This is a genomic window from Vibrio sp. J383, assembly GCF_023503985.1.
In the GTDB taxonomy this organism is placed as follows: Bacteria; Pseudomonadota; Gammaproteobacteria; order Enterobacterales; family Vibrionaceae; genus Vibrio; species Vibrio splendidus.
Window position 1 is genome coordinate 288,357 of sequence record NZ_CP097293.1, and the last position, 115,343, is coordinate 403,699.

The following is a 115,343-nucleotide window of genomic DNA, read 5'->3' on the forward strand; positions in this document are numbered from 1 at the left end:
GTTGATTGAAAACGCACAAGATGACAGCGCGATGTACGTTGTTATGCCGATTCGTTTGTAACTGTGTTTATTTATACATTATGTTTGCTTATCAACAACGTTTGTCTATCGAGCCGTGATTGAAGATTAATATGAAGACGTTATGCCTTTATCGCGCTTAATCGTAAAGCAGTTTAGAAATATTGAAGCCTGTGACATTCAACCGTCATCAGGCTTTAACTTTCTTATAGGGGCTAACGGAAGCGGCAAAACCAGCGTCCTTGAAGCGGTGTATCTGCTCGGACATGGTCGCTCGTTCAAAAGCTCCTTAACCGGTCGTATCATTCAAAATGAGTGTAGCGAACTGTTTGTCCATGGCCGTTTTATGACCTCGGATCAATTTGAGCTGCCAATTGGCATTAATAAGCAGCGCGATGGCACCACAGAGGTTAAAATAAGCGGTCAAACTGGGCAAAAATTGGCTCAGTTAGCTCAAGTCTTACCTTTGCAGTTGATTCACCCCGAAGGGTTTGATTTACTAACCGATGGACCTAAGCATCGCCGCGCATTCATTGATTGGGGAGTCTTCCACAGTGAGTCGGGTTTTTATGATGCTTGGGGCAGGGTAAAGCGCCTCAATAAACAGCGTAATGCATTATTGAAAACGGCGACGAACTATCGAGAACTGAGCTATTGGGATCAAGAATTAGCCCGTTTAGCTGAAAGCATCAGCCAGTGGCGTGCCACGTACGTTGAACAGCTTAAAGAAGTCGCCGAAGAAATCTGTGCAACCTTCTTACCTGAGTTTGAGATAAATATTAACTACTATCGAGGCTGGGATAAAGACACCCCATACGCCGAGATATTAGAAAAGAATTTTGAAAGGGATCAGCAGCTTGGTTACACCTTTAGTGGGCCAAACAAAGCGGATCTAAAGATAAAAGTGAACGGCACTCCAGTGGAAGATGTCTTGTCACGAGGTCAGTTGAAGTTGATGGTGTGCGCGCTACGAGTAGCACAAGGGCAACACCTCACTCAAATGACAGGTAAGCAGTGCATCTACTTGATAGATGACTTTGCTTCCGAATTAGATAGCCAACGCCGAGCACGTCTTGCTGAGTGTTTAAAGGCGACCAAGGCTCAAGTTTTTGTAAGCTCTATTACCGTTGATCAGATTGCAGATATGCATGACGAAAATAGCAGGATGTTTCATGTGGAACATGGCAAAATAGAGCAAGGATAATTAGTCAGAGAGTAACTATGTCAGATAATTACGATTCATCGAGTATTAAAGTACTGAAGGGTCTGGATGCGGTACGTAAGCGTCCTGGAATGTACATTGGCGACACGGATGATGGTACCGGTCTGCACCACATGGTTTTTGAGGTGGTAGATAACTCTATTGATGAAGCACTCGCTGGTCACTGTAATGACATCATCGTAACTATCCATGAAGATAGTTCTGTGTCAGTAAGCGATGACGGCCGTGGTATTCCAACTGAATTGCACCCAGAAGAAAAAGTATCAGCAGCAGAAGTAATCATGACGGTTCTTCACGCTGGTGGTAAGTTCGATGATAACTCGTACAAAGTATCTGGTGGTCTGCACGGTGTTGGTGTTTCAGTAGTTAACGCACTTTCTAAGCAAGTTACTCTTACTATCCATCGTGGTGGCAAAATCCACACTCAAACATACTGCCACGGTGAGCCTCAAGCGCCACTAGCGGTTGTAGGTGACACGGACAAAACAGGTACAGAGATTCGTTTCTGGCCGAGTGAAGAAACCTTCACTAACATCGAGTTCCATTACGATATTTTAGCTAAGCGTCTACGCGAGCTATCATTCTTGAACTCAGGTGTATCAATTAAGCTAATTGATAAGCGCGAAGAAGACAAAATGGATCACTTCGAATACGAAGGCGGTATCCAAGCGTTTGTTGAGCACTTAAACACCAACAAAACACCAATTATCCAGAAAATATTCCATTTCGATCATGAGCGTGAAGACGGTATTACCGTTGAAGTTGCGATGCAATGGAATGACGGTTACCAAGAAAATATTTATTGTTTCACCAACAACATCCCTCAGCGTGATGGTGGTGCTCACTTAGCGGGATTCCGTGGTGCACTAACACGTACATTGAACAGCTTCATGGACAAAGAAGGCTTCTCGAAGAAAGCGAAGACTTCAACATCAGGTGATGATGCTCGTGAAGGTTTGACAGCGATTGTTTCGGTGAAAGTGCCAGATCCTAAGTTCTCAAGCCAAACTAAAGACAAGCTGGTTTCTTCGGAAGTGAAGTCTGCGGTTGAGTCTACAATGGGTGAGAAACTGTCTGAGTTCTTAATTGAGAACCCAGGTGAAGCGAAAATCGTTTGTTCGAAAATTATCGATGCAGCACGTGCTCGTGATGCAGCGCGTAAAGCTCGTGAGATGACACGTCGTAAAGGCGCATTAGATTTAGCGGGTCTTCCAGGTAAACTAGCTGACTGTCAGGAAAAAGATCCTGCACTGTCTGAACTATATATTGTGGAAGGAGACTCTGCTGGCGGATCAGCTAAGCAGGGGCGTAACCGTAAGAACCAAGCAATCCTACCGCTTAAAGGTAAAATCCTTAACGTAGAGAAAGCACGTTTCGATAAAATGCTTTCTTCTCAAGAAGTTGCAACGCTCATCACAGCACTTGGTTGTGGTATTGGTCGTGACGAATACAACCCAGATAAACTGCGTTACCACAACATCATCATCATGACCGATGCCGATGTCGATGGTTCTCACATCCGTACCCTGCTACTGACGTTCTTCTACCGTCAAATGCCAGAGTTGATTGAACGTGGTTACATCTACATTGCTCAGCCACCGCTTTACAAAGTGAAGAAGGGTAAGCAAGAGCAGTACATCAAAGATGAAGATGCGATGAACCAATATCAAGTATCTTTGGCTTTGGATAATGCAGAATTGCACGTAAACCCTGAAGCACCTGCGTTTACTGGTGAAGGCTTAGAGAAGCTTGTTCATCAATACAATGCAGGTATTAAGCTGGTTGATCGTATGAGCCGTCGTTACCCACGAGCACTGATTCACGAACTGATTTATGTACCTCGCCTAACCGCTGAGCAGTGTCATGATGAAGCGGCAGTTGAAGCTTGGGGTAAGCAGCTTGTAGAGCAGCTAAACGGCAAAGAAGCGGGTGCGAGCCAATATTCTCTTGAAGTTGAAAAACACGAAGAGCTAGGTTTAAGCGTTCCTAAGATTGTAGTGCGTACACACGGTGTTACTCACGAACATGTACTCAGCATTGACCTTATCAACTCGAAAGAGTTTGGTAAGCTAGCAGACCTTTCTGAAGCGCTTGACGGCTTGATTGAAGAAGGCGCTTACATCAAGCGTGGTGAGCGTACTCAAGCGGTTTCTAGCTTTGTTGAAGCTCTGAACTGGTTAGTGAAAGAGTCTCGTCGTGGCCTGAGCCTACAACGATACAAAGGTCTAGGTGAGATGAACCCTGATCAGCTTTGGGAAACAACGATGGATCCTGAAACTCGTCGTATGATGCAAGTAACGATTGAAGATGCTGTTGGTGCTGACCTGTTGTTTACAACGTTGATGGGCGACCAAGTAGAACCGCGTCGTAACTTCATCGAAGAGAATGCATTGAAAGTAGCAAACCTAGACGTTTAGTACCTTTGATACTTCGCTCTTTCGCTTAATTTCTGTGTCAGAGGTGCTCACATACATTCGTATGCTCCGCGCCTCTTCCTTGAACTAAAACGAAATAGCTTCGTCTCAAAAAACTCAATATCTTATTGAAAAGACTGTCAGAAATGACGGTCTTTTTTGTTTTTAAGTGATTGAAAAATATTGGATTGGAAAAATAATTGAAAATAGACGCTTGAAACTGATTTGCTCAATCCACATATCTAGTTGTGAAGAGGATGACTGTCTTGCTCTACAAGAGAAGAAACAGAACCTTCATTACCGCTAACGAAGTATCGCTCAATAGAGGATAACTTTGGCAGCTCACAATTTAAAAATTGATTCATTGCCATGTCCCAGCGTTGTCGCCAATAGAGGTGAAACCCGAGGAATGCGAACTGAATCCCTTAGCTGTTTACTGGATCACTCACAGGTTCGATCTCAGTAAAAATCACAGCTAAGACTATTGCTTATTAAAAGGATAGCATTATGAGAACTGTAGATTTCACACCACTTTACCGCAACGCAATCGGCTTCGATCGTCTTTTCAATATGATGGAAGCGAACACATCGAAAAATACTTCTGGCGGTTACCCTCCGTATAACATCGAGCAAAAAGACGAGAATAACTACCGTATTACTATGGCAGTCGCTGGTTTTGCAGATGACCAATTAGATCTTACTCAAAAAGAGAACATGTTAATTGTGAAAGGTGAGCGTAAAGCTGAAGCAGAGAAAACCTTCGTATATCAAGGTATTGCAGAGCGCGATTTCGAACGTAAATTCCAACTGGCTGACTACGTAAAAGTGGTAGGTGCAAGTATGGAAAATGGTCTTCTTCACATCGACCTAGAACGCGAAATTCCAGAAGCGATGCAACCGCGTAAGATTGCTATCAACGGTAATAGCCTACTAGAAGGCTAATACCCGTCATACTTGAAGCTACAGCGTTGTTGACGTCGTAAATTCCCCCTAATTACATAGGTTCCCTATGCTCATAGGGCTGAATTTTCTAGTCGCCTAGCTGAACCCCCAATTATTTAGGGTATTCAAGTGACAAACATTATCGGGAAGTAGAAGTGAAAGAGCACCAGTACCTTGAAGAAGGTCGGTGCTCTTTTTGTATTTGGGTTACAGTAAGCTAAAAGCTCAGATTACTGTTCTGAGTAAGCCTTTTTCACTTCCTCAGCAATGATTGAAATGCCTTTCTGCATCGCCTCATCATCTTGCACATAGTTCATGCGTAGACATTGATGGGCATGATCCCACTCGTCTTCTTGGCCGATAAAGAAGTATTCACCCGGAACAATCAATACGCCACGAGCTTTGAGGCGGTCGTACAGCTCCATGGTGGTAATCGGCAGTTCATCAAACCATAGCCATAAGAAAATCGCGCCTTCAGGCTTGTGGATACGGAAGCGAGGGTCATCGATCGCTTCTTGTAAAAGCTCAACTGCACGTAGAGATTTATCTTTATAGAAAGGTTTGATTACCTCGCTGCTTAAGCGCAGTAAATCGCCTTTTTCAATCATGTGGTTAGCAATCGCAGGACCAACACTATTGGGTGCTAGGCTGATGATGCCATTCATGTTGGTCAGAGCTTGTGTTACTTCTTCGCTCGCAATCACGATACCGCAGCGCACACCAGGCAAACCAAGTTTAGATAAGCTCATGCACAGAATGGTATTTTCATTCCAGAACGGCTCGACATCTTCAAAGATGATGTTTGGAAACGGCAGGCCATAGGCATTATCGATCAGTAGCGGGATGTTGTTTTCACGCGCCAGTTTATCCAGTTTACGTACTTCTTCGTCGGTCAGCACGTTACCGGTTGGGTTGGTTGGGCGAGAAGCACAGATAGCGGCAACCGAGTCATCCACCTTGAGCTTCTCAAAATCAACGTGGTATTTGAACTGTCTGTTTTCAAGCAGCTCGATCTCTGGGTGGTAAGAGATAAAAATATCATCATCAATGCCCGCATCGCCGTAGCCGATGTATTCCGGCGCGATCGGTAGCAAGATTTTCTTGTGTGATCCGTCTGGCTGTTGGCCTGCTAAAAGATTGAATAGGTAAAAGAAGCCACTTTGACTGCCGTTGGTCAGGCTGATGTTCTTTTCGCTGATGTCCCAACCATAAGTCTCTTTCAGCATCGCCGCTAACGATTTGATGAAGCTGTCTTTGCCCTGCGGACCATCGTAGTTGGCGAGGGCGGCAATGAGTTCTCCACTGGCGAGCATGTCGGCACTGGCTTGGTTAAAGTAATCGAGCATGGCTGGGATAGCGGCTGGGTTACCACCACCGAGCATGATTGCGCCAGGAGTGCGCAGGCCATCATTCAAATCATCCATTAAACGAGTGATTCCAGAGTATCGATTAAATTTTTCACCAAACTTAGAGAACTGCATTACTTATTTTACCTAATTCATTGTGATTGCTTGTTATGTGTCATTAAGGCAGACCTTATGTCTACCATCAGTGTGTTCCTTGAACATACCGCAATGTTTTTGCGACGCATAGCGCCAAATGCTCTAACGTGAAAAAAACTTCTATAAAGTTTAACTAATGAGTGTCTGCTTTCTTATTGAACGAGTATTTCGTGATCAAAAAAGGAGAAGCCGAAGCTTCTCCTTTTAATTCCTGTGGGTTATTTCAATCAGCGCTTACTTTGAGCCGGTATAAACGATTAATACCTTGTCATCTTGGTATTGGCGTTCGAACGCATAGTAGCCCTTGCTGTTACGAGTGATGTGCTTACCTTGGGCTACCGCTGGGTGGCGTTGGCGGAATTGGCCAAGCGCTTGCCAGTGTTCCAGCAACTCTGCTCGTTCACCTGTGATTTCATCCCAAGGCATATTAGAGCGAGTGCCTTGCATTGGGTCGGAGCCTGTTGGGCCGAAATCACGAGCGATTTCATCACCGTAATAGATCTGCACTGCACCGGGAGTCAGCATCAACGCGTTTGCAGCTTTGGTTTGTTTGGCAAAGTCACTGCCATGTTGTGTCCAGAATAGCGAGGTGTCGTGAGACGAAAGGTAACTCAACACGTTGAACTCACTATCGTTGTTGATCTTCTCTGCGTAACGAAGGTAATCAGCATCAAGATCGGATAGGCACTTGAGCGCCTTTGGTGCGATATCACTCTGGAATTCAAAGTTTATGATCGAATCAAAGCCGTTAGCAAAATAGTCTGATTTGACTACGCTGTGTGCCCATACTTCGCCTGTCATCCAAAAAGGTAGGTCATCCAGGGCTTTGTCTGGGTTGTTTTGCTTCCATTCTGCAAGCGCTTGGTTAGTGCTCTCTTTAAGCTCTGCCCATGCATCTAACTCAACGTGCTTGGCGGTATCGACTCTAAAACCATCAACGCCATATTCACGTACCCAGTCAGACAACCAAGTGATGAGATGCTCTCGAGGTGTTTTGAGTTCATCCGTGGCGCTGGTGGACTTGTTGCGATAGAAATTAGGCAGCCCGGTTGTCTCTGTCGATTCTGTTTTGAAATCGGGTAGATGAGCCAAAGACATGGTGAGGTTGTTGTACCCCGGTGAGTCATAAGCGCCGATATCACTGCGCAACCACGCTTTACCCCACCACTTTTCCCAAGCGTCTTGGTCGCTGTAGGATATGAAGTTATTGAAGTAGTGCCAGTTTTGACTTGCCTTTGGTTGCCAGTCGGTCCAGTTCTCACCAAGCGTTTGTTTAGCTTGGTCATCGGTCAGGTTGAGTTTACCAAAATCGAACTCTTGCATGTCGGCAAGTGTTGCGTAACCCGTGTGGTTCATTACCACATCCCAAACGACACGAATGCCTTTGCTGTGTGCTGTATCGATGAAGGTTTTCAGCTCGTCTTCGGTACCCATGTTGTCATCGAGCTTAGTCCAATCTTGATGGTAGTAGCCATGATAGCCGTAATGTTTGAAGTCACCGCGATCACCACCGCCAACCCAGCCGTGGATTTGCTCTAGTGGAGAGGTAATCCAGATAGCATTGGCCCCGAGCGATTCAATGTAGTCGAGCTTTTCGGTTAAGCCTGCTAGGTCACCACCGTGGAAGGTGCCGATTTCATCTTGTCCATCTTGACTGCGACCATAGCTATTGTCGTTGTCAGGGTTACCGTTGTGGAAGCGATCGGTCATCACGAAGTAAACCGTGGCGTTGTCCCAACTAAAATCAGCTTTGGTTTCTGGTTCTACTTTCTCTAGTAGCAGAACACCTTGGCTGTTTTCTGCAGACTGCATGGTGACGCTGCCGTTGGTAACTGTGACTTGTTTTCCTGAAAGGGCGTCTCTTACCAAGGTGCCATCATCAAAGGTTTGAGCAACGTTGATGGTGGTTGGCTGGTCACTAGGTACTGGGCAGGCAAAGCTTTGAACTTGTTGCTGCTTTGGCTTTATCTGAACCGTGAGTTCATTGGTCTGAGGGTTCAGCGTAAACTGGTAGGTGTTAGCGCGAAAGACCTTGATGGCGATTTCAGAATTCTCGGCACAGTCGTCTAGACGAAGGGGTTTATTGAATTTGATGCGACTCTCTTCAGCCAAAGCATAGTTAGTACCACAGGTCTTTTGAGCGTCGCTGATAGAGAAGGTATAGCTACCTTTGGCGAGTTCCTGTTCTGCAATTACGGTGCCTTTACCTGATGATTCAAATACGACAGTGTCGTTATCAATTGTCAGTAATAGCTTATTGTCACTGGTTTGGCTGCATGCGCTGAGTGCGAGCATTGAAAGCGCGAGTACTGTTTTTTTCATTGTTCCCTTCCCCTGAATAAACAGGTTATTTATAGCAAACAATGCCCTCTACAGTCTGAGTGCTGTTTCATTCAGTTAATCAATAATACGCCTACAAACAAATGCTTGGTTCACAAAAACAAAAAGGGAAGCTTTCGCTTCCCTTTGGGTGTTTACCGTTAGTTACTCAGAGTATGACTTAGAGCAACTGTCTCACTCGTGCTTATTTTTGCAGTAGAGAGATGTCAGCAATCTGTAGGAACAGGTTACGTAGGTTGTTCAGTAGCGTTAGACGGTTTTTCTTAAGCGCTTCGTCATCAGCCATAACCATCACGTTATCGAAGAATGCATCTACTGGTTCACGTAGATCAGCAAGCTTGCTTAGGGCTTCTTGGTAGTTGCCTGTCGCGAATGCTGGTTCTAGTGCTTCTGTCATTACTTCAACGTTTTCAGCCAGCGCTTTCTCTGCGTCTTCTTGAAGAAGAGCTAGATCGATTTCTGCTGGTAGTTCGCCATCGAATTTCGCAAGGATGTTACCTACACGCTTGTTCGCTGCTGCTAGTGCTTCTGCTGCTTCCAGTTCACGGAAGTGAGAAACCGCTTTAACACGTTGGTCAAAGTCAGCTGGCTTGGTTGGACGACGTGCTAGTACCGCTTGGATGATATCAACGCTGAAACCAGCATCTTGGTACCATGCGCGGAAACGACCTAGCATGAAGTCGATAACGTCAGCTTCTACGTTGTCGTTAGTTAGCTTGTCGCCTAGTAGCTCTTTCGCTTTACCGATTAGATCAGTTAGGTCTAGGTTGTAGCCGTTTTCAACGATGATACGTAGCACACCTAGTGATGCACGACGTAGAGCGAATGGGTCAGAACCTTTTGGTGCTTGGCCAATACCGAAGATACCTACGATAGTGTCTAGCTTGTCTGCCATTGCTACAGCAGAAGATATGCCAGTGCTTGGTAGTGTGTCACCTGCGAAACGAGGCATGTACTGCTCGTAAAGTGCCAGTGCTACTTGCTCGTCTTCACCATCGTGCGTTGCGTAGTGCATGCCCATCACACCTTGAGTATCCGTAAATTCGAATACCATTGATGTCATTAGGTCACACTTAGCCAGTAGGCCTGCGCGCTTAGACTTTTCAACGTCAGCATCGATTTGCTCAGCAATGTAGCCTGCAAGTTCTGTGATGCGGTCTGTTTTGTCTTTGATAGTGCCCAGTTGCTTCTGGAAGATAGCTTGATCTAGTTCAGCAAGACGGTCGATAAGCGGGCGCTTACGGTCGGTGTTGAAGAAGAATTCAGCATCAGCAAGACGTGGACGTACAACTTTCTCGTTACCTTCGATAACGTGACGAGGCTCTTTAGACTCGATGTTCGAAACGAAGATAAAGTTCGGTAGTAGGTTTTTCTCTGAATCGTATACAGGGAAGTACTTCTGGTCGCCTTTCATGGTGTAAACCAAAGCTTCAGAAGGCACTTTTAGGAACTCTTGCTCAAACTTAGCAGTAAGCACTACTGGCCATTCAACCAAAGAGGTAACTTCTTCAACAAGGTCATCTTCTAGGTCAGCAATACCGCCAACCGCATCTGCTGCTTTTTTAGCATCAGCAAGAATGATCGCTTTACGCGCATCGTAATCTGCCATTACTTTACCGCGCTCTTCTAAGATCGCAGGGTATTGGTCAGCAGAGTCGATAGTGAACTCTTGTTCGCCCATGAAACGGTGGCCACGGATAGTACGAGCAGAAGCTACACCTAGGATTTTGCCTTCAACAAGCTCATCACCTAGTAGTACTGTCAGTGTTTTCACTGGACGGATAAATTGGATGTCTGAGTTACCCCAGCGCATTGCTTTAGGAATGGGTAGGCCAGCCAGTGCTTTCGCAGCGATGTCCATTACCAATTTTTGAACTGGTTTGCCAGCCACTTCTTGTTTGAAAAGAAGCCACTCACCTTTGTCTGTTTTCAGACGGTCAGCTTGCTCAACAGTAATACCGTTACCACGAGCCCAACCTTGTGCAGCTTTAGTCGCGTTGCCTTCAGCATCGAATGCTACAGAAATTGCAGGGCCGCGCTTCTCAACGACTTTGTCTGCTTGGCCTTCAGCCAGGGCGGTCACTTTAAGTGCTAGACGACGAGGTGCTGCGTACCACTTGATGCCTTCGTGAGAAAGCTCAGCCGTTTTAAGACCTGCTTCAAAGTTAGAAGCAAAGGCTTCTGCTAGAGAACGAAGTGCCGTTGGTGGAAGCTCTTCCGTACCCAGTTCAATTAGAAAATTCTTCGCCATGATTATTTACCTTCCTTTTCTTCTACAGATCGGCACATTGGGAAGCCAAGTGCTTCACGTGACGCGTAGTACGCTTCTGCAACAGCTTTAGTCAGGTTGCGGATACGAAGGATGTAACGTTGACGCTCTGTTACAGAGATAGCTTTACGCGCATCAAGGATGTTGAATGCGTGACCTGCTTTTAGAATGCGCTCGTAAGCTGGAAGCGGCAGTGGCTTCTCAAGCTCAAGTAGCTCTTTACACTCTTTTTCGCACTGGTCGAAGAAAGTGAATAGGAAATCTACGTCTGCGTGCTCGAAGTTGTACGTTGATTGCTCAACTTCGTTTTGGTGGAAGATATCACCGTAAGTCACGTTAGAACCGTCTGGTGCTACGTTCCATACAAGGTCGTAAACAGAGTCTACTTCTTGGATGTACATTGCTAGACGCTCGATACCGTAAGTGATCTCACCCGTTACAGGCTTACACTCAAGGCCGCCAACTTGTTGGAAGTAAGTGAATTGAGTCACTTCCATACCGTTTAGCCATACTTCCCAACCAAGACCCCATGCGCCTAGCGTTGGGTTTTCCCAGTTGTCTTCTACGAAGCGAATATCGTGAACAAGCGGGTCGACACCAAGAACTTCAAGAGAGCCTAAGTACAACTCCTGGATGTTATCTGGAGAAGGTTTTAGAGCTACTTGGAATTGATAGTAGTGCTGCAGGCGGTTCGGGTTTTCACCGTAACGACCATCGGTCGGACGACGAGAAGGTTGAACGTATGCCGTAGACATTGGCTCTGGGCCAAGTGCACGTAGACATGTCATTGGGTGAGAGGTGCCAGCACCTACTTCCATATCTAGTGGTTGAACAATGGTACAACCGTTTTGTGCCCAGTAATCCTGCAGCGCGAGGATCATTCCCTGGAAGGTTTTGATATCGTATTTTTGCATAGTCAGGTTCGCGCGATTCTTTTAAATGAATGAGAAAAATAACCTCTGAGTATACCGAGATATTGGTAAAGCGAGTAGGGGTAATCTTGTTTAATTAGTGGTCTAAAATGTCGTTTAGTGGATTTTTTTGCCTTTAATGTTTGTTTTTCGGCACAAGTGGATATTTTGATAACTTTGACACTTGTGTTTGAAAGCGTGGGTGATTAAAATCTCGCGGTCTTTGGGGAGTAGCTTACTTATTCATATCCTATTGAATGAGTTCGTCCGTCAACATAATTGATGCAAAATCATCATGGCGTTCGAGGCAACCACCACCTTGGTGGCGCTTAGCAAGACCTTAGACAAGCATCGTGAACCGGGATGGGGCGCGAGGTTTGTCTTTGGTTAAATATAATAATCTCCGTCCCAAATGAGCATGTCGTGAGCGTTTTAGCAATTTCAATTACAACTGTCGCCTTAGCCGAGATCGGTGATAAGACTCAGTTGCTATCCCTTTTATTAGCCAGTCGATATCGCAAGCCGATACCTATAATAGCGGCTATCTTCTTTGCCACCATTGCCAATCATGCTCTTGCTGCATGGCTCGGTGTCGTTATCGCAGATTACTTATCTCCTGAAATCTTAAAATGGGTGCTGGTGGTCAGTTTCATTGCGATGGCGGGCTGGATTCTGATTCCAGATAAGTTGGATGACGATGAGCAGATCTCGAATCGAGGCCCATTTGTCGCCAGCTTTATCGCTTTCTTTATTGCTGAGATTGGCGATAAGACTCAGATTGCGACCTCCATTCTAGGGGCTCAATATTCTGATGCATTAACGTGGGTAATTCTGGGTACTACCATTGGTATGTTGTTGGCGAATGTGCCAGTGGTGATCATTGGTAAGTTATCGGCAGATAAGATGCCTCTTGATCTGATTCGCAAGATCACCGCCTTGTTATTCGTGGGTTTGGCTATCGCAGCGGCTTTCTATTAAGCGGTAGTATTGAGTCTTATTATACTCAACCAGTAGAGTAATGTGTTGTAGGTCATACTCTTACAGTATTGTCGGGTTTATCGAGCGAATGGACATATAACTGTCATACTTGTCATGATAATTTAATCTTGTGAGTTAAGAACACGAGGGCATGATTATGTTGACGCGTTATATGGGTATTACTCCACAAAGCCAAAGTTATCTATTTACCTTTGGTCTTGCACTTACACTATTAGGCATGGTGTTGACGGACATGTGGCTACCAATGGTGGCTGGTTCGATGATCATGACTGGGCTTGCGGTAGAGGCCTGGATTCGAGTGGCGCATATTATTCCTATGCGCAAAGATATCCGAGAAATTCAGCATCAGCTTGAGCATCTGCAAAATAAATCTAGAAACGAATAAACAAAAAGCCGCTCGTACTCTGAGTTCTGTTGAAGAACATAAGGTACGAGCGGCTTTTTTGATGCTTGATGCTCGGTGGGGCGTTATGCCTCCAATCCTTTTCTGATCAAATACTGGTAAGGCAACGTTTCTGTCGCTTGACCTACCAACTGGTGATCCATGAATCGACAAAAGCTCGGGATATCTCGAGTTGTCGAAGGATCGTCAGCTTTTACCAGTAACACATCGCCATCCTGCATGTTTCTAATTGTCTTCCTGACCATCATTACTGGTTCCGGGCAACGTAGGCCTTCAGCTTCTAAAGTATGGGTTGCCAGTTCAGGTTTGAATGTCATGGTTTGTATCTCTATTTCTATCTAACGAGTGAATAATACGTCTGCAGAAAAAATATGCAATAAGTGCTTGGCAAACAGAATCATTTCCTATAACTTAGTTAACAAGTTGATAACAACTTGAAACAAAGGCAACTAGCTAAGGAGTGGCGATGTTGACAGGATTAGATAGATTAACAATTTATTCAGTTCTCTGTTTTATTTCTTTCTGTGCGTTAGTTTTACGCTCATCTACAGAGACCTCACTGATGCCTATCTTTGGCATAGTAGCAACGATTATTGGTATTTGGGTAGAGATGCGCCGTTGGCAAGGTATAGCCGAAGAGCAAGAGCACTAACCCGAATACAACAAGCAAATTCCGATACGACAACATTCCGACACTATCCCCAGATTTTCTTGGGCTTCCCCGCATAATTGCGGGATTTTTTTTATCTAAAGCATGCTATAAACAACTTAGTAACTAATGACAGTTGTATACAACTAGGTAAGTGGCGTGGAATTAGAAGACATCTATCGTAGAGACCTTAATTTATTGGTCGCCTTAAAAGTATTGATTGAAGAGGGCAGTGTTAGCCAGGCTGCGCTTCGTCTTAACTTAAGTCAATCGGCAACCAGTCGAGTGTTAGGGCGCTTAAGAGAACTACTTAACGATCCGCTGTTTACGCGCCAAGGTCAGCACCTTATTCCCACCAAAAAAGCACTCGAAATCAGTCAGCGCATTGATCAGCCTTTAGAGTCATTCCGCCAACTGCTGAGCCCGAGTGATTTCGATCCTTACTATTGCAGTGAACGCTTTCTGATTGCGACTACTGACTACGCGATGCAAACCATCTTGCCTTATGCATTGCCTAAGATTTATGAACAAGCGCCGAACATCTCTTTGGAGTTTGCACCGCTGCAGCATGAGCATTTGTTTAAACAGCTCAGTACCGAACGTGTTGATATGGCGATCTGTCGTCCGAGTGGCAGCGTTGCACCACTTCATCAAGAGGTCTTGGGGCCGGTTGGTGTGTCGTGTCTGTTATCTAAAAACCACCCATTGGCGGATCAGCCTTTAAGCCTTGAAGACTATGTATCACTCCCGCACGCGATGATTGCGATTAGTGATGGTGTTAAAGCGTTATTAGATAATGCTTTAGCCAATCAAAACCCACGTAAAATGGTGCTGCGTGCTTATCACCTTGAAGCTGCATTGGCGATTGTCGATAGAATGCCGTTGGTGATCACTGTACCAGCCGATCTGGCTTATTTGGTGGCAGAGCGCTATGACTTGGTTGTTAAGCCATTACCATTTGAGTTTATGCCGTTTGATTACTCGCTGATCTGGCACTCGCGCTGCGATTCTTCTGCCTCGCAACAATGGTTAAGAAGAGTAGTAAAAGAAGAGTGTGGTGAGTTGATTCAGAAGCGTATTGCGGATGTAGGTTTGGGTTAACTTAGATCTAGTTTTGGTTTACTCGAACCAAATGACCAAAACGCAAAAGGGCTGATAAAAATCAGCCCTTTGTTGTTCTGAGATATTTGAGCTTTAGTTGATTACTAAAGCTTTATAACTACGCGACCAGTGATTTGACCGTTAGTGATGTTTTCTGCTGCTTGAATAGCGCCATCTAAAGACACTTCTTTAGTCGCTTGGCCGTAGAAAGACTCAGGTAGCAGCTCAGCAAGTTGTTCCCACGCTTTAATACGTTTCTCTCGAGGGCACATTACAGAATCAACACCCTGTAGGCGAACGTTACGCAGAATGAATGGCATTACTGTGGTTGGTAAGTCAAAACCGCCTGCTAGACCACACATTGCAACCGCGCCGTTGTAATCAATTTGTGCCAATACTTTCGCAAGTACTTTGCTGCCTACCGTATCGATAGCACCAGCCCACAGTTGTTTTTCTAGTGGTTTAGCTGGTTCTTCAAGTTCAGCACGCTCTACAATGCGTGTCGCGCCTAGTGATTTAAGTAGTTCACCGTTTGCAGAAGCACGGCCAGTAACCGCTGCTACTTTGTAGCCTAGTTGGTTTAGTAGCGTAATAGACACGCTGCCTACGCCGCCACTTGCACCTGTTACTAAGATTTCACCGTCTTCTGGTTTGATGCCTGCATCTACGATAGCTTGCACACAAAGCATTGCTGTGAAACCTGCTGTACCGATCGCCATTACTTTCTTAGCGTCTAGACCCGCTGGCATTGGCACTAACCAATCACCGTTTAGGCTCGCTTTTTCAGCCATGCCACCCCAATGACCTTCACCAACACCCCAACCCGTTAGAACAACTTCGTCACCCGCTTTGTAGCGTGGGTCATCAGATTGTGAAACCACACCTGAAAGGTCGATACCAGGAACCATAGGGAAGTTACGAACAATGCGCCCTTTACCTGTAATCGCCAAACCATCTTTGTAGTTCAAAGAAGAGTAGCTCACATCAACCTTCACGTTACCTTCTGGTAATTGAGATTCATCAATTTGAGATACTGATGCGATAGTTTTTTTGTCTTCTTGGTTTAGTACAAGTGCTTTAAACATGATCTGCTCCGTGGGAGGAATATTAGGAAACTGAAGTAACTTTAGTTGAATCATCGAAGAAAAAATAATGAAACATCAACATTGAATCTATGCGTTTTGTGCATAGATGTGAGTAGTGCTTTTTCTCTCGCTAAGTTCGCTGAACGAATCGATACATTATTGGACGCCGAGCAATAAAAAGTGCAGCTATATAAATATAGCTGCACAAAAGATTACCCTACAAGTATTACAACCACGACCGTTATGGGCGTTCAAATACCGTTGCAATACCTTGGCCTAAACCAATACACATGGTTGCTAAACCGTATTTCACGTCTTGTGCTTCCATCAGGTTGATTAGGGTCGTCGAGATACGAGAACCAGAACAACCTAGTGGGTGACCAAGAGCAATCGCACCGCCGTTAAGGTTTACTTTCTCGTCAACTACATCCAGTAGACCTAGGTCTTTCGCACATGGAAGAGATTGAGCAGCAAACGCTTCGTTTAGCTCAATCACACCCATATCTTCGATGGTTAGGCCTGCACGTTTAAGTGCTTTTTTCGTCGCTGGTACTGGGCCGTAACCCATGATTGAAGGATCGCAGCCAGCGATAGCCATCGACTTCACGCGAGCGCGAATCTTCAGGCCAAGTGCGTTGGCTTTCTCTTCGCTCATGATAAGCATTGCCGATGCACCATCAGACAGTGCTGATGAAGTACCTGCTGTTACCGTACCGTTTGCTGGGTCAAATACCGGGCGAAGCTGAGATAAGCCTTCAACCGTAGTTTCTGGGCGAATGACTTCATCGTAATCTAGAGTGAACAGTGAACCGTCGGCTGCGTGAGCTTCTGTTGGCAGGATTTCGTTTTTGAAACGACCTTCAACTGTTGCTGCTTGAGCTCGAGCATGTGAGCGTGCTGCGAATGCATCTTGGTCTTCACGGCTAATACCGTGCATTTTACCTAGCATCTCAGCCGTTAGGCCCATCATACCCGCCGCTTTCGCTACGTGTTTAGACATGCCTGGGTGAAAATCAACACCATGGTTCATTGGTACATGACCCATGTGTTCGACACCACCGATCAGGCAGATTTCAGCATCGCCAACCATGATAGAGCGGGTTGCATCATGCAGAGCTTGCATAGATGAACCACATAAACGGTTGACCGTTACCGCACCAATCTCAATCGGTAGACCAGCAAGCAAAGCAGCGTTACGTGCAACGTTGAAGCCTTGCTCTAGCGTTTGTTGTACACAACCCCAGTAAATGTCTTCAATCTCGACAGGGTTTACTTCTGGGTTGCGCTCTAAAATGCCTTTCATCAAATGTGCAGACAGATCTTCAGCACGAGTGTGACGGAAAGCTCCACCTTTGGAACGTCCCATTGGGGTACGAAGGCAATCAACAACAACTACATTATTCATTTTGCTATTCCTTTTCCAAATGTGGGTTACAGAGAACTGGCTTGTTGGCCGTCGTAAAAGCTTTCGCCTTTCGCTGCCATATCAAGCAATAGTTGAGGAACTTGGTACATTGCACCTAAGTCTTGGTAGCTCTTCGCCATTTCAACGAAGTTACCAATACCCACACTGTCTAAGTAGCGGAATACGCCGCCTCTGAATGGAGGGAAGCCTAAACCGTAAACCAGTGCCATATCCGCTTCTTGCGGTGTCGCGATGATGCCTTCTTCTAAACAAAGCACCACTTCGTTGATCATAGGAATCATCACACGTTGGATAATGGTCTGGTCATCGAAGTCTTGTGGCTGTTGGCATACGTCAGCCAGGATAGGAAGAATGTCTTCAGAGAAGGTTTTCTTCGGGCGACCACGTTTGTCTACGCTGTATGTGTAGAAACCGCTGCCGTTCTTCTGGCCGTATTTTTCAGCGACATAAAGTGCGTCAATCGCATCACGCTCTTCTTTACCCATACGCTCAGGGAAACCTTGCGCCATTACTGCTTGGGCATGGTGTGCTGTGTCTAAACCAACAACGTCTAGTAGGTATGCTGGGCCCATTGGCCAACCGAACTTACGCTCCATGACTTTATCGATTTTAGTGAAGTCAGCGCCGTCACGTAGCAACATGCTGAAACCGCCAAAGTAAGGGAAAAGTACACGGTTTACGAAGAAGCCAGGGCAGTCATTAACAACGATAGGGGATTTGCCCATTTTCGCTGCGTAAGCGACTACGCGATTAATTGTTTCTTCTGAAGTATGCTCACCACGGATGATCTCAACCAAAGGCATGCGGTGTACTGGATTAAAGAAGTGCATGCCACAGAAGTTTTCTGGGCGCTTTAAAGATTTCGCTAACAGGTTGATTGGAATCGTTGAGGTATTTGATGTAAGAACCGTGTCTTCACCAACCAAACCTTCCACTTCGCTCAAAACTGCCGCTTTTACTTTCGGGTTTTCTACAACTGCTTCCACAATCACATCCGATTGCTCAACACCTGCATAATGTAGACTTGGAGTAATAGAAGACAGAATACCTGCCATCTTGAATCCATCTAGGCGACCGCGTGATAAGCGTTTATTCAACAGCTTAGAAGCTTCGTTCATACCAAGATCAAGAGACGCTTGTGCGATGTCTTTCATCATCACTGGCACGCCTTTCAATGCTGACTGGTAAGCAATACCGCCGCCCATGATGCCAGCGCCAAGTACTGCTGCGCGTTCAGTTGCTTTATTCGCAGACTTACCAGCTTGTTTTGCTAAGCCTTTAATGTATTGATCATTCAAGAATAAACCGACAAGTGCTTTTGCTTCTTCAGATTTTGCTAGCTTAACGAAGTGTTTGCGTTCAATGTCTAACGCCGCATCGCGATCGCTGCGCGCTGCTTCTTCAATTGCAATCACAGAAGTAATCGGAGCTGGGTAGTGAGGACCTGCTTTTTGAGCAACTAAGCCTTTCGCCATGGTAAAGCTCATCATCGCTTCGAGTTTGCTTAGTGAAAGCGCTGATGTTTTTTGTTTGCGACGTAGCTGCCAATCAAGTTTCTCATTGGCTGCCAAAGAAACCGTGTTGATCGCTGATTCTAGTAGTTGGTCTGTTTCAACAATCGCATCTAACAAGCCAACTTTAAGCGCTTCATCTGCACGGCATGCTTTGCCTTGAGTGATAATTTCCATCGCGCTGTCAGCACCGATAACACGAGGTAGGCGCACACAACCACCAAAACCAGGCATGATGCCAAGTTTGGTTTCTGGTAGACCTATGCTGGTGGTCTTGTCACCGATACGGAAATCGGTAGCGAGTACACATTCACAGCCGCCGCCAAGGGCATGGCCACGCATCATTGAAAGAGTTGGGACAGGAAGGTCTTCGAGCTTGCTGAAGATTGAATTAGCGAATCTTAACCATTCATCAAGTTCTGCTTCTGGCTTAGCAAATAGGCCAAGAAATTCAGTGATGTCTGCGCCCACAATGAACGCGTCTTTGTTTGAAGTTAAGATTAAACCACGTAATCCTGCGTGAGCATTAAGAGCATCTAACGCTTTATCTAGTGATTCTAAAGTTGCAAGGTCGAGTTTGTTTACAGATGCCGGTGCACAGAAGCTTAATTCTGCAATACCATCTTGTAATTCCTTTACCTGTAGGGTGTTAGCTTGGTAAATCATTGTCTATCTCCATGACATACAATCCACGATTGTTTGAGAGAATCTTGTTATCTTTCTATTATTGTAGAGCACCTGGTAAGACCAGTTATTCTAGTCTGTACCTCTGCTTGATTAATTTCAATACATTTTTTAAACAATTGTTTAACATTGTGCGACAGCACAGATCCTCTAACCCTTATTATTCACGCGTGATACACTTCGCCGCTCTTAATAATTAAGTTAACGATATGAATGAACAGCCCTATTTAATACCGTCAGCGTCGGCTTTATTTGAAGAAGAGATAAAAAAGAGCGTTTTTATTACTCATCTTGCTCATACTCCAAGTGTAGAAGCTGCTAAGCAGTTCGTTGAACAGGTAAAAAAAGAGCATTCTTCAGCGCGACATAACTGTTGGGGCTTTGCTGCAGGGCGACCTGAAGACTCGATGAAGTGGGGCTTTAGTGATGATGGCGAACCCTCGGGTACTGCTGGAAAGCCTATCTTGGCGCAACTGTCTGGTTCAGGTGTTGGCGAGTTAACGGCTGTAGTCACTCGCTATTCAGGCGGAATCAAGCTCGGTACTGGTGGTTTAGTTAAGGCTTATGGTGGTGGAGTACAACAAGCTCTCAAGCTGCTTCAAACTATCGAGAAAAAAATAACCACAAAATTACGGCTAGAGTTAGACTATGGCTTTGTGCCGATTGCACAATCCATCATGGCTCAGCATCAGGCTGTTGAAGTCCAAGCGGATTATGGTGTTCAAGTTGAGCTTATTATTGAAATAGAGCTCCTTCAGGTAGATTCGTTTACCCAAACCATGATCAATAAAAGCGGTGCTAAGGCACTGGTAACGAAAGTCAAAGACAACTAGGAAGTGTGAAGCATTTCGCTTCGTTCAATAGCTCATGCAATTTCGCTCAATTATTCGAATCGTCGGATTATTATTAGCACTTTTTAGTGTATCAATGCTCGCACCTGCGCTCGTCGCTCTGATCTATCGAGATGGTGCGGGTGTGCCATTTGTGACGACCTTTTTTGTTCTCTTATTCTGTGGAGCAACCTGCTGGTTTCCAAACCGACGTTATAAGCATGAATTGAAAGCGCGTGATGGCTTCTTGATTGTTGTTTTATTCTGGACGGTAATCGGTAGTGCTGGTGCGCTGCCGTTTTTGATCGCCGATAACCCCAATGTGTCGGTAACCGATGCTTTCTTCGAATCCTTCTCTGCATTAACAACCACGGGCGCGACCGTTATTGTCGGCCTCGATGATCTGCCTAAGGCGATTCTGTTTTACCGCCAGTTCCTGCAATGGTTTGGTGGTATGGGTATCATCGTATTGGCGGTAGCCATCCTTCCTGTTCTCGGCATCGGTGGTATGCAGCTATATCGTGCAGAAATCCCGGGCCCTGTAAAAGACAGTAAGATGACTCCGCGTATTGCTGAAACGGCAAAAGCGCTTTGGTACATCTATCTGAGTCTAACGATTGCTTGTGCGGTGGCGTTTTGGCTTGCCGGCATGAGCTTCTTTGATGCTATAAGTCATAGCTTCTCTACTATTGCGATTGGTGGCTTCTCGACTCACGACGCGAGTATGGGCTATTTCAACAGTCCGGCTATCAACATGATTACGGTCGTGTTCCTTCTTATCTCTGCGTGTAACTATTCGCTTCACTTTGCGGCCTTTGCTTCGGGTGGTGTGCATCCTAAGTATTACTGGAAAGATCCTGAGTTCCGCGCCTTTATCTTTATTCAAGCAGTCTTGTTCTTAGTTTGTTTCTTATTACTGCTTAATCACCACTCTTATGACTCGTATTACGATGCCTTTGATCAAGCCTTGTTCCAAACGGTATCTATATCGACGACCGCAGGCTTCACTACCACTGGTTTTTCTGAGTGGCCGTTATTCTTACCTGTGCTGCTTCTGTTCTCTTCTTTTATAGGTGGCTGTGCAGGTTCAACGGGCGGTGGTATGAAAGTCATTCGAATCTTATTGCTTACTTTGCAAGGTGCTCGTGAAATGAAGCGTCTTGTTCACCCGCGCGCTGTCTATACCATCAAGGTTGGCGGTTCTGCGTTACCACAACGTGTTGTTGATGCGGTTTGGGGCTTCTTCTCTGCATACGCATTGGTTTTTGTGGTTTGTATGTTGGCTCTTATTGCTACTGGGATGGATGAGCTGAGTGCTTTCTCTGCCGTAGCGGCAACATTGAATAACCTTGGCCCGGGCTTAGGTGAAGTGGCAATGCACTTCGGCGATGTGAATGATAAGGCTAAATGGGTGTTGATAGTATCTATGCTGTTTGGTCGTTTAGAGATATTCACCTTATTAATTTTATTGACCCCTACGTTTTGGCGTAGCTAAGGACAACATTGTGGCAAAAGCTCTATTTTTGTATTCAAGCCGTGAAGGGCAAACCAAGAAGATCTTGAACTATATAAAAGAAGAAATGAATGAGTTCGAATGTGAGCTTCAAGATCTGCACACTGTTAGTAATGTCGACTTTGCTCAATACGACAGAGTGTTGATTGGTGCATCTATTCGTTATGGTCACCTTAATAAGAAGCTATATAAGTTCATTGATGCCAACCTTGCTCAGTTGCAATCCAATAAGGTTGCCTTCTTCTGCGTTAACTTAACGGCTCGTAAAGAAGACCAAGGTAAAGACACCCCTGAAGGTAGTGCCTATATTAAGAAGTTTCTTCTTAAGTCACCATGGCAGCCGACTCTAATCGGTGTATTCGCGGGTGCTCTCTATTACCCTCGTTATAACTGGTTCGATAAAACCATGATTCGCTTCATTATGAATATGACAGGCGGAGAAACGGACACAACCAAGGAAGTTGAGTATACGAACTGGGAAAAAGTCTCTTTATTCTCTAAGAAATTGCAAGAGATGTAAGAGAAAAGCCTACTTTTGAGGCGTTTTGTGCTCTTTTTAATCGAACGAATAAAAAAACGAGAAAAACTTCAAAAAGGGCTTGCCAGTGTGATCGAAATCTCTATAATGCGACCTCGTTGAAACGGGAAGGCTTCGTAAGAAACCAAAACGAATCAGCAGGTCAAATTAGCCAAGCTAAGCGCTTGAAAAAAGTTTTGAAAATAGTGGTTGACACTAAAACTTAAATCGCTAAAATGGCCGTCCGATTTGAGCGAAGCTCAAAAAGGAAAAGCTCTTTAACAATTTAAACCTATCAATCTGTGTGGGCACTCGTTGATGAATATCAAAACGTTATTACTTAGGTAGTAACAGTTACTTCGGTAACAAACTTGATTTCAATGAACTGAGTGACCAATACAAAATTAAGTTTACTTAATTTTGGCACAGTCAATTCATTACCATTCTGTTGGAATGGTAATAGCTTTAGAATTACATGTTCATGTTTACATGAATATTAGTTTTGAAGTCAGTATTCGTTGAGTCACAAAATCTTAAATTGAAGAGTTTGATCATGGCTCAGATTGAACGCTGGCGGCAGGCCTAACACATGCAAGTCGAGCGGAAACGACACTAACAATCCTTCGGGTGCGTTAATGGGCGTCGAGCGGCGGACGGGTGAGTAATGCCTAGGAAATTGCCTTGATGTGGGGGATAACCATTGGAAACGATGGCTAATACCGCATAATGCCTACGGGCCAAAGAGGGGGATCTTCGGACCTCTCGCGTCAAGATATGCCTAGGTGGGATTAGCTAGTTGGTGAGGTAATGGCTCACCAAGGCGACGATCCCTAGCTGGTCTGAGAGGATGATCAGCCACACTGGAACTGAGACACGGTCCAGACTCCTACGGGAGGCAGCAGTGGGGAATATTGCACAATGGGCGAAAGCCTGATGCAGCCATGCCGCGTGTATGAAGAAGGCCTTCGGGTTGTAAAGTACTTTCAGTTGTGAGGAAGGGGGTAACGTTAATAGCGTTATCTCTTGACGTTAGCAACAGAAGAAGCACCGGCTAACTCCGTGCCAGCAGCCGCGGTAATACGGAGGGTGCGAGCGTTAATCGGAATTACTGGGCGTAAAGCGCATGCAGGTGGTTCATTAAGTCAGATGTGAAAGCCCGGGGCTCAACCTCGGAACTGCATTTGAAACTGGTGAACTAGAGTGCTGTAGAGGGGGGTAGAATTTCAGGTGTAGCGGTGAAATGCGTAGAGATCTGAAGGAATACCAGTGGCGAAGGCGGCCCCCTGGACAGACACTGACACTCAGATGCGAAAGCGTGGGGAGCAAACAGGATTAGATACCCTGGTAGTCCACGCCGTAAACGATGTCTACTTGGAGGTTGTGGCCTTGAGCCGTGGCTTTCGGAGCTAACGCGTTAAGTAGACCGCCTGGGGAGTACGGTCGCAAGATTAAAACTCAAATGAATTGACGGGGGCCCGCACAAGCGGTGGAGCATGTGGTTTAATTCGATGCAACGCGAAGAACCTTACCTACTCTTGACATCCAGAGAAGCCAGCGGAGACGCAGGTGTGCCTTCGGGAACTCTGAGACAGGTGCTGCATGGCTGTCGTCAGCTCGTGTTGTGAAATGTTGGGTTAAGTCCCGCAACGAGCGCAACCCTTATCCTTGTTTGCCAGCGAGTAATGTCGGGAACTCCAGGGAGACTGCCGGTGATAAACCGGAGGAAGGTGGGGACGACGTCAAGTCATCATGGCCCTTACGAGTAGGGCTACACACGTGCTACAATGGCGCATACAGAGGGCAGCAAGCTAGCGATAGTGAGCGAATCCCAAAAAGTGCGTCGTAGTCCGGATTGGAGTCTGCAACTCGACTCCATGAAGTCGGAATCGCTAGTAATCGTGAATCAGAATGTCACGGTGAATACGTTCCCGGGCCTTGTACACACCGCCCGTCACACCATGGGAGTGGGCTGCAAAAGAAGTGGGTAGTTTAACCTTTCGGGGAGGACGCTCACCACTTTGTGGTTCATGACTGGGGTGAAGTCGTAACAAGGTAGCCCTAGGGGAACCTGGGGCTGGATCACCTCCTTATACGAAGATACCACGATGAGTGTCCACACAGATTGATTAGGTTTAGAAAAGCAAAGAGATGAAGAACTCCCAAGTTCTTCGAAGTTTGTTTCTACTTTTAAAGTGGAGATAAATTGCAGTGTCCCGTTCGTCTAGAGGCCTAGGACACCGCCCTTTCACGGCGGTAACAGGGGTTCGACTCCCCTACGGGATACCATTGGGTCGTTAGCTCAGTTGGTAGAGCAGTTGACTTTTAATCAATTGGTCGCAGGTTCGAATCCTGCACGACCCACCATTTCCTCCCAAGGAAATAAAAATATGGGGCTATAGCTCAGCTGGGAGAGCGCCTGCCTTGCACGCAGGAGGTCTGCGGTTCGATCCCGCATAGCTCCACCATTCTTTCTCCATGAAGGAATTAAAACTATCATGGGCGATTAGCTCAGTTGGGAGAGCACCTGCCTTACAAGCAGGGGGTCACTGGTTCGAGCCCGGTATCGCCCACCATCTTTAAGCATTCTCGTAAGAGAGTATTTAAAAATGGTTTTGAAAGTTTAAAACTTGAAAAACTCTTGCTCTTTAACAATTTGGAAAGCTGACTGATTTGATTACTTACGAGTAATTCAATCAAATTTAAAAGTTCTCAATGTTTATCTTTCATTAGATAAACACAACAAACACATTCAAGTGTCTTGTATTCGAATCAATGTTTACATTGATTCACAATTGAGTCCGGCAAACAGTTATCAAGAATTAACCCTTCTTGATGACAACCAAAAACCTTGGTTAGTTGCCATACGCTAAGACCCTTTCGGGTTGTATGGTTAAGTGACTAAGCGTACACGGTGGATGCCTTGGCAGTCAGAGGCGATGAAAGGCGTAATAACTTGCGATAAGCCCAGATTAGGTAGTAATAACCTTTTGAGTCTGGGATTCCTGAATGGGGAAACCCACTTACATAAGTAAGTATCCTGTTGTGAATACATAGCAACAGGAGGCAAACCGGGGGAACTGAAACATCTAAGTACCCCGAGGAAGAGAAATCAACCGAGATTCCGAAAGTAGCGGCGAGCGAAATTGGATTAGCCCTTAAGCTTTTAATGAGACAGATGAAGGCTCTGGAAAGTGCCGCAATAAAGGGTGATAGCCCCGTAATCGACATCTCATAATCAGTGAAAACGAGTAGGGCGGGACACGTGATATCCTGTCTGAATATGGGGGGACCATCCTCCAAGGCTAAATACTACTGACTGACCGATAGTGAACCAGTACCGTGAGGGAAAGGCGAAAAGAACCCCTGTGAGGGGAGTGAAATAGAACCTGAAACCGTGTACGTACAAGCAGTAGGAGCACCTTCGTGGTGTGACTGCGTACCTTTTGTATAATGGGTCAGCGACTTAATTTTAGTAGCAAGGTTAACCGTTTAGGGGAGCCGTAGGGAAACCGAGTCTTAACTGGGCGTACAGTTGCTAGGATTAGACCCGAAACCAGGTGATCTAGCCATGGGCAGGTTGAAGGTTGAGTAACATCAACTGGAGGACCGAACCGACTAATGTTGAAAAATTAGCGGATGACTTGTGGCTAGGGGTGAAAGGCCAATCAAACCTGGAGATAGCTGGTTCTCCCCGAAAGCTATTTAGGTAGCGCCTCGGACGAATACTACTGGGGGTAGAGCACTGTTAAGGCTAGGGGGTCATCCCGACTTACCAACCCTTTGCAAACTCCGAATACCAGTAAGTACTATCCGGGAGACACACGGCGGGTGCTAACGTCCGTCGTGGAGAGGGAAACAACCCAGACCGCCAGCTAAGGTCCCAAAGTATAGCTAAGTGGGAAACGATGTGGGAAGGCTCAGACAGCCAGGATGTTGGCTTAGAAGCAGCCATCATTTAAAGAAAGCGTAATAGCTCACTGGTCGAGTCGGCCTGCGCGGAAGATGTAACGGGGCTAAGCTATACACCGAAGCTGCGGCTACGTACCTTAGGGTATGTGGGGTAGGGGAGCGTTCTGTAAGCCGTTGAAGGTGGTCTGTAAGGGCTGCTGGAGGTATCAGAAGTGCGAATGCTGACATGAGTAACGATAAAGGGAGTGAAAAACTCCCTCGCCGGAAGACCAAGGGTTCCTGTCCAACGTTAATCGGGGCAGGGTAAGTCGACTCCTAAGGCGAGGCCGAAAGGCGTAGTCGATGGGAAACGGGTTAATATTCCCGTACTTCTTACAATTGCGATGGGGGGACGGAGAAGGCTAGGTGGGCCTGGCGACGGTTGTCCAGGTTCAAGTACGTAGGCGGAAAGTTTAGGTAAATCCGGACTTTCATTAACGCTGAGATACGATGTCGAGCTACTACGGTAGTGAAGTCATTGATGCCATGCTTCCAGGAAAAGCCTCTAAGCTTCAGATTGTAAGGAATCGTACCCCAAACCGACACAGGTGGTCGGGTAGAGAATACCAAGGCGCTTGAGAGAACTCGGGTGAAGGAACTAGGCAAAATGGTACCGTAACTTCGGGAGAAGGTACGCTCTTATCAGTGAAGTCCCTTGCGGATGGAGCAGACGAGAGTCGCAGATACCAGGTGGCTGCAACTGTTTATTAAAAACACAGCACTGTGCAAAATCGTAAGATGACGTATACGGTGTGACGCCTGCCCGGTGCCGGAAGGTTAATTGATGGGGTTAGTCTTCGGACGAAGCTCTTGATCGAAGCCCCGGTAAACGGCGGCCGTAACTATAACGGTCCTAAGGTAGCGAAATTCCTTGTCGGGTAAGTTCCGACCTGCACGAATGGCGTAATGATGGCCACGCTGTCTCCACCCGAGACTCAGTGAAATTGAAATCGCTGTGAAGATGCAGTGTACCCGCGGCTAGACGGAAAGACCCCGTGAACCTTTACTACAGCTTGGCACTGAACATTGAACCTACATGTGTAGGATAGGTGGGAGACTATGAAATTGCGTCGCTAGATGTGATGGAGTCGTCCTTGAAATACCACCCTTGTAGTTTTGATGTTCTAACGTTGGTCCCTGAATCGGGATTACGGACAGTGCCTGGTGGGTAGTTTGACTGGGGCGGTCTCCTCCCAAAGAGTAACGGAGGAGCACGAAGGTGGGCTAAACACGGTTGGACATCGTGTGGTTAGTGCAATGGCATAAGCCCGCTTGACTGCGAGAATGACAATTCGAGCAGGTGCGAAAGCAGGTCATAGTGATCCGGTGGTTCTGAATGGAAGGGCCATCGCTCAACGGATAAAAGGTACTCCGGGGATAACAGGCTGATACCGCCCAAGAGTTCATATCGACGGCGGTGTTTGGCACCTCGATGTCGGCTCATCACATCCTGGGGCTGAAGTCGGTCCCAAGGGTATGGCTGTTCGCCATTTAAAGTGGTACGCGAGCTGGGTTTAGAACGTCGTGAGACAGTTCGGTCCCTATCTGCCGTGGGCGTTGGAAAATTGAAAGGGGCTGCTCCTAGTACGAGAGGACCGGAGTGGACGAACCTCTGGTGTTCGGGTTGTCATGCCAATGGCATTGCCCGGTAGCTAAGTTCGGAATCGATAACCGCTGAAAGCATCTAAGCGGGAAGCGAGCCTTGAGATGAGTTTTCCCTGGCACTATAAGTGTCCTAAAGGGTTGTCGTAGACTACGACGTTGATAGGCAGGGTGTGTAAGTGCTGCGAGGCATTGAGCTAACCTGTACTAATTGCCCGTGAGGCTTAACCATACAACACCCAAGGGGTTTTGTGGACTCAGATGTACCAGACCTTGAATGCGTTTGAAGAGAAATACTTTTAGATAAGCTTTCCGAATTTTAAAATTTGCTTGGCGACCATAGCATTGTGGACCCACCTGATTCCATGCCGAACTCAGAAGTGAAACACAATAGCGCCGATGGTAGTGTGGGGTTTCCCCATGTGAGAGTAGGACATCGCCAGGCTTTAAATATCGTTACTTGCATTAGCAATTAACAACATCATTAGTGTACTAATCTATTGATGACAATTTGTTGGAGGGATGGCTGAGTGGTCGAAAGCACCGGTCTTGAAAACCGGCAACCGTTAATAGCGGTTCTAGGGTTCAAATCCCTATCCCTCCACCACCATTGAAAAGCCCGCTGAGAAATCAGCGGGCTTTTTTCATATTTGTCGTTTAGAAAAACAAAAAAGAGCACTAACGTGCTCTTTATCTGTGACTCCACACTTGCTTGTTATCACTTATAGATAACTAGTCTTGAAGGTATTTACCTTCAGCTACCTGCCAAAATGCTCTAATTAACGGATTTTCTAACTGTGATCGCTTACAGCACACTCCCAATTCAAACGGCTTGATTGGCTCTATTTTTAAGCGGTCGACTTTATCTCTCACAGGGCTGTTGTTGATTACAACGTCTGGCGCGATACCAACCCCACAACCAAGAGCAACCATACTTACGATCGCTTCATGACCTGATACCTGAGCGTAAATGTTGGGCTTTATCTTCATCTTTTTGAACCACGCGTTCGCACGTTCTCGTGCAGTACCAGCTTCTGGGATGATAAAAGGCACTTCATTCCAGTTTGGTTTATCTGATTGCAGCTGCTGGCTAAAACTACTCACACCGGATGGGATGATGACTGACAGTGGTATATCGCTGATGGTTTCAAATTCTAACCTTGAAGGGAGAATGTCTGGCTTCGCTGAGATAGCAATATCTGCTTCATCATTTAAAATCTTGTCGATGGATTGAGCCGGATCGCCTGTAGAGAGCTTAAATTCAATGTACGGATGAATAGCTCTGAATTCGGTTATGAGCTCAGGTAGGTGGCTGTAACTAGCCGTTACCGAACAAAATATGCGAATTTCACCTTTAAGTTCTTGCTCACCACCTTTCAGGTGAAGATTGTATTGCTGCCACTCTCCAACGATGCTTAATGCTACTGGCAATAGGTGCTTTCCTGCTGGAGTGAGATCAACACTGCGGTTATCTCTGATAAGCAATTCTTGCCCCGTTTCTTCTTCAAGCTTTTGTACCTGACGACTAAGTGCTGAAGGACTGACGTGCATAGCAGCAGCGGTTTTGCTGAAACTCTTGCTGTCACATAAATGTATAAATAATTGTAGAGATTTTATGTTCATGTTTTGCGATCGTTTCCATGTTGCATTTATTGCAATAACTAATTGTGAATATATCACTTTCAGCAACGGAGTGTCTGTTTTAGTATGAAGTCATTCGATAGAGAGATATCGACCTTACGGACTTATTTTTAAAGGAGTGCCCTAGAATGGCTAACTATTTCAATACATTAAACCTTCGTGAACAACTAGACCAATTAGGTCGTTGCCGTTTCATGGATCGTGAAGAATTCACGACAGAAGCTGAATATCTTGAAGGTAAGAAAATCGTAATTGTTGGTTGTGGTGCTCAAGGCCTAAACCAAGGTCTGAACATGCGTGATTCTGGCCTAGACGTATCTTACGCTCTACGCCAAGCGGCAATTGATGAAAAGCGTCAATCATTCAAAAACGCTGATGAAAACGGCTTTGTTGTGGGTAGCTACGAAACGCTAATCCCTCAAGCAGATCTAGTTATCAACCTTACTCCAGACAAGCAACATACAAACGTTGTTGAAACAGTAATGCCTCTAATGAAGCAAGGCGCTGCTCTTGGTTACTCTCACGGCTTTAACGTTGTTGAAGAAGGCATGCAATTACGTGCTGACCTTACTGTAGTAATGGTTGCACCTAAGTGTCCAGGTTCTGAAGTTCGCGAAGAGTACAAGCGTGGCTTCGGTGTTCCAACACTGATCGCTGTTCACCCAGAAAATGACCCTAAAGGCGAAGGCTGGGATATCGCTAAAGCTTGGGCTGCAGGTACTGGTGGTCACCGTGCAGGTTGCCTAGAGTCTTCATTCGTAGCTGAAGTTAAATCTGACCTTATGGGTGAGCAAACAATTCTATGTGGCATGCTACAAGCCGGCTCTATCGTATCTTACGAGAAGATGATTGCTGATGGCATCGAACCTGGCTACGCAGGTAAACTTCTACAATACGGTTGGGAAACGATTACTGAAGCACTTAAGTTCGGTGGCGTAACTCACATGATGGACCGTCTATCTAACCCAGCTAAAGTTAAAGCGTTTGAGCTTTCTGAAGAGCTTAAAGACCTAATGCGTCCGCTTTACAACAAGCACATGGATGACATCATCTCTGGTCACTTCTCTAGCACTATGATGGCTGACTGGGCGAACGATGACGTGAACCTACTAGGCTGGCGTGAAGAGACAGGTGAAACTGCATTCGAAAACTACCCAACTTCTGACGTAGAAATCTCAGAGCAAGAGTACTTCGATAACGGTATCCTAATGGTTGCTATGGTTCGTGCCGGTGTTGAGCTAGCATTCGAAGCTATGACTGCATCTGGTATCATCGATGAGTCTGCTTACTACGAATCTCTACATGAGCTTCCACTAATCGCAAACACAGTTGCTCGTAAGCGTCTTTACGAAATGAACGTTGTAATCTCAGATACTGCTGAGTACGGTAACTACCTATTCGCTAACGTAGCCACACCGCTACTACGTGAGAAGTTTATGCCTTCAGTAGCAACTGACGTAATCGGCCGCGGTCTAGGTGAAACATCTAACCAAGTTGATAACGCTAAGCTAATTGAAGTAAACGAAGCTATCCGTAACCACCCTGTAGAGTACATTGGTGAAGAGCTACGTAGCTACATGAGCGACATGAAGCGTATCGCTGTAGGCGGTTAATTAGTCGCTTAGATACTGATAAATTTGCAGAAAAAGCGAAGCAGTATCACTAACTCCTTACAGGTTGGAGTTATAAATAAGCAACACAACATCTAATGAAAAGGCTTGGTCGCCGTTGACCAAGCCTTTTTGCTTTTAGTAACAAAGTCTTAAAAATCAATCAAATGAACATTGTTTGATCAGTCTTCGTCGACTTTCAGTTCTTGATTGATCTTCAGAAATGCAAAAGGGTTGGTGCTTTCACACCAACCCTTTCAGTTTTCTTGCTTTACGCTTACTTGTCGGCAATCTTTGCTTCTAAGTCCGTTAGCTTTTGTTCCATTTCAGTCAGCTTTTGGCGAGTGCGCAGTAGTACTTGTGTTTGAACATCAAATTCTTCACGGCTTACAACGTCTAGCTTGTTCAGTTGGCCTTGGATAACCTGACGAACTTTTTGATCTACGTCTGAACCAAGCTCTTTTACTGGTTGAGGCATAGAATCGTGGATCTGCTTAGCAATCTGCTCTAGTTTTTTTGGATCAAACATATCAATTAAAACTCCTGAATATTTACCACTATTCTATTTAATCACACTTGAGATGTCGCCTATGGCGTATAAAAAAAGGCCACCGAAGTAGCCTTTTTATTGTTAATACGACTTAGCGATTACTTATTATCAGCTAATTCTCTGTGCGCCGCTTTTGCTTCATCGACGCGAGCTAGCTTTTCTAGGTCTTTGTCTTCCACAAATACAGGTAGAGGTTTGTGTTTTTCAGCCAAGTAGCTGTAAATCACAGGCAGTACAAATAGCGTGAAGATAGTACCAATCGCTAGACCTGCAACGATTACGATACCAATACTGAAACGCTGAGCTGCACCCGCACCACTTGCGTACATCAGTGGGATTAGACCCGCGATCATCGCAGCCGTTGTCATCAGGATTGGACGAAGACGAACCTTCGCCGCTTCCATTACCGCTTCAATACGAGTCTTGTGATTGTGTAGCTGTTCTTCTTTCGCTACCTCACAGATCAAGATACCGTGCTTGGTAATCAAGCCGACCAAGGTGATCAAACCAACTTGCGAGTAGATGTTCATCGTCGCCGCACCCCAAGCCAGAGCTATTAGGGCACCACAAATCGCCAGTGGTACAGATACCATGATAACCAGTGGATCTTTTAGAGATTCAAACTGAATCGCCAATACCAAGAAGATGATAGCCAACGCTAAACCAAAGGTCGCGTAAAGTGCGCTACCTTCTGTTACGTATTGGCGTGCTTCACCCATGTAGTCATGGTTATAGCCACTTGGAAGCTTATTGGCAGCTGTGTCTTCAAACCACGCAATTGCATCACCCATTGCAGCGCCTGGAGCCGGTACCGCACCAATCGTAGCCGAGTTCAATTGGTTGAAGTGAGGAAGAGAGCGAGGCTCAGCCACAACATCAATCGTGATTAAACTGCCTAGAGGAATTGCTTTACCATCTGCGCCACGAACATAGTAGTTGTTCATCGATTCAGGGTTTAGACGGAACTTACGTTCAACTTGAGGGATAACCTCGTAAGAACGACCATTCAAGTCGATACGGTTTACGTAACCATCAGACATCATAGTACCTAGAGTGATACCGATATCTTGCATCGTCACGCCGTAAGCACCCGCTTTGTCTTTGTCGATATGGATCTTCATCGTTGCTGAGTCGTAATTCAAATCAAGATCTGAATAAACGAACAGCGGGTTTGTCGATACTTCGGCTAAGATCTCTGTCGTGATTTGGAATAGGCTCTCGAAGCTGTTCGGTGTTGTAATAACAAACTGAACAGGAAGGCCTGAACCTGCACCTGGAAGTTCTGGCATTTGGAAGGCTGTTACGGCCATACCAGGAACATCTTTCACCAAGTTACCAACACGGTTTGCTACTTCAGACTGGCTTGCTTCACGCTCACTCCATGGAACCATTGATGCGATACCAAAAGCTTGGTTTGCATTAGGAACACCTGTAAACACCTGCGCATACGCTACTTCTGGCTGATCAGACAGAAGGCTGTTTACGTCATTCATGGTGTTTTGCATGTAGTCCAAGTTCGCATTCGAAGGTGCTGTACCCATCAACATGATTACACCTTTATCTTCTGAAGGCGCTAACTCACTAGGGATGAACTTGAACAACAACGGCAAGCTTGCAAATACGATAACAGCAAAGCCAATGAATACTGGACGATGTTGCATTACCGCGCCAAGCATACGCTCATAACGGTTAGTCATACCATCCAGTACACTATGTACTTTCTTTTCAAACTTGCTCGGCTCAGCGTGAGCTTTGAGCATTTTTGAACACATCATTGGTGATAACGTCAATGCCACAATGCCCGATACAAAAACAGCACCGGCCAGAGTTAACGCAAACTCTTTAAATAGTGAGCCTGTGATACCACCCATCATTGCGATCGGTGCGTAAACCGCGCCTAGCGTTAGCGTCATTGCGATAACGGGTACTGCAATTTCACGAGTACCGATGATGGCAGCTCGGAAAGGAGACTCCCCTAATTTTATATGCCGGTCGACGTTTTCCAATACAACGATGGCATCATCAACTACTAAGCCGATAGCCAGTACCATTGCCAGTAGCGTCATTAGGTTCCAAGAGAAGCCCATCGCCTGCATTACCATAGCCACACCAATTAGAGACAGTGGGATAGTAACGATCGGGATAAGAACCGCACGGAATGAACCTAAGAACAAAGTAATTACGACCAGTACAATTAATGCCGCTTCAAGAATGGTTTTAATAACCTCTTGAATGGATTCATTAATCGCAATAGTCGAGTCATACATGATATTCATCGAGATGTTACTTGGAAGGTTCTTCTCTAATTGAGGTAGAAGCTCAAGGACATCAGCGGCAATGTTGATAGGGTTCGCACTTGGTGCCGCGTTAATTGCTGCAACAACCGCTTCCTTACCGTTTGCACTCGCTCGGTAAATATCGTGGCTTTTTTCTAAAGAAACCTTAGCGATGTCAGACAGGCGAATAATTTCACCCTCACCACTTTTAACGACTAAGTTCTCTAGCTCTTCAGTGTTTGATACTTGCGTATCGGCACTGCCGTTATAAAGAACGAATTCGCCAGTAGCTTGACCTGTCGCTGATTGGTAGTTGTTGGCATCCAATACCGACATAACATCAGTAGCGGTGAGGTTAACAGCTGCCATTTTTGATGGATCTAGCCATACGCGCAGTGCGTATTTCATACCACCATATAGGTCGACTTTAGATACACCATTTACCGTAAATAGCTGCGGGTTGATTACACGCTCTAGATAATCGGTAATTTGGCTTGATACGAGCTCATCACTGGTAAAACCAATATAAAGTACCGCGGTCGTTGAACCGGTCGACATAGTTACGGTTGGATCTTCGGCTTCTTTTGGAAGCTGAGAACGCACCGAGTTTGTCTTGGCCAGTATGTCAGACAGTGCCGCATTCGGGTCGGTGTTCAACTTCATGTTTACGGTAATAGTAGAACTACCAAGTACAGAAGAAGAAGTCATATAGTCGATATTATCCGCTTGAGCCACAGCTTGTTCGAGGGGCTGGGTGATAAAGCCTTGGATAAGATCGGCACTTGCACCGTAGTAACTCGTGGTTACGGTTACGACGGTATTCGTCATTTCAGGGTATTCACGCACCTGCATTTTGAAGATTGCTTGTAAGCCAAGCAGAGCAATCAAAAAGCTGATGGATACCGCTAGAACTGGACGTTTAATAAAAACATCAGTAAAGCGCATTGTGCCTCCAGTTACAGCTTAGGTGTTTCAGATGGTGGAGTGATTGCATCACTTTCAACAACCTTAACTTTGGCACCGTTACTTAGACGTACTTGGCCAGAAGTTACAACCGTATCGCCGGCTTTAACGCCTTCAAGGATGTGTGCAATCTCAGCGGTACGCTCACCTACTTTTACAACATGTTGAGCAACACGTTGAACGCCGTCTTCTTCCGTCAGGATGTAAACATTGTCACCATATAGAGTGAAAGTAATCGCTGTTTGAGGCAACGTTACTTGGTTCTCTAGCTTAGGCAGAATGATGTTAGCACGCGCAAACATGCCGCTACGAAGCTTGCCATCATTGTTTGGAATGTCTGCTTGAACTTGAATAAGACCACTTTGGATACTTACTGCGGGTTCAATGGCACTGATAGAGCCTTCAAACGGTTTCTCTGGGTAAGCATCAACAAAGATGTCGATAGCCTGACCAACATTGATACGAGAGATATCTGTTTGAGATACAGTAAAGCGTAGGCGCATCACGCTGGTATCTTCTAAACGAACGATATCTGTACCTGATTGCAGGTATTGACCAAGGTACACGTTACGAATACCCACTTTGCCATCGAAAGGAGCACGAATTTCACGGCGTTCGATAGATGCTTTTAGGCTTTCAATATCAGCAGACAGAGAGTAGTAATTTGCTTCTGCTTCATCGTATGCTTCTTTTGAAATAGAACCTTTCTTATACAGGCCTTGGTAGCGTTTGTATTTTGCTTTTGCCGCAGGCAGGCGAGCTTCAGAACTCTTTAGATTTGCCTTTTCTACGCCAGAATCAAGACGAACAAGAAGTTGGTCATTTTTAACATCAGTACCAGAACCAAAAGAGATTTGGTCAATAACACCGCTGGTTTCATTTGCTAGCGTGACACCTTGGTTAGGTTCGATGAAGCCGATAGCTTCAATTACTGGAACCCAGTCGATCGGCTGAACTTCAGTAACCGTTACTGGAAACTCTGGTTCAGGGCGGTTGGCCATATACTCAGCAATTTTTTGTTGTTTGAACATGTTGAACCCAATAACGCTGCCGAAAAGAAGTACAGCGATGAGTAACATGAAGAAAGTCCACTTTTTCATTATGGTCAAAACTCCGATCTAGTGTTTAATTATTGCATCCCAACTGGCTTCTATTGCAGATTCTAGTTCTGCCTCGTCGAGTTGGTAAAATCCTAAAGAATGCTTTCGCGCTAGAGATACACTAGCCGCTAAGCTCAAGCCGCTTAATACTTCATTATCAAGTGGTTTAAACAGTCCTTGCTCTTTACCCTCATTAAATAGCAGCTCAACTTGGGCAAACATTTTACGTTCTAGTTCCCTGAAGTTTAGGCTATTTGTGATGGGCAGTGAGTCATATTGAACCCGATTTTTTATCGCGGCTAAGTTCGTTCCCGCTAAGTTCCATATGTTCAACCACATAGTACGGTAGCGTTGTTTAATTGGATCCGAATCATCAACCCCTTCTTGAACAGCATCTGCTACTCGTTGAGTCACGAGCACTCGAACATCATCTATCAAGTGGTCTTTATCGTCGAAGTAGCGGTAGATAGTGCCTGCAGCAACTCCCGCCTCTTTGGCTAATTTTTGCATTGAAAGGCCTTGAAAGCCGACCTCCGCAATGAGCTTTTCAGCGGCAGAAAGTATTTGTTGGCGTTTATCCTGAGGTGCATGAGTTGTCATTATTCCATCACCAGTGAATGAACGTTCATTCATTATAGCCCAAGAACCATACACATGTGCAACAAAGTTTTACACAAGTCGCGTAAAAATCTTGTATAAGAGAACGTAGCATTCGTGGTGTTGCAGCATTATTATAGGCGCGCAATTGAATTCGCCCCTCTAGACCAAATTGAGAATCAAATGAGACTGAACCCAAGACAAGATGAAGCCGTGAAGTATGTTTCTGGTCCCTGCTTAGTATTAGCGGGCGCTGGATCGGGTAAAACACGTGTTATCACCAACAAGATTGCTTACTTGGTTCAAGAGTGTGGCTACAAGGCTCGTAATATTGCAGCGGTAACCTTTACCAATAAAGCGGCACGCGAGATGAAAGAGCGTGTGGGTCAAACTCTGGGTAAAGGTGAATCTAAAGGTCTAATCGTTTCAACGTTCCATACCATGGGTTTAACTATCATTCGCCGAGAATACAAAGCGCTGGGTTTGAAAGCGGGCTTCTCGTTATTTGATGACCAAGATCAGTTAGCTCTACTTAAAGAACTAACTGAAACACAGATCGATGGTGATAAGGATCTGCTGCGTTCTTTGATGAGTACCATCTCAAATTGGAAGAATGACATGCTGACGCCAGATCAAGCGAAAGCAAGAGCTCAAGGTGAACAAGAACAGTTGTTTGCATTCTGTTTTGAGATGTATCAGAAACAGATGAAAGCCTATAACGCACTCGATTTTGATGATCTGATTGCGATGCCAGTATTGTTACTGAAAACCAATCAAGAAGTGCGTGAACGCTGGCAGTCTCGTATTCGTTATTTGCTGGTCGATGAATATCAAGATACCAACACTAGCCAATATGAGTTGGTTCGTTTACTGGTGGGAGAACGTGGTCGTTTGACGGTCGTAGGTGATGATGATCAATCTATTTACTCATGGCGTGGCGCAAAACCACAAAACTTGGTTTTGCTAGGTGAGGATTACCCGAACCTACGCTTGATCAAACTAGAGCAAAACTACCGCTCGACCAGTCGAATTTTGCGAGCAGCGAACATCTTGATCGCCAACAATCCGCACGTCTATGAGAAGTCACTGTTCTCTGAGATCCCAGATGGTGAAAAGCTCAAGGTATTAAATGCTAAGAATGAAGAGCATGAAGCAGAGCGTATTACCGGTGAGATCATCGCCCACAAGTTTTTGAATCGCACAGAATACAAAGATTACGCAGTGCTTTACCGAGGTAACCACCAATCTCGCTTGATTGAAAAAGCCTTGATGCAGAACCGTGTGCCTTACAAAATCTCAGGCGGTACATCCTTTTTCGCCAGAGCAGAAATTAAAGACATCATGGCTTACCTACGTGTGTTGGTGAATCCTGATGATGACAACGCCTTTTTGCGTATTGTAAACACACCACGTCGTGAGATCGGCCCAGTTACGCTTGAAAAATTAGGCAGCTACGCCAACATGCGCGGTAAAAGCCTGTTTGAAGCCAGCTTCGAAATGGGCTTAGAGCAAACTCTGACGGGCCGGGGTTTGGAAAACCTGCGTCGTTTCAGCGATTGGATTGTTCGTATCTCGGATAATGCAGAGCGTGGTAATACAGTTGAGGCGGTTCGCTCTTTGGTTCGTGACATTAATTACGAAGATTGGCTCTACGAAACCTCTCCAAGCCCGAAAGCCGCTGAAATGCGAATGAAAAACGTGTCTGATCTCTATAGCTGGATTGTGGCCGACCTCGAAGGTGACAACTATGATAAAGAAGAGAAGACGCTACGAGAGGTTGTTCAACGTTTAACTTTACGCGACATGATGGAGCGCGGGGAAGATAATGACGATGCAGACCAAGTTCAACTAATGACATTGCACGCTTCGAAAGGCCTAGAGTTTCCGTATGTATTCTTGATGGGGGCCGAAGAGGGCATCTTGCCACACCAAACCAGTGTTGATGAAGGTAATGTAGAAGAAGAGCGTCGTCTTATGTATGTAGGGATTACGCGAGCGCAGAAAGAGCTGACTTTTACTAAGTGTCGTGAACGTCGTCAGTATGGTGAATTGATTAAGCCAACACAAAGCCGCTTCCTTGACGAGTTGCCGCATGATGATGTGGAGTGGGAAAGCGTTAAGAAACCACAATCCGCTGAAGAAAGAATGGAAAAAGGACAGGCACACATTGCTAATATTCGTGCGATGTTCAATAAGAAGTAATGCTCTGCTTTTATAGCACTATGTATAGAAGCCAATAAAAAAGGTGACCATGAGGTCACCTTTTTTGAATCTGGCATTTTTAATTACAGACCAGCAATCATGTGCTCGATAGCATCTTTGATTTCGTCGTCTGAACAGTCCATACATGAACCTTTCGCTGGCATTGCATTAAAGCCGTTGATTGCGTGGTTAGCTAGGATATCGCGACCTTGAGCAATACGAGGTCCCCAATCACCAGCATCACCTGTTTTAGGTGCGCCACTTACGCCAGATGCGTGACAAGCGATACAAAAGGTACCATAAACTGTTGCGCCATCACGAGGGCCTGTTGGTTCTGCGACTACTGGTTCGCTGCCGACTAGGTAAACTTGACCAACTGGTTTGATGCGTTCAGCAATTGCATCTTGCTCTGCTTCGCTAAGGCCTGAAGCCATTGCGCCAGTTGAAAAGGTTAAAACTGCGATGACAACGCTTAAAATTCGACGAGACATATCCATTAAACTCACTTTACATTCCCAAGGTAAGTACGTGCTTACCAATTTATAGTGTTGGAGGGTGTTTTGGCTTCACCAGCAAAGAGCAACTGTTAAACCAATGTAAATAATGGGTGATTATATCCCGATAAGTTGTTGCAATAAACAACAACTTATAAGCTGTGGCGGGTTGTAGTACTCAAATAAGGGGTTTATCACATATTAACTGTCGAAAAAGAGACCAAACAGAAAAAAAAGTTAAAAAAGTACTAGACGGCATTGGGTGATATACGTATTATTCCACTCCGCCGACAGGGCATGCGCCTGTAGCTCAGCTGGATAGAGCGTTGGCCTCCGGAGCCAAAGGCCGAAGGTTCGAATCCTTTCAGGCGCGCCATCCGGTCTCTTACTTCGGTAAGTGAGAAATTGGCAAAAAAGAAATAATGGTGGCTATAGCTCAGTTGGTAGAGCCCTGGATTGTGATTCCGGTGGTCGCGAGTTCGAATCTCGTTAGCCACCCCATTCTTTCTTTACAAAATATCGGTAGCTTCGGCTTCCAGTGTTGATTCATTATTCCCAAGAGTCGATACAAAATTAGTCGGTGAATAGCGCAGCTTGGTAGCGCATCTGGTTTGGGACCAGAGGGTCGGGGGTTCGAATCCCTCTTCACCGACCACTATTTCAATAATCGCTTGTTAAGCGGTTATATAAAAAATTAGTGGTGGCTATAGCTCAGTTGGTAGAGCCCTGGATTGTGATTCCGGTGGTCGCGAGTTCGAATCTCGTTAGCCACCCCATTAATTTTGGTAGCTTCTTTGAAGTTCCCAGTTTGAGAAATCAAACGAAACGTCTCGGTGAATAGCGCAGCTTGGTAGCGCATCTGGTTTGGGACCAGAGGGTCGGGGGTTCGAATCCCTCTTCACCGACCACCTTAAGAAGCCCCGTCAGAAATGACGGGGCTTTTTTACGTCTGGAATTTAGATAATTTGGTGCCAAGAGGGCCGTGGGCTGGATCGCCAGTCCGCAGGGAGCCCTGCCGCGCCTCTCTTAACCGACTATATTAAGAAGCCGAAGCCTCAGTCGAAAGGACTGGGGCTTTTTACGTTTGGAGTTTAGGTGGTTTGGGTTCAGAGAGCTGCGACTTGAATCGCCAGCTCGGCGGTTCGTCAAGCCACAGGAAGCGCTTCCGTGCCGAATCTCTCTTTATTTACCACAATAGAGGCTTCAGTCGAAAGGTTGAGATTTTTGACATCTGTCGTTGAAGTTATTCTTGATTTTGAATACTGATACCCTAAATATTTCAACGTCTTGCTTGATGTGGCCTTCATAAAATCCATCCTTTGTATCAGGAGAACTCTTACCTTCTTTCTAGATTATCGCGCCTTTCTAGAGGTGTCGGCTTTATTAAATGAGCTGATCGATATCTGATTTTATATAAAATTCACCGCCAATCATTCGACAAATTAATAGGTTTGGTCTAAAGATTTCTATGAAAAGTGAAATTTGACGTTAAATATGTTCTCTAAGGCCTGTATTTGACAGTTTTCTTTACATCAAGTCGCTCAAAATCGTCTCCATTTTAGTAAGTCTTTCGTTTCACTGGTTGGTATTCGCTGAAATGATGTTAGGGGTAATATATATGGTTAATATGCTTCTATCTGGTTGTTTTGTTTGCTTAAATGACAAAAATTAGCGTTTGTTTCTATAGTGTTAATTGTTTTTTGGAATAATTATTTGTTTTTAGTGACTGGTAGTGAGATCTGCTTTTAACCATAGTTTTAACTCTACAAGTAAGTGGTAGTAAGGGATTTGTGAGTATTTATTATCGACAATAGAATGTTGATTTTTATTACTATATGCTCTCTGGGTGAATAGTTATGTGGTGCTTTTGCTTGTTAAGCGTTTAATGTCGACTTTTTATCCTATTTTTGTTGCTTTTCTGTGAATTATTTGCCAAATTGTCAACCGTATAAAATATCAGAACAATATTCTGGTAAGAATGGATTCAATTTTGCAGACAGGGCAGAGAGCTGCCAAAGCAGTAGAGGTCTGGTAATGTCACTTTTAGAAGTAAAAAATCTTCGTATCGAATACCCATCTCGTCATGGAGTTCACGCAGCAGTAAAATCGCTTTCGTTCAACATTGAACGTGGTGAGATTGTTGGCGTTGTAGGGGAGTCTGGTGCCGGTAAATCAACAGTAGGCAATGCTGTGATCGATCTACTGAGCCCTCCTGGTCGCATTGCTAGCGGCGAGGTATTTTTGGATGGCGAAAAAGTCTCTGGCCTATCTCCTGAACAGATGCGTTCTGTTCGCGGCTCAAAGATTGGTTTTATCTTCCAAGACCCAATGACTTCTCTTAACCCTCTATTCACAGTAGAGCAGCAGTTAAAAGAAACGATTCATGCCAACATGAAGGTTTCGGATCAAGAAGCTTACCAACGCTCATTAGACTTGATGAACCAAGTTGGTATTCCGCAACCAGAAAACCGTTTAAAGCAGTACCCACACCAATTCTCTGGCGGTATGCGTCAGCGTGTTGTTATCGCGATCGCATTGGCCGGTGAACCTGACCTGATCATCGCCGATGAACCAACAACCGCTCTAGACGTATCTATCCAAGACCAAATCTTAGGCCTGATTCGCGATCTATGTATTAAGAAAAACGTAGGTTGTATGTTGGTAACCCACGATATGGGTGTTGTGTCTAACGTGACTGACCGTGTTGCGGTTATGTACCGTGGTGATTTAGTTGAGTTTGGCCCGACGGCGAAAGTCCTTGGTACTCCTGAACACCCTTACACGCACAGTCTTATCTCAGCGGTTCCGCGTTCAGATCGTAAACTCGATCGTTTCCCTCTTGTGAGTTACATCGAAGAAGCGCACGAGATGGAACCACTTGATGTGAAAAACCACTGGTTAGGTCAAAGCCAAGATCACCGTGATTACACTGGCCCGCTGTTGAATGTTGAAAACGTCAACTTACGCTTTACCACCAAGGATTCTTTCTTTGAGAGTCGTCGTGAGTACGTTCAGGCGTCAAACAATGTGAGCTTTGAAGTACACGAAGGTGAAACTTTTGGTCTTGTGGGTGAATCTGGTTCGGGTAAATCAACGATTGCTCGTGTGATTGCTGGCTTGTACGCACCCAACTCAGGCAAAGTGACCTTTGAAGGCATTGACCTTACTGGGCTTAAGTCTGAGAAAGAGCGTCGCCCAATGCGTCGCCAAATGCAGATGGTGTTCCAAAACCCATACACATCAATGAACCCTCGAATGAAGATCTTCGACATCATTGCTGAACCTATTCGATTCCATAAGCTTACGCGCAACGAGAATGAAACTCGTCAGATCGTTCACGACCTGCTAGAGCACGTTGGTTTAGGCAAGATGGCTGGAGTTAAATACCCACACGAATTCTCAGGTGGCCAACGTCAGCGTATTTCTATCGCTCGCGCCTTGGCAACTCGCCCACGTCTTCTGATTTGTGATGAACCTACGTCGGCGTTGGATGTGTCGGTACAGGCTCAGATTCTTAATCTATTAAAAGACTTACAAGACGAGCTCAACCTAACCATGCTGTTCATCAGTCACGATTTACCGGTTATTCGTCAAATGTGTGATCGTGTTGGTGTGATGCAAATGGGAGAACTATTGGAAGTAGCGCCAACAGAGCAGCTGTTCCAATCGCCTCAGCATGAATACAGCAAACACCTAATTTCTTTAATGCCTGAATTTACGGGTTTAAGAGAAGAAAAAGCAGTGGCAAAAGCCGCGATATAAAAATCAGCAGGCTGGAGTTTGGCTTGCTAAAAACAATAAACAGACGCAAATACAACAACTAGGGATCTGGATTCCCGCATGAAGGAGTTATGCAATGAAAACCATGAAAAGCAAATTAGCAGTAGCTTTAATGGCAGCTGGCCTAAGCTTTAGTGCAGCAGCAGCAGATATTACCGTTGGCTACGCAGCTGACCCAGTATCACTTGACCCGCACGAGCAGCTGTCTGGTGGCACACTGCAAATGTCTCACATGGTGTTTGACCCTCTAGTACGTTTCACTCAAGAGATGGATTTTGAAGGCCGCCTAGCATCTAGCTGGGAGCGTGTTGATGATACGACTTTCCGTTTTAATCTACGTAAAGGTGTGAAATTCCACTCTGGTAACGAACTGACTGCTGATGATGTTGTGTGGACTTTTGAACGTCTACAAGCTTCTCCAGACTTTAAGTCTATCTTCACGCCATACGAAAAAATGGTAAAAGTGGATGACTACACAGTTGAGCTAATATCAAAAGCGGCTTACCCACTAGTACTACAAACAGCAACTTACATCTTCCCAATGGACAGCAAGTTCTACTCTGGTCAAACAGCGGAAGGTAATGATAAATCTGAGCTAGTTAAGCACGGTAACTCGTTCGCTTCGACTAACGTTTCAGGTACTGGCCCATTCATCGTAACTCAACGTGAGCAAGGCGTTAAAGTAACGTTCGAACGTTTCAACGATTACTGGGACACAGAAACTGAAGGCAACGTAGACAAGCTAACACTTGTGCCAATCAAAGAAGATGCAACGCGTGTAGCAGCACTTCTTTCTGGTGATGTGGATATGATTCACCCTGTAGCACCAAACGATCACAAGCGTGTTAAAAACGCTAAGAACATCGATCTAGTAACGCTACCTGGTACTCGTATTATTACGTTCCAAATGAACCAAAACAGCAACGAAGCACTGAAAGATGTGCGCGTTCGTCAAGCAATCGTTCATGCGATTAACAATGAAGGTATTGTTAAGAAAATCATGAAAGGTTTCGCGACAGCTGCTGGTCAGCAAAGCCCAACAGGCTACGCGGGTCACAACGAAGATCTAGTTCCTCGTTACGATCTGAAAAAAGCGAAAGAGCTGATGAAAGAAGCGGGCTACGAAGATGGCTTTACACTAACTATGGCAGCGCCTAACAACCGTTACGTGAACGATGCGAAAGTAGCGCAAGCGTCTGCGGCAATGCTGTCTAAGATTGGTATCAAAGTTGATCTTAAGACGATGCCTAAAGCACAGTACTGGCCTGAGTTTGACCTATGTTCAGCAGACATGATGATGATCGGCTGGCACTCAGATACAGAAGATTCAGCTAACTTCAACGAGTTCCTAACAATGACTCGTAACGAAGAAACGGGCCGTGGTCAATACAACTGTTCTGGTTACTCAAACCCAGAAATGGATGCGATTGTAGAAGCTTCTAACACTGAAACTGACCCTGTGAAGCGTTCTAAGATGCTGAAAGGCGTTGAAGCAACACTTTACAACGATGCAGTATTCGTACCTCTACACTGGCAAAGTGAAGCGTGGGGCGCGAAATCTAACGTAGGTGCAGCAGACGTAGTAAACCCAATGGTTATGCCTTACTTCGGCGACCTAGTTGTAAAATAATCTAGCTTGCTAGAATCGAGAGCCTGAAGCTTTCAGGCTCTCAATATTATTAAGATATAGATTTAAGTTTCGGTATTTGGTCTTCCTTCAGTCTGGCTAAATACCTTTTTTAAGACTGAATTTTTTGTTGTCTAGTCGCGGATTTCGATTAGACAGTCATGGATAGATAAGGGGCAAGGAATGGTTACGTTTCTGGTCAAGCGCCTGTTTCAGGCACTGATAGTGATGTTTGTGATCAGTTTGGTGGCGTTTGCCATTCAGGATAACCTGGGCGACCCGTTACGTGAGTTAGTCGGTCAATCTGTTTCAGAGGCGGAGCGTCAAGCGCTACGCGATGAACTCGGCTTAAATGATCCCTTCGTTACAAAATATACTCGCTTTATAGGCGCAGCCCTACAAGGTGATCTTGGTACTTCATATTTCTTTAAACGCCCTGCTGTGGACGTAATTTTAGACAAATTGGTCGCGACGCTTGAACTTGTGTTTGGTGCTTCTCTGATTATTGTTTGTCTGTCGATTCCATTAGGCGTTTATTCTGCAATACACCCAAAAAGTTTCTTCACTAAATTGGTCATGGCGGGCAGTAGTATCGGCATCTCGGTACCTGTTTTCTTAACTGCAATCATGCTGATGTATGTCTTCTCTATCGAGTTAGGCTGGCTACCGTCCTTTGGTCGTGGTGATACTGCAAACTGGTTTGGTTGGGAGTCTGGCTTCTTAACGCTCGATGGCCTTGCACACTTAGTACTGCCGAGTATTGCTCTAGCATCTATCATGCTGCCTCTGTTTATTCGTCTAGTTCGTTCTGAAATGCTAGAAGTTCTAAGTTCTGAATACATTAAGTTTGGTAAAGCGAAAGGCCTAGCGCTAAACAAAATCTATTACCAACACGCATTGAAAAACACCATGCTACCGGTTCTTACTGTTGGTGGTGTTCAGATTGGTACTATGGTGGCATACACCATTCTTACTGAAACGGTTTTCCAGTGGCCCGGTACAGGTTTCTTATTTTTAGAAGCGATCAACCGTGTAGATACACCACTGATTACCGCATACGTTATTTTTGTTGGTCTTATTTTCGTAGTGACTAACACGATTGTTGATTTGCTTTACGGTGTTATCAACCCAACCGTTAACATCACAGGGAAAGGAGCATAATCATGGAACAGACATCGACAGTGCCGTCTCGCTGGGAACGTTTTAAGCAATCAGACATTGTGTATTACTTCTTACGCGACAAAGTGGCAATGGTGAGTTTCGCCATTTTCTCAATCTTTTTAGTGATGGCATTAGCAGCACCTATTCTAGCGCCAACAGACCCGTACGACGTGACATCGATTGATATCATGGATTCAGAGCTTCCACCATCATGGATGGAAGATGGCGAAGAACGTTTCTTGCTCGGAACGGATGAGCAAGGCCGTGATATTTTATCGACTATGCTTTACGGTTCGCGTTTATCACTGACCATTGGTTTCTTAGCGGTAGGCCTACAACTGACGCTTGGTATCATCATTGGCTTGTCTGCGGGTTATTTCGGTGGCCGTATTGATAGTTTCTTGATGCGTTTCGCTGATGTTCAGCTTTCGTTCTCAACCATGATGGTTGCGATCATTGTCTCGGCCATCTTTAAGGCTAGCTTCGGCAGTGACTTCTATGCGCAATATGCCGTTGTTATGCTGGTGGTGATCATCGGTATTGCTGAATGGCCGCAGTATGCTCGTACGATTCGTGCATCGGTATTAGCTGAGAAGAAGAAAGAATACGTGGAAGCGGCGCGTGTGATGGGCTTTAGAGCGCCTCGCATCATGTTCCGTCATATTCTGCCTAACTGTTTATCTCCAATTTTGGTTATCTCTACGGTACAGGTGGCAAATGCCATCATGTCAGAAGCGGCACTTTCTTTCCTAGGTTTAGGTCTTCCGGTAGACCAACCATCACTGGGTGCTCTGATCAGTACAGGTTTTAACTACATTTTCTCAGGAGCATGGTGGATCACAGCATTCCCAGGTGTGCTTTTGATAACATTGGTTCTAGTTATTAACCTATTAGGCGACTGGTTACGTGACGTGTTTAACCCTAAAATTTATAAAGGGTGATAGCTCTGATTGATTTTTAGATAAAAAAGTCACTAAATTAAGAGCCGTAAGCAATTACGGCTCTTTTTTTGCTTAATGGATCTGGAACTTAGTATCATTGATAGTGTCAATAATACTTAAAATGGAATTCATGTTTTATCGACATAGATTCGGTAATAATTAGCCCGTAAGGGTTTAAGTGGTGGTTATGAAATTGACAATGAATGCTGTATGTCGTGCTGTGACGAGAAATTATCGTATGGGGCTTATCGCTGCATCCCTTTTGGTCTCGAGCCAAGTGAGTGCAGAGTCGGTTCTATGTGATGCAACTCAGGCAAGCACTAACCAATTACCACAGCTAGAGCAATCATGTCCTATCGGCAAGGGTGTTTGGGGGAGTAAGGCGCCTAAACGTCATTCAGATAACGAGCTGTTTTGGGTTCAATGTGGTCTGCTGAATAAGCCTTTGTCACTGAACCGAGCAAAGCCCCTATATGAAAAAATCTCGACCAACGTTTGGATGAAGCCTGAAGGCGGAGACTATCGTTGCTTAATCGGACCTTATTCTACCTTCTCTGATGCGAGAAAAGACCTAGCTCAGGTGCGCAAGGTTCCCGGTTATGGTGAAGCCTTTATTCGCATGGTCGATAAGTCGAAAACCTCATCACAGCCTATCGTTGCAAAACCGGCAGAGTCAAAATCTGTAAAGCCTAAGGCCCCTGTAAAACCAAAACCAGCTCCGAAACCTGTGGCTGCGAAGCAAGCGGCAGCGGTAACGAGTGCTGCAGCTATTCAGGCGCTACCAAGCGGTAACGCGAATTCAGACAACGATTTGGAAATCGAAATCCGTGTGACAGCCAATGTTGCGGGTAGCCAATATGCGATTCCTTACCTTCTAGACCATCAGCAGCAGTTCTATATGGAACAAGGCAAGCCTTGGAGTCGTCTAGATTACGATAGCGCTGAATTAGTGTGTAATCAGGTTAACATGAAGCTGATGACTGAAAAGCAATGGCAGAGCATCTTGAGCTCAAAGGTTATGGAAAAACAGAACTGGCCAATGCATCTCCCTTATTGGGGCGCAGATAAGAAAGGTCTGTTTACCAACGGAAACGTAAACCAATTGAAAGGTTCTTCACTGCTTAATGTGATGTGCGTGAAATAACGAACACCCGTTGTAATACCAAATAAGCCTCAGCCATTGCTGGGGCTTTGTTGTTTATGCACCTTCTACACCTTCTTTTTTCAACATCGGTTCGACTTCTGGACACCCTTTCTTCATACGAATTTGACTAAAAATCGCTATAAATTGTTCAAATAGAGTAGTTGATGCGTAGAAAACCATAACTCAAGCAATAAGGTGATTGAGATTATGAGTTTAAAAAAACGATTAGAAGACGTGGCTCCACGCTTCGAAGCTGGAGGGAAGTACGAAAAGCTTTACCCTGTGTATGAAGCGTTCGCCACCATATTTTATACGCCCGGCAACGTAAACCGAGGCCAGACCCATGTTAGAGACAGTATTGATCTCAAACGAATCATGATTCTGGTGTGGCTAGCGACCTTTCCCGCGATGTTTTGGGGGATGTATAACGTCGGACACCAAAGCTTCCTCGCATTAACATCCAGTTATCAACTCAATGAGCTTACCTCGGTTATCGAAAGTAGTTGGCGCTTGTCGTGGGCATTTGGCGATGTGCAGTCATTGATAGCAAGTGGCTGGGCAAGTCAGATGTTACTTGGTGCACTCTATTTTCTACCTGTTTATGCCACGGTGTTTGTTGTGGGTGGCTTCTGGGAGGTCTTGTTTGCAGTCGTTCGTAAGCACGAAGTTAATGAAGGCTTCTTTGTTAGTTCGGTGCTGTTTGCACTAATCCTCCCGCCAACCATTCCGCTCTGGCAAGCCGCATTAGGTATCACTTTTGGTATCGTTGTCGCCAAAGAGCTGTTCGGTGGTACAGGACGAAACTTTCTTAACCCTGCACTAGCAGGCCGTGCATTTCTCTACTTCGCATATCCAGTCAATATGTCGGGTGGCTTAGTTTGGGTCGCGGCTGACGGCTATTCGGGCGCGACGCCGCTCAGTCAATGGTATGAAGGTGGTAGTACTTCGTTAATCAACAATATGACTGGCGAAGCGATAACTTGGATGGATGCGTTTATCGGTAATATTCCGGGCTCGATGGGTGAGGTTTCTTCACTGTTGATTATGCTGACCGGTTTGATTCTGATTTTTATGAATATAGCTTCTTGGCGAATTGTTGCTGGAGTCATTATTGGCCTTGTGGTGACTTCTAGTTTGATGAACTGGATCGGATCCGAAACCAATTCTATGTTTTCGATGCCGTTCTATTGGCACTTTGTGTTGGGCGGGGTCGCCTTTGGTACGTTCTTTATGGCGACCGACCCAGTATCAGCAGCCTTTACCAATAACAGTAAATGGGCTTACGGGATTCTTATCGGCGTGATGACGGTTGGTATTCGAGTGCTCAACCCTGCTTATCCAGAGGGCATCATGTTGGCCATTCTGTTCGCCAACTTGTTCGCACCACTGTTCGACTTTATCGTCAAAGAGCAAAATATCAAACGCAGACTGAAACGGACATTGCGTTGATGTAAGCGTAGAAGAGGAAAATTGACGCCCATAAGAAAGGCTTGCATTGATGCAAGCGTTTCAATTTTTGCCGCGATTGATTTGAAGTTGATTTAACTCCACTTCAAATCAATCTCGAACGGCTGTGTGTTGTCACAATGCTCACCGCACATTTCATCATAAGCGCTGTTATGGATAAGTGTCGCCGATGCTACACCTTGGTCACTAAAGTGATCGCGTGCTTGGTTTACACTCAAAAACTTCATTGGGTGCTGGTGGTTATCTTTGATTAATTGCTTTTGCTCGTCAATAACTTGGTAAGCCAAGTAGATCCCGCCTTCAAATGATTCAATTAGTAGATTCATCACAAACTCCATTGTTGTTCTAGATAGGTCAGTACCTGTGTTACGTGGAGTTGGGAAGTAAGGTTCAAGAGGGGGCATAAAAAAAGCAGGCACAAGGCCTGCTTTTTAAGAGTTATCAACAAAAGGCGTTGATTATCTCATGGTAACAAACTCTTCTGAGCCAGTTGGGTGAATCGCCACAACAGAGTCGAAATCTGCTTTGGTTGCGCCCATTTTCATTGCAACGCCGAAGCCTTGAATCATTTCGTCAACAGTAAAACCGATGCCGTGTAGGCCGACTACAGTCTCTTCTTCGCCAGCACATACTAGCTTCATCTTACAAGGTTGACGGTGCTGAGTGACTGCAGTGTACATTGCAGTAAAACCAGACGTGTATACCTTGATGTTGTCTTTGCCGTATTGCTCTTCAGCTTCTTGAGTCGTTAGACCAATGGTGCCGATAGGTGGGTGGCTGAATACAACAGTAGGAACCAGCGTGTAGTCCATTTTTGCGTTTGTTTGACCGTTGAATAGACGCTCAGAAAGCTGACGACCGGCTTTAACAGCAACAGGAGTTAGCTCGATACTGCCTTCCATGATGTCGCCAACACAGTAGATGCCAGGAACGTTGGTTGCTTGGAACTCGTCTACTTTGATGTAGCCACGGTCGTTAGTTGCAACACCCGTTGATGCTAGGTTGATAGCGTCAGTCGCTGGGTGGCGGCCGATAGCCCAAATTAGGTGGTCAACGTTTTGAGTGTTGCCGTTCTCTAGGTGCAGAGTCAGCGTGCCATCTGCTTCTTTCACTACTTCTTTAGGAACAGAGTGCGTGTGAAGTGTTGGACCTTCCGCTTCCATTACTTCAACCAGTGTTTCAACGATCATTGGGTCGAAGCTGCGAAGTGGTGACTCTTTACGACAGAACAAGTGTGTCTCTGTGCCAAGTGCACTTAGTACGCCTGCGATTTCTACTGCGATGTAGCCTGCGCCGATTACAGCAACACGTTTAGGTTGCTCCATCAGATCGAAGAAACCGTTTGAGTCGATACCGTGCTCTGCGCCAGGGATGTTTGGAATGGTTGGACGACCACCCACTGCGATCAGGATGTGATCAGCTGTGTAGTGTTCACCGTTAACTTCAACGGTTTTTTCATCTACAAACTTAGCAAAACCTTTGATTACGTTTATTTTGTTGTTACCCAAAACGCGATCGTAAGATTGGTGGATACGACCAATGTACGCTTGACGGTTTTCAACCAGTTTGCCCCAGTTGAAGCCTTTTACGTCAACGTCGAAGCCGTAGTCTTTTGAATATAGGTTGATTGCTTCAGCAACTTGAGCACCGTGCCACATAACCTTTTTAGGAACACAACCAACGTTTACACAAGTACCACCAAGGTCTTGAGCTTCGATAAGTGCAACTTTTGCACCGTGCATTGCTGCGCGGTTAGCTGATGCGATGCCGCCTGAACCGCCGCCGATACAGATGTAATCAAAATGAGTCGCCATTACTTTCTCCATTTATTGAAGGTTGTGGGTACAGTGAGCGCACTGAACACCTACGTCCTATAGATTCTTAAATTGTCTAATTATTATATTGAGGGCAGATTGGTTGAACTCAATCTCCCTGTTTAAAATTTATTCGTGTATGTCACAGTCTATTGAAGATTCTTCAAACTATGCCATCGAGTTTGAGATTACTCGGGTACGATCCACTCTACTTTGAAGTGACCGGTTGCCGGCGCAATTGCTTCCTTCAAGAATGGAAGAATTTCATTCATTTGGCTTTCTAGCTTCCAAGGTGGGTTGATAACAATCATGCCTGATGCTGTCATGCCACGCTCGTTGGTGTCTGGTGATACGCCAAGTTCGATTTGTAGAATCTTGTTGATGCCTAAGCTTTCTAGCCCTTCGATCATGTCTTCGATGTCACAGCGGTTTACCACTGGGTACCAAATTGCGTAGATACCAGTTGCCCAGCGTTTATGGCTCTGAGCAATCGCAGTCACAACATCACGATACTCTTTTGCCAGCTCGTAAGGCGGGTCGATAAGCACCAAACCACGACGTTCTTTCGGTGGCAGGCTGCCTTTTAGGCGTTGGAAGCCATCTTCTTTGTAGATAGACACCTGACGATCGCGGTGGAACTCTTGCTCAAGCAGAGGGTGGTCTGCTGGGTGAAGCTCGGTTAATACCATTCGGTCTTGGTCACGCAGATGCGCACGTGCAACACGTGGTGAACCTGGGTAGAAACGCAGTTTCTCGCCATTGTTGAGTGCTGAGATAGACTCAAGGTAGCTTTGAATGTCTTCAGGAAGATCTTGTTGACCCGCTTCACTTGCAGACCATAGACGTGCAATACCTTGCTTGTATTCGCCCGTTTTTTCAGACCATTCATGCGTTAAGTCGTAACGACCTACACCAGAGTGAGTGTCATGATAAACAAAAGGCTTATCCTTCTGTTTCAAAGAATTAAGAATAAGGCTCTGTACGATATGCTTTACTACGTCGGCATGGTTGCCCGCGTGGAAGCTGTGGCGATAACTTAACAAATTAAACTCTCGTAACACTCTCGTTTTAGAGTGTGGTTAGTGTAGGTAGGGTTAATCTGACCATTATAACCCTCAATGAGCTATAAATTCTCGAACAATTCAGGAGCAGTCGACAGCTATATGCAGTTAGTTATTGGTTCTACTATTGAAATTTGCCTTCATGGGCACTATTTAATAACTATTCGCAGGTGATTTTTTAGGGCGCTCCTGAGCCTGATGACTGTAAGACGACCTCATTATAGAAAGACGAAAGTCTCCAAAGCCAAAGGAATGTTTATATGTCTAATCCGCTATTAACCTTCACGGACTTACCTCCGTTTTCACAGATCAAACCTGAGCACGTTAAGCCAGCGGTTGAGCAAGTGATTGAAGAGTGTCGCAACAAGATAGAACAAGTACTTGAAGGTAATACTTCACCAAGCTGGGACAACCTCGTTGCTCCAATTGATGAAGTGGATGATCGTTTAGGCCGTATTTGGTCACCTGTAAGCCATATGAATTCTGTGATGAACAGCGACGAACTGCGTGACGCTTATGAGAGCTGCCTGCCTGTACTTTCTGAGTACGGCACGTGGGTCGGCCAACACAAAGGTTTGTTCGAAGCGTATAAAGCGATCAAGGCGAGCGAAGCATTCTCGGCATTAAACCAAGCTCAACAAAAAACCATCACTGACGCACTGCGTGATTTTGAATTATCAGGCATTGGCTTACCCGCAGACGAACAGCATCGTTATGGCGAGATCAGCAAGCGCCAGTCTGAGCTAGGTTCTCAATTCTCAAATAACGTGCTTGATGCAACCATGGGTTGGAGCAAGCAGATCACAGACGTCGCTGAACTGGCCGGTATGCCTGAATCAGCACTGGCGGCAGCACAAGCCGCGGCAGAAGCTAAAGAGCAGGAAGGTTACCTACTGACTCTAGATATCCCATCATACCTACCGGTGATGACGTACTGTGATAACCAAGAACTACGTAAAGAGCTGTACGAAGCTTACGTAACTCGCGCTTCAGATCGCGGTCCAAATGCTGGCAAGTGGGACAACACTGAGATCATCACTGAACAACTTAAGCTGCGTCACGAGATCGCACGCATGCTTGGCTTTAGCACTTACAGCGAAAAATCTTTGTCGACTAAGATGGCAGAAACGCCAGACCAAGTACTTGGTTTCCTTAACGACCTAGCAGTAAAAGCCAAACCGCAAGGTGAGCGCGAAGTAGAAGAGCTACGTCAGTTTGCTGAGAAAGAGTTTGGTGTCTCGGAGCTAAACTTGTGGGACATCGCTTACTACAGCGAGAAACAAAAACAGAACTTGTTCGAGATCTCTGATGAAGAGCTTCGTCCATACTTCCCTGAGTCGAACGCAGTTTCTGGTTTGTTCGCAGTACTAAACCGTGTGTTTGGTATGTCGGTAACAGAGCGTGAAGGCGTGGATACATGGCATGATTCAGTGCGCTTCTTCGACATCTTTGATGCGACAGGAACATTGCGCGGTAGCTTCTACCTAGATCTATACGCACGTGAACACAAACGTGGCGGCGCTTGGATGGATGACTGTCGCGGTCGTCGCATTACTCAATCTGGTGATCTACAAACGCCTGTTGCTTACCTAACGTGTAACTTCAACAAGCCAGTCGGTGATAAGCCTGCGCTATTTACTCACGATGAAGTGGTTACCTTATTCCACGAATTCGGCCACGGTATTCACCATATGTTAACGCAAGTTGATGCGGGTGCTGTGTCAGGAATCAATGGCGTGCCTTGGGACGCGGTTGAATTGCCAAGTCAGTTCCTAGAGAACTGGTGTTGGGAAGAGGAGGCGCTGTCGTTCATCTCTGGTCACTTCGAAACCGGTGAAGCACTACCAAAAGAGATGCTAGAAAAGATGCTAGCGGCGAAGAACTTCCAATCTGCGATGTTTATCCTACGTCAGCTAGAGCTTGGCTTGTTCGATTTCACGCTACACACAGAATACGATCCAGAAGTGGGTGCTCGCGTACTAGAAACACTAGCGGATGTTAAGTCTAAGGTATCGGTACTGCCAAGCCTAGATTGGAACCGCTTCTCGCACAGCTTTGGTCACATCTTTGCTGGTGGCTACAGTGCAGGTTACTACAGCTACCTGTGGGCAGAAGTATTGTCTGCAGATGCGTTCTCTGCATTTGAAGAAGAGGGTATCTTCAACACTGAAACTGGTAATCGCTTCCTGAACAATATCCTTGAGATGGGTGGTAGTGAAGAGCCGATGGAGCTGTTCAAACGCTTCCGTGGTCGTGAGCCACAAATCGACGCGATGCTACGTCATGCTGGTATTCAAGCTTAGGTTTGTGATTACCTTATATTGCTAGCTGCATGGTCTATATTAGATAACAGAGCTTAGATTCGAGACGACATAAGCTAGATAGATTAAAGGCTGAACATTGCGTTCAGCCTTTTCTTTTTTGGACACCCCAAAGAATCTAGTTCGTATGTGAGCTAGGGATTCACATTGCGATTGATAGGGTTTTGCAGCGAAATTAGTGTCTCTGTCGACTGAACCTCGTCAATCGCCTGCAATTTATCAATCAGCACGAACTGCAATTCTTCTATCGACTTACACATCAGCTTTACAAAAATATTGTAAGCACCGGTGGTGTAGTACGCCTCGACCACTTCATCTAAAGCATTCAGCTTCGCAATGGCCGAGTGATAGTCGCGGGCTGCGTTAAGGTTAATACCAATAAAGCAGCACACGTCGTAACCTAGCTTTTTGGTGTTTACCACAACTTCTGTTCGCTCAATAATGTCTGCTGATCTCATCTTTTCGATGCGAACGTGAATCGTCGCAGGGCTGACATCGAACTGCTTTGCCATTTCAGCATAAGGAGTACGTGCATCTTCCATCAAAGTTTTGAGAATGGCACGGTCTAGATCATCTAGACGAGCTGTAGTTGTGGACATGCATAATCCTTAGATTGAATGAAAAACATACCGGCTTGAGTACACATCATAGCCAAGGGTGATAATATTAGCAGTAACTATAGGGTTAGGGTGAATTCAGTGCGATTTTCGTTATTTTTTATTGTGATGTGTTGGAGCGTTTTTGCTTCAGCTCAGGCAAAAGATGTGTTGGTTATTCACTCTTATCATCAAGGCTTTTTTTGGACGGATGATTTCCATAAAGGGCTGGCTGAAGAACTGGATCGAACCCGCTTGTCTTATCGAGTCGTATATCTCGATAGTAAACGCACACAAAATTCTGAATATTTGGAGCGCGTGTATCAACTCTATAGAACTAAATTGATGCACGAAGACTTTGCAGCCGTTGTCGTGAGTGATAACAACGCTTTAAACCTAATGAAGCGATTGGCTCCGCAATTAAAGGGTACGCCAGTGATTTTTGGGGGAATTAACAACTTTTCACCAGACATGATTGAAGGATTGAATGCGACAGGCGTAACCGAAGACACCGATATGGCGAGCAACATCGAACTGATTAAGCGCCTTCAAACGTCGGTAAAAAGAATTCATGTGGTAACCGATCACTCGGTCACTGGCGAGGCTGTTCGTAACCAAATTGATGCCTTCCTTGAAAACAACCCTGAGATGTCAGGTGTTGTGAAGCATTACACGCCAGACACTTACCAAGAATTGATTGCATTCACTCAAAAGGCAAAGCCGGGTAATTGCCTGTTGTTCTGGGTTTATTTTCGAGATATTAACGGCCGTGTGACTAGCAATGAAGACTGGCGTGAATTAAACAAAAAAAGCCAAATACCTATCTATATGGTTAACGATTTAGGCTTGGGGCATGGCGCTATTGGCGGTGTGATTCAAGGAGGGATGATTCAAGGTCGAGAGGCTGGAAGCATACTTTTAGAAGTACTTGATAACCCATCAGCGCCATTGCGCGCCGTGGTTCCAGGTGCTGCTGAAATTAAACTCGACTATCAACAAATCTCTCGCTGGAACCTAGGCGCAGAAAATGAAGCATCGGTGACTTTCTTAAACAAACCCAAGCCATTTTGGGTTCGTTATCACGATGAAATTCGTACGATCGGCCTGCTTTTCTTAAGCATGTTATGTGTGATCGTCACCTTGATGTACTACCTTAATCGCCTTCAAAAAAGTGAACGTACAAGCCGTCAGAGCCAACTACTTCTTGAGTCGATATTCGATCAAAGTCTGCAATTTATGGGAATTATCGATAAGGACGGAGTGTTACTGTCGAGCAACAGCAAGTTGCATGAACTTTTGTATAACCAAGGCTATAAATTGGGAACACCTCTTCAACATCACCAACACTGGGAAGACTCGGCTAGGCAGGTGTTGAAGGAGTATTTCATCTATCGAGAGGAACATCAGGTTTTACGATTTGAAGCTGAAGTGTGGTGTCGTGATCGCGGGGCAATGGTGTTGGATGTTTCATTAAAGCCAATGCCGGGCAGTGAAGGAGATGATAATCAATTCTTGTTTGAAGCGCGTGATGTTACCTCACGTAAACTCGCGGAAAACAAACTGTTCCAACGTGAAGCCAATCTAAAGCTGTATTACGACAAACAACCAGTAATGATGATAATGCTCGATGGCAATAATCGTATTCAACAAGTGAACCAGTTTGCTGAAGAACTACTGGGGTACCCACTTGATCAGCTACTGGGACATCGACCACGAGAGTTTTATGTCGATGAAAACGCGATGATCCCACGTCATATCTTACTGCAACCACAGCATAAAATTCGAGGCGTGTGGCGTCGTGATATTGAATATCGTCATGCCGATGGCAGCACCATTTGGATTCGTGAAAATATCCGTCCGCTGGTGGAATCGGATCAACTGTTGATTGTTGGTGAGGACATCACCGAAACCCACGAGCTTTCTGAAAAGTTAGAGTATCAAGCGCGTTACGATTTATTGACTGATACCTTCAACCGCAACCACTTTGAACAAGAGCTGCAAAAGGCGCTGAAAGAAGTTGAAAGCCACATGCGAACTCATGCGATGTTGTTCTTAGATTTAGACCAACTGAAGGTGTTGAACGATACTGCGGGGCATGAAGCGGGAGATGCTGCAATCATGTTTAGTGCCAAGCTGCTGGAAGAGGTATTGCCATACAATGCCGTGTTAGCGCGTATGGGGGGCGATGAGTTTGCAGTATTAATGAAAGATTGCACTGAGCGAGATGCGGTGAATGTGTGTCGCAGTATTATCTCGACGATGAGCGAGAACCCATTCTTATGGGGTGATATTCGCCTTAATCTTACCAGCTCTATTGGTATCCGATTGATTGACCATACTGCGGCCTCACCACAGATGGTACATGCTCAGGCCGATGCAGCTTGCCATGCTGCTAAAGAGGAAGGGCGTAACCGTTACAACCTGTACCATCAAGATGATGAAGACCTGCGTCGTCGTCACCTAGAGATGGAATGCGTCAATCTAGTGCATGAGGCTTTGGCTAACGATCGCTTAGAGTTGTTTGCTCAGCGCATTCTTGGCCTAGATAAAAACAGCGAGAAAATGCACTTCGAAATCTTGGTTCGCATCAAGAATATCCACGGTGAATACATCTCCCCAGGGATCTTCATGCCTGCCTCAGAACGCTATAACATAGCGCATTTGATTGACCGACAAGTGGTGAGTCAAACCTTGAGTTGGTTGGAGCAACGCCCCGATATTATCGATGACTTGGGGATGTGTTCAATCAACCTTTCTGGCCACTCGATGGGTAATCGAGAATTTGTCGAATTCTTGATTGAGAGCTTGAGAGACTCGTCGATACCGTGCCATAAAATCTGTTTAGAGATCACCGAAACGGCTGCGATGAGTAACATGAAGCAGGCGATCAAGTTCTTCACTCGCATCAAAGAGCTTGGCTGTATGATTGCACTGGATGATTTTGGCTCTGGATTATCGTCGTTTGGCTACCTGAAGAAACTGCCGGTCGACATTGTGAAGATCGATGGCTTGTTTGTGCGTGATATTGCGGTCAACGAGATGGACCATGTGATGGTTCGCTCGATCAATGATCTCGCCAAGCAGATGGGCAAGCACACCGTGGCTGAGTTCGTTGAAAATACCCAGATCATCGATAAGCTGATCGAACTGGGTGTGAACTACGCGCAGGGCTACATCATAGGCCGACCTAAGCCACTCGCGGAGCTCGTTGAAGAGTTAAGACAAGAACGAGAGACAGAGCCATTGGTTTAGGTAAGCCGACTTTAGCCGGGAATACTTTTCACCGCTAATATGTATTGTTGAGGCAATCAGGTAAACTGGTTGCCTCTTTTGTTTTGAATACTACTGTCTGTTGGAGACGACCTTGCAACTACAACTGATTTGCGAAGATGCTACCCAAATCGATCATTTAAATGACTTAGCGACCCGCTGGAACTTATCTCATGATGAAAGCAGCGATTTTGCTTTGGTACTGACCAGTGAGCGACTTGAGCTACGTAAAGTCGATGAGCCTAAGCTTGGCGCTATCTTTGTTGACTTAGTGGGAGGCGCTGTCGGTCACAGACGTAAGTTTGGTGGTGGTAAAGGTCAGGCAATTGCTAAGGCAGCAGGTCTAAACAAAGGCGCAACACCAACTATCTTAGATGGCACTGCAGGCTTAGGGCGCGATGCGTTTGTGTTGGCTTCTTTGGGTTGTAAGGTGCAAATGGTCGAGCGTCACCCAGTTGTGGCTGCACTGCTTGATGATGGCTTGCAGCGAGCGCAACAAGATCCAGACATCGGCGGTTGGGTGAGTGAACGTATGAAGTTGATTCACGCATCCAGTCACGATGCGTTAGATAAGCTCAGCAACGATCCTGACTTCGAACAACCTGACGTGGTGTACCTAGACCCAATGTACCCACACCCAGAGAACAAAAAGAAATCGGCTTTGGTCAAAAAAGAGATGCGCGTATTCCAATCTTTGGTTGGCGCCGATCTGGATGCTGATGGTTTGTTTGAGCCTGCGATGAAGTTGGCATCGAAGCGAGTTGTGGTTAAAAGACCGGATTACGCAGCGTGGTTAGACGAGCAAAAACCGAGCATGGCGATCGAAACCAAAAAGAACCGTTTTGACGTCTATGTGAAAGCATCAATGACTTAGTGAAAGCATCAATAACTTAGCTACACGCTAAGAAAATTTCCCGTCATAAATACGATAAATTGCCATTTAACACTTGCGATAGTCGCGTTACGGATGTATATCTAACTAAGAATCATTATTATTCTTAGCTGGAGTTGTAGCATGGCTAAACGCTTTTGTAAGTTAAACCGTCGAGATATCACCGAACACTTGGGAGAAATCCACAGCTTGGTCACTGAACCAAAGTTCGTGTGCCGCTCTTGTGCGCGCTCATCGTCGGATCAAGCGAATCTATGCAAACCAACAGCCATCCCACCGATTGATTGTCAGAATAAACCCGCTGAAGAAAAAGTCGCGTGTGGTCTACTTGCTGAAACATTGCCAACTCCAGAAGTTTCTCTTATCGAGGTAATGGACAGCGTTGAGCCAACGGTACAAATCTTTGATCCTGCTATCGTAGAAAAAGCGGATAAAGTCGCGTTGAAAAAAGCCAAGCTGAAAAAATTGATGGCGAAGGCGAGCGGCGATGAGAAAGCTGAACTCAAACAAGCGAAGAAAGCGGCGAAGAAACAAGAGAAGTACAATAAAAAGCTAGCGAAGATGATTAAGAAGCAGCAAAAGCTGTTCAAGAAAAGCCAAAAATTGGAAAGTGACCTTGAACGCATCAACCTACAACTTGATGACGTTGCCTTCACTGAAAGCAAGACTCAGGTGGTGAGCCACAATCACATCCACTGAAGTTAATTATTGCTACACAGATGATTTAAAAAGAGCGACCTACGGTCGCTCTTTTGCTTTCTGGGTATTATTTTAAATAAGAATCTTGCTAGTCAAACAAAGCTTATTAGTTAAATACAGCTTGTTAGCTTAACGCGCTAGGCATTGCTAGCATCTCTCGCAACACGCTTCTTCACCCACGTCTCATTGACGAACAAAGAGAACAAGATAACGGCACCACCAATAGACAATCGAACCAAATCGACATCTCTGTTCCAAATCAGGATGTTCACCACAAGGCCAGCTGGAACTAAGACATTGTTCATCACAGCCAGTGCGCCAGCATTGACCATGCACGCGCCTTTATTCCACATAAAGTAACCCAGCCCCGAAGCAATCAAGCCAAGGTAGATAAGGATTCCCCATTGAAGAGTGGTGGTTGGCAGCTTCTCTGGATTGCCCAGTAGCATGAAAGCAACGGAAGCGACGCATAACGCCCCCAAGTAGAAGTAACCAAATACGGTTCGCTGAGGTAATTCAGTCGATTCCTTCTCCATCACCACCTTGTAACTCACCTGACCGATAGCAAAGCACAGGTTCGCGCCTTGCACGACGAGGAAGCCAACTAAAAAGTTCTCATTGATGCCCGCAAATTTAATGAATACCGCGCCCAATACCGCAATTGCCGCAGTCACTAAGTACCACGGAGAGAATTGCCCTTTGAGGAAGTCATAAATAAGCGTGACGTAAATTGGGGTAAAAACGGTAAACAAAAGGACTTCAGGGACGGATAGCAGCAAGAAAGACTGATAGTAGAAGCAGTACATTAAGCCAAGCTGGATGCCACCAATGGCCATCAATTTAGCGATCAGCTTACGCGAGACGCCACGGAACTTAAGGAAAGGAAGAAACACGATACCTGCAAGGGCAACACGCATCAGTACAGAGAACCAAGCATCAACCTGACCAGCAAGGTAAACGCCGATCAGGCTAAAGGAGAAGGCCCATAGGAGGGTAACACCAGCTAAATAGCTCATAGTAAAACTTCGTTAATAAGATATGAGCTGTATGTTACCTAACCTTAATTCATTAGTCTTCTGAATCTCTTAGAGGCACGACCAGCATATCAACCGGAGAGGCGTTGATCAGTTGTCGTGTTGAAGAAAGTAGCTTGCTCCAGAAGTCTTGATGGTGACCACAAACCACCAAATCAACATTGAACTCGTTGATGGTGTCACACAGCTCATGACTCAAATCGCCACTGCCCACTAAGGTATGGGTGATTGGGTATTGAGCATGCTCAGCAAAATTTTGCAGCTGAACTCGAGATGCTTCCATCGCGTTATGTTGGGTTTCTGCCATGTTGATATCAATCAGGCCGGTATACAGCTCTGCGTAGTTAATATCGATATGGATAAAAGAGACTTTGGCTTCCAATGGCTTAGCCAATGCTACCGCTTTATCCACAATTAATTTGCTGTCTTCTGATAAATCGACCGCGACCAAAATATGTTTGTAACTCATATCGCTACCTCCTTTATTCATTGTCTGATTTAAGATTAGCACTATGCGATGGCTTTTTTTGCTGAAGTGATCTCATATCCACTGTCTTGCGTAATGACAGCTCGAAATATTGGTTAACTAATGGCCTGCGAGATATTCATTAAATAGTGATATAGTAGAGAAAATTGAGGATGTAATTAGGAGTCTTAAATGCTGTCAAAAACTATGGTTGAGCAACTGAATGATCAAATTAACCTAGAATTTTTCTCATCCAATCTATACTTACAAATGAGTGCTTGGTGTGAAGACAAAGGATTTGAAGGTGCAGCAGAGTTTCTGCGTGTTCATGCGGTAGAAGAAATGGAACATATGCAGCGTCTTTTCACCTACGTAAGTGAAACAGGTGCAATGCCAATTCTTGGTGCGATTGAAGCGCCAAAACATGAATTTGATAGCCTTGGTGCAGTGTTCCGTGAAACTTACGAACATGAGCAAATGATTACTCAAAAGATCAACAAATTGGCTCACGTTGCTTTCAGCACACAAGATTACTCAACCTTTAACTTCCTGCAATGGTACGTTGCAGAGCAACACGAAGAAGAGAAGTTGTTTAAAGGTGTATTGGATAAGCTAGAGCTTGTTGGTGAAGACGGTAAAGCACTGTTCTTTATTGATAAAGACCTAGCGCAATTGGCAAAAGATGGTTCATCTTCAATTATGGAAGCTCCTGCCGTTTAGGTAGTACGGGAAAGACACTGATTATCTTTTTCTTTTGAGTTTTCTTATGAAGATGTAGGGAGGAAAGGATGATCAGCGGCGACACTATTCTATTTGCACTAATGGTTGTGACTTGCGTGAACTGGGCGCGATATTTTACTGCGCTAAGAACACTCATTTATATAATGCGAGAAGCACATCCTCTACTTTATCAACAAGTAGACGGAGGTGGATTCTTCACAACTCATGGCAATATGACCAAACAGGTTCGCTTGTTTAGTTACATCAAAAGCAAAGAGTATCACCATCATCACGACGAAGTGTTTATGTCGAAGTGTGATCGCGTAAGACAGTTGTTTATACTTTCTTCCGCTCTGCTGGGTGTAACGTTGCTGTCTTCTTTCATCGTCTAAGTTATTTAGTACGTGTGAAGTAGAATTCAGGTTTTGGTGTAAAGCTTCGGTTGTTGGTTTGCTAAGCCAAGTAGTGGTTTTGCTGCTGTCTGCAAATTGTACAATTGAACATCAATTGCAAAGTTTAAAATTGCCGCTAGAATAGCGAGCAATTAGTAAGGATGTGCTGTTTATGCACATCCTTTTTTATTGATGGCATTTCGAGAACAGGGCGTACTCGAGGTGCAAAAGTGAAGAAAGCAGAACCCCAATGAGTGAAAAGTTTGATGTAATCGTAATTGGTGCGGGCGCCGCGGGCTTAATGTGTGCTGCGGAAGCGGGTAAACGTGGCCGACGAGTGCTGGTGGTTGATCATGCAAAGAAACCAGGCAGAAAAATTTTAATCTCAGGTGGCGGCCGTTGTAACTTCACTAACTATGATGTTTCAGCCAACAACTTCCTATGTAACAACCCTCACTTCGTGAAGTCAGCCTTATCTCAATACACCAACTGGGATTTTATCTCGATGGTGAGCAAGTACGGTATTGAGTTCGAAGAGCGAGACCACGGCCAATTGTTCTGTGTGAATGACCACACTGCAAAAGACATCGTGAGCATGTTGCTTGAAGAGTATAAGCAGGCGAAAGTTGAACAGCGCTACCGCTGTGATGTTCACTCCATCGAAAAAACAGACGCTGGCTTCAAGATGCATCTTAATACCAACGAAGTTGAGTGTGACTCACTTGTCGTGGCGACGGGCGGTTTATCGATGCCGAAACTAGGCGCGACGCCATTTGGCTATAAGATTGCTGAGCAGTTTGGTTTGTCTGTCATGCCGACTACAGCGGGTTTGGTGCCATTTACTCTGCATAAAGAAGACAAAGAAGCCTTTGCTGAGCTTTCAGGAATCGCGATTCCTGCCGAGATCACCGCGCAAGATGGTACCTTATTCAAAGAAGCGTTGCTGTTTACCCACCGCGGCTTATCTGGCCCTTCGGTATTGCAAATTTCTTCTTTCTGGAAAGCGGGTCAATCGGTTTCGATTAATCTAGTACCAGAAGTCGACGTTGCTGAACTACTTGAAAACGCTCGTGAGAAACACCCAAATCAGAGCCTGAAAAACACCTTGGCGAAAGCATTACCAAAGCGTTTTGTGGAAGTGTTGATTGATCGTAAAGAGCTGGAAGACAAGCCGCTCAAGCAGTTCAATGCAAAACAGCTGAATGACATTGTAGAGCATTTAGAGAACTGGAAAATTGCGCCAAACGGCACGGAAGGTTACCGAACGGCCGAAGTGACTCTAGGCGGTGTGGACACCAACCATCTATCTTCAAAAACCATGGAATGTAAGGACATCAAAGGCTTGTACTTCATTGGCGAAGTAATGGACGTAACAGGTTGGTTAGGTGGCTACAACTTCCAATGGTGTTGGAGCTCTGGCTTTGTTGCAGGGCAATACGCCTAAATGTTTTGGAACAATAAAGTTTGTACACTGTTGAAAAAGTTTGTACATACATGTTATTTGGAATAATAAAGTTTGTACACTAGGCTATAATATATTTTATCGAATTAGATAGAGTATGCGTTGTGGCTGGACGAAGAAAACTTGAAAAGCTCGCTGATTTCAAGCGGGCTTTAAAACAAAAATATGGCTTAGGTGAAGGAGCTAATTACACTCCTTGGATAAGAGTTCAGGATGTTAAGTCTCATGGTCACAGCGGTAAGATTGACGGAATAAAATCGGGACGAACTCACCATACCTTATCTGAGCAAGAGACATGTTTTTTCTATTTAGCTGAGTTTTCCGATTCAGTTACCGATATTCGAGAGCAGTTTCCTCTGCTTCCTCTCACTCTCTCATTAAAAATATCTAAGCTGCTTGATGTTGAGCATCCTAAGCACCCAATAACCAAAGCCCCAATCATCATGACCACTGATTTCCTTTTAACCTGTAGTGATGGAAAGCGGATTTGGTATGAAGCTGTTTCTGTGAAGCCTAGTGAAAAGCTTTCAGATAAAAGGACGGCAGAAAAGCTCGATATTGAAAGAGTTTGGTGGGAGTTATTAGGTATTCCATTTCACATATTTTGCCTGTCAGAACTGAATCAGATTAAGTCAAAGAATATTCAATGGATTACCGATCCTAAACGTAAGAGTTACTCATCACCTTCGAATAAAGTTAGAGAAGAAGCCAAGCGTATGTTGACGGTGGGAACAATGCAATTAAGCGACGTTTGTGACATGTTTTCTAATCAAGTCGGCATGTCGAATGATGATGCATTGATTTTGTTAAAGTATTTAATAGCTGATAAAGAAGTTATTGTAGATTTGGCGCGGCCCATAGTTCTATCTGGGATGATAGAAATTGTTCAAGTTAAGATTGATGGGAAATCACAGCAATATGCAAGTTGAATTAAATAGTGTTTGGCGAGTTCATAACTTAGATGGTCTTGAGGATGGTCTTTACAGGGTTTTGCAACTATATACAAAGGAACATATCGTCATTCTTTTTCCTTTGCTCGAATCAAAGGCTTTGCAACGACCACTTAAGCTTGATTTTGACTTTTTTAATGAGGCCATTAAAACGGGTAATTCCGAATTGAGTTCATATGAGCTTCCGTATTATCAATTGCAGTCAGAAGACGATATTTCAGAGAGTTATCTTGTAAAAAGAGATGAAAAATATCGACTTATTAGTGAATTAGCATCTGATCCATATTTTTTGCTAAATTTGGTTGAGCAACCTCGTAGTAAAGCTGTTTCGACACACGCGAAAGCCCGCAACACATATATCCAGAATATCTATCGAGCACTAAATCTTTATTGGAAATATGGTCAAGAGCGAAATGCACTTTTACCGAGCTATAAGAACTCTGGGGGTAGAGGTAAATCAAGAGTAGCTGGTGTAACAAAGCGTGGTTCTCCGATACAACTCTCCAGTCCAAGTATTGAAGTTCCTGAAGGTGTTAATACTACTGAGCACGATAAAACTTTGTTTCTTAAGGCGATGAAGAAGTTTGGACTCAAAGGTGAAAAAGTTAAGTTCAGTCGTGTATATGACAAAATGCTCAAAGAATATTATGCAGAGGAGCTAATTGCTGCTGGATTTGAGTCACGAGAAGCGTTAGTACCTAATTACCGAGCGTTTGTTTATTGGGCCAAAAAACTAGTTCCAGCACAAATTCTAATACGTAAACAAACAAATCAGGGTGACTTTGACCGCAATAAGCGAGGTTTAAAAGGTTCTGCTACCGATCATACAGAAGTTCCTGGCAGTTGCTTTGAATTGGATGCAACAGTTTTGGATGTACATATCGTATCTGACTTTCAGAGACACCATGTATTGGGGAGACCAACCGTTTATTGTGTAGTTGATAAAGAAAGTCGAATGATTGTCGGGCTGCATGTCTCCATGGAATATGCTTCTTGGAGGGCTGGTCGGCAGGCTTTAATTAACAGCTTTACCTCTAAGAAAGAGTATTGCGCAGAATTTGGTATTGAAATAGAAGAAGCTGATTGGCCTTGTAACCACATACCTCAACGATTGCTTTGTGATCGAGGAGAGTTTATTTGTCAGGATGCCGAAAGTCTCGCTGTGCCATTGATTGGCCACTTGAGTATTGCTCCCCCATACAGGGCGGAATTGAAAGGCATAGTCGAACATCGTTTCAATATCTTGAACGAGAAACTAGTCCATGAGCTGCTAGGGACTACGAAAGGACGGCATTACATCAGAAGTGATAGAGACCCAAGGTTAGATGCTACTTTTACGCTCAGAGAAATAACCAAGCTCCTTATTGATGAAGTTTTAGAGCACAACAGTTCAATTTTTAAAGATTTAGCTAAGCAAAGTACATTACTTATTGAGTCAGGGTTTTCTCCAACCCCTCTAAACTATTGGAATCTACATGTTAAAGCACAGCGTCATGCTTTAAGTCGAGCAGACGAGGCTCATATTCGTTCTCGCCTATTACCAACAGTAAAAGTGACCATGACAGGCAAAGGAATTCGGCTGAACGATCAAATGTATTATGAGTCAGATCATGCTGATTTTGATACTTGGAAAGTAATCGCGAGAAATAATGGTTCATGGCAACTAGATGCTTTAGTTGATCATGATAATTCAAGCTTCATATTTGTCAGGCTTGAGGAAGTTAGTGGTTTTACCCGATGTTACTTGATGAAGGAGTCGGCTAATTTTGCTCATAGGCATCAAGCAGACATCCTGTATTTTGAAGATTGGATTAAGTTGGAAAAAAACAAAGCTAAGCCAACATCGAAATCGATAGAGCGTCACCAGAGAAGAAATCAGGTTATCGAAACTGCAAAAGAAGAAGCGGCATTGGCTCCATCGTTGAGTTCAAAATCTGAGAGAACAAAGGGCATGAAAGCAAGGAGAAGGGAAGCTATTCTTGCACAGAGGATTGAGGACGGAGAATCTCAACCTCATCAAGCTAAGCCTGATATGGAATCAGATATACCCAGTGAACACCTAGATGACAAGAAGAAAAAAGTAATTTCAATGCTCAAGCGAAAAAGGGCCAACGATAATGAGATGTGAAGAAGCCATTTATCATGAAGCGATATTACCCGAGCATCGTGGTAATCCTTTGATTGAAGCTTTGCCACCTAAGGTTGAGGATGATGAGTTAGTTATTAAGCTGAGTAATTATCCTGAGAGGTTCGTTGAGGAAACAAAGTTAGAGGCAATTGAAAGGTTGGACTATCTCACCCGATTAAAAGCGTTGAGGCAGCCACTACCTCTCTATTTTGATGTATTTAGGGCCATCGAAATAGCGATCAAAGAGGGATATTCAGCAAAAAATCCTTTATCTCCCACAACAATGAACTATCTACATTATTCTTTAGATAATCGACCTGATGTTGAACCCCGAACAGGCTTTTTTGAACCTAAAGGCAGTGGAATAACAATAATTGGTGAAAGCGGAGTAGGTAAAACCTGCATGCTTGAACAGGTACTCAACTGCTTTCCAGATGTCATCGAACACCGATATTACCAAAATAAAGTATTAGCAATTCCGCAAGTTGTTTGGATTAAAGTAGATTGTCCCGATGACTCAAGTGTGAAGGGACTCTGCCATCGCATCTTAGAGCAAATAGATCAAAAACTAGGACGCCCTCCAACAAAACCTGCGGGAACGATAGCTCTTTTACTTCAACAAATTGAATCGAAAATGAAATCAAATTTCCTCGGGATTTTGGTTATTGATGAAATGCAAAACCTAAACCTTGCTAAAGCAGGCGGTGCTGATCGACTTTTAGGCTTTTTGCATAACTTAGTTAACAATTTAGGTATTCCGATACTTTTCTGTGCAAATCCTCCGTTCGATGAACTTCTCAGTAAGAGTTTTAAATCAGCGCGACGTGCGGAAAGTAGTGGCTATTTCGATGTAGAACTAATGACGAATGATGAAGAGTGGGAATTGTTCGTGGATGAACTTTGGTGTTTACAGTGGACGAATGTTGAAACGCCGTTGACCCCAAGTTTGAACAATAAACTATACTCACTGTCTGCTGGTAATATGGATTTGGCTGTTCGAGTTTATTATTCAGCTCAAAAGGCAATTATTGGTTCTTCAGACGAGAGGATTACTGAAGAGGTTCTTGATCTTGGAGCCAGTATTGCTATACGGGCAACGAAAAATCTCACAGAAGAAATGAGAAAGAAACACGCGATTTCTATCCTAAAAAGAAATCGAAAAGATGGTCATACTGAACCGAACAGCCATCGACGTGAAGATGTTTCAACGAAAGAAGTCATCAATACCAAATCTAAAGCGGTAACGATACCAGGAGACTTGACTCGTCCACATCATCCTGAGTTCATTGGCGAACTAACGGAACTTATTTTTTCAGAGAGTTTGAGTGATCGGATATTGGATACTAATCTGATCCAGAGGGCTTCTCAGGATAGTGATCCACTTGAAAGCCTAAGGGCTTCGGGTGTTTTGTGTGACGACCCATTGGAGACGTTTAGTTAGAATTTAGCTGTATGGCGAACCTATCGGAGGTGATATGCGTTTACCTGATGCATTACCCGATGAGCTACTGTTTAGTCGAATGATTAGATATTGCAATGTAGGTGCGGTTCCCATATCTGAATTTCTCAAAAGCGTATACGGAGACCATAGAGCAAGTATTAACCCAATACTTACTGCTGGTTTAAGTTCGCTTTCAAGTCTGTACAATGAGAACAAGAATGACCTGCTAATGGGGCAAACTCTTGCTCCATTGTTTATGCATTATTACCCGCAATACAAAGCCAAATTATCAGAAGCTATATTCTCAACGGATAATTATTCGGCGATTCGTTTAAGCCAGCTCTCGTGCGTGAGAGAACATAGCGAATTAACTCTCAAACTGTGCCCAGTCTGCATTCAAGAAGATATCAGACAATTTGGAGTGGCTTATTGGCATCGAGTTCATCAAATACCTGCTATCGAATCTTGTTGTGATCATCAGCAGCAACTAGTGCATGTTCGCCTTCCTAAACGATTAAAGTTAGCAGTTGGGTATCCTTCTTCTTTTGAAGCCGAGTATCACGAAAGTAGCGATGAAAGCTTTCGTTTGGCGCAGTTTTCTCGGCAAGTACTTCGAGAACAATCAAACAATATTTCTACATTTAGGTCGGCTAGTTACTCAGACAAATTATCGAATCTTGGCTATGTGACCAAGGGTGGTCGAATTCGCAGGGTAAAGTTATTCTCTGACTTTTATTCTTTTACAAGCCGATTGCATTTTCTATCTTCAGACGTTCTACCATCATCCGAATCGGATTATAAGTACATTACCAATTTGCTGTATAACCAATATTCACAGCATATTTTTAAGTATTTGATATTTGAATACTGGTTATCAAAGCAGAAGGTAAGGGCTAAAACAACACCAGAAGTACGCAGTGAAGGTTGTGTCGTTAGTATCTCTAGCGTAGAGCAAGAATGTTTGTCGTTGTTAAAAGAAGGATTACCAATTTCTTCAATAAGTAAGCAAACTGGCAAGAGTAGAACTTATGTGAAGTCAGTCGCTTACTCGTCGGATATGGAAGATTTGTTTGAGCCTATTAAGTTAAAAGCATCCGTCAGAGAGCAAGTTATTGCTCTTGCATGGAAAGGTTTCCATCGTTCTGTGATCGCCAAATGTGTATCTGTATCAACAGGAAGTGTCGAAATGTTGATTTCTAGCGTAAATGGGTTGGTTAAGTGGAGACGGCAGTGTAAGCATGAATCGAAACGGCGACGCTACAAATCTCAGATACTTCGATACCGACACAATGACCCGTTAAAGATTAGAAAAGAGATAAAGCGAGATTGCAATGCAGCGTTTTACTGGCTATATCATCATGAACCTGAATGGCTTGAATCCGTATTACCTAAGCCATCCCACCCACATCGCTATCCTCGGGTTAAGCAGAAATAACTCAATGCGGAATCTGACTTGATAGATTCCGCAAGCTTTAGGCAGAAGTTTTGTTTTCTGATAAAAATACAGTAGAAGAAAAGTGTATAAATCATTGACGTAGGTATGACTCCATATTAATATGGCTTCATTACGTTATCTGTAGACGCTCTACTGCATTTATTTAGCGTGATTGGCAAGGTTCAGGCGGCCACCTGAACCTTATCTAAACCTCAATACGACGATTAGACATATAGGAGATTTATTTATGCATCAAGATTACCAAATAACTGCGCGTGTGCAAGAAATTACAACCACTTTCATTCAGAAAAAACTTCTGAATGAAGATAGTTACCCTCAAAACATTCAAGAAACCGTTGTTCCTATTAGTGGAAAAGCTCAAAAGCGTGCGAAATATCAGTTCCCAATATCGGCAGAAGAAAACGACTCGATTATTTGTGAATATGATCGTGTGATGAATATTTATAACAAGCATCACTATGGCACACGAAAGAAGCTCACAGTAACAATGGAGCAGTGGTTTTTGGACGAAGCAAAGCGGTATGGATGGGCTGATGCAAAGTTTTACAAATGTGATGGTTCGACTAAAAAAGCCTGTTTTCTAGTGAAGGAAGCCGATTCGGAGAGTTCTTATGATTCAAAACACTAATCTTCGATTACTCAGTGAAGTAGCCGATATTCGAACTGGGTACACATTTAGAGAAAAGGTGGAAGAAGTTGAGGCAGAAACTGGCAGTGCTCGTATTGCTCAGATTAAAGATGTGCGTGAGATAGCCGAAACTTCAAATTCCTTCTTGCTTGATCCAAGCAAACTGCCAGCTATTGACTGGCAGGGTAAAGATAAAGCGTTAGTCGAGTCTGGAACTGTAATACTGCCTTCAAGAGGTTCGAGGGGCGGTTACTTCCAAGCATCCTGTGTTGTTGATAATGCGGAAGATTCATTACCTTTGGTGGTAACGAGTCAGTTCTTAGTGATTACACCAACGGTTGAGGTACTACCCGAATTCTTGTGTTGGTCATTAAACCAACCTTCAATTCAATTTTTATTATCTGAAGGTGCGGGCAGTCAGGGATCATCTATGGCTGTCATGCTTAAAACATCTATTGGCAATGAGATAAAGCTCAATATCCCACCTATCGAGACACAGAAGAAGATACTTCACCTCAATCAATTATGGGAAAAAGAGCAGGCATTAACCCAAGCACTGCTAATGAATCGAAAAACAATGCTTCAAGGCATGTTTCAACAATTACTTAATGAGAATAAATAACGATGAATACCCCAATCAACCAAGATCAAATCAACAAAGCCGTATGGTCAGCTTGCGATACGTTCCGTGGCACCGTAGATCCATCCATCTACAAAGACTTCATCTTAACGATGCTGTTCCTTAAATACATTTCTGATGTGCATCAAGACAAAGTGGATGATCTGGCGAAAGAGTACGGTGACGAGCCTGAATTGATTGCAGCAATGATGGAAACTCAGTCTTTCAAGATCCCAACAGGTTCAACTTTCTGGGATCTGTATGAAGCTCGCCATGAGGCAGGTAACGGCTCTCGTATAGACCAAGCACTGCACGCGATTGAAGAAGCGAACGGTACTAAGCTAAAGAACGTATTCCAAGACATCAGCTTCAACACCGATAAACTGGGTGACGAAAAGCAGAAGAACGACATCCTGCGTCACCTACTGGAAGACTTTGGTAAAGAGACGCTTAACCTTCGCCCAAGCCGCGTTGGTACATTAGATGTTATAGGCAACGCTTACGAATACTTGATTAAACATTTCGCAGCGGGTAGCGGTAAATCGGCGGGTGAGTTCTATACCCCACCAGAAGTTTCTGACCTTTTATCTATCATTCTAGAGCCACAACAAGGCGACAGCATTTGTGATCCTGCGTGTGGATCAGGCTCACTATTGATGAAGTGTGGTAAACAAGTTCAAAACAACTTTGCAGGCTCTAAGCAGTACGCTCTGTTTGGTCAAGAAGCGATAGGCTCTACTTGGTCACTGGCGAAGATGAACATGTTCCTGCACGGTGAAGATAACCATCGCATTGAATGGGGCGATACCATTCGTAACCCTAAGCTTCAGGATAAAGAAGGCGGCCTATTGCATTTTGATGTAGTAACAGCAAACCCACCGTTCTCTCTAGACAAATGGGGCTTTGAAGATGCTGGTAACGATCACTTTGGCCGCTTCCGTCGTGGTATTCCACCTAAGACTAAAGGTGATTACGCGTTTATCTCGCACATGATTGAAACTTTGAAACCTCAGACTGGCCGTATGGGGGTGGTTGTACCTCATGGCGTACTATTCCGCGCTTCAAGTGAAGGCAAAATCCGTAAGCAACTCATCGATGAAAACCTGCTAGATACTGTTATTGGTCTCCCTGAAAAATTATTCTTTGGTACTAGTATTCCAGCCGCGATTCTACTGTTCAAAAAGCAGAAAGACGACAACAAGGTACTATTTATTGATGCCTCTCGTGAGTTTAAGTCTGGTAAGAACCAAAACCAACTTACGCCAGAGAACATTCAAAAGATTATTGATACCTACAAAGCCCGTGAAACCACAGACAAATACTCATACCTAGCGACCCTAGAAGAGCTTGCCGAGAACGACTACAACCTCAATATTCCTCGTTATGTCGATACCTTTGAGGAAGAAGAAGAGATTGATCTAGTAGCGGTACGAAGTGAACGTTTGGCGCTACAAAGTGAACTGACTGACCTTGAAGCAGAAATGGCAGGTTACCTAGAGGAGTTGGGTTATGGTGCCTAATGGTTGGAGAGTTCTCTCACTATCTGAAATAACCAAAGAAAAAATCTCTTATGGGATCGTTCAGGCTGGACCGCATGTCGATGATGGCGTTCCATATATAAAAAGTGCTGATGTTGGTGGAGAAATTGATACACAAAAGCTTCAAAAAACAGCGGCGGAGATCCATCACAAATATAGACGTTCAGCAGTGCATCCAAATGATATAGTTTTTTCATTGCGAGGAAACATCGCTAGGACAAGCATTGTGCCTTTAGACTTGCCAGAAGCAAACCTAACTCAAGGAACTGCTCGTATCTCTGTGGATGAAAAAAATGATACGAAGTTCGTTTATTATAAGCTTGCTTGCACCCCTATAATGAATCGTATTAACTCTTTAAGTAAAGGATCTACATTTAAAGAGATTTCATTAGAAGAGTTGCGTAAAGTTAAACTGCCTCTCCCCCCACTCCCAGAACAACGTAAAATCGCCAACATCCTAACAACATGGGATAAAGCGATTGCTACCACAGAAAAGCTGATTGACACCAGTAAACAGCAGAAAAAAGCACTGATGCAGCAGCTTTTGACGGGTAAGAAGCGTTTAGTAAAAAGTAATGCCTCAAGATCTGTTCGAGAGGGCTTTGCTTTAAGTAAAATTGGGGATATTCCAGATGATTGGGAAGTTGAGCTAATTTCTAAGCATTACTGGTATCAAGAGGGACCCGGAGTAAGGAAACATCAATTTACAGAAAACGGTGTTAAGCTATTTAATGGTACGAATATCCAGCAATCTCGAATAGACATCTCGAATACATCGACTTACATCTCAAGTGAGGAAGCATATGGGGCATATAGCCACTTCCTAGCTGATAGTGGAGATCTGGTAATTGCGTGCTCTGGGATTTCTGTAGAACGATTTGACGAGAAAATTGCATTTATAAAAGAAGCACATTTACCTCTATGTATGAATACAAGCACGATGAGATTTAAAGTTAAATCTGAGACTAGAGCCTGTCTGACATTCATGCGTTATTTTATGATGTCAGACTTATTCAAGAACCAAATAAGAAGGCAGATTACAGGTTCTGCTCAATTGAACTTTGGGCCATCACATATAGCTAAATGCTTCGTACCACTGCCATCTTTAGATGAACAGAAAAAGATTGCTTCAGTATTGAGCTGCGTTGATAAGGAAGTCGATATTCTGGAAGCAAAACTATCTCACATCAAACAAGAGAAAAAGGCATTGATGCAGCAATTATTGACGGGTAAGCGCCGCGTAAAAGTTGCTGAAACCGAAGAGGCCTAAGACACCAATCTAATCCTATGTGATGCACTGCCTCACATAGGATTACTATCATCAAAACTCGGTAATGCAGAATGTTAGTATTTAATTGCACCAAAGCAGCGGCAGAATTTTTTACAGTGACTCGCCAAGGTAAGAAAGTCTCGAGCCTTGAGTCTGCACCACATAAAACCATTGCCGAATCGATTGAGAGTCCTGTTTTCCCTGATGGTGTAGAGACTAATCAATATGGCGGTTTTCAATGGCACTGGGTGCTTCATTGTGTATCCATCAAGCGCAAAAAGTACCTAATAGCGATGGACTACAACACTCGTGTTTGTATTACGGTGCTTGCGGGTAAAAAAGGTGATGTCTATCAGTTCCTCAATACTTTTGACCCAATGCTAAAAGCCTATTTCCACAGCATCGCCCATGAAAGCGGTGTCGATATGGTGGAGATTGAAAATTGCATTGATCATTATGATAGAGAAGTAAACGACTGTGCGTTCCACCCACGAAGTGACCGCAGTGTACAAACCCATATCAATGATGTGCACTGGCACCTTGAGCGTCATTGCTACGAAGATGGCATGTTACTAGAAGATCTCGACCTACTCGGTTTTAACACCTTCGCAAGTCAGTTCCCTCGCAATAGTAAATATAAAAAGAGCCACTTTTTCCCTAATGATGAGTTTCTACGTGAATGGCGAGAGTGGGCACTGGAAGAAAATGCTTTAGATATGAGCAATGTCGTTGTGTTAGATAAGTATCGTTAATGTAGTGTCATTTCCAAACGAAGAGAATAAAGAAGAATAACAGCTATGAGCAACCCTCTACCCAACTTCCGTGAAGAGCAAAGCGCAAAAATTCCAGCGTTGACTTTACTTACCAACCTTGGTTATCAATTCATTCCTCCGAGCGAATGCGTTGTTAAGCGTGGCAACCTATCAACGGTTATTTTGCCTGACGTTTTACGTGATGTGCTGAAACACAAAACCTACTCATTCATGGGGAAGGATCACCCGTTATCAGAAGCGGCTATCGACAAGATTGTCCACGAGTTAGCGAACCCAGCGATGAATGAAGGGGTGAAAGCAGCTAATGAAAAACTCTATAACGCTCTGACCTACGGTATTGGAGTGACCGAGTTTGTTGATGGTAAGAAAGCCAACCCAACCATTAATGTAATTGACTGGCAAGCTCCTAAGAATAACCAGTTTCACTTTACTGAAGAACTCGTCGTTGAAAATGCGCATGGTACTGCTAACCGAATCCCAGACATTGTTTGCTTTGTAAATGGCTTACCTTGGGTGGTGATTGAAGCTAAACGTCCTGATTCGTCTCACGGAGGTAAGCCGACCGTCGCTGAGGGTATTTCTCAAAACATTCGCAATCAGAAGGTCGATGAGATCCCTCATCTGTTTGCTTATAGCCAACTATTACTGTCGGTTAATGGTCACGAGGGCTTATACGGAACGTGTGGTACGCCAAGTAAGTTCTGGGCAAAGTGGAAAGAAGAAGAGATCACCGAAGCCACTTTTGAGCGCTTAAAGAACAAACCTCTTGAGCAAAACAGCCTAGATAGAATCTTTGGTCATCGCCCAGCTAAAGTACGTGATGAATATTTATCGCTGATTGTTGGCGGTGAGTTAGTGGTGACAGACCAAGACCGCTTATTGGTTTCACTACTGCGTCATGACCGACTACTGGAAATGACTCAGATATTCACCCTGTTTGATAAAAAAGCGGGCAAGATTGTTGCCCGTTATCAGCAAGTATTCGGCATCAAAGCCTTGATTGAACGTGTGACCTCTTTTGATGAGAAAGGCGCACGTAATGGCGGTGTGATATGGCATACCACAGGTTCTGGTAAGTCGTTCACCATGGTGTTCTTATCGAAGGCACTCATATGGATTAAAGAACTGGCTAAATGCCGAGTAGTGGTCGTAACCGACCGTGTTGATTTAGAAGACCAACTAGCGAGTACCTTTGCCTCAGGTGGTGCGCTATCAGAAAAAGATCGTAAAGCCTCGATGGCAACAACAGGGAGACGTCTTGCCGAGCAAATCGGTAAAGGTAATGAGCGTATTATCTTCTCCATCATCAATAAATTTGGTACTGCGATTGAGTTGGAAGAATGCTACAACGACAGTCCTGACATGATTGTGCTAGTTGATGAAGGCCACCGTAGCCAAAACGGTGAGAACAATATTCGTATGCAGCAAGCTCTACCGAAAGCCGCTTATATTGGCTTTACAGGTACACCGCTGTTGCAAGATGACAAGACTGAAAACAAGTTTGGCAAAATCATCCACTCCTACACAATGCAGCAAGCTGTGGAAGACAAAACAGTCACTCCGTTGTTGTATGAAGAGCGCGTACCAGATCTGAGCACCAACGATAAAGCGTTAGATGCGTGGTTTGATCGAATCACCGATAAGCTCACCGAAAAACAGCGCACCGACTTGAAGAGGAAGTTCGCTCAGAAAGGTCAGATCTATCAAACCGAGGGGCGAATCGAGCTTATTGCTCATGATATTTCGGATCATTTCCAAAACTTTAAGCGTCAGGGCTTAAAAGGTCAGCTTGCTTGTGACTCTAAAGCCTCTGCAATCCAATATAAGAAGCTTCTCGATAAAATAGGTAAGGCAACCTCGGTTGTTGCTATGTCTTCGCCTGATACGCGTGAGGGGCACGATACAGTTGATGGGGAAAGCACGGATATCGTTCAGAATTGGTGGAAAGAGAATGTCCTCAGCTCTGGTTTTGGTCAAGATGAGAAAGCTTATACCAAACATATTATAGAAGAGTTCGGTAAGGATGATGGCCCAGACATCATGATCGTGGTTGATAAGCTACTGACAGGCTTTGATGAGCCAAAGAACACCGTGCTTTACATCGACAAACCACTTAAACAACACAACCTGATCCAAGCCATTGCTCGGGTAAATCGTCTGCATCAGAAGAAAGAGTTCGGTTATCTCATCGATTATCGTGGCATTTTAAAAGAATTGGATGCCACTATTGCCGACTATCAAGATCTTGCCGAGCGAACCCAAGGTGGTTTTGATATTGAAGACTTAAAAGGTCTCTACAATCGTATGGATACGGAATACAAAAAACTACCCGGTTTATACAATGAGCTGTGGGCGATTTTTGCTGAGGTACCCAACAAACAAGATGGCCCAGCACTGCGTCAAGTGCTCGCTCCGAAAATTGATACCATTGATGGACAGCTTACCGATACCAACCAGAAAAAACGTGATGACTTCTACTCTACGCTCACAGCTTTTTCAAATTGTTTAAAAGTGGCACTGCAATCCGCAACTTACTTTGAAGATAAAAGCTTTGACGATAAGCGCGACCTCTATAAGAAAACGCTCAAGTCCATGGCTGAATTACGTAAGCAAGTTCGTGAAGATGCCGAAGAAACCATTGATTACGATGAGTATGCTGAAAATATCCGTACCATGTTGGATAAGCATATTGCAGGTGTTGAAATTGAAGAATCGAAAGGCGTTTACCTAGTCGGAAACATGGGTAAGGATATTAAGCCAGAGCAACTCACCGACGATGAAGCTCGCAACCAAAAAGATAAGATCACTGGTCGTGTCACTAAAATGATCGAACAAGACCTTGCCGATGACCCGTATGCTCAAGAGTATTTCTCGAAACTGCTTAAGCAAGCGATTCAGCAGGCAAAAGAGATGTTCGATGCACCTGTAAAGCAATATCTGCTATTTGCTGATTTTGAAGAGCAGGTAAAAGAACGCGATGTGAAAGGCATGCCGACGGATCGATTCGCAGAACTTGACCCTAAAATAAAACGACACGTACAGGCATTCTATGGTCTATTCCCTCATCATTTAGGGGATAATGTTTTGCCAGAAGATGAGTGCTTCAATTATGCGTTACAAATCGATGAGATCGTTACCGCCGCTGTTGCTGAGTTTTCAATTAACCCTCAAGAAATAGAGAATCAGATCCGACGCAAGTTAATCCCTGTGTTGTTCAAAGCGATAGGCATGGATAAAACCCAAGCGGTCATTACTGATGCCATCAAAATTACCCGCCTTGGCGTATCAGGACATCATTAATGACGTCGGTAAGCTCCAGTGAAGGCAACAAAGAAGAGTACAGCTTCGTCTATGGCGACGAAGCTTTGTGTTACGAAGTCGTCCGCAAACCGCATTTAGACGGTAAGAAACGTAAAATCACCATCAAGGTTCATCCTAATTGTGAGGTAGTGATTACTGCTCCAGAAGATGCAGAGCGTAATGACATTCACCAAGCTGTGATGAAGCGTGCTTCGTGGATTTACGATGCGTTGAAAGAGTTTCGTAGCCATCTGGAATACGTCCAACCTAAACACTACGTCAGCGGTGAAATGCAGTTCTACCTTGGTCGTCGTTACGTATTGAAGATCGTGGAAGATGCCAAAGCACTACCAACAGTAAAAATGACTCGCGGTAAATTACTGGTCACCTTAACTCGGTTTAACGATGACAAAACGGCCATGGTCCGAGCATTGGTGCGCAACTGGTACAAGGTACGTGCGGAGCGTATTTTCCATGAGCGTTTATCTGAATTGCTGCCGCAAGCCACTTGGGTTGATGGTATCCCAAGCTTTCGTGTTCTTCCCATGAGTAAACAATGGGGAAGCTGCTCGGCTAAAGGAAACTTGATGCTGAACCCACACCTCATTAAAGCGCCTAAAGAGTGCATTGACTACGTTATTCTGCACGAGCTTTGCCACATCGCCGAGCACAACCACAGTGAGAAGTTTTGGCGGCTGCTGACAAGCGTGATGCCGCATTGGAAAGAAGTGAAAAGTAAGCTGGATGGTATGGCGGAGTTGTACTTGAATGAGTGATAATTTTGATTTTGAACTAGCGGAATTGCTGCGAAAGCAAGTACCTCATGATGAGTCGATACACAGTACTTTGCTTAGAACATTATTAACGTATGATCCAAATATAAAGCCTATCGGCGTGATAGGTAATTCAGGCTGTTGGATCGATGCTCCTTTTGTTCAAAAGCAGTATCAGTTCCTTTTCTATCGCTATCCTGACCATGTGTTATTAGAAACTATAGATATGGGTTTGTCTGTGAACGGTAAGTATAACTGCCTTTTTGATAACCCTGTCTCTTACACATATCGAATTGAGTCTACTTTTTTTAGTGGGAGAAGAACTAGAGATCGAGCCTCGTCTGCAACGAAGATAAGGTATTGTTTATCTTGTATAGAAGAGAGTATTGCAAGTGTCGGCTATGGGTATTTTCGGCACTTTTGGGATAGTTCAAATTTATGTCTTATTCATGGGCAACCACTTAAAGAACTACCCGAATTAGGGTTTGCTAAAACTCTAAAAGCCGTAAAGCGGCTGTTTAATGCAAAAGATTGTAGACAAGCGATAAGCTTAGCAAAAAAGCCTGAAGTAACTGCTAAATATTCTCCGAAAATTACATGGGATGAAACGGGAAGGTATGTATTCCCTATTAAATTTGCTCCAGGGTGTTTGATGCCCGTTTTTGCTCAGTGGGTTAATAGCAAATACTCAAAGTTCGAAAATATGAAATTACGAGACTTTGCACAAAAGGTTACAGGGCAGTATTTTAATCATTATTCTCTTTATGAATTTGATTATAGGCGAGATTTTGCGGGTATTTTGATGATGTGCGCAGAGTATGAGCCAGAGTTATTACATTCATTCATAGTTAATGAAGTTAGTCTTATTGGCTTAGAGTTGGGACCAAGAAAGCAAGGAGTTCTCCGAGAAATCTTTGCAAAGCACTCAGTGAGTGATTGTACCGCTTGTGTAGAAAAGTCTTGCATCATGAAAGCACATCAAGGCACTTTCAGTGTAGATGCAACAGAATTGAATCTTAAGAACTTATTTGAAAGTTCTTACACTCTTGCAAGAATATCTATGCAGGGTAGGCCTATTAGAACTAGTAAGGACTCGATCTGGGGAGTTATCGATGTTTCTCCAGAAATTGCTGATAGTAAAGCCTTTGAGAAGATAGAGTTTCAGCTAAACGAAGTTTGTTACAAATAGTGTACAAACTTTATTATTCCAATCTTGATTTAGTGTACAAACTTTATTGTGCCTAAACACTAAAACTGTTGTGCAAAAACAATCACGACGCTCTAAATAGTTGTAATTTCCATTAATAATGCCTGATGCGCTCATCAGGCATTATTGTTTTTGATAAAGAGTAGTCAGTTAGAGTAAATCGATGCGAATGTCGTCGAACTGATACACTTTTCCTCCAAACTTTTCACTGAAGGCTATCGCATCATCTTGTGTGCTAAAACTGCCTAACGTACTGCCCATCGCGCCCGTTTTACTTGAACCAATGACAAACCACGCAGCTTTTGCATCAATGAAGTATTCATTTTCTGGCTTTTGCCATGGCGTTTTACTCATGTCGTGGACGAAAATTTGTTGTATCTGGCGCTCATTCTCTGGCTGAAGTACATAGCTAAAGAGATCTCTGGTCGAGCAGAACTTCATGATCTCTTCATTGCCTTTTTGGTAAGCCTCGCCTTTCGGGCCCGGAAAGTTTGCGATAATCATACCGCATAAGTGACACTCATCAGCATTCTCAATGGCGACGGCTTGCTTTAACATTTTCTCTTGTGGTGCTTCGTTACAGCCGAATAAAAATACAGACGATAGAACTAATCCAATCCAAGAACTGCTTACAGGTATACGCATGTGAGGCCTCTTTTATAGTGTCTTTTTTCTAAAAATAATCAGTGCTAATAACAGTGGGCTAATTACCCAAGCCATCATTACCAACAGCAGTGTTGAGGTTGAATAACTACTGCTGATAGCAATTGCTAGTACCCCGTTTACATCACTGGTACTAAGCGATGATAAGTTCACTAAGCGAAATAGGTCAGCGGGGTTAAGCATCATGAGTTGAACTAAGCTATGTTGAGTGAGTAGTTCATTACCTCCAACCAATACAGCGAGCAAGGCTAGGTCAAAAACGATCACGAAGAACAACCATAAAATCAGTGAAATACCGGCTGCTTTGGATTTTTCGTTAACCAATAAGCTAATAAGATAAGCAAGGGAAACAAAACATAGCCCTAGCAGGATCGAAGTAATAATAAACAGCCCGAAAGATACGAATACTCCCGGCATGTTAGAGATAAGACTTAACATAACAGCAGCGCTGCCAAAGCCGAGCGTTGTGGCTAACGCGATAATGCTTCCCTGCCCAAGAAACTTACCGATCAGCAGTTGAGAATGGCTGATTGGGTAGGTCATCAGTAGTAATAAAGTGCCTGACTCTTGTTCGCCTACAAAGCTGTCGTAACACAGTAGTAGGGCGATCAAAGGGATGATGAATACTGACAGGCTCGATAAGCTAGCGATGGTTGAGGAAAGTGATGGTGAGCCAATATGCCCTGATGCGACTGTGCCGTAATAACTCAAGCCAATCGAAAGTAAAGCAAAAATACAGGTAATGGATACTAACCAGCGGTTACGAATACCATCTTGGAATTCTTTTAGTGCGACAGCGATAACGGGGTTCATTGGTTCACCTCCGGAGTAGTGATCGATGTGCTAAGGAAATGCTGATAAATCTGTTCTAAGTTGGCGACCTCAACTTGAATATCACTGAGGGTTTCGTAGCTAAGAAGTTCTCGAATGGTGGATAATTTCAATTCTTCAGGGATATGAAGTTGATTAGGTTCAACCATGAAACCAGACAAGCTTTGGTTTTTTGCTAGCGCGCCATTGAGCCCATGAGCTTTGATGACGACAGGAAGTTGTGCTTGTTGGCGTAACTCACTTAGGCTTCCGGCGGCGATACTTTTTCCTTTTGATAAGATCAGAGCGCGATCGATATGTTGTTCAACACCGGGTAGGACGTGTGAGCACAAAAGTACACTTGCCCCGCTTTTTTTTAGGTTGTCGACGCTTGTATAGAATTCTTGAGTTGCTATTGGGTCTAAACCAACCGTTGGCTCATCAAGCAATAACAGCTTGGGCTCACCCAAGAAAGCTTGTGCCAAACCAAGGCGTTGGCGCATGCCTTTTGAATACGTTTTTACTTGGTGATGGATCGCACGTTCTAGTCCTACTTGTTCTAATAAAGAGTGGACTTGCGCTTTTGGTACCGATTTCAAACGAGCAAAATAGGTGAGTACTTCTAGCCCCGTCAGTTGATCGTAAAAGCTGACATTTTCGGGTAAGTAGCCAATTTGTTTGCGGCTATGCCATGCTTGCCTATCCGTTGGGTTAGTACCAAAAACAGATAACTTACCTGACGTTGCTGAAATGACCCCTAAAATTAGCTTCATCATGGTTGTTTTTCCGGCTCCATTGTGGCCGAAAAGTCCGAGCACCTCACCGCTGTTTAACGTGAGGTTAATGCAATCCAACACATTGATTTTCTTGTACTGCTTGGTAACATTTTCTAATAATACAATCGACTGACTCATGATTGATTTCCTATTTCAGCAGTAAGAGGAGGTAACTGATACTCATTGGCTGGTGGCGATATTAACGGATGGGAATCTTTCACTCCCGCAGGCTTTAAGACCGGAAATTGCTTTTGCACCCAGCGCAGCATTAGTACCGAAGGACTATCGAGTAGCACTTTTGATTCTGGGTATTTCCAAACCATTTTATCAATGCCGTCGTTGGGCTCAAAAGGTGTATCACCAATGTTGTCATTGTCCAAATCCCACCCTAAGTAGTTGCTCCAATAATTGCCAACGCCTTGCTGGCTCCACTCCTGTTTTCTATTGGAAACGTATTTCACTTGTATTGGGTTATTGATAAAGCTGTTGCCAAATATTTTACCGTTCTCTGAACCTGCGGTGAGATGAATGCCAATCTCTGCAGTATCGATAGTGTTGTAACTGATGGTGTTGTAGCCAGAGTTATAGACAAATAAGCCTTTTCCTTCTCTGCCAATAACTTTGTTCTCTGGTTTCGTCCAAACATTTTTAAATTGGTTGTAGCTGATGTCTGACTGAGTAATAAAGTTCATCAACATACCGTAGTCTTCGCTGTCATGGCTTTGGTTGCCATGCACGACTAAATCTCGTGAGCTCATTAGAGCAAAGCCAGCTCGGGTTTTGTAGGCAGTATTACCTAACACTCGGTTGTTGTGGGAATACATGTAATGGATGCCGTAGCGAAGATCATGCATCGTATTATTGCGTAGTTCGCTTTCTTGGCTGGAGATTACGTACAAGCCGTCACGGGTATGACTTACAGTATTGTGTTGGACTAGTGCATGTTTAACCACAGAGAGTTGAATGCCGTTTCCACGGTCGGCGGAGCGAAGATCAGGGTTCCCAATAACGGTATTTTTTTCGACTAAGAGATGGTTGGCTTTTTGTAGCCACATGCCGAAGCCATCACCTTGTAGATGATTATTTCGAATGACAAGATTTTCACTGGATTGATCGGAGTAAATCGCAGCGTTTTGTTCGGTGAGGTCATCGCCCCAGTTGCGAATGGTTAAGTTTTCAATGGTGATATTGGAATTGTAAAGAGTCAGTCCATTATCAATACCTTGAGCATCTATAACGCTATTAGGTAGGCCTTGCAGTGTGATCTGATTACGAACGCGGAAGTTCCCCTTATATAACCCTGATTCTAAAATGATGGTATCACCATCTTGGCTCGAATCGAGAGCAAACTGGACATCTTCACTAGGGATCACTGTGATAATGGCAGCGAGCAGTGAAGAGTGAAATAGGCTGACTAAAACAGCACAAAGCCATCGAGTTATTTTCAATCCATCATATCCATTTGGGTGAAACGGGGTCGAATTACGGCTCTAAACGGATAAGAGCCGTATTCGGTGAGGAGTGAAAGTGATTAAGTTAAGTACTTTTTGGTACTGAGCTCACTTAAGCTTCCACTAACATGCGTCCGCGCATTTCCATATGCAGAGCATGACAGAACCAGTTACAGTAGTACCACTGCACCCCAGGTTTATCGGCAATAAAGGTAATGGAAGAGGTTTGTTGTGGGCTTATTTCCATTTGTACGCCATGGTTGGTCATACAGAATCCATGTGTTACATCTTCCACTAAATCTAGGTTGGTGACGATAACCGTCACTTCATTGCCTAGTTTCACTTTGAACTCGTTCATGCCAAATGTTGGAGCGATAGAGGTTAAGTACACACGAACTTTGTTGCCATCGCGAATGATTTTATTTTGAGTCATTACATCAACCCCATCTTTTTTCGCAATTTCTAGCGTTTCAGCGAAGATAGGATCATCACGCGACCACACTTTGTCTGGCTTCACTTTGCTGCGATGAATAATGGTGCCATCATGCGGTTCGGCAAAAGTAGGACCATCGTGTACTAACTTCATCTCATCGCCAGAAATATCGATGAGTTGGTCATTTTCGGGTTTTAGTGGGCCAACAGGTAAGAAGCGGTCTTTAGAGAATTTACAGAGTGATACTAACCACTTGCCATCAGCATCTCGAGTTTCTCCTGAGGAGGTACTGTTATGTCCTGGTTGGTAGTGAACATCGAGTTTTTGACGAATATAGTTAATTTTTTCGCCGTTGTAGGCTCGGATCGCTTCTTCAATGTTCCATTTGGCAATTTGGCTATCGAGGAATAAGGTGGTGTAGGCAAACCCTTTGGCATCAAAAGCGGTATGCAATGGACCCAAGCCTAGCTCTGGTTCTGCCACAATGGTGTCTCGAGGTTTAATTGTGTCATCAAAGAGTGCGTCTAGTTTATCAATTGCGATGACTGATACTGTCGGGGAAAGCTTACCATTGGCCATGAAATACTTACCGTCTGGTGAGGTGTTCATGCCGTGAGGAGATTTAGGAACTGGGATATAGCGAGTTAAATCAGAGCCTTTACGACCATCGAGTACGGGTACGCTATTACCATTGTAAGTTTTGAACTTGCCGGCTTTAACTGCAGCTTCACAGCGTGCTAAGTTGAACACCACCACATGATCACGCTCTGCTGTGATCATTTCGCCAAGGTTCATCCCCATTTCTGAGTTGTAACAAGTGGATGCGAAGTACTTACCATCGTAGTCAGCATCGGTGTTATCAAGGTTACCATCCACCATGACTTGGAATACCACCTCCATTTTTTCAGCATCAATAACATTAAACAGAGATCGGTAGGTGCTGATGTCTTCGAGTGTAGTTGTTCCGTTATTATCCATCGGAATTTCGAATTCACTATTACAAATTACGTACTTTGTATGCGGTACTTTCTGTACACGCAAGCCATGAATAGCTTGTACGTTAGGGATGGTAATCATTTTATCCACTTTCATGACATTGCAGCGGATACGAGCAACTCGAGAGTTTGCTTTGTCATTAATAAATACGTATTTACCGTTATAACGACCATCCGTCATGCTCATGTGAGGGTGGTGTGAATCGCCACATAGGAGGTGAGCGCTGTCGCCTTTAATGCGTTTACTTTCGTCGGTCAAACCCCAACCAGTAGCACTGTCGATATTAAATACAGGAATTCGCATTAACTCACGCATTGAAGGGATACCCATAATACGGACTTCACCCGAGTGACCACCACTCCAGAAACCATAATACTCATCTAGCTCACTAGGAAGAACCACCGCACTATTGCCGGCTTCTGCAGCCTGAGCTTTTGCCATGGAAGCAAACATTGCTGCGGACATGGGTGCAACTGCAACCCCTAAGCCAACAGCAGCACTTTTACCAAAAAACTTACGACGTTCACTATTGACTGGCAAGCGGTCTTCATCGAGTTGTGTCTTGTCATTACTCATGGTGTATCTCCATGTTATTGGGTAGATGCTGATGTAGCTTGGTAATAATAAAAATGCGACCTCATTTTTACTGTTGCGTCACTGGAATATCAGCTTTGTATGTGCGTTTTTTTTTGTATGCCATTTTTTTCAATGGAGGGCATTTTCCATCATTTGAGTAGGTAATTTGGCAATCTAAGCAGTAATGGCATTCGCGCATGTTAATTTCGCCATTGGGTTGTATTGCCTGTATCTCACACTCTTTCTCGCAGGTTTTGCATGGTGAACCACACTCTGGACGACGCTTGAGCCAGTCAAATAGGCGCACACTGTTAGAGACCGAAAGCGCTGCGCCAAGAGGACATAAATAGCGACAGAATGTTTTTCGATTGAATAAATTGACGGCCAGAATCAGTACTGCCCATAAAATGAAAGGCCATTCGCGATCAAACTTAAGTAAGAAGGTCGTTTTAAATGGTTCAATCTCGGCGAACTGTTCAGCAAGAGCTAAAGAGTCGAGAGAAATACCAAATAGACCAAGTAGAATTAGGTATTTTATGGCCCATAGGCGTTCATGTACTGCCCAAGGAAGTTCATATTGTGGCAGCTTTATATAACGAGCAAATTGGTTGATAAGCTCTTGTAGTGCGCCAAACGGGCAAAGCCAACCACAATAGACTGCTCGGCCCCAGAGCAGCATGGTGACCGCTGCTGCGCACCATAAAATAAAGATGATAGGGTCGAGCAAAAATAAGTCCCAGGAGAAGTCTCTGACTAATGCTTGTAAGAAGGTAAAGACGTTGACCACAGAGAGTTGGCCACCCCAACTCCACCCAATGAATATGACGGTGACGGCAAGAAAGCTGTGGCGCAGTCGATGCATAAAGGTTGGATGCTTCACTAAAATATCTTGGAAGAACAAAATAAGAAGTAGCACGGTTAACAGACCAATGAGGATCCACACTTCGACTTGACGCTCATGCCATACTTGCTCAGCGAGCGAGGGCTCTTTTGGCGGAATAATAGCAGGTGGTGTATCGACGTATTTTTCCAGTACATCATAACTGCCTTTGAAGCTGCTAAAGACACTATCAACAGGCCCTGTTTGGCGCCTCACTAGTAACTCTATTTGCCAGCTCGCTCCTGGATCAAACTCATGATGAGCCTGTATTTTAAAAAGAGACATCTCTTTGAATTTCGGTGCGCCAGTTGCAAACAGATCGTTTATTCGGTCATGGTCCAAATCTCGAAAAGAGATCTCATTGTCATTTTGATGTACTTGAAGGCGATCGAAAATCCCGCCACGAACATAGCCAGAGCCTTTGTAAGAATAGCCATTGCCCAATACAGCTATCAAGTGCTCACCAGGCTGAAGTTTGTTGATTTGCCATCGGTATTCATCCTCGCCCAAGAGGTTTTTACCTATGGTGGGAATATCCGCAAGAGCATAGTAGATCTCAGCAAACATATCGTTGTTTTGACTAGGTGCCACTCGGTCAATATTTTCACCTTCAGTATCATCAAAGGCTTCTTGTACGGCTTGATTGGTCAGGTATATCTTTCGAATTGAGCCATCACCTGTAAGTTCTAACCAATTATGTTGTTGATAGATGTTGTGTTTTATAGTCGAAATCGGCTGGATGATACCGTTGGTTTTTTCAATAATTCCCAGTGATTCAGCGGCTTTTTTTGCCGCTTTTGTGATAGCCACGTTCATGACCATTACCGTGACCGTTGCTCCAGATAATCCATCAATTGGCACGTAGTCTTTATTGGGCTTGCCCCCCACTTTGATGCGATCTTTTACCGATAAACCTACATATTGATCGCTAAAGTCCCACAGTTTTTGTTCGGGAATACCAGCCAGAATAATGGGTTCATGATGCTCAAGGACTTTGGATGCGAGGTAGTTACCTTGGGGATCAATGATCACTAACATATTTACTGGCTCGCCAGAATAGGCGGGGATTCTTGCGATATCGTTCGTTTCAAAAGCATAGCCAAGAGTTGTATCTTGCTCTTTGATCACTCTGAGTAAAGGTTCGCCGCTTTTATCTGAGATAGACGTTAGCGAAGGGAAAACAACATGAATGAGTGGAATTGGGTCTTTTGGGGGGCTGACAAATAAAGCTTGAGCGGTAAATGAGACGAGCAGCAGGAAGAGTGTTAGACATAACTGTGTGAAGCGTGTGTATTTACTCAGTAGGCTTTCCATGCAGTATTCCATCCATACTCACTCGTGAATGGTTAGGGTAGAGAATCGAACTTGTATGAAGTTGATCGAAATCAATACTGATGTTATGAGTTTGTATTAAATGTGTAAAACATCGCCACCTTCACATATTGATGACTTTGTGAGTAAAGAGGCTAATTGAGTCGTGTTAATGAATAAAGGATGAGCGATGTATGGGTGTGGTTTTTTGGGTTTTTGGTAAAGGCTAGCGAGTGCTAGCCTTTTTTGATTTTGTTATGAGTGATTTTTGGTGAGTTTGTTTCTCTTCTTTCCCCATTTGATCTGTTGAATAACAAGACCAGCGATTATTAACATCAATCCAAATAGTGTCGCAGGGTGGATTTCTTCGCCAATAATGGTCGAAAGCAGCATCAATGAGATAAATGGTGAGGCAAAAATTAGATTGCTGATACGCGCTGTATTGTTGGTCAGTTTTAGCGCTGAGAGCCACAGCACAAAGGTAATACCCATCTCGAATAGGCCTACGTAAGTCACGGCCATCCAACCTTTCGCTGTGATTTGGCTAAAGCTTTCGCCTTCGTAAAGGGTTAAACCAATCGCGAATGGCAATGCCACTAAGAACCCAAGTAATACACCTACCACAGGGTCAGCTTTATTTTTGGTATTGAGAATCCAGTACCCTGCCCAAAGCAATGTTGAAAGCAGAGCAAGTGCCACACCGAGTGGGCTATCGAATTGCATGCCTAGCACATCGCCTTTGGTGGCAATAACTACCACACCCGCATAGCTGAAGGTACACGCCACCCAATCTTGTTTACGAATCTTTTGCCCTAGAAACACCGCTGCCATTAAAGTCAGCGTGATCGCCCAACTGTAGTTGATGGCTTGCGCTTGAGAAGCGGGCAGTAGGTCGTAAGCTTTGAATAGAATCAGGTAGTAGGCTAGAGGGTTAACCAAACCGAGCAGTAAGTAATACCAAGGGTTTGAAAGAAACGTGGTACTCAGTTGAGAGAGTTTGCCTTGAAACGCGCAAACCGCGATCAGCGCAATCGACGACACAATGCTGGCGATGGTCAGCATTTGAATCGGTGAAAACTCAGCAAGGGTCAGCTTAAAAGCCGTAGCGACTGTTGACCACAGCAATACCGCGGAAAGGCCAAAGCCCAAGGCACGACGTTCGTTCATAGCAACTCATTCTAATTTGATGGGACAGAATACGAAGCGCCTAGTCTATCTGTCGAATTTTAATACGGCAAACTGGACATTTATCCAGTATCAAAATACCATTTAATGAGTTATTTCCAATTAGGCTAAATCATTATCATGCAATGGATTATCGAACATCAAGCAACGCTTATTGCTGCAATTTCTGGCGCGCTCGTCAGTGGCGGTGTGGTGGGTTGGTGGATTAAACAGAAGTTCTTTTTTCAGAATCGACTTCTCGAACAACAACTCGAGTCCGATCGTTTGTTGCATGAATCTCAACAGTCACAGCTCAAATCATCACTCGCAGAGGCACAACAAGAGCTTAATGAGTTGGATGACGACCGAGATAAAGCCGCATTTGAGCTCAAGCAAGCGCACGGCAAGGTGATGGCTGCGATGGAAAAGCTTCGCTACTTTGAAGCCGTGAAGCAAGAGCGTCAGCAGTACGCTGATGAGATCAATGTACTGAAAGACCATAAATCTGAGTTGGAGGCTGAACTTCGAGAGCAAGAAGCGAGGCACGACCAAGAAAACCTCGCTAACAGTGAAAAGCTGCAACTGCTAGAACAAGCAGAATCTCGACTTAAGCAGCAGTTTGAACTGTTAGCGAATCAACTGTTTGAGAGCAAAACCGCTAAGGTCGATCAACAAAACAAGCAAAGCTTAGAGGTTTTGTTGTCGCCGCTGAAAGAGCAACTAGAAGGCTTCAAGAAACAAGTGAACGACAGCTTTAGCCAAGAAGCCAAAGAGCGTCATACCTTAGTTCATGAGCTTAAAAACCTGCAACGTCTTAATGAGAGCATGACACGCGAAGCGGTTAATCTGACCCAAGCACTAAAGGGCGATAATAAACAGCAGGGTAACTGGGGCGAAGTGGTACTGGCACGGGTGCTGGCAGAATCAGGGCTGCGCGAAGGTCATGAATACCAAACTCAAGTGAACCTGCAAAACGATGCGGGCAAGCGTTACCAGCCAGATGTGATTGTGCATCTGCCACAAGACAAGCAAGTGGTGGTGGATTCAAAAATGGCTTTGGTGGCGTTTGAGCGTTACTTCAATGCTGAAACTGATCAACAACGTGATGCTGCATTACGTGATCACTTGGCTTCATTGCGCGCGCACATTAAAGGCTTAAGCCAGAAGGATTATCATCAGCTCAAAGGCATACAGAGCCTTGATTATGTGTTGATGTTTATTCCGGTAGAGCCTGCGTTTCAGGTGGCGATTCAAGCCGACCCTAGCTTAGTTAAAGATGCGATGGAGCAAAACATTATCTTGGTTAGCCCAACCACCTTGCTGGTGGCACTGCGTACCATTGATAACTTGTGGCGCAACGATAGACAGAATCAGAACGCGCAAGTTATCGCGGAACGTGCGAGCAAGCTTTACGACAAATTACGCCTGTTCGTTGATGATATGGAAGGTCTTGGAAGCTCATTAGATAGAGCCAACCAAAGCTACCAAGGGGCCATGAATAAGCTGGTGACTGGGCGTGGCAACGTGATTCGTCAGGCAGAAAGCTTCAAGCAACTCGGTGTTGAGGTGAAGAAACCGATTTCGGTAGGCTTGGCTGAAATGGCGCAAAATGAGGCTTTTTCAGAAAATGTCTCTTTAGTAGAAAGACAACCTACTGAGGATAAAGTAAACTAATCGGCCGCAGCGCCTCTAAATAGAGAGTGTACTGTCGATGAGAACTTACCATGGTAGATAACAGCATTATGGACACAAGCGTGCAGACAAATTCAGCAGTAGAGTCAGAAACCACACACTTTGGTTTCGAAACAGTCGCAAAAGACGAAAAAGTCGCGAAAGTAGCAGAGGTATTTCACTCTGTAGCCGCTAAATACGACATCATGAATGACTTAATGTCGGGTGGTGTTCACCGCTTGTGGAAGCGATTCACGATTGATTGCAGTGGCGTTCGCCCTGGTCAACGCATCCTAGATCTTGGTGGTGGTACTGGCGACCTGACTGCGAAATTCTCGCGTATCGTTGGCGAAAAAGGCCACGTGGTTCTTGCTGATATCAACAACTCAATGCTGAATGTTGGCCGTGATAAACTGCGTGATAGCGGTATTGTTGGCAACGTACATTACGTTCAAGCCAATGCTGAAGAGCTGCCTTTCCCAGATAACTACTTCGATTGTATTACCATCAGCTTTTGTCTGCGTAATGTTACCGACAAAGACCAAGCGCTGCGTTCAATGTACCGTGTGCTGAAGCCGGGCGGTCGCCTGTTGGTTCTTGAGTTTTCTAAGCCAGTACTTGAACCTCTATCAAAGGTTTACGATGCCTACTCTTTCCACCTGTTGCCAAAAATGGGTGAGCTGATTGCCAACGACGCAGACAGCTATCGTTACCTTGCAGAATCAATCCGTATGCACCCGAACCAAGAAACCTTGGAAGGCATGATGCAAGAAGCGGGTTTTGAAAATACAAAATACTTCAACCTAACGGGCGGCATTGTTGCGCTGCACCGTGGTTACAAGTTCTAGTCGAACTTGGTAGCAGGCTCGTAGGGCGTGCTAAACAATAAGAATAAAGACAGAACGGATAGGTTAACGCTTATCCGTTTTCAAAGGTAAGGACAGTCATGCCATTTGATCCATTGGTCACCGCGGTTATTGAAACCTCTTTAAATACTTTCGTGAACGATGATCCAGCCTTGGTTCGTCGTTTGTCTCGTTTAAAGGGGCAGATCATTCAAGTCAATTTGAAAGAGTTGAATAAAACACTCACCTTCGTTTTCAGCCAGCAGATTGATGTGTTGTCGGAATATGAAGGGCAACCGGATTGTTACCTATCTTTGAATCTATCGGTGCTGCCTGAATTGCGTGAGCAATCGAACATCACTAAGTTGATCAAGCAAGATAAGTTGATTTTAGAAGGTGATATTCAGCTCGCGCAGAAGTTTGCTCAACTAATGACAGACTGCAAGCCTGATTTGGAAGAGTGGCTATCACGTGTGACTGGCGATGTGGTTGCTCACACCTTGGTACAAGGCGTTAAAAACGTCGGTAGCCTTGTGGCGAAGCAAGCAACTAAGCATCAAAACCATGTTGCTCAGGTTTTGACTGAAGAGTGGAAGATTGCACCGGCTCCGCTAGAAGTGGTGCATTTTTGCGATCAGGTTGATGACATAAAAAGCTCAGTTGCCCGCCTTGAAGCTAAATTGAACGCTCTGTTGGAGAAAGCATGACCCCAACAGAACTGAAACGTCTTTATCATATTATCAAGGTACAGTTAGAGTACGGCCTTGATGAATTGATGCCTGAGCACCATTTGACTAAAGCTCCTTTACTGGCGAGAAAGTCTCTGTTTTGGCTCAAGAACAAGCATCAAGATAAAGAGTTGGGTCAGCGCTTGCGTCTCGCTTTGCAAGAGTTAGGGCCTGTGTGGATCAAGTTTGGTCAAATGATGTCAACGCGTCGTGACCTATTTCCTCCTCATATCGCTGATCAATTGGCTTTATTGCAAGACCAAGTCGCTCCATTTGATGGCGCATTGGCCAAGCAAGACATGGAAAAGGCACTGGGTGGCAGTTTAGATAACTGGTTTACCGACTTTGATATCGAGCCATTGGCCTCGGCTTCTATCGCTCAGGTGCATACTGCAAAGCTTAAAGAGAGTGGCCGCGAGATTGTTCTGAAGGTAATTCGACCTGATATTCGCCCGGTGATTGACGCAGATCTAAAACTGATGCACCGGATGGCGCGTATAGTCGCTAAGTCTCTTCCTGAAGCACGTCGTTTGAAACCTGTTGAAGTCGTTCATGAGTACGAAAAAACGCTAATCGATGAACTGGACCTGCGCCGTGAGGCGGCAAATGCCATTCAGCTACGACGTAATTTTGAAGGCAGCGAAGAGCTCTATGTTCCAGAGGTTATCTCTGATTTAAGCAGTGAAAGCTTGATGGTGTCAGAGCGAATCTACGGTATTCAAGTATCGGATATCGCGACATTAGAAGCTAACGGCACCAACATGAAATTGCTGGCTGAACGTGGCGTGACGGTATTCTTTACCCAAGTTTTCCGAGACAGCTTTTTCCATGCGGACATGCACCCAGGCAACGTATTCGTTAACCCTGAAAATCCAGAAAATCCTCAGTGGATTGGCTTAGATTGTGGCATTGTCGGCACGCTAAACAGTGAAGATAAGCGCTACTTAGCCGAGAATTTACTGGCTTTCTTTAATCGAGATTATCGTAAAGTTGCAGAGCTACATGTCGATTCAGGGTGGGTGCCACACGACACCAACGTCAACGATTTCGAATTCGCGATTCGTATGGTGTGTGAGCCAATTTTTGCAAAACCACTTGGCGAGATCTCATTTGGCCATGTGTTGCTAAACTTATTTAATACAGCAAGACGTTTCAACATGGAGGTTCAACCTCAGTTGGTACTTCTGCAGAAGACCTTGTTGTATGTCGAAGGTCTAGGCCGTCAGCTGTATCCGCAACTTGATTTGTGGGCAACGGCGAAGCCTTTCCTTGAAACCTGGATGATGAATCAGGTGGGGCCGCAAGCTGTGATCAACGCAGTAAAAGAGCGTGCGCCATTCTGGGCAGAGAAACTGCCAGAGCTGCCAGAGTTACTTTATGACAGCCTTCGCCAGGGTAAAGCGATGAACCAGAGAATGGATCAGCTTTACCAAGGCTACCGAGATACTAAACGCCAACAAGCGACTGGAAAGTTTTTGTTTGGTGTTGGAGCCACTTTAGTCGTATGCTCCGCAATATTAGTTTCAAGCCCTTATGAGCAGCTATCCATGGGCTGTGGCATCGCAGGTGTCACATTTTGGTTGCTTAGTTGGCGAGCTTACCGTCGTTAGACAGTAGACTCTCTTAATATTTTTTTATGTGTAGACAGACCCGAGGACAATGACAATGGGTGGTATCAGTATTTGGCAACTTCTAATCATTGCTGTAATTGTAATTTTGCTATTCGGAACAAAGAAACTGCGCGGCATGGGTGGTGACTTAGGTTCAGCGGTGAAAGGCTTCAAAAAAGCGATGAGCGATGAAGACAAGCCTGCAGATAAGAAAGATGCAGACTTTGAACCAAAGAATATTGAACAGCAGAAGAAAGAAGCTAGCGCTGAAACAACTGCTGAAACAAAGAAAGACAAAGAGCAGGCGTAAATCGTGTTTGATATCGGTTTTTGGGAACTGGTATTAATATCTGTCGTTGGGTTAGTGGTTTTAGGACCTGAGCGTTTGCCCGTTGCGATTCGTAGTGTCTCCAAGTTTATTGGGCAAGCGAAAAGCATGGCAAATAGTGTGAAAGATGAACTTTCTCATGAGCTTAAGGTACAAGAACTTCAAGAAAACCTGCGTAAGGCGGAAAAAATGGGTATGGAAGATTTATCTCCAGACCTAAAAGCATCAGTTGATGAGCTTAAGCAGGCCGCTGCTCAAGTTCAACGTCCGTATGCTAAGCCTGAGTCTGATAAGCCAAGTGATACTGAACCTAGTGTCACGGAAACTGTTGAATCTGAAACCATTCAGGTCAATAGTGAAGCTTCAGCACCGTCAGATAAGAAAGCCGAATAGTCTCGCTAGGAGGAGTCGTCAGATACTTATGTCGCTAGATGTTTAAGTAGCTAGGTGTTTCAGTAGCTAAATATTTAAGTAGATAAGTATGCACGCGGCTCCTTTTCGATCTTCCTGTTTAAGAGGTTTGACATGTCTTCGACTGAGCAGACACAGCCTTTAATTAGCCATCTTCTAGAACTGCGTAATCGCCTATTGCGCGCGATTGTTGCGGTTCTAGTGGTGTTTGTTGGGCTAATTTATTTCGCTAATGATATTTATGAGTTCGTCTCTGCACCTTTGGTAGATCGCTTACCTGAAGGCGCGACGATGATCGCAACAGATGTAGCGTCACCATTTTTCACACCGTTGAAGTTAACTTTAATCGCGTCTATTTTTGTCGCGGTACCGTTTATTTTGTATCAGGTGTGGGCTTTTGTTGCGCCGGGTTTATATAAGCATGAGAAGCGCTTGATCATGCCATTGTTGGCATCAAGCTCACTGCTTTTTTACTGTGGTGTGGCGTTTGCCTACTTCATTGTATTCCCATTAGTCTTTGGCTTTTTTACTGCCATATCATTGGGTGGAGTAGAATTCGCAACAGATATATCGAGTTACCTTGATTTTGTACTCGCGCTATTCTTTGCTTTTGGTATCGCTTTTGAAGTGCCTGTCGCGATTATCTTACTATGTTGGACTGGCGCGACGACACCGAAACAACTGTCTGAAAAGCGTCCATACATCGTTGTTGTCGCTTTCATCATTGGTATGATGCTGACGCCACCCGATATGATCTCGCAAACACTGTTGGCTATTCCAATGTGTATTCTGTTTGAGATTGGTCTGTTCTTTGCGCGTTTCTATGTGCGAAAACCAGATGCTGATGAAGAGGAAGAAGCGGAGTCTTAATTCGCAGATGCCATGTTCGCAGATGCTATAAAAGCAGTAGTCATTACGGATGAGCATGATCGTTAGAGTTCTTCAGTAAAAATCACATAATAAAAAAGCGGCCCTAGGCCGCTTTTTTATTATGTCTGTTTATCGAATCTTTAACTGATAACCACAGTTCTGACATATATAGAGCTCTTTGATGCCCCCAATTTTATGCCATAGAGTTCGATGTTGACGTTGTAAGTGTTGTGAATGATCACACATAATCAACTACCTCCATATGCAGGCGGTTGATAGTATACATATCACCTTGTTTTCTCAAATAAATTGAGGATAAATCCGTAATAATTACTTATTAATAGATTCATCATAGATTAAACAATGATTTAGCATTGATGGTGGTTATATTTTCGACTTCTTCAAGGGTAATTCCGCGTAATTCAGCGATGCGTTTTGCCACCAGTTCGGTGTACGCGGGCTCGTTGCGTTTACCGCGATTCGGTGTTGGTGCTAAGTATGGGCAATCTGTCTCTAGGATGACGTAATTCATATCAAGATGCGGAATCACCTTATCCATCCCCGAGTTCTTAAAGGTCGATACGCCGCCTAAACCTAAATGAAAGCCTAGCTCGTTGATCGCTTGAGCTTCCTCTAAGCTACTGCCAAAACAGTGGAATACGCCGCGTAAGCTGCCATCTTGCTCTTTACGAAGCAGAGCAAGTGTCTCTTCAATGGAATCACGAGTGTGGATCACCACAGGTAGATCGAGCTCTTTTGCCCACTGCAGTTGAGTCACGAAGGCCATCTCTTGTTCGGCTTTAAAGGTTTTATCCCAGTACAAGTCGATACCAATCTCACCCACGGCGATAAAGTCCTGTTTATCAAACCAAGCTCGAATGGTTTTGAGGGTTTGCTCGATATTCGCATCCACATAACAAGGGTGTAAGCCCATCATTGAACGACACACCTCAGGAAACTGAGCTTCCGTCGCGAGCATTGGCTCGATAGATTCTAAATCGATGTTCGGCAGCAGAATGGTATCAATACCTTGAGCAAGCGCGCGTTGCACGACTTGTTCGCGGTCTTCATCGAATTCGCTCGCGTAAATATGGGCATGGGTGTCGATCATTGTTGTGTCCTGAAAGCGGTCTTTTCTGAGTTGTCATGAGTATACGGCAGTGTGAGGAGAAGGTCATTTTTTGCCATTTATCCCTGATTTTGAGTGGGTTTTATATTTTACTGTTAGCGTCCTGAGCCATCAGTGATATGCTTTTGCCTGTATTTAGCACTTTCATATCTGAGCATTTTGGTGCTTAGACTAGGCAAGGAGAATCTAGTGTCTGTTTCAATTCAAGGTCAATTCCCAGGTCGTCGTATGCGCCGTATGCGTAAGCACGACTTTAGCCGCCGCCTAATGGCAGAAAATCAATTGTCTGTGGATGACCTCATTTACCCAATGTTTATTCTTATGGGTAAAGAGCGTCGTGAACCTGTCGAGTCAATGCCAGGTGTTGAACGCCTGTCTATCGATCTTATGCTTGAGGAAGCGGATTACCTGTCAAAATTGGGTGTTCCTGCGATTGCTCTGTTTCCAGTAGTGAACCAAGATGCTAAAAGTTTATGCGCGGCTGAAGCTCATAACTCAGAAGGTTTGGTACAACGAGCAGTACGCTTACTCAAAGAGCACGTGCCAAATATGGGTGTGATTACTGACGTAGCACTGGATCCGTTCACTACTCATGGTCAAGACGGCATCATCGATGAAGATGGTTACGTGATGAATGACGAGACGACTGAAGTCTTAATCAAGCAGGCACTATCACACGCTGAAGCGGGTGCTGATGTGGTTGCACCATCAGATATGATGGACGGTCGTATTGGTAAGATCCGTGAAGCGTTAGAAGAAGCTGGCTACATTCATACTCAAATCATGGCGTACTCTGCAAAATATGCATCGTGCTACTACGGCCCATTCCGTGATGCAGTTGGCAGTGCTTCGAACCTGAAAGGTGGTAACAAGAAGAACTACCAGATGGATCCAGCCAACAGCGATGAAGCGATTCATGAAGTCGCGATGGATCTTAATGAAGGTGCGGACATGGTGATGGTGAAACCAGGCATGCCTTACCTTGATATTGTTCGTCGTGTTAAGCACGAACTGCAAGCGCCTACGTTTGCTTACCAAGTATCTGGTGAATACGCGATGCACAAAGCGGCGATTCAAAACGGCTGGCTGAAAGAGCGCGAAACCGTAATGGAATCACTGTTGTGCTTTAAGCGTGCTGGCGCTGATGGCATCCTGACGTATTTCGCTAAAGATGTCGCAGAGTGGCTTGCTGAAGATAACGCACAAGCTGCTGAGCACTTGCAAGGCAAGTAAGTACGATCAAGCAAACCATATGATCACCAAAGGGTTGGCCGTTGTGCCAGCCCTTTTGTTTTATGAGGATGAAACAAGATGTCTGTCATTGTGCGTGAAGGCTCATTAGAAGAGGTTGTTTCTGTTGTTGAACAGATTGCCGAGTTCGCCAGAAAAGAGAGTGTAGCGTCTTTATCGGAGCGACTAGCGGGTAAAACAAGCCTGATCCTCGTTGCTGAAGAGGCGGGTGTGTTACTGGGTTTTAAGATCGGTTATGAATTGGATGAAAACACGTTTTACAGCTGGTTTGGGGGCGTGTTACCGATCGCAAGGAATAAAGGCGTTGCACAGGCGCAATTAGATATTCAAGAACAGTGGGTGAAGCAACAGGGCTACCAACAGCTGAAAGTGAAATCTCGTAACCTGTTTCCCGCGATGCTGCGTCTGTTATTGAAAAACGGTTACCTAATCGAAAAATTAGAAGAAAAAGAAGACATTAATGCCCATAGAATTCATTTTCTGAAGCAAATTTGAGCACTGTGGCTAACGGTTTATAATTAAATGAGATTTATTATCATTTAAGTGTTGACTATTAAATGAGAATCATTATTATTAACTTCGTCTTAGGGAATGAGGAAATGTTCACAAGGATGTTAAGTACTCAAGTATTTACTTGGTTACCCAACAGAATTCTCGCGAACTTGTACTAAGTTCTTTTTGACACGACATTGCTCACATTGCTTCCAGTGTAATTTATAGCTTTTAGGTAAAGCTGTGGTATTCAATTTGAATGGCTTTACCGGTTTTTGCTAGGCGACATCTTCGGGTGTCGCTTTTTTTATACCTCCATTTCAACAAGATGCATATTTAGTGGCACGTTTTTTTATGAATAAAACGCCATCAGCATTCTTTTCCACAATGCAAGATCGAGAAAAGATCGTTGATCATATGTTCGATCTGTAATTTTATCCTTTATTTTCAATAGTTTATTTGCGTTTTTTTGGTGGTTTACCTTAGTTCTCAACAGGGTGGGTAAATAATATAAACAGAGTTATCCACAGAACGCTTGTGTCTAAGAACAAAAAATAACAACAAATCGATTATTACGAACACAACCGAGTGAACGGATACAGATCGACAACGTAGAATCCAACCAACAGACGTGGCATTCTTAACAGATAATTTCTGTACTTACTGGATTCACAAACATTATGGCTCGTATTCCTGATAATCCATTGATTCTGATCGATGGCTCTTCTTACCTATATCGCGCGTTCCATGCTTACCCTGGCACCATGAGCAATGGTGATATCCCAACGAATGCTGTTTATGGTGTGGTTAACATGCTACGCAGCATGATGCGTCAATTTGCTTCTGATCGTATTGCGGTTATTTTTGATGCGAAAGGGAAAACGTTCCGTGATGATATGTACCCAGAGTACAAAGCAAACCGCCCACCTATGCCTGACGATCTTCGTTGCCAGATAGAACCATTGCACAATGTGATTCGTGCGATGGGTTTGCCACTTATCTCTATTCCTGGCGTTGAAGCAGATGACGTGATTGGTACGTTGGCTTCTCAAGCTTCTGCGATGGGTATGCCTGTGCTTATTAGTACCGGTGATAAAGATATGGCGCAGTTGGTCGATGACAACGTTACCCTGATCAACACCATGACCAACGTGGTAATGGATCGTGAAGGTGTTATTGAGAAGTTTGGTATTCCGCCTGAGCTTATTATCGATTATCTCGCGTTGATGGGCGATAAAGTGGATAACATTCCGGGCATTCCAGGTGTTGGCGATAAGACTGCGACGGCATTGTTGCAAGGTATCGGTAGTATCGAAAAGTTGTATCAAAATCTTGATGATATTGCGGCGCTTGGTTTCCGTGGTTCGAAAACCATGGCTAAGAAGCTAGCTGATAATAAAGACAATGCTGATATGTCTTACCAGCTTGCGACGATTAAGTTAGATGTTGAACTTGAAGAGACACCAGAGTCACTTGTTAAAGCTCAGCCAAATATCGACGAGCTGATCAAACTATACGGCCAACTGGTTTTCAAATCTTGGTTGAACGAGCTGCTTGAAGGTGGCAGTGGTGTGGTTGAGGCGGATGAAAGATCTGCAGCAACGGGATCTGGTGCGGTACGCAGCAGTGCTTCTGCAGCAACGTCTACCGTGGAGATGAATACGTCTGCCGTGACAATTGATCGCAGTGACTACGAAACGATTCTAGATGAAGCGTCATTCAATGTTTGGCTAGAAAAGCTTAAAGCAGCTGAATTGTTTGCTTTCGACACTGAAACAGACAGCTTAGATTACATGGTTGCGAACCTCGTTGGCTTGTCATTCGCAACCGAAGAAGGCGTTGCCGCTTACGTGCCGGTTGCTCATGATTACCTAGATGCACCGCAGCAGCTGGACCGTGATTGGGTACTTGAACAGCTTAAGCCGATTCTTGAAGATGATGCTCAAGCAAAAGTGGGTCAAAACCTGAAGTATGATATGAGTGTGCTAGCGCGCTACGGTATCGAGATGAAGGGCATCAAACACGACACTATGTTGGCTTCTTACGTTTTCAATAGCGTAGGTGGCAAGCACGACATGGACAGCCTAGCGCTACGCTTCCTACAGCATAGCTGCATCTCATTTGAGCAAATCGCAGGTAAAGGTAAGAAACAACTTACTTTCAACCAGATTGAGCTGGGTGAAGCGTCTCCATACGCCGCAGAAGATGCTGACGTGACACTACGTCTGCATAACCGCCTGATGGAAAACATCGAGCAAGATGAAAAGCTTAAAACCATCTATGAAGAAATCGAAGTACCACTGATTCCTGTGATGTCTCGCATTGAGCGTACTGGCGTATTCATCGATGACATGCTGCTAGGGGCTCAATCACAAGAGATTGCGGTTCGTCTGGATGAGTTAGAGCAGAAAGCTTACGAGATTGCAGAGCAAGAGTTCAACATGAACTCGCCAAAACAGCTGCAAGCGATCCTGTTTGAAAAAATGGGTCTACCGGTTATCAAGAAAACGCCATCAGGTGCGCCTTCAACTAACGAAGAAGTGTTGCAAGAGCTGGCCCTTGATTACCCGTTGCCTAAGCTGATCATTGAGTATCGTGGTCTTGCGAAACTGAAGTCTACTTACACGGATAAACTGCCGAAGATGATCAACGCTGAAACGGGTCGCGTTCATACTTCTTACCACCAAGCGGTAACGGCAACCGGTCGTTTGTCTTCGACTGATCCAAACCTACAAAATATCCCAATTCGTAATGAAGAGGGTCGTCGTATTCGCCAAGCATTCGTTGCACAACATGGTTGGAAGATTCTAGCGGTCGATTACTCTCAAATTGAATTGCGTATCATGGCGCACCTATCGGGTGATAAAGCGCTGCTGGAAGCGTTCCAACAAGGCAAAGATATTCACGCGGCAACGGCTGCTGAGATTATCGGCGTGGCTATTGATCAAGTTACCACTGAACAGCGTCGTCGTGCTAAAGCCGTTAACTTCGGCCTTATCTACGGCATGAGTGCCTTTGGCTTGGCTAAGCAACTGGGTATTCCTCGTGGTGAAGCACAGCACTACATGGACACTTACTTTGAACGCTACCCTGGTGTAATGCAGTACATGGAAGACACACGCAGCGCGGCTTCAGAGCAAGGCTTCGTTGAAACCATTTACGGTCGTCGTTTGCACCTGCCGGAAATCCAATCTCGTAATGGCATGCGTCGTAAAGCCGCTGAACGTGCGGCGATCAATGCGCCAATGCAAGGTACGGCAGCAGACATCATTAAGAAAGCGATGCTGTTAGTGGATGAATGGATTCAAGCGGAAGGCGATGGTCGTGTGAAGCTATTGATGCAAGTACACGATGAATTGGTATTTGAAGTTCAAGAGTCAGCTTTAGCCGAAATTGAAAGTAAAGTACAACAATTGATGGAGTCAGCCGCTGATCTAGAAGTACCGTTAGTCGCGGAAGCAGGCCACGGTGACAACTGGGATCAAGCCCACTAATCAGTTTTTGACCTTATTGAGTGAATTAGTATGAGCCAGTGCACAAACACTGGCTTTTTTTTGTCTCGAATAAAGTTGAGCTGTAAGAGGAATTTAGGTGTTTTAATAAAACATTCATGAAAAAAAACTACAAAAATTGTTTTCATTTCTGAGCAATTGTTGTACATTAAATCTTGTAGGGTACAGAGGTAAGATGTTCTATCTTTCAGACCTTTTGTTTCACGTTATTGGATTAGGCTGATTCAGCCGCCCCAGTCAGTATTTGACTGGGGCGTTTTTTCTTGTGCGAAATAAAAATATTTCTAACCTACTATTACTCCCGTAAACCCGCCCTTTTTAGTGTCTTTTCTTACGCTTTCTCAAGCACAGTGATAAACACCTGATTTGCCTTAGAGCTGGAACTCGATCAGCATTTGGTAATTTAAATCCGTCTCTAATTTGATTGTTTTATCATTTAAAATAACTTTTATTTTACAAGTTGCCGATAAAGGATTGATCATTCACACCTTATTTATCAGTGTATTGAGTGGGTGAATGCTCAATGTAATCCATGATTTCTTGTTGTTTCTCAGTACTGTATTTCAGCGCTTCGGCGGTGATTTGGATGGATTGCGCCATAGAAGAGATATTGTTGGTCGCTTTCACCAAGGTTTGCTGCATGGGTTTTAGGATGAGTAGGTAGATAGCAGTCAAAGCGATAACAATGACAGCGATAACGGCTGCTAACGCAATGATGATCTTGGTCTGAATATCATCCAACAGCATTTGACTGGTCTTTTTAAAGGCGAGTCGAGATTGGTCTAAGGCTTGTGGGAGTTGATTGAGTGATGTTTTGGTAGAGCTCGCAAGCTTGTTGATGCTTTCAACGGTTTGGTTCAGAGCTTGTTGTTGGTCTTCACTAAGGTTGGGGTTGTTGACGATCGCCTGCAAAGATTGCGATATCACCTCAAGAGACTCACTCGCATCTTGAGCGTATTTTTCCATACCATCCAAGTCCAAGGTCATATCAACATTGATCAGTGGGGCTTGTTCTTGTTCTGCTTCAGAGGCGAACCCTGTCAATGAGACCAGCATTAGTACAATGATGGCCAACGGTGTTTTCCACATGAGTATTCCTTTCTCATTGTTCTGTTTATTTAGATGTGTCTTTTAGTATGGTTCACTTCTCTCGTTTCTAACCGATTAATCTTGTCTTTAATTCTCAAGACTTAGGTTTAACTCACTAATTTTTGGGCAAAAAAATACCCCACCTATATAAGGAAGGGTATTAATAAGGCTAAATCACTTGCTGTAAGTGCTTTAACTTCTAATTATAGATAAAGCTATAGATAGAAGAACTACTCTGAGTCGTTGTGCTCTTCGTCCGCTAGCTCATCAATGATCTGATCAGCAAACACTGGGGCAAACCACTCATCCATCTTGGCACGCAGTTGATCAACGCCGATACCCTTCATTGAAGAGAAGACATCAACCGCAACATCACCACCGAAAGATTTCGCATCATTACGGATTTTCAGTAGCTGTGCTTTACGCGCACCACTTTTCAGTTTGTCTGCTTTTGTTAACAAAACTTGTACTGGGATGCGGCTATCGATAGCCCAGTAGATCATTTGTTGGTCAAGGTCTTTCATTGGGTGACGGATATCCATCAATACCACTAAACCTTTCAGGCTTTCACGTCGTTGTAGGTATTCGCCTAGCGACTTCTGCCATTTTTTCTTCATCTCAAGCGGGACTTGAGCAAAGCCATATCCTGGTAAATCGACGATATGACAACCGTCCGTTACCTTAAATAGGTTAATTAGCTGAGTTCGACCGGGTGTTTTACTGGTTTTCGCCAAGCCTTTTTGGTTTGTAACGCGATTTAGCGCGCTAGATTTACCAGCATTGGAGCGTCCTGCAAACGCAATTTCGATCCCTTCGTCTTCTGGTAAATGACGAATATCAGGTGCACTGGTAATGAAATGCGTGTTTTGATAATGAATTTTTACGCTCACTGTTAACTCCATCTCGACTTTGTGTAGTCGATTGATTACTTTTTTGTGAATTTGTGTAAAATAACCGTGCTCGGCATAAGGTCGCCTATTGTACCATGAGTGGCAACATAGAGTGGTACTGGAAGCTTGATAATTATAATGGAATGTCATGAAGAAATTAGCGCTAATTTTGAGTCTTTTAGCCAGCTGCTCAGTATGGGCTCAAGGTAGTATTGAAGCTGGTAAAGCCAAATCACAAACATGTGTTGCCTGCCACGGTGCTGACGGCAACAGTCTGATCACTCAGTACCCTAAGCTGGCTGGTCAACATGAGAAGTACCTAGAGAAGCAGTTAAAAGAGCTTAAGCTCGGTATGACTAGTGGTGGTAAGCAAGGTCGTAATGAACCTGTAATGGGTGCAATGGCGATGTCTTTATCTGAAGAAGATATGGCTGACCTAGCGGCGTACTACGCATCGCTACCTATCTCTAGTAACTCTACTCCTGAGAACGTAGTAGATGAAGGTAAGGTTCTTTACACCGCGGGTAACGCAGAACGCGGCGTAACGGCGTGTATTGCTTGTCACGGTCCACGTGGTAACGGTACCGAACTTTCTGGTTTCCCTAAGATTTCAGGCCAGCACGCAGATTACATCAAGGCTCAACTTGAGAAATTCCGCGATGGTAGCCGTAATAACGACATGAATGCGATGATGCGTGATGTAGCTAAAAAGTTAACAGACGCAGATATTGATACCTTATCGAAGTACGTTGGTGGTTTACACTAATATGTCGGTTTCTTGCTCTTAGCCAGAGTAAAGAAATGTACGCTCGAGCGAGATTGAAGAGACGCCCCGATCAGTAATGGTCGGGGCGTTTTCTTTTGTATTGGTTTTATTAATATGTTTTGCGTTGATGTCTGATTTATCAATGTGTGATCGATTTGTGTACAAAAGTGTGAGCTTGAACTCTTGTAGTCTTTTTGTAACACGGTAAAGTAACGGCCATCAGCTAGGAGCTGACTTAGATACGGATGGTCATCTAGTCTAACGGTATAGACAGAAACGGATCAGGCTAGGACAGCCCAGCAACAAGGTGTTAGAAAAGGATAGCCAAAACTCATCAGGACGATGAACAACAAACAAATTTGGCATGGAAAGCACCAATAACAAATGGAGATTTGTGTACCAAGTTGAGTATGCAAATTTTGGCCGATATAGGCAGATTTAGAGAGCGATAGGTTTTCCTATCGCTTTTTTTATTGATTTGATGAAAAAACACCCAATACCTCTCCACTATAAACTCAGTTTCTGGTATGTTTCGCATCCCTGTTTAAGGATGTGCTATGTATACTTGTCCCTTATGCCATCACCAAGGCGTGAATCACTATTTTGAAGACAAACGCAGAGCCTATCTGCAATGTCAGCAATGTGAACTGGTATTTGTTAAACCTGAACAAAGGTTAGAAGCAAAAGAAGAGAAAGCACACTATGATCTCCATGAGAACGATCCTAGTGATGCAGGCTATCGCCGTTTTCTATCTCGCATCGCGGATCCACTAACAGACAAAATTTCATCTAACTCACACGGGTTGGATTTTGGTTGTGGCCCAGGCCCTACGCTATCTATTATGTTAGAAGAAGCCGGACACACCATGGAGTTGTACGATATCTATTACCACCCAGAAGCTTCTGTGTTGGAAAAAACGTATGACTTTATGACTGCCACGGAGGTGATAGAGCATCTTTATCACCCAGACAAAGTGTGGCAGCAATGGTTGAATTTAGTTAAACCCAAGGGCTGGATTGGTCTTATGACTAAACTAGTAATAGACGTAGACGCGTTTGCTGGTTGGCACTACAAGAATGACCCGACACATGTCGTCTTCTTTAGTCGTCAAACATTCCAGTTTTTGGCAGAGCGGGATAAGCTCGAACTAGAATTTTTTGGAAATGATGTAATTTTACTGAGGAAAGTGCAGTAATGGGTCGTAGTAAGAAATCAAGAAAACCGGGAGCACTTGGCGCTCCGGAACCTATGGTTACTCGTAACCGTAGTGAATCTGATGTTGAAGGTCGTGAACGTAAGCGTGTTAAAAAGCGTAAAGGCCTTAAGTCGGGCAGCCGTCACTCAGATGGTAGCGAAGCAAAACAGCGTAAAGCTGCACTAGCTCGCGACCCTCGTTTAGGCAGCAAGAAAAAAATCCCGCTGATTGTTGAACCAGCGAAGAAGTCGACGAAACAAGAACGCAAGCTATCTAACGAACAAGAGTTAGAGATGCTTGAGAATGATGCTCAACTGAACACATTGCTAGATCGTATCGAAAATGGTGAAAACCTAGGTGCTGGTCTGCAGAAGTTTGTTGATGAGAAACTTGATCGTATCGAACACCTAATGGGCCGCTTAGGTCTGCTAGAACCAGAAGACGATGAAGAAGAGATCTTCGAAGAAGCACCGGTTGCATCTAAGAAGAAAGCAAGCTCTGACGAAGACTTGCTATCTCAATTCGAAGATTTCGACTTAGACAGCTTTAAAGGTTAATAGCCAATGAACGTAACCTTATTAGCAATTGCTGGTGGAATTATCATTCTCGGCTTGGGCTCTTACGCAGGTTACCTTCTACTTCAAGTGAAGAAGCAGACGGAGTTGCAAAAGCAGCATCAAGCACTTGCCATTGAAAAACGTAACGCGACGATTTACGAAAACGTAAATACTTTGTGCTTAGCGGGTATTCAAGGCCAGTGTGACTTACCTGAGATCAGTATCCGAGTGTGTATCATTATGGATAACGTTCAGGGTGATGAGCGTGTCGATTTTGATTCTGAGTATCCTGCTCTTTCTGAGCTGTACCATATCGTAAAAGATATGGCTCGCGGAGACGGAAGGCAGGAACTGACGAAGAGAGAGCGCATGCAGCAGAATCTCACACGCCATAAGGCGGAGACTCGCTTGAATGATGCGGTCATTGAAGATTTGAAAAGGTTGCAGGAGAAGGTTAAGCCTCTCAACAACCAAATCAACATTCAGATGATCTAGTCACTAAGACTTTTAAATATAGAGGCTTGTTTAACATTCCGTTTTAAGATGCGCTGCTTTTAATACCTATGCATTTAAGATTTTTTTTCCTAAATGCATCTTGTTTTTAAGTCGCCTTGTCTTTTAATAGACGATGTTAAATGAGCCTTCTTACCTTTTGCGTCTCGTTAATCCCGACGCTTTGTTAGTGATCAAGCTAGCAGTTCTGAGTTTTTGTCTGAAAAATTGATTTTGTCTTGGAACGACCTTACTGGTCGTGTGGCAAAATAACCCGTCTATATTTTAATGTATGTAAAATGATTTGAGAGACCTTAGGTTCTCGCGGATCTAAATTGGAATTACCGCTATGTCGAGCAAGCCAGTAACAACGAATCAGCAAATCGTTTGGGATCAAGAGATCTTAAACAAGTACAACTATTCGGGACCTCGTTACACTTCATATCCAACAGCGTTGGAGTTTCATGAAGCGTTTACCGTCGCTGATTACGACATGGCGTGTACTCAGTACCCTGAGCGTCCACTCTCTCTTTACGTGCATATCCCGTTCTGTCATAAGCTTTGTTACTACTGTGGTTGTAATAAAGTCATTACTCGTCACTCGCATAAAGCGGATGAGTACTTAGATGTGATTGAACATGAAATCCGCCAGCGCGCCTCTTTGTTGAATGGCCGTGAAGTGACGCAATTGCACTTCGGTGGTGGTACGCCAACGTTCTTGACCAAAACACAAATTACTCGCTTGATGATGATTCTGCGTGAGGAATTTAATTTCACTGCTGACGCTGAAATCAGTATTGAAGTTGACCCGCGTGAGATTGAGCTAGACGTACTTGACCACCTGCGTAACGAAGGTTTCAACCGCCTGAGCATTGGTGTACAAGACTTCAATAAAGAAGTGCAGAAACTGGTTAACCGCGAGCAAGATGAAGAGTTCATCATTGCGATGGTTAAACGCGCGAAAGAGCTAGGCTTCCGTTCTACCAACCTTGACTTGATCTACGGCCTACCAAAGCAGACTCAAGCTTTGTTCGCGGAAACATTGAAGCAAGTGTTAGAAATGAAACCGGGTCGTTTATCGGTATTTAACTACGCACACATGCCGCAACTGTTTGCCGCGCAGCGTAAGATTAAAGATGAAGACCTACCTGAACCAAAAGAGAAAATGGCAATCCTCCAAGATACCATTGAGACTTTAACGGGCGCGGGCTACCAGTTTATTGGTATGGATCACTTTGCTCTGCCTGAAGACGAGCTAGCAGTAGCACAGCGTGAAGGTATTCTGCATCGTAACTTCCAAGGCTACACGACCCAAGGTGAAGCTGACCTAATTGGTTTCGGTGTTTCTGCTATCTCAATGGTCGGTGATGCTTACGCTCAAAACCAGAAAGAGCTGAAGAAGTACTACGCTCAAGTGAATGACCTGCGCCACGCGCTTTGGAAAGGTGTTGCTCTAGACAGTGACGACCTTCTACGTCGTGAAGTGATCAAACAGCTTATCTGTAACTTTAAGCTTGATAAAACCATGATCGAATCTGAGTTCTCGGTTAACTTTAATCGTTACTTCAAAGAAGATTTAGGGCTACTGCAAACCTTCATCAACGATGAGTTAGTTGAAGTCGACGACAAAGAAATCCGCGTGACTTTGCGTGGCCGTTTGTTGATTCGTAACATCTGTATGTGTTTCGATAAATACCTACGTGCTAAGGCTCGTCAACAGCAGTTCTCTCGCGTGATCTAATCGCTCGATTGAGAATAGAAACATAAAAAATGCCAGCATCATGCTGGCATTTTTGTATCTGTGTCTTGCTAACAGAAGACTTTCTACCGTACTAGGTGACACCCTTTTTGGTGCTTTGTTTGGTGTTAGTCAGGTCGGTTGGCCACTGATCAAACGGAACAGGACGACTGTATAAGAACCCTTGAGCCAGTGGGCATTTTAATTGCTTGAGGAGTTCTGCCTGTTGCTGTGTTTCAACGCCTTCTGCCACTAAGCTCACTTTGAAACCTTTGGTGATGTTAACGATGGCCGCGACGATTGAGCTGTCTAGGTTCTCTTTTTCGAGCTTGCTGACGAAGCTACGATCGATCTTTAAGCAATCAAATGGCAGTTTGTGTAAATAAGCCAGTGACGAATAGCCGGTACCAAAGTCATCAATTGCAATCGAGATGCCTAATGCTTTTAGCGTCAGCATATTATCGATGATGGCTGGGTCATTGTCGACGATGCGTGACTCAGTGATCTCAAGTGTTAGGTTGCTTGCTGGTAGCTTGGTGTCACGTAGCGTGCCTTTTACTTGTTCAACAAAGCCACTTTCACTCAGTTGATCGACCGACAGGTTGACGTGAATAGAGAAGTCCTTGCTCCATTTTCCTGACTCAATCGCGATGGCAGTATCTCGACACGACTTATGTAGAATTTGCTTGCCGATATCGTAAATCAGCCCGCTCTCCTCAGCGAGAGGAATGAATTCAAGTGGTGAAATTACGCCTTCATCGGCTATCCAGCGTGCTAGAGCTTCAGCTCCAATGGTCGATCCGGATTCTAGATCAATAATAGGTTGATAGAAGGGTTCGAACTGTTGAAGCTCAATCGCTCGGTTCATCCGCGCCAGCATCTTAGTGCGATGTCTTGATGCTTTACCCATCTCAGGGCTGTAAATGCTGACACTAGCTTTGTCTTGTTTTGCGTTGCTCAAAGCAATGCTACTACTACGCAGCAATAGCGCAATGTCGTGGACGTTAGATACACCGACGACGCCCATCGATACCTTAATGACGACACTTTCTGATTCCATTGAAAATGGGGAAGCAAAGGTTTGAAGCAAGCGATTAGTCAGTAGTTGAGCTTCCTCGCTTTGGATGACGTTCGGGGCGTAAATGGCGAATTCATCACCGCCAGTGCGAGCTAATAGGTACTCGGATGGCAATGTGCCTCTTAAACGAGCGGCCGCAATGATAAGCAATTGGTCACCATTGTAATGACCAAGGCTGTCATTGATGTCTCGGAAGCGATCAATACCCACTAAATAAAGTGTGCCTTTTTCGTTTGCAGGGTTTTTCTTGGCAGCGTCGATAAAGCCTTCGCGGCTGTATAGCTTGGTTAATGAGTCATAGGTAAGCTGAGACTGTAATGCTTGAAAGGAAGCCTTTAAGTTGTTGGCCATTTCATTGAATGACTCCACCAACATGCTGGTTTCATAGATATGCCCTGTCTTTGGCATGCTCGTGTCCCAATCGCCTTTAGCAAGACGCTTTGCCGCATCCGCTGTTGAGGTGATGGGTTGGGTTACGCGATTAAAGGCAATTAACCCAGCAATGACACCAATGCAACTCAGCGCTAGCCCGAGCAACCAACTGTTTCTTTGGTTTTCAGGTAATTCACCGAGTAGGTTGCTTTCAGGGATCGACATACCAATAAACCAAGTGATGCCGTGCTCATCTTCATAAGGGGTGATCTGGTTGAAGTATCGTTCGTTGTCTAGGCGAAAGCTAAAGCGCTGCACGCCCAAATTATCGATTAGGTGAAATTGGTCTACGTAGCTAGCACTTTCACGTATTACCGGGTTAGCACTCTCTGATGCCAGTAAGCGTTGGCCCTTATTGGTTTTCCCTGTTCCCCAAGAGACCACGCTACCTCCGCCCGAGTGAGCGACCAAGCGTTGCTGCTTATCAATGATATAAACAGAGGCATCCGTTTTATCTTTGAGTTCTTTGAGAAATGCATTGAAGGTATTGATCTTAATGTCGCTAACGACGACGGCTTTGAATTCGTTGTCATCATAGATAGGGGCGAGGGCAGATAAGGTGATCTCTTGGCGTTCATCTGCATTGGCATAAATTGGCGACCATACAGCCTTTTTTTGCGTCGCAACGGGTGTGTACCAAGGGCGGACTCTCGGGTCGTAACCTGAAATCACAGATCGAATGTCTTCGCTGATCTTGCTGCCACGGTAAATGACCAGCTGATCGCTAGTACGCTCGTCTTGTACCATCAAGGTATAGCCGTTGTTAGCTTCTTTACGAAAACCGACATAGTTACCATCTTCAGAACCAAAGCCGATCACATCGAGTTGAGGTATAGCAGTGAAATGGTCTGAAAACGTATAAAGAATGTAGTCTTGGACCTTGCTAAGGTTTCCCGCTTGGTAAAGGTGGTGGTAGCCGATGTTATGGCTGAGCGAGAGGTTCGCGTGAAATGGCTTTTCTAAAAAGTTGGACAGGCTTTGATGAACATGGTCAGTAAGTGATGTTAGTTGGCGTGCACTAACATCACTCACCATCTCTTTGTAGCTTTGCTTTTGAGTGAAAACCATTACGCTCATAGTGAACAGAAAAATCATCACGAATGGCAGAACCACAGCAGTTCTCAAGGTAATTTGTGTTTTCAAAGACATCTTTAGCTACAACTTTAGTGAATGGCATACCTTAATTGTACCGACACTATTCAAACCAAGCGACACTTTTTTGGTTAAAAAAGTAGCTGCATCGAGAGTCATATAAGGTCTAGTACAGTTCTTTTAGTTTACGGGTTAGGGTGTTTCTTCCCCAACCTAAAACCTTGGCTGCATCCTGTTTATGACCATTGGTATGGTTGAGTGCAGCCTCTAGCAGTATACGTTCAAACTCTGGCAGCGCATAAGTTAGTAGCTCTTTTTCTCCTGAATCAAGCGCACATTTTGCCCAATTAGCGAGCAGTTGTTGCCAGTTGTCTCCAGTCCCTGAGGTCGTCACCACTTTTTCTTCCAACAGTTCTGGAGGCAAGTCTGAAGGGAGTATTTCACTGCCGCTCGCCATGACTGTGAGCCAACGACAGATATTCTCAAGCTGACGTACGTTACCCGGCCAATTTAGCTGATTGAGCTTCATGATGGTCTCTGAGTGCAGTGTCTTCACTTCTACACCAAGCTCTTCAGCGGCGGATGCTAGGAAGTGGTGAGTCAGCTTTTCAATGTCCTGTTTACGTTCGCGCAGTGCCGGAATATGGATTCGGATAACGTTCAGTCGATGGAAAAGGTCTTCACGGAAACCACCGTCATGCACCAAGCGCTCAAGATCTTGGTGGGTTGCTGCAACGATACGAACATCAACCTTAACCGCAGAATGTCCACCGACGCGATAAAATTGACCATCAGAAAGCACGCGCAGTAGTCGAGTCTGAATATCGAGTGGCATATCGCCTATTTCATCAAGAAACAGAGTACCGCCGTTGGCTTGTTCGAATCGCCCTTGGCGAACACTGTTAGCGCCAGTAAAGGCGCCTTTCTCGTGGCCAAACAGCTCTGATTCGATCAAGTCTTTAGGGATTGCCGCCATGTTTAACGCAATGAATGGCTTTTTAGCTCTTGGGCTGTGGCGATGCAGTGCGTGCGCGACTAATTCTTTACCAGTCCCCGATTCACCATTAATAAGAACCGAAATGGATGAACGAGACAAACGACCAATAGCTCGGAAAACTTCCTGCATTGCCGGTGCTTCACCAATGATTTCTGGTGCGTTGGTTTCTTCGGCTACTTCGCTGGCTTGTTCTCGCTTTTGCTCTTGGCTGTGTGCGATGGCTCGCTCTACTAGAGTCAGTGTCTCATCAATATCAAACGGCTTAGGCAGATACTCAAAAGCCCCTTTTTGATAAGCGTTCACCGCTGCATCTAGGTCTGAGTGCGCGGTCATAATGATCACTGGCAGGTCGGGAGAGCGCTGGTGAACTTGGTGTAACAGCTCAATCCCGTCAATGCCAGGCATGCGAATGTCGGACACCAAAACATCGGGTGTTTCGCGCTCAAGAGCAAGCAAGACGCTCTCTGCGTCCGCAAATGTTTCGCACTTTATATCTGCCGATGACAGTGTTTTTTCTACTACCCAGCGGATAGAGCTGTCGTCATCGACGACCCAAACGTATCCCTTACTCATAATTCAATTCCTTTGCAGCCAAATCTATTGTGATAATCATTGTTGTTTTTATGATGTCTTTAATCTTTGTGTTACCGAGTTAAGCCTTTCGTCTCGCTGTCCAATCGCGAGGTTCTGTTGGCCTAAATGGGTAGGTAAATCGTGAATGTGGTGTTACCCGGCCAGCTCTCAACATCAATTTTTCCATTGTGCTGATCGATCAGGTTTTGAGAAATCGATAGTCCCAGCCCTGTGCCACCCTCTCGTCCGCTGACCATTGGGTAAAACAGCGTGTCTTTTAATTCATCAGGGATGCCGGGGCCGTTATCGCTGATCTCTATACGAGCGGCGAGCTTGTGTCGTTGGCCATGAATGTTGGCTTGATGCACCGTTCTGGTGCGGATGGTGATTTTCCCTAATTCCTGAGTTTTTAAAATCTGTGCAGCATTGCTGACGATATTGAGCATCGCTTGTTCAACCTGAGCTGAATCCATCAGAATGTCCGGTAAGCTCGGGTCGTAATCTCGTTCGATGACGAGTGTTGAACCCGATTCGAGCTCGACGAGCTGTCTTACTTTTTCGAGTATTTGGTGGAGATTTTCTTCCGACTTTGTTCCTGGCTTTTGTGGACCAAGAAGGCGATCAACTAAGGCTCTTAGGCGGTCGGCTTGCTCAATAATGATCTGCGTATATTCATTAAGAGACTGATCAGGAAGCATTTTACCAAGTAACTGCGCCGCACCTCTTAAGCCACCGAGTGGGTTCTTAATCTCATGTGCTAACCCGCGCACCAACAGCTTAGCTGCTTGTTGTTGTGCGTGTTGGTTGAGCTCTTGGCTGAGGCGTCTTTGCTGGTCTATCTTGCGCATCTCAACCAATAACAGCGTCTCTCGTTGCCAAGAGATTGGGCTAACCGTGACTTCAAGCATCAGTGGGCGGTTATCAACAACGAAGGTAACGTCACTGTCGGTAATGCTCTGGCCACTTTGTAGCGGTTGCGTCAGAAGCGCCAAATCCAGTGAGGCGTGTTGGATGAGTTGGCTCAATGGGTGATCGACGATGCGTCGCGCGCTTTGTGAAAAGAGTTGTTCAGCCGCCGGGTTGGCGTATCGGACATACAGTTGCTCATCGAGCATCAATGTTGAGGTCACCATGTTGTCGAGAATGGCGCTGGAAAGATGATGTGTATCTATGCTGTCGCTTTTGGCTGATCGATTCACTATTTCGTCCTTGAACTGGTGTTTTTCTCACTGCACCAAATTGGTGCGTAGCTAAGTTCAAGTATGGCGCATATCAATCAGAAGCTAAAGATAATTCATTAAAGGTGCTAAAAGCGGCTGAGATTAGGTGAAAAATCTAGGTAATTCAGTCTCTTTTAACACATTGGCCTACTTGATCGTCGCTCGGTGTAAATACACAGTGACTGGACTAGTAGATGCAATAAGCTTGCCGCTTCTATGTGCTTGAATTGCAATGGTGTGAGTGCCTCGATCGATACCTTTCAGTTCCCAATTAGGTTGGGTTTGTGGGGCACCATAGCGACGGCCATCGAGCATTAATTGTAACTGCTCACCAATACCTAACTTTCGGTTGAGTTCGATTTGAATGGGGATGAAGCCACGGTTGCTACGGATGGTTTGATCATGAATGGGAGTCAGCATAATAAGTGTTAGTTGAGCTGGCGCCTCGCGTTTCGTGGTTTTTGTTTCTTCCTGAGCCTGAGCTGGCATTACCGTTTTAGTTGTAGATGAAGCAGCAGCGTCAACGGGAGTCGAGGCTTCAAATTTAGGAGCCGGTGCAGAAGCTTGCACATCCGGTAGGCGAAGAGATTTGGCATCTTGGTCGGTAGGGGTATCACTAAAGTGGAGAACACCATCCTCATCCACCCAGGTATACACCGTTTGAGCAGAGCACGAGAGTGCGACTGTTAACCCGATCAGGAACAGTATATTTTTCATATCTTTAGCCTCTTTTCACCGCTAGGTGATTTCACGTTTGGCGTTGGTTTTGTTATTGATTTTATTGTATTTATAGCAGCAGCCTCTGAAGGCTTTTGTTTAAGGTATGGTACGAGGAAGCAGGGGGAGGGAGTATATAAAAAAGGCCCGCCTGCGAGGCGAGCCTAATATTTAGTCAGCGATTCTTACAAGGTTGCAGTAAGAAATGGCTTATCTCTACAGGAGATTAAACTGAGTAGTACAGTTCAAACTCAAGTGGGTGTGTTGCCATGTTCACGCGTTGTACGTCGTCAGATTTCAGTGTGATGTAAGAATCAATGAAATCGTCAGAGAATACGCCGCCAGCTGTT

At 44.6% G+C, this 115,343-nt stretch carries 91 protein-coding genes, 10 tRNA genes, 3 rRNA genes and 1 riboswitch (2 of these 105 cut by a window edge); of the genes, 67 read left to right on the forward strand and 37 right to left on the reverse strand.

Going from position 1 to position 115,343, the window contains the following annotated elements:
• From dnaN to gyrB, 3 genes are all read left to right on the forward strand, one after another.
• A protein-coding gene (gene dnaN, locus M4S28_RS01365; protein WP_017073815.1) for a DNA polymerase III subunit beta crosses the window boundary here: on the forward strand, positions 1-61 show its 3' end. Its footprint begins 1,040 nt before the window's first position; the window shows 61 of its 1,101 coding nt (coding positions 1,041-1,101); its start codon lies beyond the left edge, outside the window; its stop codon occupies positions 59-61.
• Positions 62-142: 81 nt separating this feature from the next.
• Entirely contained in the window at positions 143-1,222 is a 1,080-nt protein-coding gene (gene recF / locus M4S28_RS01370; protein ID WP_249632171.1) for a DNA replication/repair protein RecF, read from the forward strand.
• Positions 1,223-1,239: 17 nt separating this feature from the next.
• Positions 1,240-3,657 carry a DNA topoisomerase (ATP-hydrolyzing) subunit B gene (gene gyrB / locus M4S28_RS01375; RefSeq protein WP_054542670.1) on the forward strand — a complete coding sequence of 806 codons (2,418 nt, stop codon included), beginning with the start codon at positions 1,240-1,242 and terminating at the stop codon, positions 3,655-3,657.
• 239 nt (positions 3,658-3,896) lie between these two features.
• On the opposite strand, the gene M4S28_RS26445 is transcribed toward gyrB, so the two are convergent.
• Positions 3,897-4,019 carry a hypothetical protein gene (locus tag M4S28_RS26445; protein WP_261383175.1) on the reverse strand — a complete coding sequence of 41 codons (123 nt, stop codon included), beginning with the start codon at positions 4,017-4,019 and terminating at the stop codon, positions 3,897-3,899.
• Between the two features lie 142 nt (positions 4,020-4,161).
• Here M4S28_RS26445 and M4S28_RS01380 point away from each other — a divergent pair, with 142 nt between their 5' ends.
• Positions 4,162-4,596 carry an Hsp20 family protein gene (locus tag M4S28_RS01380; RefSeq protein ID WP_017080845.1) on the forward strand — a complete coding sequence of 145 codons (435 nt, stop codon included), beginning with the start codon at positions 4,162-4,164 and terminating at the stop codon, positions 4,594-4,596.
• A gap of 230 nt (positions 4,597-4,826) precedes the next feature.
• Here M4S28_RS01380 and M4S28_RS01385 read toward each other — a convergent pair whose 3' ends face one another.
• The 4 genes from M4S28_RS01385 to glyQ form a co-directional block, all read right to left on the reverse strand.
• Positions 4,827-6,077, reverse strand: coding sequence for a valine--pyruvate transaminase (locus M4S28_RS01385; protein WP_017087261.1), 1,251 nt, complete (start codon positions 6,075-6,077; stop codon positions 4,827-4,829).
• 255 nt (positions 6,078-6,332) lie between these two features.
• A complete protein-coding gene (locus M4S28_RS01390) occupies positions 6,333-8,420 on the reverse strand; it encodes an alpha-amylase (protein WP_249632172.1) in 2,088 nt (695 codons plus the stop codon).
• Between the two features lie 202 nt (positions 8,421-8,622).
• Positions 8,623-10,689, reverse strand: a complete 2,067-nt coding sequence (gene glyS / locus M4S28_RS01395; protein ID WP_114634135.1) for a glycine--tRNA ligase subunit beta — start codon at positions 10,687-10,689, stop codon at positions 8,623-8,625.
• Between the two features lie 2 nt (positions 10,690-10,691).
• Positions 10,692-11,621 (reverse strand): glycine--tRNA ligase subunit alpha, encoded by a 930-nt coding sequence (glyQ, locus tag M4S28_RS01400; protein ID WP_004736678.1) that lies wholly within the window; start codon positions 11,619-11,621, stop codon positions 10,692-10,694.
• 210 nt (positions 11,622-11,831) lie between these two features.
• Positions 11,832-12,007, forward strand: a riboswitch (yybP-ykoY riboswitch).
• Positions 12,008-12,041: 34 nt separating this feature from the next.
• On the opposite strand from glyQ, the gene M4S28_RS01405 reads away from it, so the two are divergent.
• On the forward strand, positions 12,042-12,596 hold the full coding sequence (locus M4S28_RS01405) for a TMEM165/GDT1 family protein (protein ID WP_017077289.1): 555 nt from the start codon (positions 12,042-12,044) through the stop codon (positions 12,594-12,596).
• A gap of 151 nt (positions 12,597-12,747) precedes the next feature.
• Complete coding sequence (locus M4S28_RS01410) at positions 12,748-13,002, forward strand: hypothetical protein (protein ID WP_004736676.1); 255 nt, start codon at positions 12,748-12,750, stop codon at positions 13,000-13,002.
• 83 nt (positions 13,003-13,085) lie between these two features.
• Here M4S28_RS01410 and tusA read toward each other — a convergent pair whose 3' ends face one another.
• Positions 13,086-13,337, reverse strand: coding sequence for a sulfurtransferase TusA (tusA, locus tag M4S28_RS01415; protein ID WP_004736675.1), 252 nt, complete (start codon positions 13,335-13,337; stop codon positions 13,086-13,088).
• A gap of 149 nt (positions 13,338-13,486) precedes the next feature.
• On the opposite strand from tusA, the gene M4S28_RS01420 reads away from it, so the two are divergent.
• Together M4S28_RS01420 and M4S28_RS01425 are read left to right on the forward strand one after the other, a co-directional pair.
• Complete coding sequence (locus M4S28_RS01420) at positions 13,487-13,672, forward strand: hypothetical protein (RefSeq protein WP_004736674.1); 186 nt, start codon at positions 13,487-13,489, stop codon at positions 13,670-13,672.
• Positions 13,673-13,828: 156 nt separating this feature from the next.
• Positions 13,829-14,770, forward strand: coding sequence for a LysR family transcriptional regulator (locus M4S28_RS01425; protein WP_102397891.1), 942 nt, complete (start codon positions 13,829-13,831; stop codon positions 14,768-14,770).
• Between the two features lie 104 nt (positions 14,771-14,874).
• On the opposite strand, the gene acuI is transcribed toward M4S28_RS01425, so the two are convergent.
• From acuI to fadB, 3 genes are all read right to left on the reverse strand, one after another.
• Positions 14,875-15,855 carry an acrylyl-CoA reductase (NADPH) gene (acuI, locus tag M4S28_RS01430; protein ID WP_249632173.1) on the reverse strand — a complete coding sequence of 327 codons (981 nt, stop codon included), beginning with the start codon at positions 15,853-15,855 and terminating at the stop codon, positions 14,875-14,877.
• A 241-nt stretch (positions 15,856-16,096) separates the two neighbouring features.
• Positions 16,097-17,260 carry an acetyl-CoA C-acyltransferase FadA gene (gene fadA, locus M4S28_RS01435; protein ID WP_016784138.1) on the reverse strand — a complete coding sequence of 388 codons (1,164 nt, stop codon included), beginning with the start codon at positions 17,258-17,260 and terminating at the stop codon, positions 16,097-16,099.
• 26 nt (positions 17,261-17,286) lie between these two features.
• Entirely contained in the window at positions 17,287-19,458 is a 2,172-nt protein-coding gene (gene fadB / locus M4S28_RS01440; protein WP_004736670.1) for a fatty acid oxidation complex subunit alpha FadB, read from the reverse strand.
• A gap of 227 nt (positions 19,459-19,685) precedes the next feature.
• Between fadB and M4S28_RS01445 the strand changes: the two genes are divergently transcribed.
• The 11 genes from M4S28_RS01445 (at position 19,686) to M4S28_RS01495 (ending at position 28,493) form a co-directional block, all read left to right on the forward strand.
• Positions 19,686-20,309: a YigZ family protein gene (locus M4S28_RS01445; RefSeq protein ID WP_004736669.1), complete on the forward strand. Its 624-nt coding sequence runs from the start codon at positions 19,686-19,688 to the stop codon at positions 20,307-20,309.
• A 34-nt stretch (positions 20,310-20,343) separates the two neighbouring features.
• Complete coding sequence (locus M4S28_RS01450; protein WP_017077285.1) at positions 20,344-21,801, forward strand: TrkH family potassium uptake protein; 1,458 nt, start codon at positions 20,344-20,346, stop codon at positions 21,799-21,801.
• Between the two features lie 10 nt (positions 21,802-21,811).
• Positions 21,812-22,339 (forward strand): menaquinone-dependent protoporphyrinogen IX dehydrogenase, encoded by a 528-nt coding sequence (gene hemG, locus M4S28_RS01455; RefSeq protein ID WP_108196436.1) that lies wholly within the window; start codon positions 21,812-21,814, stop codon positions 22,337-22,339.
• Between the two features lie 532 nt (positions 22,340-22,871).
• Positions 22,872-24,426, forward strand: a 16S ribosomal RNA gene (locus M4S28_RS01460).
• A 120-nt stretch (positions 24,427-24,546) separates the two neighbouring features.
• A tRNA-Glu gene (locus tag M4S28_RS01465) sits at positions 24,547-24,622 on the forward strand.
• A 2-nt stretch (positions 24,623-24,624) separates the two neighbouring features.
• Positions 24,625-24,700, forward strand: a tRNA-Lys gene (locus tag M4S28_RS01470).
• 25 nt (positions 24,701-24,725) lie between these two features.
• A tRNA-Ala gene (locus M4S28_RS01475) sits at positions 24,726-24,801 on the forward strand.
• A 32-nt stretch (positions 24,802-24,833) separates the two neighbouring features.
• Positions 24,834-24,909: transfer RNA gene (locus M4S28_RS01480), tRNA-Val, on the forward strand.
• Between the two features lie 315 nt (positions 24,910-25,224).
• Positions 25,225-28,118 (forward strand): 23S ribosomal RNA (locus M4S28_RS01485).
• Positions 28,119-28,215: 97 nt separating this feature from the next.
• Positions 28,216-28,331: ribosomal RNA gene (gene rrf / locus M4S28_RS01490) — 5S ribosomal RNA — on the forward strand.
• Together the 16S, 23S and 5S rRNA genes with 5 tRNA genes alongside form the textbook arrangement of a ribosomal RNA operon.
• 71 nt (positions 28,332-28,402) lie before the next feature.
• Positions 28,403-28,493: transfer RNA gene (locus M4S28_RS01495), tRNA-Ser, on the forward strand.
• A 125-nt stretch (positions 28,494-28,618) separates the two neighbouring features.
• On the opposite strand, the gene ilvY is transcribed toward M4S28_RS01495, so the two are convergent.
• Positions 28,619-29,509, reverse strand: a complete 891-nt coding sequence (gene ilvY, locus M4S28_RS01500) for an HTH-type transcriptional activator IlvY (RefSeq protein WP_054548024.1) — start codon at positions 29,507-29,509, stop codon at positions 28,619-28,621.
• 146 nt (positions 29,510-29,655) lie between these two features.
• Here ilvY and ilvC point away from each other — a divergent pair, with 146 nt between their 5' ends.
• A complete protein-coding gene (gene ilvC, locus M4S28_RS01505) occupies positions 29,656-31,140 on the forward strand; it encodes a ketol-acid reductoisomerase (RefSeq protein ID WP_017077813.1) in 1,485 nt (494 codons plus the stop codon).
• A gap of 274 nt (positions 31,141-31,414) precedes the next feature.
• On the opposite strand, the gene ubiK is transcribed toward ilvC, so the two are convergent.
• The 4 genes from ubiK to M4S28_RS01525 all read right to left on the reverse strand — a co-directional run bounded on the left by ubiK (position 31,415) and on the right by M4S28_RS01525 (position 36,626).
• Complete coding sequence (ubiK, locus tag M4S28_RS01510; RefSeq protein WP_004735787.1) at positions 31,415-31,666, reverse strand: ubiquinone biosynthesis accessory factor UbiK; 252 nt, start codon at positions 31,664-31,666, stop codon at positions 31,415-31,417.
• A gap of 119 nt (positions 31,667-31,785) precedes the next feature.
• Positions 31,786-34,908 carry a multidrug efflux RND transporter permease subunit gene (locus M4S28_RS01515; RefSeq protein ID WP_102448433.1) on the reverse strand — a complete coding sequence of 1,041 codons (3,123 nt, stop codon included), beginning with the start codon at positions 34,906-34,908 and terminating at the stop codon, positions 31,786-31,788.
• A gap of 11 nt (positions 34,909-34,919) precedes the next feature.
• The gene (locus M4S28_RS01520) at positions 34,920-36,026 is read right to left on the reverse strand and encodes an efflux RND transporter periplasmic adaptor subunit (RefSeq protein WP_004735789.1); all 1,107 of its coding nucleotides are present in this window, start codon (positions 36,024-36,026) and stop codon (positions 34,920-34,922) included.
• An 18-nt stretch (positions 36,027-36,044) separates the two neighbouring features.
• The gene (locus tag M4S28_RS01525; RefSeq protein WP_198137852.1) at positions 36,045-36,626 is read right to left on the reverse strand and encodes a TetR/AcrR family transcriptional regulator; all 582 of its coding nucleotides are present in this window, start codon (positions 36,624-36,626) and stop codon (positions 36,045-36,047) included.
• A 180-nt stretch (positions 36,627-36,806) separates the two neighbouring features.
• Here M4S28_RS01525 and rep point away from each other — a divergent pair, with 180 nt between their 5' ends.
• A complete protein-coding gene (gene rep, locus M4S28_RS01530; RefSeq protein ID WP_004735791.1) occupies positions 36,807-38,825 on the forward strand; it encodes a DNA helicase Rep in 2,019 nt (672 codons plus the stop codon).
• A gap of 83 nt (positions 38,826-38,908) precedes the next feature.
• Here the strand turns inward: rep and M4S28_RS01535 are convergent, their stop codons facing one another.
• A complete protein-coding gene (locus tag M4S28_RS01535; protein ID WP_004735792.1) occupies positions 38,909-39,322 on the reverse strand; it encodes a c-type cytochrome in 414 nt (137 codons plus the stop codon).
• A gap of 296 nt (positions 39,323-39,618) precedes the next feature.
• Here M4S28_RS01535 and M4S28_RS01540 point away from each other — a divergent pair.
• From M4S28_RS01540 to M4S28_RS01560, 5 genes are all read left to right on the forward strand, one after another.
• Positions 39,619-39,695, forward strand: a tRNA-Arg gene (locus tag M4S28_RS01540).
• Positions 39,696-39,744: 49 nt separating this feature from the next.
• A tRNA-His gene (locus tag M4S28_RS01545) sits at positions 39,745-39,820 on the forward strand.
• 77 nt (positions 39,821-39,897) lie between these two features.
• A tRNA-Pro gene (locus tag M4S28_RS01550) sits at positions 39,898-39,974 on the forward strand.
• A gap of 45 nt (positions 39,975-40,019) precedes the next feature.
• Positions 40,020-40,095, forward strand: a tRNA-His gene (locus M4S28_RS01555).
• Between the two features lie 55 nt (positions 40,096-40,150).
• Positions 40,151-40,227 (forward strand) — tRNA-Pro (locus M4S28_RS01560).
• Positions 40,228-40,464: 237 nt separating this feature from the next.
• On the opposite strand, the gene M4S28_RS01565 is transcribed toward M4S28_RS01560, so the two are convergent.
• Positions 40,465-40,626, reverse strand: coding sequence for a hypothetical protein (locus M4S28_RS01565; RefSeq protein ID WP_171315471.1), 162 nt, complete (start codon positions 40,624-40,626; stop codon positions 40,465-40,467).
• 727 nt (positions 40,627-41,353) lie between these two features.
• Here M4S28_RS01565 and M4S28_RS01570 point away from each other — a divergent pair.
• From M4S28_RS01570 to M4S28_RS01595, 6 genes are all read left to right on the forward strand, one after another.
• Positions 41,354-43,081 (forward strand): dipeptide ABC transporter ATP-binding protein, encoded by a 1,728-nt coding sequence (locus M4S28_RS01570; protein WP_004735537.1) that lies wholly within the window; start codon positions 41,354-41,356, stop codon positions 43,079-43,081.
• 94 nt (positions 43,082-43,175) lie between these two features.
• A complete protein-coding gene (locus M4S28_RS01575) occupies positions 43,176-44,729 on the forward strand; it encodes an ABC transporter substrate-binding protein (RefSeq protein WP_004735538.1) in 1,554 nt (517 codons plus the stop codon).
• A 180-nt stretch (positions 44,730-44,909) separates the two neighbouring features.
• Positions 44,910-45,887 (forward strand): ABC transporter permease, encoded by a 978-nt coding sequence (locus tag M4S28_RS01580; RefSeq protein ID WP_004735540.1) that lies wholly within the window; start codon positions 44,910-44,912, stop codon positions 45,885-45,887.
• Positions 45,888-45,889: 2 nt separating this feature from the next.
• The gene (locus M4S28_RS01585) at positions 45,890-46,828 is read left to right on the forward strand and encodes an ABC transporter permease (protein WP_017089048.1); all 939 of its coding nucleotides are present in this window, start codon (positions 45,890-45,892) and stop codon (positions 46,826-46,828) included.
• Between the two features lie 187 nt (positions 46,829-47,015).
• Positions 47,016-47,972 (forward strand): SPOR domain-containing protein, encoded by a 957-nt coding sequence (locus M4S28_RS01590; RefSeq protein ID WP_249632174.1) that lies wholly within the window; start codon positions 47,016-47,018, stop codon positions 47,970-47,972.
• 207 nt (positions 47,973-48,179) lie between these two features.
• Entirely contained in the window at positions 48,180-49,421 is a 1,242-nt protein-coding gene (locus M4S28_RS01595) for an NADH:ubiquinone reductase (Na(+)-transporting) subunit B (RefSeq protein ID WP_249632175.1), read from the forward strand.
• A 92-nt stretch (positions 49,422-49,513) separates the two neighbouring features.
• On the opposite strand, the gene M4S28_RS01600 is transcribed toward M4S28_RS01595, so the two are convergent.
• From M4S28_RS01600 to M4S28_RS01610, 3 genes are all read right to left on the reverse strand, one after another.
• The gene (locus M4S28_RS01600; RefSeq protein WP_076679144.1) at positions 49,514-49,765 is read right to left on the reverse strand and encodes a DUF6482 family protein; all 252 of its coding nucleotides are present in this window, start codon (positions 49,763-49,765) and stop codon (positions 49,514-49,516) included.
• Between the two features lie 132 nt (positions 49,766-49,897).
• The gene (gene gorA, locus M4S28_RS01605) at positions 49,898-51,253 is read right to left on the reverse strand and encodes a glutathione-disulfide reductase (RefSeq protein ID WP_249632176.1); all 1,356 of its coding nucleotides are present in this window, start codon (positions 51,251-51,253) and stop codon (positions 49,898-49,900) included.
• Positions 51,254-51,441: 188 nt separating this feature from the next.
• A complete protein-coding gene (locus tag M4S28_RS01610; RefSeq protein ID WP_102553911.1) occupies positions 51,442-52,296 on the reverse strand; it encodes a 23S rRNA (adenine(2030)-N(6))-methyltransferase RlmJ in 855 nt (284 codons plus the stop codon).
• Between the two features lie 278 nt (positions 52,297-52,574).
• Here M4S28_RS01610 and prlC point away from each other — a divergent pair, with 278 nt between their 5' ends.
• Entirely contained in the window at positions 52,575-54,617 is a 2,043-nt protein-coding gene (gene prlC / locus M4S28_RS01615) for an oligopeptidase A (protein ID WP_249632177.1), read from the forward strand.
• A gap of 152 nt (positions 54,618-54,769) precedes the next feature.
• Here the strand turns inward: prlC and asnC are convergent, their stop codons facing one another.
• Positions 54,770-55,234, reverse strand: a complete 465-nt coding sequence (gene asnC / locus M4S28_RS01620; RefSeq protein ID WP_004735550.1) for a transcriptional regulator AsnC — start codon at positions 55,232-55,234, stop codon at positions 54,770-54,772.
• Between the two features lie 126 nt (positions 55,235-55,360).
• On the opposite strand from asnC, the gene M4S28_RS01625 reads away from it, so the two are divergent.
• The 3 genes from M4S28_RS01625 to M4S28_RS01635 all read left to right on the forward strand — a co-directional run bounded on the left by M4S28_RS01625 (position 55,361) and on the right by M4S28_RS01635 (position 60,092).
• Entirely contained in the window at positions 55,361-58,483 is a 3,123-nt protein-coding gene (locus M4S28_RS01625; protein ID WP_249632696.1) for an EAL domain-containing protein, read from the forward strand.
• A gap of 112 nt (positions 58,484-58,595) precedes the next feature.
• The gene (locus tag M4S28_RS01630) at positions 58,596-59,375 is read left to right on the forward strand and encodes a class I SAM-dependent methyltransferase (RefSeq protein WP_017060146.1); all 780 of its coding nucleotides are present in this window, start codon (positions 58,596-58,598) and stop codon (positions 59,373-59,375) included.
• A 141-nt stretch (positions 59,376-59,516) separates the two neighbouring features.
• Entirely contained in the window at positions 59,517-60,092 is a 576-nt protein-coding gene (locus M4S28_RS01635; protein WP_017081708.1) for a hypothetical protein, read from the forward strand.
• A 137-nt stretch (positions 60,093-60,229) separates the two neighbouring features.
• On the opposite strand, the gene M4S28_RS01640 is transcribed toward M4S28_RS01635, so the two are convergent.
• Together M4S28_RS01640 and uspA are read right to left on the reverse strand one after the other, a co-directional pair.
• The gene (locus tag M4S28_RS01640) at positions 60,230-61,108 is read right to left on the reverse strand and encodes a carboxylate/amino acid/amine transporter (protein ID WP_004735554.1); all 879 of its coding nucleotides are present in this window, start codon (positions 61,106-61,108) and stop codon (positions 60,230-60,232) included.
• 52 nt (positions 61,109-61,160) lie between these two features.
• Positions 61,161-61,595, reverse strand: a complete 435-nt coding sequence (uspA, locus tag M4S28_RS01645) for a universal stress protein UspA (RefSeq protein ID WP_004735555.1) — start codon at positions 61,593-61,595, stop codon at positions 61,161-61,163.
• 189 nt (positions 61,596-61,784) lie between these two features.
• On the opposite strand from uspA, the gene ftnA reads away from it, so the two are divergent.
• The 15 genes from ftnA to M4S28_RS01720 all read left to right on the forward strand — a co-directional run bounded on the left by ftnA (position 61,785) and on the right by M4S28_RS01720 (position 80,231).
• Positions 61,785-62,312, forward strand: a complete 528-nt coding sequence (ftnA, locus tag M4S28_RS01650; protein ID WP_004735556.1) for a non-heme ferritin — start codon at positions 61,785-61,787, stop codon at positions 62,310-62,312.
• A 68-nt stretch (positions 62,313-62,380) separates the two neighbouring features.
• Positions 62,381-62,704, forward strand: a complete 324-nt coding sequence (gene uspB / locus M4S28_RS01655; protein WP_004735557.1) for a universal stress protein UspB — start codon at positions 62,381-62,383, stop codon at positions 62,702-62,704.
• Positions 62,705-62,954: 250 nt separating this feature from the next.
• The gene (locus M4S28_RS01660; RefSeq protein WP_249632178.1) at positions 62,955-64,148 is read left to right on the forward strand and encodes a BaiN/RdsA family NAD(P)/FAD-dependent oxidoreductase; all 1,194 of its coding nucleotides are present in this window, start codon (positions 62,955-62,957) and stop codon (positions 64,146-64,148) included.
• Positions 64,149-64,270: 122 nt separating this feature from the next.
• Positions 64,271-65,095, forward strand: a complete 825-nt coding sequence (locus M4S28_RS01665) for a TnsA endonuclease N-terminal domain-containing protein (protein ID WP_249632179.1) — start codon at positions 64,271-64,273, stop codon at positions 65,093-65,095.
• A complete protein-coding gene (locus M4S28_RS01670) occupies positions 65,085-67,244 on the forward strand; it encodes a TnsB C-terminal domain-containing protein (protein WP_249632180.1) in 2,160 nt (719 codons plus the stop codon). The genes M4S28_RS01665 and M4S28_RS01670 overlap by 11 nt, the downstream gene beginning before the upstream one ends.
• On the forward strand, positions 67,234-68,685 hold the full coding sequence (locus tag M4S28_RS01675; protein WP_249632181.1) for an ATP-binding protein: 1,452 nt from the start codon (positions 67,234-67,236) through the stop codon (positions 68,683-68,685). The genes M4S28_RS01670 and M4S28_RS01675 overlap by 11 nt, the downstream gene beginning before the upstream one ends.
• Before the next feature lie 34 nt (positions 68,686-68,719).
• Entirely contained in the window at positions 68,720-70,120 is a 1,401-nt protein-coding gene (locus M4S28_RS01680; RefSeq protein WP_249632182.1) for a TnsD family Tn7-like transposition protein, read from the forward strand.
• Between the two features lie 247 nt (positions 70,121-70,367).
• The gene (locus M4S28_RS01685; RefSeq protein ID WP_017089035.1) at positions 70,368-70,769 is read left to right on the forward strand and encodes a hypothetical protein; all 402 of its coding nucleotides are present in this window, start codon (positions 70,368-70,370) and stop codon (positions 70,767-70,769) included.
• The gene (locus M4S28_RS01690; protein ID WP_102548332.1) at positions 70,753-71,391 is read left to right on the forward strand and encodes a restriction endonuclease subunit S; all 639 of its coding nucleotides are present in this window, start codon (positions 70,753-70,755) and stop codon (positions 71,389-71,391) included. Before M4S28_RS01685 ends, M4S28_RS01690 begins: the two co-directional genes overlap by 17 nt.
• A gap of 2 nt (positions 71,392-71,393) precedes the next feature.
• Positions 71,394-72,908, forward strand: coding sequence for a type I restriction-modification system subunit M (locus tag M4S28_RS01695; RefSeq protein WP_249632183.1), 1,515 nt, complete (start codon positions 71,394-71,396; stop codon positions 72,906-72,908).
• Positions 72,898-74,196, forward strand: a complete 1,299-nt coding sequence (locus tag M4S28_RS01700) for a restriction endonuclease subunit S (RefSeq protein WP_249632184.1) — start codon at positions 72,898-72,900, stop codon at positions 74,194-74,196. Before M4S28_RS01695 ends, M4S28_RS01700 begins: the two co-directional genes overlap by 11 nt.
• 71 nt (positions 74,197-74,267) lie before the next feature.
• Complete coding sequence (locus M4S28_RS01705) at positions 74,268-74,948, forward strand: DUF6933 domain-containing protein (RefSeq protein WP_249632185.1); 681 nt, start codon at positions 74,268-74,270, stop codon at positions 74,946-74,948.
• Positions 74,949-74,993: 45 nt separating this feature from the next.
• On the forward strand, positions 74,994-78,269 hold the full coding sequence (locus tag M4S28_RS01710; RefSeq protein WP_249632186.1) for a type I restriction endonuclease subunit R: 3,276 nt from the start codon (positions 74,994-74,996) through the stop codon (positions 78,267-78,269).
• On the forward strand, positions 78,269-79,045 hold the full coding sequence (locus tag M4S28_RS01715) for a M48 family metallopeptidase (protein WP_249632187.1): 777 nt from the start codon (positions 78,269-78,271) through the stop codon (positions 79,043-79,045). Before M4S28_RS01710 ends, M4S28_RS01715 begins: the two co-directional genes overlap by 1 nt.
• Positions 79,038-80,231: a hypothetical protein gene (locus M4S28_RS01720; RefSeq protein WP_017089029.1), complete on the forward strand. Its 1,194-nt coding sequence runs from the start codon at positions 79,038-79,040 to the stop codon at positions 80,229-80,231. Before M4S28_RS01715 ends, M4S28_RS01720 begins: the two co-directional genes overlap by 8 nt.
• Before the next feature lie 168 nt (positions 80,232-80,399).
• On the opposite strand, the gene M4S28_RS01725 is transcribed toward M4S28_RS01720, so the two are convergent.
• From M4S28_RS01725 to M4S28_RS01755, 7 genes are all read right to left on the reverse strand, one after another.
• A complete protein-coding gene (locus M4S28_RS01725) occupies positions 80,400-80,894 on the reverse strand; it encodes a nitrous oxide reductase accessory protein NosL (protein ID WP_249632188.1) in 495 nt (164 codons plus the stop codon).
• Between the two features lie 12 nt (positions 80,895-80,906).
• Entirely contained in the window at positions 80,907-81,725 is an 819-nt protein-coding gene (locus M4S28_RS01730; RefSeq protein ID WP_249632189.1) for an ABC transporter permease, read from the reverse strand.
• The gene (locus M4S28_RS01735; RefSeq protein WP_249632190.1) at positions 81,722-82,636 is read right to left on the reverse strand and encodes an ABC transporter ATP-binding protein; all 915 of its coding nucleotides are present in this window, start codon (positions 82,634-82,636) and stop codon (positions 81,722-81,724) included. Before M4S28_RS01735 ends, M4S28_RS01730 begins: the two co-directional genes overlap by 4 nt.
• Positions 82,633-83,946 carry a nitrous oxide reductase family maturation protein NosD gene (locus M4S28_RS01740; protein WP_249632191.1) on the reverse strand — a complete coding sequence of 438 codons (1,314 nt, stop codon included), beginning with the start codon at positions 83,944-83,946 and terminating at the stop codon, positions 82,633-82,635. Before M4S28_RS01740 ends, M4S28_RS01735 begins: the two co-directional genes overlap by 4 nt.
• A 115-nt stretch (positions 83,947-84,061) precedes the next feature.
• Positions 84,062-85,954: a TAT-dependent nitrous-oxide reductase gene (gene nosZ, locus M4S28_RS01745; protein WP_249632192.1), complete on the reverse strand. Its 1,893-nt coding sequence runs from the start codon at positions 85,952-85,954 to the stop codon at positions 84,062-84,064.
• Positions 85,955-86,021: 67 nt separating this feature from the next.
• Complete coding sequence (gene nosR / locus M4S28_RS01750) at positions 86,022-88,148, reverse strand: transcriptional regulator NosR (protein ID WP_249632193.1); 2,127 nt, start codon at positions 88,146-88,148, stop codon at positions 86,022-86,024.
• A gap of 252 nt (positions 88,149-88,400) precedes the next feature.
• A complete protein-coding gene (locus M4S28_RS01755) occupies positions 88,401-89,312 on the reverse strand; it encodes a DMT family transporter (RefSeq protein ID WP_249632194.1) in 912 nt (303 codons plus the stop codon).
• Positions 89,313-89,450: 138 nt separating this feature from the next.
• Here M4S28_RS01755 and rmuC point away from each other — a divergent pair, with 138 nt between their 5' ends.
• The 7 genes from rmuC (at position 89,451) to tatC (ending at position 95,772) form a co-directional block, all read left to right on the forward strand.
• On the forward strand, positions 89,451-90,983 hold the full coding sequence (rmuC, locus tag M4S28_RS01760) for a DNA recombination protein RmuC (protein WP_249632195.1): 1,533 nt from the start codon (positions 89,451-89,453) through the stop codon (positions 90,981-90,983).
• 65 nt (positions 90,984-91,048) lie between these two features.
• The gene (gene ubiE, locus M4S28_RS01765; protein WP_026012235.1) at positions 91,049-91,828 is read left to right on the forward strand and encodes a bifunctional demethylmenaquinone methyltransferase/2-methoxy-6-polyprenyl-1,4-benzoquinol methylase UbiE; all 780 of its coding nucleotides are present in this window, start codon (positions 91,049-91,051) and stop codon (positions 91,826-91,828) included.
• Positions 91,829-91,926: 98 nt separating this feature from the next.
• Positions 91,927-92,532 carry a ubiquinone biosynthesis accessory factor UbiJ gene (locus tag M4S28_RS01770; protein WP_249632196.1) on the forward strand — a complete coding sequence of 202 codons (606 nt, stop codon included), beginning with the start codon at positions 91,927-91,929 and terminating at the stop codon, positions 92,530-92,532.
• A complete protein-coding gene (ubiB, locus tag M4S28_RS01775) occupies positions 92,529-94,163 on the forward strand; it encodes a ubiquinone biosynthesis regulatory protein kinase UbiB (RefSeq protein WP_249632197.1) in 1,635 nt (544 codons plus the stop codon). The genes M4S28_RS01770 and ubiB overlap by 4 nt, the downstream gene beginning before the upstream one ends.
• Before the next feature lie 55 nt (positions 94,164-94,218).
• Positions 94,219-94,473 carry a Sec-independent protein translocase subunit TatA gene (tatA, locus tag M4S28_RS01780; RefSeq protein WP_004735565.1) on the forward strand — a complete coding sequence of 85 codons (255 nt, stop codon included), beginning with the start codon at positions 94,219-94,221 and terminating at the stop codon, positions 94,471-94,473.
• A 3-nt stretch (positions 94,474-94,476) separates the two neighbouring features.
• Entirely contained in the window at positions 94,477-94,884 is a 408-nt protein-coding gene (gene tatB, locus M4S28_RS01785; RefSeq protein ID WP_102516477.1) for a Sec-independent protein translocase protein TatB, read from the forward strand.
• A 132-nt stretch (positions 94,885-95,016) separates the two neighbouring features.
• Positions 95,017-95,772 carry a twin-arginine translocase subunit TatC gene (gene tatC / locus M4S28_RS01790; RefSeq protein WP_017075498.1) on the forward strand — a complete coding sequence of 252 codons (756 nt, stop codon included), beginning with the start codon at positions 95,017-95,019 and terminating at the stop codon, positions 95,770-95,772.
• A 349-nt stretch (positions 95,773-96,121) separates the two neighbouring features.
• On the opposite strand, the gene M4S28_RS01795 is transcribed toward tatC, so the two are convergent.
• Positions 96,122-96,883, reverse strand: coding sequence for a TatD family hydrolase (locus M4S28_RS01795; RefSeq protein ID WP_249632198.1), 762 nt, complete (start codon positions 96,881-96,883; stop codon positions 96,122-96,124).
• Between the two features lie 207 nt (positions 96,884-97,090).
• Here M4S28_RS01795 and hemB point away from each other — a divergent pair, with 207 nt between their 5' ends.
• From hemB to spfP, 4 genes are all read left to right on the forward strand, one after another.
• On the forward strand, positions 97,091-98,134 hold the full coding sequence (gene hemB / locus M4S28_RS01800) for a porphobilinogen synthase (RefSeq protein WP_004735569.1): 1,044 nt from the start codon (positions 97,091-97,093) through the stop codon (positions 98,132-98,134).
• 78 nt (positions 98,135-98,212) lie between these two features.
• On the forward strand, positions 98,213-98,647 hold the full coding sequence (locus tag M4S28_RS01805; RefSeq protein WP_004735570.1) for a GNAT family N-acetyltransferase: 435 nt from the start codon (positions 98,213-98,215) through the stop codon (positions 98,645-98,647).
• Positions 98,648-99,324: 677 nt separating this feature from the next.
• Positions 99,325-102,138 (forward strand): DNA polymerase I, encoded by a 2,814-nt coding sequence (polA, locus tag M4S28_RS01810; RefSeq protein ID WP_249632199.1) that lies wholly within the window; start codon positions 99,325-99,327, stop codon positions 102,136-102,138.
• Between the two features lie 193 nt (positions 102,139-102,331).
• Positions 102,332-102,379 (forward strand): small protein SpfP, encoded by a 48-nt coding sequence (gene spfP, locus M4S28_RS26585; protein WP_438356636.1) that lies wholly within the window; start codon positions 102,332-102,334, stop codon positions 102,377-102,379.
• A 266-nt stretch (positions 102,380-102,645) separates the two neighbouring features.
• Here spfP and M4S28_RS01815 read toward each other — a convergent pair whose 3' ends face one another.
• Positions 102,646-103,245: a GTP-binding protein gene (locus M4S28_RS01815; RefSeq protein ID WP_249632200.1), complete on the reverse strand. Its 600-nt coding sequence runs from the start codon at positions 103,243-103,245 to the stop codon at positions 102,646-102,648.
• Positions 103,246-103,475: 230 nt separating this feature from the next.
• The gene (yihA, locus tag M4S28_RS01820; protein WP_004735573.1) at positions 103,476-104,135 is read right to left on the reverse strand and encodes a ribosome biogenesis GTP-binding protein YihA/YsxC; all 660 of its coding nucleotides are present in this window, start codon (positions 104,133-104,135) and stop codon (positions 103,476-103,478) included.
• 148 nt (positions 104,136-104,283) lie between these two features.
• On the opposite strand from yihA, the gene M4S28_RS01825 reads away from it, so the two are divergent.
• The 5 genes from M4S28_RS01825 (at position 104,284) to hemN (ending at position 108,887) form a co-directional block, all read left to right on the forward strand.
• The gene (locus M4S28_RS01825; RefSeq protein ID WP_004735574.1) at positions 104,284-104,901 is read left to right on the forward strand and encodes a c-type cytochrome; all 618 of its coding nucleotides are present in this window, start codon (positions 104,284-104,286) and stop codon (positions 104,899-104,901) included.
• A 557-nt stretch (positions 104,902-105,458) separates the two neighbouring features.
• Complete coding sequence (locus tag M4S28_RS01830; protein WP_004735576.1) at positions 105,459-106,097, forward strand: class I SAM-dependent methyltransferase; 639 nt, start codon at positions 105,459-105,461, stop codon at positions 106,095-106,097.
• Positions 106,097-106,654, forward strand: coding sequence for a Der GTPase-activating protein YihI (gene yihI / locus M4S28_RS01835; RefSeq protein WP_004735577.1), 558 nt, complete (start codon positions 106,097-106,099; stop codon positions 106,652-106,654). The genes M4S28_RS01830 and yihI overlap by 1 nt, the downstream gene beginning before the upstream one ends.
• Before the next feature lie 6 nt (positions 106,655-106,660).
• The gene (locus M4S28_RS01840) at positions 106,661-107,149 is read left to right on the forward strand and encodes a DUF2489 domain-containing protein (protein WP_249632201.1); all 489 of its coding nucleotides are present in this window, start codon (positions 106,661-106,663) and stop codon (positions 107,147-107,149) included.
• A 346-nt stretch (positions 107,150-107,495) separates the two neighbouring features.
• Positions 107,496-108,887: an oxygen-independent coproporphyrinogen III oxidase gene (gene hemN, locus M4S28_RS01845; protein WP_004735579.1), complete on the forward strand. Its 1,392-nt coding sequence runs from the start codon at positions 107,496-107,498 to the stop codon at positions 108,885-108,887.
• Between the two features lie 91 nt (positions 108,888-108,978).
• Here hemN and gepA read toward each other — a convergent pair whose 3' ends face one another.
• From gepA to glnA, 5 genes are all read right to left on the reverse strand, one after another.
• Entirely contained in the window at positions 108,979-111,543 is a 2,565-nt protein-coding gene (gepA, locus tag M4S28_RS01850) for a phosphodiesterase GepA (protein ID WP_249632202.1), read from the reverse strand.
• A 109-nt stretch (positions 111,544-111,652) separates the two neighbouring features.
• Positions 111,653-113,056, reverse strand: coding sequence for a nitrogen regulation protein NR(I) (gene glnG, locus M4S28_RS01855; RefSeq protein WP_017081697.1), 1,404 nt, complete (start codon positions 113,054-113,056; stop codon positions 111,653-111,655).
• A gap of 122 nt (positions 113,057-113,178) precedes the next feature.
• A complete protein-coding gene (gene glnL, locus M4S28_RS01860; protein ID WP_249632203.1) occupies positions 113,179-114,255 on the reverse strand; it encodes a nitrogen regulation protein NR(II) in 1,077 nt (358 codons plus the stop codon).
• A gap of 168 nt (positions 114,256-114,423) precedes the next feature.
• Entirely contained in the window at positions 114,424-114,993 is a 570-nt protein-coding gene (locus M4S28_RS01865) for a DUF4124 domain-containing protein (protein ID WP_249632204.1), read from the reverse strand.
• A gap of 226 nt (positions 114,994-115,219) precedes the next feature.
• Positions 115,220-115,343, reverse strand: the 3' portion of a protein-coding gene (glnA, locus tag M4S28_RS01870; protein ID WP_004735585.1) for a glutamate--ammonia ligase. It continues 1,286 nt past the right edge of the window; 124 of the gene's 1,410 nt are visible here — the last part of the coding sequence; its start codon lies off the right edge, out of view; its stop codon occupies positions 115,220-115,222.

What these genes read in the sequence shown, in the direction of transcription:
- recF (WP_249632171.1), top strand. Translation starts at nt 143, where the DNA reads ATGCCTTTATCGCGCTTAATCGTAAAGCAGTTTAGAAATATTGAAGCC.
- gyrB (WP_054542670.1), top strand. Translation starts at nt 1,240, where the DNA reads ATGTCAGATAATTACGATTCATCGAGTATTAAAGTACTGAAGGGTCTG.
- M4S28_RS26445 (WP_261383175.1), bottom strand. Translation starts at nt 4,019, where the DNA reads ATGAATCAATTTTTAAATTGTGAGCTGCCAAAGTTATCCTCTATTGAG.
- M4S28_RS01380 (WP_017080845.1), top strand. Translation starts at nt 4,162, where the DNA reads ATGAGAACTGTAGATTTCACACCACTTTACCGCAACGCAATCGGCTTC.
- M4S28_RS01385 (WP_017087261.1), bottom strand. Translation starts at nt 6,077, where the DNA reads ATGCAGTTCTCTAAGTTTGGTGAAAAATTTAATCGATACTCTGGAATC.
- M4S28_RS01390 (WP_249632172.1), bottom strand. Translation starts at nt 8,420, where the DNA reads ATGAAAAAAACAGTACTCGCGCTTTCAATGCTCGCACTCAGCGCATGC.
- glyS (WP_114634135.1), bottom strand. Translation starts at nt 10,689, where the DNA reads ATGGCGAAGAATTTTCTAATTGAACTGGGTACGGAAGAGCTTCCACCA.
- glyQ (WP_004736678.1), bottom strand. Translation starts at nt 11,621, where the DNA reads ATGCAAAAATACGATATCAAAACCTTCCAGGGAATGATCCTCGCGCTG.
- M4S28_RS01410 (WP_004736676.1), top strand. Translation starts at nt 12,748, where the DNA reads ATGATTATGTTGACGCGTTATATGGGTATTACTCCACAAAGCCAAAGT.
- tusA (WP_004736675.1), bottom strand. Translation starts at nt 13,337, where the DNA reads ATGACATTCAAACCTGAACTGGCAACCCATACTTTAGAAGCTGAAGGC.
- M4S28_RS01420 (WP_004736674.1), top strand. Translation starts at nt 13,487, where the DNA reads ATGTTGACAGGATTAGATAGATTAACAATTTATTCAGTTCTCTGTTTT.
- acuI (WP_249632173.1), bottom strand. Translation starts at nt 15,855, where the DNA reads ATGTTTAAAGCACTTGTACTAAACCAAGAAGACAAAAAAACTATCGCA.
- fadA (WP_016784138.1), bottom strand. Translation starts at nt 17,260, where the DNA reads ATGAATAATGTAGTTGTTGTTGATTGCCTTCGTACCCCAATGGGACGT.
- fadB (WP_004736670.1), bottom strand. Translation starts at nt 19,458, where the DNA reads ATGATTTACCAAGCTAACACCCTACAGGTAAAGGAATTACAAGATGGT.
- M4S28_RS01445 (WP_004736669.1), top strand. Translation starts at nt 19,686, where the DNA reads ATGAATGAACAGCCCTATTTAATACCGTCAGCGTCGGCTTTATTTGAA.
- M4S28_RS01450 (WP_017077285.1), top strand. Translation starts at nt 20,344, where the DNA reads ATGCAATTTCGCTCAATTATTCGAATCGTCGGATTATTATTAGCACTT.
- ilvY (WP_054548024.1), bottom strand. Translation starts at nt 29,509, where the DNA reads ATGAACATAAAATCTCTACAATTATTTATACATTTATGTGACAGCAAG.
- ilvC (WP_017077813.1), top strand. Translation starts at nt 29,656, where the DNA reads ATGGCTAACTATTTCAATACATTAAACCTTCGTGAACAACTAGACCAA.
- ubiK (WP_004735787.1), bottom strand. Translation starts at nt 31,666, where the DNA reads ATGTTTGATCCAAAAAAACTAGAGCAGATTGCTAAGCAGATCCACGAT.
- M4S28_RS01515 (WP_102448433.1), bottom strand. Translation starts at nt 34,908, where the DNA reads ATGCGCTTTACTGATGTTTTTATTAAACGTCCAGTTCTAGCGGTATCC.
- M4S28_RS01520 (WP_004735789.1), bottom strand. Translation starts at nt 36,026, where the DNA reads ATGAAAAAGTGGACTTTCTTCATGTTACTCATCGCTGTACTTCTTTTC.
- M4S28_RS01525 (WP_198137852.1), bottom strand. Translation starts at nt 36,626, where the DNA reads ATGACAACTCATGCACCTCAGGATAAACGCCAACAAATACTTTCTGCC.
- rep (WP_004735791.1), top strand. Translation starts at nt 36,807, where the DNA reads ATGAGACTGAACCCAAGACAAGATGAAGCCGTGAAGTATGTTTCTGGT.
- M4S28_RS01535 (WP_004735792.1), bottom strand. Translation starts at nt 39,322, where the DNA reads ATGGATATGTCTCGTCGAATTTTAAGCGTTGTCATCGCAGTTTTAACC.
- M4S28_RS01565 (WP_171315471.1), bottom strand. Translation starts at nt 40,626, where the DNA reads ATGAAGGCCACATCAAGCAAGACGTTGAAATATTTAGGGTATCAGTAT.
- M4S28_RS01570 (WP_004735537.1), top strand. Translation starts at nt 41,354, where the DNA reads ATGTCACTTTTAGAAGTAAAAAATCTTCGTATCGAATACCCATCTCGT.
- M4S28_RS01575 (WP_004735538.1), top strand. Translation starts at nt 43,176, where the DNA reads ATGAAAACCATGAAAAGCAAATTAGCAGTAGCTTTAATGGCAGCTGGC.
- M4S28_RS01580 (WP_004735540.1), top strand. Translation starts at nt 44,910, where the DNA reads ATGGTTACGTTTCTGGTCAAGCGCCTGTTTCAGGCACTGATAGTGATG.
- M4S28_RS01585 (WP_017089048.1), top strand. Translation starts at nt 45,890, where the DNA reads ATGGAACAGACATCGACAGTGCCGTCTCGCTGGGAACGTTTTAAGCAA.
- M4S28_RS01590 (WP_249632174.1), top strand. Translation starts at nt 47,016, where the DNA reads ATGAAATTGACAATGAATGCTGTATGTCGTGCTGTGACGAGAAATTAT.
- M4S28_RS01595 (WP_249632175.1), top strand. Translation starts at nt 48,180, where the DNA reads ATGAGTTTAAAAAAACGATTAGAAGACGTGGCTCCACGCTTCGAAGCT.
- M4S28_RS01600 (WP_076679144.1), bottom strand. Translation starts at nt 49,765, where the DNA reads ATGAATCTACTAATTGAATCATTTGAAGGCGGGATCTACTTGGCTTAC.
- gorA (WP_249632176.1), bottom strand. Translation starts at nt 51,253, where the DNA reads ATGGCGACTCATTTTGATTACATCTGTATCGGCGGCGGTTCAGGCGGC.
- prlC (WP_249632177.1), top strand. Translation starts at nt 52,575, where the DNA reads ATGTCTAATCCGCTATTAACCTTCACGGACTTACCTCCGTTTTCACAG.
- asnC (WP_004735550.1), bottom strand. Translation starts at nt 55,234, where the DNA reads ATGTCCACAACTACAGCTCGTCTAGATGATCTAGACCGTGCCATTCTC.
- M4S28_RS01625 (WP_249632696.1), top strand. Translation starts at nt 55,361, where the DNA reads ATGTGTTGGAGCGTTTTTGCTTCAGCTCAGGCAAAAGATGTGTTGGTT.
- M4S28_RS01635 (WP_017081708.1), top strand. Translation starts at nt 59,517, where the DNA reads ATGGCTAAACGCTTTTGTAAGTTAAACCGTCGAGATATCACCGAACAC.
- M4S28_RS01640 (WP_004735554.1), bottom strand. Translation starts at nt 61,108, where the DNA reads ATGAGCTATTTAGCTGGTGTTACCCTCCTATGGGCCTTCTCCTTTAGC.
- uspA (WP_004735555.1), bottom strand. Translation starts at nt 61,595, where the DNA reads ATGAGTTACAAACATATTTTGGTCGCGGTCGATTTATCAGAAGACAGC.
- ftnA (WP_004735556.1), top strand. Translation starts at nt 61,785, where the DNA reads ATGCTGTCAAAAACTATGGTTGAGCAACTGAATGATCAAATTAACCTA.
- uspB (WP_004735557.1), top strand. Translation starts at nt 62,381, where the DNA reads ATGATCAGCGGCGACACTATTCTATTTGCACTAATGGTTGTGACTTGC.
- M4S28_RS01660 (WP_249632178.1), top strand. Translation starts at nt 62,955, where the DNA reads ATGAGTGAAAAGTTTGATGTAATCGTAATTGGTGCGGGCGCCGCGGGC.
- M4S28_RS01670 (WP_249632180.1), top strand. Translation starts at nt 65,085, where the DNA reads ATGCAAGTTGAATTAAATAGTGTTTGGCGAGTTCATAACTTAGATGGT.
- M4S28_RS01675 (WP_249632181.1), top strand. Translation starts at nt 67,234, where the DNA reads ATGAGATGTGAAGAAGCCATTTATCATGAAGCGATATTACCCGAGCAT.
- M4S28_RS01680 (WP_249632182.1), top strand. Translation starts at nt 68,720, where the DNA reads ATGCGTTTACCTGATGCATTACCCGATGAGCTACTGTTTAGTCGAATG.
- M4S28_RS01685 (WP_017089035.1), top strand. Translation starts at nt 70,368, where the DNA reads ATGCATCAAGATTACCAAATAACTGCGCGTGTGCAAGAAATTACAACC.
- M4S28_RS01690 (WP_102548332.1), top strand. Translation starts at nt 70,753, where the DNA reads ATGATTCAAAACACTAATCTTCGATTACTCAGTGAAGTAGCCGATATT.
- M4S28_RS01695 (WP_249632183.1), top strand. Translation starts at nt 71,394, where the DNA reads ATGAATACCCCAATCAACCAAGATCAAATCAACAAAGCCGTATGGTCA.
- M4S28_RS01700 (WP_249632184.1), top strand. Translation starts at nt 72,898, where the DNA reads ATGGTGCCTAATGGTTGGAGAGTTCTCTCACTATCTGAAATAACCAAA.
- M4S28_RS01705 (WP_249632185.1), top strand. Translation starts at nt 74,268, where the DNA reads ATGTTAGTATTTAATTGCACCAAAGCAGCGGCAGAATTTTTTACAGTG.
- M4S28_RS01710 (WP_249632186.1), top strand. Translation starts at nt 74,994, where the DNA reads ATGAGCAACCCTCTACCCAACTTCCGTGAAGAGCAAAGCGCAAAAATT.
- M4S28_RS01715 (WP_249632187.1), top strand. Translation starts at nt 78,269, where the DNA reads ATGACGTCGGTAAGCTCCAGTGAAGGCAACAAAGAAGAGTACAGCTTC.
- M4S28_RS01720 (WP_017089029.1), top strand. Translation starts at nt 79,038, where the DNA reads ATGAGTGATAATTTTGATTTTGAACTAGCGGAATTGCTGCGAAAGCAA.
- M4S28_RS01725 (WP_249632188.1), bottom strand. Translation starts at nt 80,894, where the DNA reads ATGCGTATACCTGTAAGCAGTTCTTGGATTGGATTAGTTCTATCGTCT.
- M4S28_RS01730 (WP_249632189.1), bottom strand. Translation starts at nt 81,725, where the DNA reads ATGAACCCCGTTATCGCTGTCGCACTAAAAGAATTCCAAGATGGTATT.
- M4S28_RS01735 (WP_249632190.1), bottom strand. Translation starts at nt 82,636, where the DNA reads ATGAGTCAGTCGATTGTATTATTAGAAAATGTTACCAAGCAGTACAAG.
- nosZ (WP_249632192.1), bottom strand. Translation starts at nt 85,954, where the DNA reads ATGAGTAATGACAAGACACAACTCGATGAAGACCGCTTGCCAGTCAAT.
- nosR (WP_249632193.1), bottom strand. Translation starts at nt 88,148, where the DNA reads ATGGAAAGCCTACTGAGTAAATACACACGCTTCACACAGTTATGTCTA.
- M4S28_RS01755 (WP_249632194.1), bottom strand. Translation starts at nt 89,312, where the DNA reads ATGAACGAACGTCGTGCCTTGGGCTTTGGCCTTTCCGCGGTATTGCTG.
- rmuC (WP_249632195.1), top strand. Translation starts at nt 89,451, where the DNA reads ATGCAATGGATTATCGAACATCAAGCAACGCTTATTGCTGCAATTTCT.
- M4S28_RS01770 (WP_249632196.1), top strand. Translation starts at nt 91,927, where the DNA reads ATGCCATTTGATCCATTGGTCACCGCGGTTATTGAAACCTCTTTAAAT.
- ubiB (WP_249632197.1), top strand. Translation starts at nt 92,529, where the DNA reads ATGACCCCAACAGAACTGAAACGTCTTTATCATATTATCAAGGTACAG.
- tatA (WP_004735565.1), top strand. Translation starts at nt 94,219, where the DNA reads ATGGGTGGTATCAGTATTTGGCAACTTCTAATCATTGCTGTAATTGTA.
- tatC (WP_017075498.1), top strand. Translation starts at nt 95,017, where the DNA reads ATGTCTTCGACTGAGCAGACACAGCCTTTAATTAGCCATCTTCTAGAA.
- M4S28_RS01795 (WP_249632198.1), bottom strand. Translation starts at nt 96,883, where the DNA reads ATGATCGACACCCATGCCCATATTTACGCGAGCGAATTCGATGAAGAC.
- M4S28_RS01805 (WP_004735570.1), top strand. Translation starts at nt 98,213, where the DNA reads ATGTCTGTCATTGTGCGTGAAGGCTCATTAGAAGAGGTTGTTTCTGTT.
- polA (WP_249632199.1), top strand. Translation starts at nt 99,325, where the DNA reads ATGGCTCGTATTCCTGATAATCCATTGATTCTGATCGATGGCTCTTCT.
- M4S28_RS01815 (WP_249632200.1), bottom strand. Translation starts at nt 103,245, where the DNA reads ATGTGGAAAACACCGTTGGCCATCATTGTACTAATGCTGGTCTCATTG.
- M4S28_RS01825 (WP_004735574.1), top strand. Translation starts at nt 104,284, where the DNA reads ATGAAGAAATTAGCGCTAATTTTGAGTCTTTTAGCCAGCTGCTCAGTA.
- M4S28_RS01830 (WP_004735576.1), top strand. Translation starts at nt 105,459, where the DNA reads ATGTATACTTGTCCCTTATGCCATCACCAAGGCGTGAATCACTATTTT.
- yihI (WP_004735577.1), top strand. Translation starts at nt 106,097, where the DNA reads ATGGGTCGTAGTAAGAAATCAAGAAAACCGGGAGCACTTGGCGCTCCG.
- M4S28_RS01840 (WP_249632201.1), top strand. Translation starts at nt 106,661, where the DNA reads ATGAACGTAACCTTATTAGCAATTGCTGGTGGAATTATCATTCTCGGC.
- hemN (WP_004735579.1), top strand. Translation starts at nt 107,496, where the DNA reads ATGTCGAGCAAGCCAGTAACAACGAATCAGCAAATCGTTTGGGATCAA.
- gepA (WP_249632202.1), bottom strand. Translation starts at nt 111,543, where the DNA reads ATGTCTTTGAAAACACAAATTACCTTGAGAACTGCTGTGGTTCTGCCA.
- glnG (WP_017081697.1), bottom strand. Translation starts at nt 113,056, where the DNA reads ATGAGTAAGGGATACGTTTGGGTCGTCGATGACGACAGCTCTATCCGC.
- M4S28_RS01865 (WP_249632204.1), bottom strand. Translation starts at nt 114,993, where the DNA reads ATGAAAAATATACTGTTCCTGATCGGGTTAACAGTCGCACTCTCGTGC.